The sequence below is a fragment of the Companilactobacillus kimchii DSM 13961 = JCM 10707 genome (assembly GCF_001435445.1).
Classification (GTDB): domain Bacteria; phylum Bacillota; class Bacilli; order Lactobacillales; family Lactobacillaceae; genus Companilactobacillus; species Companilactobacillus kimchii.
This window is the reverse complement of sequence record NZ_AZDH01000003.1, coordinates 74,572-189,914: the sequence shown is the minus strand read 5'-3', so window position 1 is coordinate 189,914 and position 115,343 is coordinate 74,572. Positions and strand designations below refer to the sequence as shown.

124 protein-coding genes, 1 tRNA gene and 1 riboswitch are annotated in these 115,343 nt (G+C 35.9%); of the genes, 14 read left to right on the top strand and 111 right to left on the bottom strand.

The genetic code is table 11. From position 1 onward, the window contains the following. Positions 1–15: 15 nt before the first annotated feature. The 5 genes from tig to rpsO all read right to left on the bottom strand — a co-directional run bounded on the left by tig (position 16) and on the right by rpsO (position 6,046). Positions 16–1,302: a trigger factor gene (gene tig / locus FC97_RS02165; protein WP_054643610.1), complete on the bottom strand. Its 1,287-nt coding sequence runs from the start codon at positions 1,300–1,302 to the stop codon at positions 16–18. A 223-nt stretch (positions 1,303–1,525) separates the two neighbouring features. Then, the gene (gene tuf, locus FC97_RS02160; RefSeq protein WP_054643611.1) at positions 1,526–2,716 is read right to left on the bottom strand and encodes an elongation factor Tu; all 1,191 of its coding nucleotides are present in this window, start codon (positions 2,714–2,716) and stop codon (positions 1,526–1,528) included. Positions 2,717–2,921: 205 nt separating this feature from the next. Beyond that, on the bottom strand, positions 2,922–3,869 hold the full coding sequence (locus FC97_RS02155) for a tetratricopeptide repeat protein (protein ID WP_054643612.1): 948 nt from the start codon (positions 3,867–3,869) through the stop codon (positions 2,922–2,924). A 36-nt stretch (positions 3,870–3,905) separates the two neighbouring features. Further along, positions 3,906–5,603 carry a ribonuclease J gene (locus FC97_RS02150; RefSeq protein ID WP_056967712.1) on the bottom strand — a complete coding sequence of 566 codons (1,698 nt, stop codon included), beginning with the start codon at positions 5,601–5,603 and terminating at the stop codon, positions 3,906–3,908. 173 nt (positions 5,604–5,776) lie between these two features. Continuing rightward, on the bottom strand, positions 5,777–6,046 hold the full coding sequence (gene rpsO / locus FC97_RS02145; RefSeq protein ID WP_054643613.1) for a 30S ribosomal protein S15: 270 nt from the start codon (positions 6,044–6,046) through the stop codon (positions 5,777–5,779). Positions 6,047–6,261: 215 nt separating this feature from the next. Between rpsO and rpsT the strand changes: the two genes are divergently transcribed. Next, a complete protein-coding gene (rpsT, locus tag FC97_RS02140; protein WP_054643614.1) occupies positions 6,262–6,510 on the top strand; it encodes a 30S ribosomal protein S20 in 249 nt (82 codons plus the stop codon). Positions 6,511–6,584: 74 nt separating this feature from the next. Here the strand turns inward: rpsT and holA are convergent, their stop codons facing one another. From holA to FC97_RS02060, 16 genes are all read right to left on the bottom strand, one after another. Further along, positions 6,585–7,607, bottom strand: coding sequence for a DNA polymerase III subunit delta (holA, locus tag FC97_RS02135; protein WP_235628552.1), 1,023 nt, complete (start codon positions 7,605–7,607; stop codon positions 6,585–6,587). Further along, positions 7,573–9,822 (bottom strand): DNA internalization-related competence protein ComEC/Rec2, encoded by a 2,250-nt coding sequence (locus FC97_RS02130; protein ID WP_158163558.1) that lies wholly within the window; start codon positions 9,820–9,822, stop codon positions 7,573–7,575. The genes holA and FC97_RS02130 overlap by 35 nt, the downstream gene beginning before the upstream one ends. Before the next feature lie 4 nt (positions 9,823–9,826). Beyond that, positions 9,827–10,453, bottom strand: a complete 627-nt coding sequence (locus FC97_RS02125; RefSeq protein ID WP_056967708.1) for a helix-hairpin-helix domain-containing protein — start codon at positions 10,451–10,453, stop codon at positions 9,827–9,829. 39 nt (positions 10,454–10,492) lie between these two features. Continuing rightward, positions 10,493–11,548: a SepM family pheromone-processing serine protease gene (locus FC97_RS02120; RefSeq protein ID WP_054643619.1), complete on the bottom strand. Its 1,056-nt coding sequence runs from the start codon at positions 11,546–11,548 to the stop codon at positions 10,493–10,495. Between the two features lie 6 nt (positions 11,549–11,554). Beyond that, positions 11,555–12,046 (bottom strand): pantetheine-phosphate adenylyltransferase, encoded by a 492-nt coding sequence (gene coaD, locus FC97_RS02115; protein ID WP_054643620.1) that lies wholly within the window; start codon positions 12,044–12,046, stop codon positions 11,555–11,557. A 2-nt stretch (positions 12,047–12,048) separates the two neighbouring features. Then, complete coding sequence (gene rsmD, locus FC97_RS02110; RefSeq protein WP_054643621.1) at positions 12,049–12,603, bottom strand: 16S rRNA (guanine(966)-N(2))-methyltransferase RsmD; 555 nt, start codon at positions 12,601–12,603, stop codon at positions 12,049–12,051. After that, positions 12,603–12,869, bottom strand: coding sequence for a DUF2129 domain-containing protein (locus tag FC97_RS02105; RefSeq protein WP_025084713.1), 267 nt, complete (start codon positions 12,867–12,869; stop codon positions 12,603–12,605). Before FC97_RS02105 ends, rsmD begins: the two co-directional genes overlap by 1 nt. Positions 12,870–12,873: 4 nt before the next feature. After that, complete coding sequence (locus FC97_RS02100; protein ID WP_056967706.1) at positions 12,874–14,046, bottom strand: FtsW/RodA/SpoVE family cell cycle protein; 1,173 nt, start codon at positions 14,044–14,046, stop codon at positions 12,874–12,876. A 131-nt stretch (positions 14,047–14,177) separates the two neighbouring features. Further along, positions 14,178–16,037, bottom strand: a complete 1,860-nt coding sequence (gene typA, locus FC97_RS02095) for a translational GTPase TypA (RefSeq protein WP_054643622.1) — start codon at positions 16,035–16,037, stop codon at positions 14,178–14,180. Between the two features lie 55 nt (positions 16,038–16,092). Further along, positions 16,093–16,872: an inositol monophosphatase family protein gene (locus FC97_RS02090; RefSeq protein WP_054643623.1), complete on the bottom strand. Its 780-nt coding sequence runs from the start codon at positions 16,870–16,872 to the stop codon at positions 16,093–16,095. After that, positions 16,856–17,146 carry a UPF0223 family protein gene (locus tag FC97_RS02085; protein WP_054643624.1) on the bottom strand — a complete coding sequence of 97 codons (291 nt, stop codon included), beginning with the start codon at positions 17,144–17,146 and terminating at the stop codon, positions 16,856–16,858. The genes FC97_RS02090 and FC97_RS02085 overlap by 17 nt, the downstream gene beginning before the upstream one ends. Positions 17,147–17,278: 132 nt before the next feature. Beyond that, positions 17,279–18,706: a dihydrolipoyl dehydrogenase gene (lpdA, locus tag FC97_RS02080; RefSeq protein WP_025084717.1), complete on the bottom strand. Its 1,428-nt coding sequence runs from the start codon at positions 18,704–18,706 to the stop codon at positions 17,279–17,281. A gap of 5 nt (positions 18,707–18,711) precedes the next feature. After that, a complete protein-coding gene (locus tag FC97_RS02075) occupies positions 18,712–20,001 on the bottom strand; it encodes a 2-oxo acid dehydrogenase subunit E2 (protein WP_054643625.1) in 1,290 nt (429 codons plus the stop codon). Positions 20,002–20,026: 25 nt separating this feature from the next. Then, positions 20,027–21,004 (bottom strand): alpha-ketoacid dehydrogenase subunit beta, encoded by a 978-nt coding sequence (locus FC97_RS02070; protein WP_054643626.1) that lies wholly within the window; start codon positions 21,002–21,004, stop codon positions 20,027–20,029. A 2-nt stretch (positions 21,005–21,006) separates the two neighbouring features. Further along, positions 21,007–22,107: a pyruvate dehydrogenase (acetyl-transferring) E1 component subunit alpha gene (gene pdhA / locus FC97_RS02065; protein ID WP_056967722.1), complete on the bottom strand. Its 1,101-nt coding sequence runs from the start codon at positions 22,105–22,107 to the stop codon at positions 21,007–21,009. Between the two features lie 149 nt (positions 22,108–22,256). Further along, positions 22,257–23,255, bottom strand: coding sequence for a D-2-hydroxyacid dehydrogenase (locus FC97_RS02060; RefSeq protein ID WP_054643627.1), 999 nt, complete (start codon positions 23,253–23,255; stop codon positions 22,257–22,259). Positions 23,256–23,477: 222 nt separating this feature from the next. Here FC97_RS02060 and def point away from each other — a divergent pair, with 222 nt between their 5' ends. The 4 genes from def to FC97_RS02040 all read left to right on the top strand — a co-directional run bounded on the left by def (position 23,478) and on the right by FC97_RS02040 (position 27,092). Then, the gene (gene def / locus FC97_RS02055; protein ID WP_025084720.1) at positions 23,478–24,038 is read left to right on the top strand and encodes a peptide deformylase; all 561 of its coding nucleotides are present in this window, start codon (positions 23,478–23,480) and stop codon (positions 24,036–24,038) included. 137 nt (positions 24,039–24,175) lie between these two features. After that, complete coding sequence (locus FC97_RS02050; RefSeq protein ID WP_025084721.1) at positions 24,176–24,388, top strand: DNA-directed RNA polymerase subunit epsilon; 213 nt, start codon at positions 24,176–24,178, stop codon at positions 24,386–24,388. A 3-nt stretch (positions 24,389–24,391) separates the two neighbouring features. After that, entirely contained in the window at positions 24,392–26,083 is a 1,692-nt protein-coding gene (gene rnjA / locus FC97_RS02045; RefSeq protein WP_054643628.1) for a ribonuclease J1, read from the top strand. A gap of 55 nt (positions 26,084–26,138) precedes the next feature. Then, entirely contained in the window at positions 26,139–27,092 is a 954-nt protein-coding gene (locus FC97_RS02040; protein WP_054643629.1) for a diacylglycerol/lipid kinase family protein, read from the top strand. Positions 27,093–27,109: 17 nt separating this feature from the next. On the opposite strand, the gene recD2 is transcribed toward FC97_RS02040, so the two are convergent. The 26 genes from recD2 to mraZ form a co-directional block, all read right to left on the bottom strand. Next, the gene (gene recD2 / locus FC97_RS02035; protein ID WP_056967704.1) at positions 27,110–29,491 is read right to left on the bottom strand and encodes an SF1B family DNA helicase RecD2; all 2,382 of its coding nucleotides are present in this window, start codon (positions 29,489–29,491) and stop codon (positions 27,110–27,112) included. Further along, on the bottom strand, positions 29,484–30,146 hold the full coding sequence (locus tag FC97_RS02030) for a tetratricopeptide repeat protein (RefSeq protein WP_054643630.1): 663 nt from the start codon (positions 30,144–30,146) through the stop codon (positions 29,484–29,486). The genes recD2 and FC97_RS02030 overlap by 8 nt, the downstream gene beginning before the upstream one ends. Before the next feature lie 8 nt (positions 30,147–30,154). Further along, on the bottom strand, positions 30,155–30,805 hold the full coding sequence (locus tag FC97_RS02025; protein WP_054643631.1) for a histidine phosphatase family protein: 651 nt from the start codon (positions 30,803–30,805) through the stop codon (positions 30,155–30,157). Between the two features lie 161 nt (positions 30,806–30,966). Next, the gene (gene mnmA / locus FC97_RS02020; protein ID WP_054643632.1) at positions 30,967–32,085 is read right to left on the bottom strand and encodes a tRNA 2-thiouridine(34) synthase MnmA; all 1,119 of its coding nucleotides are present in this window, start codon (positions 32,083–32,085) and stop codon (positions 30,967–30,969) included. Positions 32,086–32,098: 13 nt separating this feature from the next. Then, the gene (locus FC97_RS02015) at positions 32,099–32,434 is read right to left on the bottom strand and encodes a hypothetical protein (RefSeq protein WP_054643633.1); all 336 of its coding nucleotides are present in this window, start codon (positions 32,432–32,434) and stop codon (positions 32,099–32,101) included. Between the two features lie 54 nt (positions 32,435–32,488). Next, positions 32,489–33,637 carry a cysteine desulfurase family protein gene (locus FC97_RS02010; RefSeq protein WP_054643634.1) on the bottom strand — a complete coding sequence of 383 codons (1,149 nt, stop codon included), beginning with the start codon at positions 33,635–33,637 and terminating at the stop codon, positions 32,489–32,491. Positions 33,638–33,649: 12 nt separating this feature from the next. After that, positions 33,650–34,339, bottom strand: coding sequence for a 5'-methylthioadenosine/adenosylhomocysteine nucleosidase (locus tag FC97_RS02005; RefSeq protein WP_054643635.1), 690 nt, complete (start codon positions 34,337–34,339; stop codon positions 33,650–33,652). A 10-nt stretch (positions 34,340–34,349) separates the two neighbouring features. Continuing rightward, entirely contained in the window at positions 34,350–34,637 is a 288-nt protein-coding gene (locus FC97_RS13640) for a hypothetical protein (RefSeq protein ID WP_054643636.1), read from the bottom strand. Continuing rightward, on the bottom strand, positions 34,638–35,207 hold the full coding sequence (locus tag FC97_RS01995) for an NUDIX hydrolase (protein WP_054643637.1): 570 nt from the start codon (positions 35,205–35,207) through the stop codon (positions 34,638–34,640). Then, complete coding sequence (locus FC97_RS01990) at positions 35,200–36,621, bottom strand: MFS transporter (protein ID WP_056967702.1); 1,422 nt, start codon at positions 36,619–36,621, stop codon at positions 35,200–35,202. The genes FC97_RS01995 and FC97_RS01990 overlap by 8 nt, the downstream gene beginning before the upstream one ends. Positions 36,622–36,660: 39 nt before the next feature. Beyond that, a complete protein-coding gene (locus FC97_RS01985; RefSeq protein ID WP_054643638.1) occupies positions 36,661–36,876 on the bottom strand; it encodes a cold-shock protein in 216 nt (71 codons plus the stop codon). A gap of 12 nt (positions 36,877–36,888) precedes the next feature. Beyond that, positions 36,889–39,666, bottom strand: a complete 2,778-nt coding sequence (ileS, locus tag FC97_RS01980) for an isoleucine--tRNA ligase (protein WP_056967700.1) — start codon at positions 39,664–39,666, stop codon at positions 36,889–36,891. 178 nt (positions 39,667–39,844) lie between these two features. After that, positions 39,845–40,582, bottom strand: coding sequence for a DivIVA domain-containing protein (locus FC97_RS01975; protein ID WP_054643639.1), 738 nt, complete (start codon positions 40,580–40,582; stop codon positions 39,845–39,847). A gap of 15 nt (positions 40,583–40,597) precedes the next feature. Next, entirely contained in the window at positions 40,598–41,395 is a 798-nt protein-coding gene (locus tag FC97_RS01970) for a YlmH family RNA-binding protein (protein ID WP_225868777.1), read from the bottom strand. Beyond that, entirely contained in the window at positions 41,392–41,661 is a 270-nt protein-coding gene (locus FC97_RS01965) for a YggT family protein (protein WP_025084736.1), read from the bottom strand. Before FC97_RS01965 ends, FC97_RS01970 begins: the two co-directional genes overlap by 4 nt. Positions 41,662–41,677: 16 nt before the next feature. Further along, on the bottom strand, positions 41,678–42,085 hold the full coding sequence (locus tag FC97_RS01960; protein WP_025084737.1) for a cell division protein SepF: 408 nt from the start codon (positions 42,083–42,085) through the stop codon (positions 41,678–41,680). 14 nt (positions 42,086–42,099) lie between these two features. Further along, on the bottom strand, positions 42,100–43,353 hold the full coding sequence (gene ftsZ, locus FC97_RS01955; protein ID WP_054643641.1) for a cell division protein FtsZ: 1,254 nt from the start codon (positions 43,351–43,353) through the stop codon (positions 42,100–42,102). 44 nt (positions 43,354–43,397) lie between these two features. After that, entirely contained in the window at positions 43,398–44,768 is a 1,371-nt protein-coding gene (gene ftsA, locus FC97_RS01950; protein WP_054643642.1) for a cell division protein FtsA, read from the bottom strand. A 76-nt stretch (positions 44,769–44,844) separates the two neighbouring features. Continuing rightward, positions 44,845–45,546, bottom strand: a complete 702-nt coding sequence (locus FC97_RS01945; protein WP_054643643.1) for a cell division protein FtsQ/DivIB — start codon at positions 45,544–45,546, stop codon at positions 44,845–44,847. Between the two features lie 17 nt (positions 45,547–45,563). Beyond that, on the bottom strand, positions 45,564–46,664 hold the full coding sequence (gene murG / locus FC97_RS01940) for an undecaprenyldiphospho-muramoylpentapeptide beta-N-acetylglucosaminyltransferase (RefSeq protein WP_054643661.1): 1,101 nt from the start codon (positions 46,662–46,664) through the stop codon (positions 45,564–45,566). Between the two features lie 9 nt (positions 46,665–46,673). Further along, a complete protein-coding gene (gene murD / locus FC97_RS01935) occupies positions 46,674–48,047 on the bottom strand; it encodes a UDP-N-acetylmuramoyl-L-alanine--D-glutamate ligase (protein WP_054643644.1) in 1,374 nt (457 codons plus the stop codon). 16 nt (positions 48,048–48,063) lie between these two features. Further along, positions 48,064–49,029, bottom strand: a complete 966-nt coding sequence (gene mraY / locus FC97_RS01930; RefSeq protein ID WP_025084743.1) for a phospho-N-acetylmuramoyl-pentapeptide-transferase — start codon at positions 49,027–49,029, stop codon at positions 48,064–48,066. Between the two features lie 15 nt (positions 49,030–49,044). Beyond that, on the bottom strand, positions 49,045–51,213 hold the full coding sequence (locus FC97_RS01925) for a penicillin-binding transpeptidase domain-containing protein (RefSeq protein ID WP_054643645.1): 2,169 nt from the start codon (positions 51,211–51,213) through the stop codon (positions 49,045–49,047). Further along, complete coding sequence (ftsL, locus tag FC97_RS01920) at positions 51,210–51,575, bottom strand: cell division protein FtsL (RefSeq protein ID WP_054643646.1); 366 nt, start codon at positions 51,573–51,575, stop codon at positions 51,210–51,212. Before ftsL ends, FC97_RS01925 begins: the two co-directional genes overlap by 4 nt. 12 nt (positions 51,576–51,587) lie before the next feature. Then, complete coding sequence (gene rsmH / locus FC97_RS01915) at positions 51,588–52,538, bottom strand: 16S rRNA (cytosine(1402)-N(4))-methyltransferase RsmH (RefSeq protein WP_054643647.1); 951 nt, start codon at positions 52,536–52,538, stop codon at positions 51,588–51,590. After that, positions 52,528–52,959 carry a division/cell wall cluster transcriptional repressor MraZ gene (gene mraZ, locus FC97_RS01910; protein WP_054643648.1) on the bottom strand — a complete coding sequence of 144 codons (432 nt, stop codon included), beginning with the start codon at positions 52,957–52,959 and terminating at the stop codon, positions 52,528–52,530. The genes rsmH and mraZ overlap by 11 nt, the downstream gene beginning before the upstream one ends. A 224-nt stretch (positions 52,960–53,183) precedes the next feature. Between mraZ and FC97_RS13190 the strand changes: the two genes are divergently transcribed. After that, positions 53,184–53,309 (top strand): DUF4044 domain-containing protein, encoded by a 126-nt coding sequence (locus tag FC97_RS13190; RefSeq protein WP_371125782.1) that lies wholly within the window; start codon positions 53,184–53,186, stop codon positions 53,307–53,309. Positions 53,310–53,360: 51 nt separating this feature from the next. Here the strand turns inward: FC97_RS13190 and thiT are convergent, their stop codons facing one another. The 12 genes from thiT to FC97_RS01845 form a co-directional block, all read right to left on the bottom strand. Further along, entirely contained in the window at positions 53,361–53,942 is a 582-nt protein-coding gene (thiT, locus tag FC97_RS01905; RefSeq protein WP_054643649.1) for an energy-coupled thiamine transporter ThiT, read from the bottom strand. A 49-nt stretch (positions 53,943–53,991) separates the two neighbouring features. Then, a riboswitch (TPP riboswitch) is annotated at positions 53,992–54,094 on the bottom strand. Between the two features lie 31 nt (positions 54,095–54,125). Next, the gene (gene minD / locus FC97_RS01900) at positions 54,126–54,923 is read right to left on the bottom strand and encodes a septum site-determining protein MinD (protein ID WP_054643650.1); all 798 of its coding nucleotides are present in this window, start codon (positions 54,921–54,923) and stop codon (positions 54,126–54,128) included. A 2-nt stretch (positions 54,924–54,925) separates the two neighbouring features. Beyond that, entirely contained in the window at positions 54,926–55,594 is a 669-nt protein-coding gene (locus tag FC97_RS01895) for a septum site-determining protein MinC (protein ID WP_054643651.1), read from the bottom strand. After that, positions 55,591–56,133 (bottom strand): rod shape-determining protein MreD, encoded by a 543-nt coding sequence (mreD, locus tag FC97_RS01890; protein ID WP_054643652.1) that lies wholly within the window; start codon positions 56,131–56,133, stop codon positions 55,591–55,593. Before mreD ends, FC97_RS01895 begins: the two co-directional genes overlap by 4 nt. Next, positions 56,133–56,993, bottom strand: coding sequence for a rod shape-determining protein MreC (gene mreC / locus FC97_RS01885; RefSeq protein ID WP_054643653.1), 861 nt, complete (start codon positions 56,991–56,993; stop codon positions 56,133–56,135). Before mreC ends, mreD begins: the two co-directional genes overlap by 1 nt. Before the next feature lie 46 nt (positions 56,994–57,039). Continuing rightward, entirely contained in the window at positions 57,040–58,041 is a 1,002-nt protein-coding gene (locus FC97_RS01880; RefSeq protein WP_025085321.1) for a rod shape-determining protein, read from the bottom strand. A gap of 92 nt (positions 58,042–58,133) precedes the next feature. After that, positions 58,134–58,772, bottom strand: a complete 639-nt coding sequence (gene radC / locus FC97_RS01875; protein WP_054643654.1) for a RadC family protein — start codon at positions 58,770–58,772, stop codon at positions 58,134–58,136. A gap of 8 nt (positions 58,773–58,780) precedes the next feature. After that, positions 58,781–60,046: a bifunctional folylpolyglutamate synthase/dihydrofolate synthase gene (locus FC97_RS01870; RefSeq protein ID WP_054643655.1), complete on the bottom strand. Its 1,266-nt coding sequence runs from the start codon at positions 60,044–60,046 to the stop codon at positions 58,781–58,783. 69 nt (positions 60,047–60,115) lie between these two features. Continuing rightward, positions 60,116–62,764 carry a valine--tRNA ligase gene (locus FC97_RS01865; RefSeq protein ID WP_054643656.1) on the bottom strand — a complete coding sequence of 883 codons (2,649 nt, stop codon included), beginning with the start codon at positions 62,762–62,764 and terminating at the stop codon, positions 60,116–60,118. A 498-nt stretch (positions 62,765–63,262) separates the two neighbouring features. Next, positions 63,263–64,480 carry a tRNA uracil 4-sulfurtransferase ThiI gene (gene thiI / locus FC97_RS01855; RefSeq protein WP_025085325.1) on the bottom strand — a complete coding sequence of 406 codons (1,218 nt, stop codon included), beginning with the start codon at positions 64,478–64,480 and terminating at the stop codon, positions 63,263–63,265. 9 nt (positions 64,481–64,489) lie between these two features. After that, the gene (locus tag FC97_RS01850) at positions 64,490–65,635 is read right to left on the bottom strand and encodes a cysteine desulfurase family protein (protein WP_054643657.1); all 1,146 of its coding nucleotides are present in this window, start codon (positions 65,633–65,635) and stop codon (positions 64,490–64,492) included. 74 nt (positions 65,636–65,709) lie between these two features. After that, positions 65,710–67,398, bottom strand: a complete 1,689-nt coding sequence (locus FC97_RS01845) for a septation ring formation regulator EzrA (RefSeq protein WP_082397591.1) — start codon at positions 67,396–67,398, stop codon at positions 65,710–65,712. Between the two features lie 326 nt (positions 67,399–67,724). Between FC97_RS01845 and rpsD the strand changes: the two genes are divergently transcribed. Next, the gene (gene rpsD, locus FC97_RS01840; RefSeq protein ID WP_054643658.1) at positions 67,725–68,336 is read left to right on the top strand and encodes a 30S ribosomal protein S4; all 612 of its coding nucleotides are present in this window, start codon (positions 67,725–67,727) and stop codon (positions 68,334–68,336) included. Between the two features lie 64 nt (positions 68,337–68,400). On the opposite strand, the gene FC97_RS01835 is transcribed toward rpsD, so the two are convergent. Next, positions 68,401–69,000 carry a DUF1054 family protein gene (locus FC97_RS01835; RefSeq protein WP_054643659.1) on the bottom strand — a complete coding sequence of 200 codons (600 nt, stop codon included), beginning with the start codon at positions 68,998–69,000 and terminating at the stop codon, positions 68,401–68,403. 53 nt (positions 69,001–69,053) lie between these two features. Between FC97_RS01835 and FC97_RS01830 the strand changes: the two genes are divergently transcribed. The 3 genes from FC97_RS01830 to FC97_RS01820 all read left to right on the top strand — a co-directional run bounded on the left by FC97_RS01830 (position 69,054) and on the right by FC97_RS01820 (position 71,179). Then, positions 69,054–70,340: a replication-associated recombination protein A gene (locus FC97_RS01830; protein ID WP_054643660.1), complete on the top strand. Its 1,287-nt coding sequence runs from the start codon at positions 69,054–69,056 to the stop codon at positions 70,338–70,340. A gap of 7 nt (positions 70,341–70,347) precedes the next feature. Further along, the gene (locus FC97_RS01825; protein ID WP_056967696.1) at positions 70,348–70,626 is read left to right on the top strand and encodes a hypothetical protein; all 279 of its coding nucleotides are present in this window, start codon (positions 70,348–70,350) and stop codon (positions 70,624–70,626) included. A gap of 79 nt (positions 70,627–70,705) precedes the next feature. Then, positions 70,706–71,179: a universal stress protein gene (locus tag FC97_RS01820; RefSeq protein WP_025085331.1), complete on the top strand. Its 474-nt coding sequence runs from the start codon at positions 70,706–70,708 to the stop codon at positions 71,177–71,179. A gap of 70 nt (positions 71,180–71,249) precedes the next feature. Here the strand turns inward: FC97_RS01820 and FC97_RS01815 are convergent, their stop codons facing one another. The 22 genes from FC97_RS01815 to FC97_RS01710 all read right to left on the bottom strand — a co-directional run bounded on the left by FC97_RS01815 (position 71,250) and on the right by FC97_RS01710 (position 88,002). Then, on the bottom strand, positions 71,250–72,107 hold the full coding sequence (locus FC97_RS01815; protein WP_054643446.1) for a helix-turn-helix domain-containing protein: 858 nt from the start codon (positions 72,105–72,107) through the stop codon (positions 71,250–71,252). Between the two features lie 103 nt (positions 72,108–72,210). After that, positions 72,211–72,507 carry a glycine cleavage system H family protein gene (locus FC97_RS01810; RefSeq protein WP_054643445.1) on the bottom strand — a complete coding sequence of 99 codons (297 nt, stop codon included), beginning with the start codon at positions 72,505–72,507 and terminating at the stop codon, positions 72,211–72,213. Positions 72,508–72,516: 9 nt separating this feature from the next. Next, entirely contained in the window at positions 72,517–73,716 is a 1,200-nt protein-coding gene (locus FC97_RS01805) for an FtsW/RodA/SpoVE family cell cycle protein (protein ID WP_025085335.1), read from the bottom strand. 11 nt (positions 73,717–73,727) lie between these two features. Then, on the bottom strand, positions 73,728–73,949 hold the full coding sequence (locus FC97_RS01800) for a DUF2969 family protein (RefSeq protein ID WP_054643444.1): 222 nt from the start codon (positions 73,947–73,949) through the stop codon (positions 73,728–73,730). A 10-nt stretch (positions 73,950–73,959) separates the two neighbouring features. After that, the gene (yidD, locus tag FC97_RS01795; RefSeq protein ID WP_054643443.1) at positions 73,960–74,253 is read right to left on the bottom strand and encodes a membrane protein insertion efficiency factor YidD; all 294 of its coding nucleotides are present in this window, start codon (positions 74,251–74,253) and stop codon (positions 73,960–73,962) included. A gap of 1 nt (position 74,254) precedes the next feature. After that, the gene (locus FC97_RS01790) at positions 74,255–74,437 is read right to left on the bottom strand and encodes a DNA-directed RNA polymerase subunit beta (RefSeq protein ID WP_054643442.1); all 183 of its coding nucleotides are present in this window, start codon (positions 74,435–74,437) and stop codon (positions 74,255–74,257) included. Positions 74,438–74,445: 8 nt separating this feature from the next. Continuing rightward, entirely contained in the window at positions 74,446–75,435 is a 990-nt protein-coding gene (mreB, locus tag FC97_RS01785) for a rod shape-determining protein (RefSeq protein WP_054643441.1), read from the bottom strand. Positions 75,436–75,540: 105 nt separating this feature from the next. Further along, positions 75,541–76,863, bottom strand: coding sequence for a UDP-N-acetylglucosamine 1-carboxyvinyltransferase (gene murA / locus FC97_RS01780; protein ID WP_054643440.1), 1,323 nt, complete (start codon positions 76,861–76,863; stop codon positions 75,541–75,543). A gap of 24 nt (positions 76,864–76,887) precedes the next feature. Continuing rightward, complete coding sequence (locus tag FC97_RS01775) at positions 76,888–77,121, bottom strand: DUF1146 family protein (protein WP_025085338.1); 234 nt, start codon at positions 77,119–77,121, stop codon at positions 76,888–76,890. Positions 77,122–77,247: 126 nt separating this feature from the next. Further along, positions 77,248–77,676: a F0F1 ATP synthase subunit epsilon gene (locus FC97_RS01770; protein WP_054643439.1), complete on the bottom strand. Its 429-nt coding sequence runs from the start codon at positions 77,674–77,676 to the stop codon at positions 77,248–77,250. Between the two features lie 17 nt (positions 77,677–77,693). Continuing rightward, positions 77,694–79,151 carry a F0F1 ATP synthase subunit beta gene (gene atpD / locus FC97_RS01765; RefSeq protein ID WP_054643438.1) on the bottom strand — a complete coding sequence of 486 codons (1,458 nt, stop codon included), beginning with the start codon at positions 79,149–79,151 and terminating at the stop codon, positions 77,694–77,696. 20 nt (positions 79,152–79,171) lie between these two features. Continuing rightward, the gene (locus FC97_RS01760) at positions 79,172–80,089 is read right to left on the bottom strand and encodes a F0F1 ATP synthase subunit gamma (protein ID WP_025084786.1); all 918 of its coding nucleotides are present in this window, start codon (positions 80,087–80,089) and stop codon (positions 79,172–79,174) included. Positions 80,090–80,106: 17 nt separating this feature from the next. Further along, positions 80,107–81,642, bottom strand: coding sequence for a F0F1 ATP synthase subunit alpha (gene atpA / locus FC97_RS01755; RefSeq protein WP_054643437.1), 1,536 nt, complete (start codon positions 81,640–81,642; stop codon positions 80,107–80,109). 15 nt (positions 81,643–81,657) lie between these two features. Beyond that, positions 81,658–82,206 carry an ATP synthase F1 subunit delta gene (atpH, locus tag FC97_RS01750; RefSeq protein ID WP_054643436.1) on the bottom strand — a complete coding sequence of 183 codons (549 nt, stop codon included), beginning with the start codon at positions 82,204–82,206 and terminating at the stop codon, positions 81,658–81,660. Beyond that, positions 82,193–82,714 (bottom strand): F0F1 ATP synthase subunit B, encoded by a 522-nt coding sequence (atpF, locus tag FC97_RS01745; protein WP_025084788.1) that lies wholly within the window; start codon positions 82,712–82,714, stop codon positions 82,193–82,195. Before atpF ends, atpH begins: the two co-directional genes overlap by 14 nt. Positions 82,715–82,790: 76 nt before the next feature. Next, complete coding sequence (gene atpE / locus FC97_RS01740; protein ID WP_010020175.1) at positions 82,791–83,003, bottom strand: F0F1 ATP synthase subunit C; 213 nt, start codon at positions 83,001–83,003, stop codon at positions 82,791–82,793. Between the two features lie 24 nt (positions 83,004–83,027). After that, positions 83,028–83,738, bottom strand: a complete 711-nt coding sequence (atpB, locus tag FC97_RS01735; RefSeq protein WP_056951999.1) for a F0F1 ATP synthase subunit A — start codon at positions 83,736–83,738, stop codon at positions 83,028–83,030. Between the two features lie 87 nt (positions 83,739–83,825). Next, complete coding sequence (upp, locus tag FC97_RS01730) at positions 83,826–84,455, bottom strand: uracil phosphoribosyltransferase (protein WP_025084789.1); 630 nt, start codon at positions 84,453–84,455, stop codon at positions 83,826–83,828. An 11-nt stretch (positions 84,456–84,466) separates the two neighbouring features. Beyond that, the gene (locus FC97_RS01725) at positions 84,467–85,477 is read right to left on the bottom strand and encodes an L-threonylcarbamoyladenylate synthase (protein ID WP_054643434.1); all 1,011 of its coding nucleotides are present in this window, start codon (positions 85,475–85,477) and stop codon (positions 84,467–84,469) included. 2 nt (positions 85,478–85,479) lie between these two features. Then, complete coding sequence (gene prmC / locus FC97_RS01720) at positions 85,480–86,361, bottom strand: peptide chain release factor N(5)-glutamine methyltransferase (protein WP_082397574.1); 882 nt, start codon at positions 86,359–86,361, stop codon at positions 85,480–85,482. Then, positions 86,306–87,403, bottom strand: coding sequence for a peptide chain release factor 1 (gene prfA / locus FC97_RS01715; RefSeq protein WP_054643433.1), 1,098 nt, complete (start codon positions 87,401–87,403; stop codon positions 86,306–86,308). The genes prmC and prfA overlap by 56 nt, the downstream gene beginning before the upstream one ends. A gap of 17 nt (positions 87,404–87,420) precedes the next feature. Further along, entirely contained in the window at positions 87,421–88,002 is a 582-nt protein-coding gene (locus tag FC97_RS01710) for a thymidine kinase (RefSeq protein WP_054643432.1), read from the bottom strand. 152 nt (positions 88,003–88,154) lie between these two features. Here FC97_RS01710 and FC97_RS01705 point away from each other — a divergent pair, with 152 nt between their 5' ends. Continuing rightward, positions 88,155–89,498 carry a Mur ligase family protein gene (locus FC97_RS01705; protein ID WP_054643431.1) on the top strand — a complete coding sequence of 448 codons (1,344 nt, stop codon included), beginning with the start codon at positions 88,155–88,157 and terminating at the stop codon, positions 89,496–89,498. Between the two features lie 60 nt (positions 89,499–89,558). Here the strand turns inward: FC97_RS01705 and FC97_RS01700 are convergent, their stop codons facing one another. The 6 genes from FC97_RS01700 to FC97_RS01675 form a co-directional block, all read right to left on the bottom strand. Next, on the bottom strand, positions 89,559–90,494 hold the full coding sequence (locus FC97_RS01700) for a metal ABC transporter solute-binding protein, Zn/Mn family (protein WP_054643430.1): 936 nt from the start codon (positions 90,492–90,494) through the stop codon (positions 89,559–89,561). Beyond that, positions 90,491–91,342 (bottom strand): metal ABC transporter permease, encoded by an 852-nt coding sequence (locus tag FC97_RS01695; protein WP_054643429.1) that lies wholly within the window; start codon positions 91,340–91,342, stop codon positions 90,491–90,493. Before FC97_RS01695 ends, FC97_RS01700 begins: the two co-directional genes overlap by 4 nt. Continuing rightward, positions 91,342–92,082 (bottom strand): metal ABC transporter ATP-binding protein, encoded by a 741-nt coding sequence (locus FC97_RS01690; protein WP_054643428.1) that lies wholly within the window; start codon positions 92,080–92,082, stop codon positions 91,342–91,344. Before FC97_RS01690 ends, FC97_RS01695 begins: the two co-directional genes overlap by 1 nt. A 205-nt stretch (positions 92,083–92,287) precedes the next feature. Next, positions 92,288–93,256, bottom strand: a complete 969-nt coding sequence (locus FC97_RS01685) for a serine hydrolase domain-containing protein (protein WP_054643427.1) — start codon at positions 93,254–93,256, stop codon at positions 92,288–92,290. Positions 93,257–93,333: 77 nt separating this feature from the next. Further along, entirely contained in the window at positions 93,334–95,202 is a 1,869-nt protein-coding gene (locus FC97_RS01680; protein WP_054643426.1) for an ABC transporter ATP-binding protein, read from the bottom strand. Next, positions 95,202–96,923 (bottom strand): ABC transporter ATP-binding protein, encoded by a 1,722-nt coding sequence (locus FC97_RS01675; protein ID WP_054643425.1) that lies wholly within the window; start codon positions 96,921–96,923, stop codon positions 95,202–95,204. The genes FC97_RS01680 and FC97_RS01675 overlap by 1 nt, the downstream gene beginning before the upstream one ends. Positions 96,924–97,020: 97 nt before the next feature. Between FC97_RS01675 and FC97_RS01670 the strand changes: the two genes are divergently transcribed. From FC97_RS01670 to FC97_RS01660, 3 genes are all read left to right on the top strand, one after another. Then, entirely contained in the window at positions 97,021–97,719 is a 699-nt protein-coding gene (locus FC97_RS01670) for a CPBP family intramembrane glutamic endopeptidase (protein ID WP_054643424.1), read from the top strand. Then, positions 97,716–97,934, top strand: coding sequence for a hypothetical protein (locus FC97_RS01665; RefSeq protein ID WP_054643423.1), 219 nt, complete (start codon positions 97,716–97,718; stop codon positions 97,932–97,934). Before FC97_RS01670 ends, FC97_RS01665 begins: the two co-directional genes overlap by 4 nt. Positions 97,935–97,990: 56 nt before the next feature. Beyond that, positions 97,991–98,063, top strand: a tRNA-Glu gene (locus FC97_RS01660). Positions 98,064–98,233: 170 nt separating this feature from the next. On the opposite strand, the gene FC97_RS13815 is transcribed toward FC97_RS01660, so the two are convergent. The 23 genes from FC97_RS13815 to FC97_RS01550 all read right to left on the bottom strand — a co-directional run bounded on the left by FC97_RS13815 (position 98,234) and on the right by FC97_RS01550 (position 115,227). Continuing rightward, the gene (locus FC97_RS13815) at positions 98,234–99,184 is read right to left on the bottom strand and encodes an SLAP domain-containing protein (protein ID WP_082397573.1); all 951 of its coding nucleotides are present in this window, start codon (positions 99,182–99,184) and stop codon (positions 98,234–98,236) included. Then, positions 99,185–99,604: a phage holin family protein gene (locus FC97_RS01650; RefSeq protein ID WP_056967693.1), complete on the bottom strand. Its 420-nt coding sequence runs from the start codon at positions 99,602–99,604 to the stop codon at positions 99,185–99,187. A gap of 76 nt (positions 99,605–99,680) precedes the next feature. After that, entirely contained in the window at positions 99,681–100,064 is a 384-nt protein-coding gene (locus tag FC97_RS01645) for a hypothetical protein (RefSeq protein WP_054643422.1), read from the bottom strand. Positions 100,065–100,076: 12 nt separating this feature from the next. Further along, positions 100,077–101,540, bottom strand: a complete 1,464-nt coding sequence (locus FC97_RS01640) for a hypothetical protein (RefSeq protein WP_056967692.1) — start codon at positions 101,538–101,540, stop codon at positions 100,077–100,079. Further along, on the bottom strand, positions 101,541–101,813 hold the full coding sequence (locus FC97_RS01635) for a hypothetical protein (RefSeq protein ID WP_054643419.1): 273 nt from the start codon (positions 101,811–101,813) through the stop codon (positions 101,541–101,543). Continuing rightward, a complete protein-coding gene (locus tag FC97_RS13470) occupies positions 101,814–101,957 on the bottom strand; it encodes a hypothetical protein (protein ID WP_156314103.1) in 144 nt (47 codons plus the stop codon). It abuts the gene before it with no gap. A 2-nt stretch (positions 101,958–101,959) separates the two neighbouring features. After that, complete coding sequence (locus FC97_RS01630; protein ID WP_054643418.1) at positions 101,960–103,648, bottom strand: phage tail spike protein; 1,689 nt, start codon at positions 103,646–103,648, stop codon at positions 101,960–101,962. Continuing rightward, positions 103,645–104,397: a hypothetical protein gene (locus tag FC97_RS01625; protein ID WP_054643417.1), complete on the bottom strand. Its 753-nt coding sequence runs from the start codon at positions 104,395–104,397 to the stop codon at positions 103,645–103,647. The genes FC97_RS01630 and FC97_RS01625 overlap by 4 nt, the downstream gene beginning before the upstream one ends. 4 nt (positions 104,398–104,401) lie before the next feature. Then, positions 104,402–107,098 carry a phage tail protein gene (locus FC97_RS01620; RefSeq protein ID WP_054643416.1) on the bottom strand — a complete coding sequence of 899 codons (2,697 nt, stop codon included), beginning with the start codon at positions 107,096–107,098 and terminating at the stop codon, positions 104,402–104,404. Then, on the bottom strand, positions 107,098–107,439 hold the full coding sequence (locus tag FC97_RS01615; RefSeq protein ID WP_371125780.1) for a DUF5361 domain-containing protein: 342 nt from the start codon (positions 107,437–107,439) through the stop codon (positions 107,098–107,100). The genes FC97_RS01620 and FC97_RS01615 overlap by 1 nt, the downstream gene beginning before the upstream one ends. A gap of 38 nt (positions 107,440–107,477) precedes the next feature. Further along, positions 107,478–107,741 (bottom strand): hypothetical protein, encoded by a 264-nt coding sequence (locus tag FC97_RS01610; RefSeq protein ID WP_025024541.1) that lies wholly within the window; start codon positions 107,739–107,741, stop codon positions 107,478–107,480. A gap of 5 nt (positions 107,742–107,746) precedes the next feature. Next, a complete protein-coding gene (locus tag FC97_RS01605; protein WP_054643414.1) occupies positions 107,747–108,325 on the bottom strand; it encodes a phage tail tube protein in 579 nt (192 codons plus the stop codon). Between the two features lie 11 nt (positions 108,326–108,336). Further along, a complete protein-coding gene (locus tag FC97_RS01600; protein ID WP_054643413.1) occupies positions 108,337–108,669 on the bottom strand; it encodes a hypothetical protein in 333 nt (110 codons plus the stop codon). Then, entirely contained in the window at positions 108,669–108,905 is a 237-nt protein-coding gene (locus FC97_RS01595) for a hypothetical protein (protein WP_054643412.1), read from the bottom strand. The genes FC97_RS01600 and FC97_RS01595 overlap by 1 nt, the downstream gene beginning before the upstream one ends. After that, the gene (locus tag FC97_RS01590; RefSeq protein WP_054643411.1) at positions 108,898–109,236 is read right to left on the bottom strand and encodes a hypothetical protein; all 339 of its coding nucleotides are present in this window, start codon (positions 109,234–109,236) and stop codon (positions 108,898–108,900) included. The genes FC97_RS01595 and FC97_RS01590 overlap by 8 nt, the downstream gene beginning before the upstream one ends. Next, on the bottom strand, positions 109,214–109,618 hold the full coding sequence (locus FC97_RS01585; protein ID WP_056967690.1) for a phage Gp19/Gp15/Gp42 family protein: 405 nt from the start codon (positions 109,616–109,618) through the stop codon (positions 109,214–109,216). The genes FC97_RS01590 and FC97_RS01585 overlap by 23 nt, the downstream gene beginning before the upstream one ends. 2 nt (positions 109,619–109,620) lie before the next feature. Next, complete coding sequence (locus FC97_RS01580; protein WP_054643409.1) at positions 109,621–109,899, bottom strand: hypothetical protein; 279 nt, start codon at positions 109,897–109,899, stop codon at positions 109,621–109,623. 1 nt (position 109,900) lies between these two features. Then, entirely contained in the window at positions 109,901–110,788 is an 888-nt protein-coding gene (locus tag FC97_RS01575) for a phage major capsid family protein (RefSeq protein WP_054643408.1), read from the bottom strand. Positions 110,789–110,795: 7 nt separating this feature from the next. Beyond that, the gene (locus FC97_RS01570) at positions 110,796–111,266 is read right to left on the bottom strand and encodes a capsid assembly scaffolding protein Gp46 family protein (RefSeq protein WP_284143015.1); all 471 of its coding nucleotides are present in this window, start codon (positions 111,264–111,266) and stop codon (positions 110,796–110,798) included. A gap of 79 nt (positions 111,267–111,345) precedes the next feature. Beyond that, positions 111,346–112,743 (bottom strand): terminase large subunit, encoded by a 1,398-nt coding sequence (locus FC97_RS01565; RefSeq protein ID WP_179205843.1) that lies wholly within the window; start codon positions 112,741–112,743, stop codon positions 111,346–111,348. Positions 112,744–112,798: 55 nt separating this feature from the next. After that, positions 112,799–113,500 carry a hypothetical protein gene (locus FC97_RS01560; protein ID WP_082397572.1) on the bottom strand — a complete coding sequence of 234 codons (702 nt, stop codon included), beginning with the start codon at positions 113,498–113,500 and terminating at the stop codon, positions 112,799–112,801. Continuing rightward, positions 113,493–114,749: a phage portal protein gene (locus FC97_RS01555; RefSeq protein ID WP_056967687.1), complete on the bottom strand. Its 1,257-nt coding sequence runs from the start codon at positions 114,747–114,749 to the stop codon at positions 113,493–113,495. Before FC97_RS01555 ends, FC97_RS01560 begins: the two co-directional genes overlap by 8 nt. 136 nt (positions 114,750–114,885) lie before the next feature. Then, entirely contained in the window at positions 114,886–115,227 is a 342-nt protein-coding gene (locus FC97_RS01550) for an HNH endonuclease (protein WP_054643406.1), read from the bottom strand. Positions 115,228–115,343: the final 116 nt, after the last annotated feature.

Here is a 115,343-nt window from a genome sequence, read left to right as displayed (position 1 = left end):
TAGTTCAAAGAAACATTATTTTTCAACAGCTGAGTCAACGATTAATTCGATGGCTTTCTTAGCGCCGATATCATGGGCAAGCATTTCATCACTAAGTGCATTTCTTACAGCGGATTCTTCCATCTTGTATTCATCTGCTAGTGACTTAACTTCACTCTTAATTTCGTCTTCTGTTGGTTTGATGTTTTCTTTAGCAACGATTGCTTCGATAACTAAGTCAGTCTTTACACGTTCTTCAGCATCTTTAGCAAATTGTTTCTTCAAGCTTTCTTCGTTTGTACCTGTCATTTGATAGTACAACTTAGGATCAATACCTTGACGACGTAGGTTAGCCAAGTATTGGTTCAATTGGTTATCAACTTCTGTATCAATCATAGCTTGTGGAATGTCATCAATCTTGGCATTCTTAACTGCTCCAGCAATTGCTTCTTCTTGAATGTTTTCTTCAGCAGTTTCTTTCTTTTGATCCTTGATTTCGTCATGAAGTTTTGTCTTCAATTCTTCAAGTGTATCAACGTCTTCGTCAACATCCTTAGCAAAGTCATCATCTAACTTAGGTAATTCCTTTGACTTAACTTCATGAATCTTTGTCTTAAAGATAGCTTTCTTACCAGCAAGTTCCTTAGCTTGGTAATCTTCTGGGAATGTAACATTTACGTCAACATCTTCATCAGCAGCATGACCAATCAATGCATCTTCAAATCCAGGAATGAATGAACCTGAACCTAATTCAAGTGAGTAGTTTTGTGCGCTACCACCATCGAATTCTTTACCATCAACAGAACCAACATAGTCAATAATAACTGTGTCGCCCTTTTCAGCTTTACCGTCTTTAAGAACTAGTTCAGCTTGTTGTTTTTGAAGGTCTGTTAGACGATCTTCAACATCAGCTTTCATAACATTACGTTTTTGTTTCTTAACTTCGATGCCCTTGTATTCACCAAGTTCAACATCTGGTTTAACTGTAATAGTTGCAGTAATAGCCCATGGCTTGTCTTTTTCCATTGATTCAACACTGATTTGTGGTTGGTCAACAGGTTCTACTTTAGTTTCATCAACAGCACTTTGGTATGCATCTGGTAGAACAGCGTTCAATGCATCTTCGTACAATGCTTCTTCACCGTACATACGGTTGAAGATTTGGCGAGGAACTCTTCCCTTTCTGAATCCAGGAACATTTAAGCTCTTCTTAACACGATTAAAAGCAGTATCTAAACCTTTTTTAATTGTATCTTGGTCAATTTCAAATTTTAATTCACCAGTATTATTTTCTTTTTTTGTAAATTTAGCCTTAGCAGACATTTATATTATCCCTCCGGTATTTCAACGATCTCATACTTTGTAATATTACCCTAAAATGGTGATATTGTAAACATTTGACGTTATTTAATAGGTTTTTTAAGACATCATTTATATATTATATGACACTTTTTACGATTTTTAAATAACTTAGCCGTAAAAAATAGCCATAAAAAAAAGAGCTGGATTAACCAACTCTTTTTTAATTATCATTACCACTTAAAAATTAGTCTAAGATTTCTGTAACAACTCCGGCACCAACAGTACGGCCACCTTCACGAACAGTAAATCTTGTACCATTTTCAATGGCAACTGGAGCAATCAAGTCAACTTCAAAAGTAACTTGGTCACCAGGCATAACCATTTCTACACCATCTGGTAGTTCAATAACACCAGTAACATCAGTTGTATGGAAGTAGAATTGTGGACGGTAGTTTGAGAAGAATGGAGTATGACGTCCACCTTCTTCTTTACTCATGATATAAACTTCACCCTTGAACTTGTTGTGAGTTTGGATTGAACCTGGCTTAGCAAGAACTTGTCCACGTTCGATTTGATCACGGTTAATACCACGTAGTAAGATACCAACGTTATCTCCGGCTTCACCTAAATCAAGTGTCTTACGGAACATTTCTAGACCAGTAACAGTTGACTTCAATACTTCTGGCTTCAAACCAACGATTTCAACTTCGTCACCAATCTTAATTTCACCACGATCGATACGACCAGATGCAACAGTACCACGACCAGTGATAGTGAAGACATCTTCAACAGGCATCATAAATGGTTTTGTATTATCACGTTCTGGTGTTGGGATGTATTCATCAACAACATCAAGTAATTCTTCAACGTGTTTGATTTCTTCTGGGTCACCTTCAAGAGCTTTCAAAGCTGAACCACGGATAACAGGAATGTCATCCCCTGGGAAATCGTATTCTGATAGAAGTTCACGAACTTCCATCTCAACTAGATCAACTAGTTCTGGATCGTCAACAAGATCAGTCTTGTTCAAGAAGACAACGATGTATTCAACACCAACTTGTCTAGCAAGCAAGATATGTTCACGAGTTTGTGGCATAGGACCATCAGTTGCAGCAACAACAAGGATAGCACCATCCATTTGTGCAGCACCAGTGATCATATTCTTAACGTAATCAGCGTGTCCTGGAGCATCGATATGTGCATAGTGACGCTTTTCAGTTTCGTATTCAACATGGGCTGTGTTGATAGTAATCCCACGTTCCTTTTCTTCTGGGGCCTTATCGATATCAGCATAATCTTCAGCCTTAGCTAAACCTTTGTCAGCCAATACTTTAGTGATTGCAGCTGTTAAAGTAGTCTTACCGTGGTCAACGTGACCAATTGTCCCAATATTTACATGGGGCTTTGTTCTCTCATAATGTTCTTTTTCTGCCATTACAAAGAATCCTCCTAAAATTTCATTTCATAAGATTGATCCAAAGAAAATGTTCTTTAGACGACTCTTTACTGAAAAATTATACTACTTTCAGAGGTGAAAGCAAAGTAATTCAAAGCAAATCACCGACTAAAAATATACTCTTTGGATTATACGGGGAGTAATCGGAATTGTAAATACTCAAAGCGAAAAAAGTTAATTTTTTTCACTCTTGGAAGGCATTTATTAGCTCATCGAACCTTTTTAGCCAATTATTTACTTCCTTTAACCCCTGATTATCACTTATTTGTGATTCATCAACTAAACGATACCTTAAAAGCATGGCTTTTGTCCAGAGTCTTGGACTTTTTATTATTTCATCACCAAACGGATAGACAAATGCCGCATACAGTGACAACTCACCTTTAAAGTTTTCGAGCTGAGAATCATTTTCGTCAGTTAATAATTTTTCTAATTCGTCGCACATTTTCAAATAGACATCAGTTGACATAATAGGCATTAAGTCACTTGGATTGCAAGTTTTATTTTCACCGTAAAATGAAATATCTATAGTTTCATCAATTCCCAACTTCAATAAATTTTCCAGAGCTTCACTCTTTAAAAGTGGATGTAGCAAGGGATTGACTAATAAAATCTTTGCATTCTTTACATAATCATTCTTGTTAAATTGTCGCAAACTTCTTAACAATTGAATTTGCTTTGGAGTAGATTCTGTAACGATGGAATAGAGCCGTTTTGATAATTGTTTCTTTTCTGGCTTGAAAGAACGCTCGTGACGATCTTCTGCTACTTGTATTCGTTTCGTTATATCTTCTACAAATTCCGGCTTGATGTGTGGCAATGTCTCTATGTCATAAAAATTTAACATTTGATTAGCTAATAAGAAATCATCATTTTCTAAAATAATATCCAAAGCTAATTCAGCCGTTTCCGGTTCACTGAGGTAATAATTAAAATAATCTAAGATTACAGCTTCAGCGTCACCAGGCCTTTTTTGATTCAACAAAGAAGCAGCCAACCCTCTGTTAATTGAGAATGACTGCTGCATTGCATATGCCTGCGTATATAAATCTACTGCTTCAGACCAAACACCCTGTTCAAAGGCTTCTTCCGCCTGATCAATAATTTTTTTTAGATTATCTGAGTCGTCCATACAATACCTCAACAATATCTAACTAATTAAATCAGTTTATTTTTTGGCTTTTCTATGTCTGTTCTGGTTTACTTCCATGATTACAGGAAGAATTACCGGATGACGATTAGTTTGTTCATACAAGAAGTGATTTAACTTGTCACGGACATCTTGTTTCAAATCAGACCAATCAAAATCTTTACTATTTTGCATGTAGTCTACTATGGTCTTAACAATAATATCTGAGCTTTCACTCAATAAATCACGGCTGGCACGCATATAAACGAACCCACGAGCCGTAATTTTAGGCTTAGCAACGACTTTCTTCTTTTTACGATCAATTGTAGCCACCGCAATGAAAACACCGTCCTCGGCTAATAACTCACGATCACGTAGAACAATGCTTCCAATGTCACCGACACCTTTTCCATCGATCATAGTATCTCCGGCGTCAACAGCCTTAGCTTGATAGAATTGGCCATTTTCATAATTCAAAACATCACCTTTTTTAGTGAGGAAGATATTTTGATAAGGGATACCTGTTTCGTGAGCAATTCTCGCATGAGCATCCAAAAGACGATATTCTCCTTGAACAGGAATAACATTTTCTGGGCTCAAAAGATTGATCATCAATTGTAGATCAGTCTTATTAGCATGACCTGAAGAATGCTTGTCATCGCTCAAAGCTTTAACTTCAGCACCTGTTCGATAAATAGCATCTCTAGCTTTAGCAACAGTCGTATCCATAGCATGTGAAGGAGTTGTAGCGATAAATACTAAATCCCCTTCTTCAATTTGGAACTTCGTCTTAGCGGCTGGATTAGCCATCTTACGAAGAACCTTGACTGGTTCACCCATTTTACCAGTTTCAACAACAACTAATTTATTATTATCAAAGCCCTTTAATTCTTTAGGCTTTAAAATTAACTCTTTATCACTAATCTTCAAATAGCCTAAGTTCATGGCTGTTTTAACAATCTTTTCGGCATCTGTTCCTGATAGGAAAACTCTTCTACCTGTCTTAGCAGCTGCATCCAAGACTTGTTGCATTCTTTGAATATTCGAAGCCACTTGAGCCACAATGATACGACCATTATGATAACTGAATGTATCCAAAATATATTCATAGATATCACGTTCATTAGAATTTTCATAAGGTGATTCAGCATTAGCAGAGTCACTCAATAAGGCCAAAACTCGTTCACTACCGATTTTAGCAATACGACCATAGTCAGTTTTATAAACTGGTACAGCGGCTTGATCAAATTTAAAGTCACCAGTATAAACAATTTGACCTTCTTCAGTTTTGATAACTGTTCCTAAAGAACCTGGGATTGAATGGGTCGTTTTAAAGAATGAAACCGAAGCCTGTTCAAAATCAATAGCTGTGTTTTCATCAATAACGTGAAAATCTGAGAATTTCTTACTGCGACTGTCATTTGAACAAACAATCTTAGCTAGTTCAATCGTCATTTCTGAACCAAATACAGGAATGTCATAATCACTGATTAGGTATGGCAAAGCACCGATTGCATCTGCATGACCGTGTGATAGGAAGATTCCCACCACTTTATCAATATTTTTCTTAATGTAAGTCATATCTGGTACAACTACATCAATTCCATAAAGATCATTATCTGGGTATTGCAAACCAATATCCAAAATATAGATCTCATCATTTACTTCTACTGCGTACATATTCTTTCCATTTTCACGTACGCCACTTAACAAAATTATCTTAATTTTTTTGCTCATTTCCATCTCTCATTTCATTAAAATAGCATAGATCATAATATTCTATTGTGATTCTTAAGTCTTTTAAGACTATTTAAGCTATACCTGATTGTTATTCTACCATACGAGAGACAATATATAAAAAAAAGCGAAAAAAAAGAAGCCTCCCAAATGGGAAACTTCTTAAATTGATATTAACGACGTAGACCTAATGATTTGATCAAATCATGGTAACGTTGAACATCCTTGTTACGTAGGTATGCCAATAGGTTACGACGGTGACCAATTTTCTTTAATAGACCAACATATGAGTGGTGGTCTTTCTTGTTAACTTTCAAGTGATCGTTTAGAGAATTAATATCATAAGTTAAAACAGCAATTTGTACTTCTGGAGAACCAGTGTCTCCATCTTTACGTGCATATTGTTTGATAACTTCATTTTTCTTTTGTTTTGAAATAGCCATTTCATTCACCTTTTCCTTATATATTTAGCCAAACTATGTCTGCGTTGGTGATTCGTCAAACAGAGCATGGTTAACACAACTAACTAATTTACTACATAATGTAGAATATTGCAATAGTGTAAAAAAAATCGACATTTCATTGCATTGCCAAAGCTAATTATGTATAATTCTATGTATTGAGTTTTAAGCTTACTAGGTAATCGGAGGTGAAATTGATGCCACAAATTAAATCAGCTATGAAACGTGTAAAGACTGCACAAAGTGCAACTCTTCGTAACGCTTCACAAAAGAGCTCTATGCGTTCAGCTATCAAGAACTTTGAAACTTCAGCCGCTAATAACGCTGACAACAAAGAAGATATGTTTAGAACAGCAGTTCGTGCTATTGACATGGCTAAAGCTAAGGGCCTAATCAAGGCTAACAAAGCTGCTCGCGATAAGTCAAGACTTGCTAAATTGAATTAATCTTAAGCGACCTATATTGGTTGCTTTTTTATTTCTAAAAAAGGAGTTCAGATATTATTCTGAACTCCTTTTTATTATGCAAATTTCGCTATAAAGAGATCAAACAGTAATTCCTTGTCCCCTTGCCCTGATTTAATTTGATAATCTAGGTTTACTAAATCCTGATACATAACTATTAATTGCTTCATGTCTAATCGTTTAGACTGTCGATGTGACAATTTAACTCGATAAGGATGCAATTTAAGATTCTTAGAAATTGTAGCTTCCGTTAAACCTCTTTCAGTCAGCACCTTAACTTGAATCAAGAGACGTAGTTGAGACATCAAAATAGCAATCAAAAGTATCGGATCAATCTTTTGCAACAAAAATTGATGATACAGTTCCTCAGCTTGATAGATATTTTTATTAAGAATTTGATTCATTAAATCAAAGACATTATCTTCCAATGACTGTGGCACTAATTCCTCTACTGCCTGCTTATCAATTTTTTTCGACTGTAATGCATACATCTTCAATTTAACCAATTGGTTCGTTATCAAAGAATAATTACTTTTGGTCTTATTTATTAATAGATCTAACGCTTCTCCATCAATTTGATAACCATCAGCTTTTAAATCATTTTGAATTGTTCTAGTTAAAACTGGTCCTTCCATCTGACCAGCATCAACTACGGCCGCTATCTTCTTTAACTGTTTAACAATTTTCTTTCGAGCATCTAATTTTTCATATGAGGCAAAGATCACCATAATTGTTGATGGAGTAGGATTTTGAATATATCTCAACAATAAATCTGTGTTTTGTTCAACGGCATTTTTAACACGTTCTGCCGTTAAAAAATAAGGGTTCTGAGCAAAAACTAGTCTTCTCTCGCCAAAGAAGGGAGCAGAGATGGCTTCATTTATCACATCATCTAAAGATGTTTCTTCCAAGTCAAAGCTGGAAAAGTTCATGTCGCGTTCTTCAGGAGACATGATATCTTTAAATGATTTTTGAATATCCTTAATAAAAACTTGTTCTGCACCGGTAATTAAATAAACATTGCTCAAATTACCTTGTTTTAAATTACTTTTTAATTCTGCTATTTTCAAACGAGTCACCCTTTAAAAAAGTTGTTATCTTTTCTCTATTATCGAAAAAATCGTAATACCAAGATATCATACCATAATCAGCCGTATTTAAATATTTTACATGGTGATTTTCCAGCCGTTGCAAGGTCTCCCGATTGGGATGCCCATATCGATTATTAACTCCGGACGAAATCAAGCCTAATTGGGGTTGTGTTTTTTCCAGTAATTCATCACCCGTCGCTGTTTTTGATCCATGGTGACCTAACTTTAAATAGTCAACTTTGAATTGATAATCTTTCAATATTTTTTGTTCTGAAGGAATATCCAAATCCCCTGTAAAAAGCCACTTTTTATTCTTAATCTGGGCTAATAAAGTGAGCGAGTCACTATTCTCGCCTTTTCCTTTTACCTTTGGCCAAAGAACTTGCCAATTTATGAAACCTGTTTTAATAACATCCCCTTGTCGACGACTCCTAAATTCAATTTCCGGATGGGCTCGAATAACCTTTTGAATTCGAAGATTCTGATCCAAACCAATTCCAAAATTAACCTGTTTGACCGGGAACTTATTTAACAAGATTTCTAAATTACCGATATGATCAACATCCTTATGTGACAAAAATAGTTTATCGATTTTAGAAATACCTTGCGACTTTAAAAATGGAATCGTACTGTGTTCTACTTGATTACCACCATTTCTTTTTGCCCAAGGTTTAGTCATGAATTTTAATTTTCCTGCCGTATCAATCAAAAAAGTTTTTCTTATTAAAGGTGTTGTTACCAGAATGCTATCCCCCTGACCCACATCAATTATGTTCACTGATCCACTCAAGGGAAACTTATTGAACACCACACAACCGACGAAGATAATCAGATACTGATATAAATACTTATTGAAAATACTTTTACTCTCAATATAGAAAATACTTATTATCACCAATAAAACAACTGATAAAACAGCTAATTTGCCTGTCACCAATATAAATTGAACATTACTGGAAAAATAATCTAGAATCCTATACATAATTTCAAATAAATTATTTATGTTATTCCAAATTTTTAAATTAACTGACAGTGCTGAAATAAAGGTCAAAGGTAATATTACGTAAGTAAATAACGGAATAAAAATCAAATTTATCAATAGAGTTAACCAATTAAGCTGATATGTATAAAAGCATATTATTGGTAAACTAACTAAATTCATCTTTAATGTTGCCCAAATAAATTTAGTATGCTTATACAAATACATAATAGCAAAGGCCAGTAGAAAACTAAGTTGACCACCCATAGTCGTTATGGCCATTGGATCAACAAACAGACATATCAACAGTGTCACGCTAAAAATATCAAGACTACTTAATGACCAACCCAGCTTTTTAAATACAATTCCAACCATTGCTAAAACAACTGCACGCCAAATACCACTCTTTGAGCCTACCAAAATACCATAACTTGGCAGTAAAAATAACATTAACATGTCAATTAATTCTAGTGGAATTTTCAAAAAAGATGTTAACTTTCTGATTAAAGTCAGAATAAGTAACACATGCAGACCCGATAAACTAAAAAGATGGATCACTCCCAAAACACTCAAAATTTTTAAAAAATCCTTATCTGTAGGAGCAGTGTAACCAACTATCAAGCTTTGAGCATGAATTCTTAACCACTTTGGCAACTGCGCTAAGTATTTAATTATATGTATTCGTAAAACGTTTATTTTACCCTTGAAACTTTGTGGGTGGTACTCTAGAAGATTTTTGAATTCTGTGATTTCTGCTTGATAATAAATATTCTGTTTAATTAAATACTTTGCGTAATTAAATTCACCAGGATTACGTGGTCGAGCTATTGGTTCTACCTTCTTAACTTCTAATTTTGCTTGAACCATGTGGTCTAACTTTTTCCAATATTGTTGTTCACTTTGTGTCCTTATTTGATAAATGAATTTCACCGTTTCGCGATTAGTTTGTAATTCACCCGTCAATAAATCTCCATTGATAGAAATTGAATCCGGTGTTACTATTCCACTCCGTACTTGTGGTACCGTGGTTGGCGGTGTTATCGTCCAACAACGTATGGCAAAGATTATGGATAAACTTATAATCAGCAAGTTCAGACTTTTATTTCTAAGCAAGACAATCCTTATTATTAATAATAGTAGAAAGATGATAAATAATTTACTTTCAAAATAAATTGTTATTAATAAAACTATTACCAGCGCAGGGAAAATCAATTTACCTTTCACTATTCTAGACTGTCAACTGATCTTTCAGTTTAGCTAAGCTTTTCTCACCGATACCCGAAACATTAGTTAAATCATGTAGTGTTTTAAATTGACCATGTTCTTCACGATAGGCAATTACCTTCTCCGCTTTTTTAGGACCAATACCAGTTACATCCTTAAAATCATCAACTGTCGCTGTATTAATATTTACTATCTTTTTATCTTGACTACCACCTGAGGAATTTGTGCCGGCAGGAGCAACTGTTTTCTCACCTTTAACTGGAATATAAATTTGCATCTGATCAGCAACTCTTTTGGCCTGATTAATCTGTTTTAAATCGGCATTTGTTGCAAGACCACCAGCTGTCTGTATTACTTCTTGTATGATTGCCTTATCTTTTACACGATAAACACCTGGTTTTTGAACGGCGCCTTGTACATCAACAACTATCATCTGTAGTTCTTTTGCTTTCAAATCAGTTTTACTTTTTTTAATTTCATCCTTTTGAGTTGCTAATTCCTGCTTAGGTTCTACCGTACTAGTCGGTGTTACCTTGTGGAAAAGAAAAAAATATCCTCCTATAACTAAACCTACGATACACATTAATAAAATAATTTTTTTATTTCGAACGTATTGATAAACTTCTTCCATTTCAATCACCTCGAATTAAATTACGAAAAAAAACAGCCCTTATTTGGACTGTTTTGTTTTTTCGAGATAATTAATTGCATCGTTTAGGTTCTTTACAGGTACAATCTTCATCTTCGTATGAATTTTCTTAGCGGCACGTTTGGCCAAATTGTAATTATTAACATAGCCTGGTTCGTATTTCTTAATTTCCTTTGTTACAGGGTCGTCAGGAGCAAAGAAGATTGTTGCCCCCATTTCGGAAGCTGCATAGACTTTCTTCTCGATTCCACCAATAGGACCCACGGTTCCATCAGGAGCAATCGTTCCAGTCCCAGCAATAGTACGACCTGCTTTCAAATCTTTATTGCTGATCTGTGAGTAAACCTGCAAGGTAAACATCAACCCCGCTGAAGGTCCACCAATACTGCCGGCATCAATCTTTGTTGGAGGATTACCTTTGGCCTCTGTATTATCAGTCAAAGTGATTCCTAAACCATAACGTTTGGTATCTGCTAATTTAACTAATTTACCCGAAGCTGATTTCTTTTTACCATCGCGTACAAAATTAATTTTTACAGTAGATTTTTTATCTTGCTTCTTAACGTAATTGATAAACTGAGCCGAATTCTTAAAGTGGTAATTATTGATGGATGTAATTGTATCTCCAACTTGTAGTTTATTCTTAAAAGCAGAGTTATCCATGATATCCATAATATAAACACCTAAATACTTTTTAGTAAATGGCTTGCCTGCCTTAGAATAAGCTGCTTGGATTGCATTATTAGTTGCTGATTTCATATAGTACTGTTGAACTTGGAAATATTGTTGACTATTTTCATTTCCCATCAACTCCTCTTGTGAGTAAATAGTTTCAAAATCATTTCCCATTGACTTCAACAACGTAAATGGTGTTCCACTCACAATTCCAACTGTCGTTAACAGTAAGCTTCCCTTTTTCTTATCTTGCTTACCATTGACCTTTACAAATTGAGAAGTATCTTCGGCACTACCTGGAACTTCCAAATAATAACCTGTTGGTGTAAAGAAGAATGCCACGACAACAATAAAAATAAATATAGCACCAAAGATCTTATTTCTAGTTTTGTTAAATCTCAAAATAATTTATTCCTTCCTCAATTTCTTCATCAACTCTAAAGCGACTGCTTGAGGTACAAACTCGGATATGTCGCCACCAAACTTAGCCACTTCTTTCATCATCGACGATGATATCGTAGCATACTGATCGTTTGCTAGCAGGAATATCGTTTCAATATTCTTATCCAAAACTTTATTAATTGAGGCTACACCCGACTCATAACCAAAATCATCCGGATTACGCATCGAACGAACCATGAAACCGGCTCCTAATTGACGAGCCAAATTAGTTGAAAGTTCTGATTTCCCATCTACGACAGAAACATTACTTAGATCCTTGATTTCAGCTTCAATAAAAGACTTCTTTTCCTGATAGGAAAATAAATATTTTTTTGATGTATTAGTCATAGGTGCCACATATAATTTATCAAATAGTTTTGAAGCACGACGGATTATATCCAAATGACCATTGGTAACTGGATCAAAACTGCCCGCATAAAGTCCAACCTTTTGTGACATACTCATCCTCCAAACTGATACAATGCAACCTTGGTATCTTTATAATTCTTTTCTTTAAGTAAATTTATTTTGGCAAAGTTAGTAAGATCAATATCATAATCTGTTTCATCAACAATAATGGCACCGGGATTTAATAAATCTCCTTCTACCATATCTTTTATGATCTGTTCTGTAATTTTCATGCGGTATGGTGGATCCAAAAAGACTAAATCAAATTTTACCTGATCATCCTTAAACTTAGTCAAAGCTTCAGTTGCCGCAGTCTTCATAACCACAAAGCTCTCATTAGCACGAGTCTTATCGACATTCTCTTTAATCGTACTAATAGCTTTATAAGCCTTATCAACCAAATAGGCCGTTTTATAACCACGTGACACAGCCTCGATACCTAGACTACCAGTTCCTGCAAACAGATCCAGGGCCACACCTTCATCGACTAGATATGGTGTTAACATACTAAAAACCGCTTCTTTAACTTTAGCTGATGTGGGGCGAGTATTATTACTAGGAACTGCCTTTAAATTTAATCCACGAAACTTTCCTGATACAACTTTCATTAATTTTCCTCTTGCTTACTTTCAGAAGTTTTTAGAACATAATGCTCGTCTAATTCTTTACGATGGGCCAATGAAACTCTTTTCACGTAATTCTTGGAATTCAATTCTTTTCTAACTTCTGCAACTCGATTAGAGTTTACGTACATCATTACATATTTCATTTTAGGGGAAGTGTAATAGATTGTACCGTAACGCTGCAATTTCTTCCGCCATTTAAGCGAGTAAACCCAAACATACAAAGCTTGGCGCTCTACTTTTTTAAACATAAGATCACCTTGTTCTTTCAAATTTATTCGTGGCATCCAAGTTAAGAACGATTCCTAAAGCAATCGATAGTATTAACATACTGGATCCACCATAACTGATAAATGGCAAAGTAACACCGGTTAGAGGAATCATACCTAATAATCCTCCTACATTAAGTATCACTTGTGTCAACATCATTGTCGCCACTCCATAACAAACTAAAGCATTATAATTTTTCTTAGCACGAACACCAATAAGGATTATTCGTAAAATAATTAATGCCAAAAGCGATAATACAACGATATCACCTACTAGACCCAATTCTTCACTGATAACAGCTAGAATAAAATCGGTATGTGGTTCTGGTAAATAGCCACGTTTTTGAATCCCATTACCTAAACCAACTCCAAAAATACCGCCATTACTAATAGCATAAAAAGAATTAACTAACTGTGCTCCGGCGTGCTGTTCCAATTTAAAGGGATGTTGCATCGCCAGAATACGTTGGTATTGATAATGGCTGGTGATAATTGAAGGAGCTAATTTAAAAATACCATAGATTGATAAACCTAAGAAGGCACCTAACCCTACACTCAATCTAACAATGTATTTACCAGGGATTGTTGAGGCACCTAAGAGAACCCAGGTAATTAATGAAATAACAATGGCTCCACCAAAGTCAGGTTGAATCAAAAGTAAGATAACAATTATCGCCACAACTAAGATTGGAGGTAATACTTCAAAACCAATTTCCTTCCAATTTTGATATGACAACAGTCGTTCCTGCTTACTAGTTAGTACAAAAGATAAATACAGGATCAGAACCAACTTAGCTAATTCCAACGGTTGATAATTAAATGGTCCAATGGGAATCCAAGCTACCGCACCATTAACACGTAAACTGGGAAACAATTTACCTAGGATTGGTAATGCTGCTAAAGATAGCACTGTAAAGAGCAACGCATATTTAATAAAATGTCGATTTTTAAAAATTTTAGCTTTGAGGATAAAATTGAAATAACATAAGAATAACCCTAGTACCGCAAAAATAGCCTGTTTAATTAAGTATTGCGTGGTACTTCCGCCAGAGACCAATGAATTGTAAAAACTGGCTGAATAAACCATAACGATTCCAATACCTAATAAGATGATATATGGAATAACAATCCATAAGTCAATTTTTTTTAATTTTTTCACATCTTAGCTCCTAAAATCTAATAATAAGATTATACCACCAAATAATACCAGAAAAAAACTGTCCCACCCTGCCTTTTTGGCATAAAAAAAGAAGCCAAGGAAATTTATCCTTAGCTTCACAAATAATCTAATTATTTAGACATTTTCTTTGTCTTATCAAACTTCTTACGTTCGTTTGTGTTCAAGATCTTCTTACGTAATCTAACACTCTTAGGTGTTACTTCACAAAGTTCGTCTTCGTTTAGGAATTCGATTGATTGTTCAAGTGACATTGCCTTTGGAGTCTTGATAGCAGCAGCGTGATCTTTACCAGAAGCACGAGTATTTGTAAGGTTCTTACCTTTAGTAACAGTAACGGCGATATCTTGATCACGACTACTTTCACCAACGATCATACCTTCATATACATCAACACCAGCACCAATGAATAATGTACCACGATCTTCAACAGATTGTAGTGAGTAAGTAGTTGATGGACCTTGGTTGATTGAAACCAAAGCACCAGTTCTTCTACCTGGGTTCCAATTTCTAACAACTGGTTTATATTCTGAGAATGTATGGTTCAAAATACCATAACCACCAGTCATTGATAAGAACTCTGTTGAGTAACCAATCAAACCACGTGAAGGTGCTGAGAAAATAAGTCTTGTTTGACCATTTCCAGTACTTTCCATGTTTTGCATGTCACCTTTACGTTGTGACATTGAATCGATAACTGAACCAACATATTCGTCAGGTGTATCGATAGTTACCTCTTCAAATGGTTCACACTTTTGATTGTCAACTGTCTTGTAAATAACTTCTGGACGTGATAGTTGTAATTCGAAACCTTCACGACGCATTTCTTCAACAAGGATTGACAAGTGAAGTTCACCACGACCTGAAACTAGCCATGAACCAGCTTGGTCTGTGTTTTCAACTTTAAGAGAAACATCAGTATGTAGTTGTCTTCTTAAACGATCTTCAATCTTTCTAGCAGTAACTTCTGTACCTTCACGACCAGCGAAAGGTGAATTGTTTTGCAAGAATGTCATTTGTAGTGTTGGTTCATCAATACGTAGCAATGGAAGTGCTTCTTGATGGTCAACTGGTGTAACAGTTTCACCAACATAAATATCTTCCATACCAGAAACAGCAATTAGATCTCCGGCTTTAGCTTCATTGATTTCAACACGATTCAAGCCCATGAAACCAAATAGTTTTGTAACACGGAAGTTCTTTGTAGAACCGTCAAGCTTCATAACAGTAACACTGTCACCAACTTTAATCTTTCCACGGAAGATACGTCCGATACCAATACGACCAACGTAATCGTTGTAGTCTAGTAAGGCAACTTGGAATTGTAAAGGTTCATCTGAGTTGTCAACTGGTGCAGGGATTGTCTTCAAAATAGTATCAAAGATAGGGTTCATTGTATGTTCTTGGTTAGCAGGATCATCTGAGTAACTTGATGTTCCGTTAATAGCTGAAGCATAAACAACTGGGAAATCAAGTTGTGAGTCATCAGCACCTAATTCGATAAACAATTCAAGAACTTCGTCAACTACTTCAGCAGGACGAGCACCTGGTCTATCAATTTTGTTAATAACGACGATTGGTGTCAAATGTTGTTCCAAAGCCTTCTTCAACACGAAACGTGTTTGTGGCATTGTACCTTCATAAGCATCAACAACCAAAAGTACACCATCAACCATCTTCATGATACGTTCAACTTCACCACCGAAGTCCGCGTGTCCTGGTGTATCCAAAATGTTGATCTTCTTGCCATCGTAATCAACAGCAGTATTCTTAGAAAGGATTGTGATTCCACGTTCTCTTTCAATAGCATTTGAATCAAGGGCACGATCTTGAATTTCATAATGTGATCCTAGTGTGTCTGATTGTTTTAACATTTCGTTAACTAATGTAGTTTTACCGTGGTCAACGTGAGCGATGATCGCAATGTTTCTAATATCTTCTCTTCTCTTAGTCAAATTAGTTCTTCCTTCCATAAATACGTGTTTAAATTACTAGCAATAAAAAAACTGTGAAACCTCTCACAGTTCACTAACGCGTTTTGACTGTCGTCAGTGCTTCAGAAACAACTTTCTGAGTACCAACTATTACGACTTGTGATTTTAGCATATTTATTGGTGCATCGTCAATACTTACCACACTCATACCTGCAGCTTCACATAAGACACGCCCGGCAGCCAAGTCCCATGGTGCTAAGTATGACATATACATGACTTCTTTTCCAGTCAAGAGATGACCAAAAATAATTCCTGCACTTCCATAAACCCTGAAACCACTACTTTTTTTAATGACATCCTGAACATTAAATTTATTAGCCAAAGCCATCGGCGCCGAAACGTCGACCAAACCTTCAACTAAAGGTAAATTTCTTGGAATATCTATTTTCTCATCATTAATGAACAAGCCAATTTCTTTACCGCCATGGTAAATGTTATTACCCATAACATCTATAATAGCACCAATTAATGGTTCACCATCAATGTAAGCGCCAATCATTGATGCGAAATCGTCTCCACGTTTAACAAAGTTCATTGTACCGTCGATTGGATCAACAAAAAATACCAATCCCGACATGTCCGTTACTAAGTCACCATAGCCTTCTTCACTAACAATCGTAGCTTCAGGAAAAACTCTTTTGAGTTCAGAATTAATATAACGTTCAGTTTTTTTATCAAAATTTGTCACTAAATCATTTCGATTCTTTTTTGTATCAACTGATTTCTTTTTTAAAGCATCATCCCTCAAACTCTTACCCACATTTTGTAAAAGTTCTACTAGAAATTTATCTATTTCCTTACTGTCTACTGTCATTGTGAATCCTTACTTTCTCGCCTTTTTTTGCTGTACGACACTTTTTAAATACTTGATAGATGGAATAGCCCGATTCAAACTCAAATTCTTTATCTAATTTTTTTTGCTCCATTTTCATTGGAACCACTTGTTGGAATGAGCGATATTTTTGCAAAAATTCATCACTTTTTATACTTGATTCATAGGCTTTTTCAACCGCATTATATAAAGCAATCACTTTAACAATCTCATCTTGTGACCATGTCTCATCAAGAGGATAACTGTAATTATGCATTGATAGCTCCCTTCATTTTTACTCTACTATACAAAAAAAGCGATACAATTGCATCGCTTTTTTACGGAAATAATTAATTTAGTATACGAAAAATCCTCTTTTCGGTTTCTAAACGTTCTTCCCTTTTCTCTATTAAATATGTGTTGGATAACCAATTAAAATATCGGCAGCTTCTTGAATAGGTTCACCCAAAGTTGGATGTGGATGAATTGTAAGAGCAATATCCTCAGCATTAAGTTGACAGTTAACAGCTACACTTAATTCAGAAATTAAGTCACTAGCTCCTGGTCCAACAATTTGACCACCTAGTAAAGTACCTGTATCTTTTTGAGCAATCAACTTAACAAATCCTTCAGCGGCATCAAGTGAAACAGCACGTGCATTTCCGGCAAATGGGAATTTAGCTACTTTAACATCAATTCCTTTATCCTTAGCATCTTTTTCTGTTAGACCAACACTAGCTAACTCAGGATCAGTAAAACAAACCGCTGGAACACCAATATAGTCGTTAGCTGTATGTTTACCTGAAATTGCTCCAGCTGCTGTCTTAGCCTCAAAGAAGGCCTTATGGGCCAAAGCTGGTCCTGGTGTAATATCACCAATTGCATAAATATTATCGACGGAAGTTTTACCTTGTTCGTCTACTTCAACTAAACCTTTTTCAGTCAATTTAACATTAGTCATTTCAAGTCCAAAGTTATCCGTATTTGGACGACGACCAACAGTTACCATACAATAATCAGCACTGATTGTTGTTGGTTTGCCATCGACTTCATAAGTTACTTCAACACTATCGCCTTTGTTTTCACTCTTCTTGGCCATAGCATTTGTAATAATTGTAACGCCTTTCTTTTCAAGGTTCTTCTTAACAATTGAAACCATATCCTTTTCAAAGTTAGGAATAATGTTAGGTGAACCTTCAAGGATAGTTACATGTGAACCTAAATCAGCATATGCGCCAGCCAACTCTGTTCCGACATAACCACCACCGATAATGACGAATTCCTTTGGAACTTCTTTCAAATTTAATCCGCCGGTTGAATCAATAACACGATCATCAAACTTGAATCCTCTAATTTCAATAGGACGACTACCAGTTGCTAAAATTAAGTGCTTGAACTTAATTGTTTGTCCGCCACCGTTATCCATAAATTGTCTAGGACCACTTGGCATAACTCTTAATTGTGTATCGCTATCTAAATAAGCTTCACCATTGATTAATTCAACATGATGCTTCTTCAAAAGCATTTGTACACCGCCAGTCATTCTGGCAACAACTTTTTCATCTTTCCAAGCTTGTGTTTTAGTAAAATCAATTGTGGCATCACTAGTAGTAATTCCATAAGTTGATGAATCTTTAGCTTGTTGAAGTCTGTGTCCAGCTGTAATTAAAGCTTTTGATGGAACACAACCAACATTTAGACAAACACCACCAACGGTATCTGACTTTTCAATGATAGTAACATCTTGTCCTAATTCTGAAGCTCTGATTGCTGCAACGTAACCACCAGGGCCGGAACCAATAATAACGGTATCTTTTTCTATTACATTTTCTGCCATGTTAACTAGCCCTCCATTAATAACATATCTGGATCATGCAACAATTTCTTCAAGAGATTCAAAGCATTTTGTGCCAAAGCACCGTCAATCAATCTATGATCATAACTCAATGATAACTTCAACATATTACCTACTTGAATGTTGCCATCTTCATCAACATAAGGTTCTTTAGCAATCTTACCAACACCAAGAATTGCTACTTCTGGATAATTGATAACCGGTGTAAACCAGCCACCACCAATAGAACCGACGTTACTGATTGTAATTGAACCACCTGACATCTTATCCATACTCAATTTATTGTCATAAGCAGCTTGTGAGTTTTCAGTGATTTCTTTAGCAATCTCAAACATACCTTTAGAATCAACGTTCTTAACATTTGGAACATAAAGTCCATGTTCTGTGTTAGTTGCAATACCAACGTTGTAATAGTGCTTGTAAACAATTTCTTCAGTAGAATCGTCAATTGAAGCATTCAATTCTGGGTATTCTTTCATTACAGCAACTAAAGCTTTTACGATATAAGGCAAGAATGTCAAATGAATACCTTTATCAGCAGCAATTGCCTTATATTTCTTACGGTTAGCCATCAAAGCGCTTACTTCAACGTCATCAAAACTAGTTACATGTGGAGCTGTGTGTTTACTATTAAGCATTGCCTTAGCAATAGCTTTTCTAGTCATTGACATCTTCTCACGTGTTTCGAGCTCCGGAGTGGCTGACTTGTATGGTGTAATAGTATTTGTAGGTGCTGGTGCTGCAGCGGCTGCAGGTTGAGCTGCTGCTTGAGGTGCGGCACTACCGTCGAATGAATCTACATCAGCTTTAGTAATCTGTCCGTGCTTGCCACTAGGTGTAACCTTTGCCAAATCTACACCTTTGTCACGAGCATACTGACGTACTGAAGGCATTGCCAAATAGTGAGCATCAGCTGATCCAGTAGCTGGACCGGCAGTAGCCTCTTCTTTAGATGCAATTTCAGTTTCTTTATCAGAATCGGACTTTTCAGCTTCTTTATCATCTTTGGCTGGTTGGTCATCGTCGCCTGTATCAGGAGAACCATCATCGATCACAATCAAAGTGTCACCGATTTCAACTGTATCTCCTTCTTGAGCGACAATTTGTTTAACAGTACCAGCAACTGGTGAAGGCAATTCTTCAACCGATTTGTCGTTTTGAATTTCTACTAAGGAGTCATCTTCTTTTACTGTGTCCCCTTCTTTTACTAGCCAGCTGGCGATCTCACCTTCGGCCATCCCTTCACCTAGTTCAGGTAATTTAAATTTGTAAGCCATAGTTGGATTCCCTTCCTTCGATTAATTAGTAGTTGAGAATTTCATTTACTTTTTCTTCAATTTCTTTTGCACGTGGAATCCAAGTGTCTTCACCTAAGGCAAATGGATATACACTATTTGGAGCTGCAACTCTACCAATTGGTGCATCAAGAGAAAGAACCGCATCTTCGGCAATAGCTGAGGCAACTTGTGCACCCACACCAGCTATCTTTTGTGCTTCTTGAACAATAACTACTTTATGAGTCTTTTCGATTGATTTGAAAATTGTATCAGTATCAATTGGTGAAACTGTTCTAAGATCAATAACTTCAACAGAAATATTCTTCTTAGCTAATTCATCAGCAACTTTCAAAGCTTCATTTACTTCAGCACCATAGGCTACGATAGTAATGTCATTACCCTCACGAGCAACATTAGCTTTATCCAAAGGAACTGTATATTTGCCATCAGGAATATCATCTTTCATTGAACGATATAATTTCAAGTTTTCCATAAATAGCACAGGATCATTATTTTCAACTGATGAAATTAAGAGTCCCTTAGCATCATATGGATTACTTGGCATAACTACACGCAAACCTGGAGTACTTGCAAAAATATTTTCCAAGTTATCAGCGTGCATTTCAGCCGTATGAGTACCCCCACCATAAGGTGTACGAATTGTTACAGGAGCTGTCTTTAATCCGTCAAAACGGAAACGCATTCTAGCTTCTTGACCAATGATTTGATCAACAGCTTCGAGTGAAAAGCCCATGAATTGGATTTCAGGGATTGGACGCCAACCAGTTAAACCTAATCCAGTTGCCAATCCTAAGATTCCTGATTCAGCTAAAGGTGTATCGAAGACACGGTCTTCACCATATTTTTCTTGAAGCCCTTGAGTCGTTCTGAAAACACCACCGTTTTTACCAACGTCTTCACCAAAGATCAAAGTTTTTGGATCATCTTCAAGAACAATGTCTAAGGCGTCTGTAATTGCTTGAATGTAAGTTTTCTTAGCCATTTTTACTTCGACTCCTTTGCTTCAAATTTAGCGATTTCTTTCTTCATTTCTGGAGTTGGAATTTCAAAGGTACGTTTCAACATATCTGAAACTTTATCTTCAGGAACTGCATCGGCTTCTTTGATTGCTTCCTTAAATGAAGCTTTATATTCATCAACTAGTTTATCTTCTTGTTCTTCCGACCATAAGCCTTTGTCTTCAAGAACTTTTCTTAATCGAATTAATGGATCCTTATCGAACCATGGTTGTTCTTCAGCCTTAGTTCTGTAACGTTTAGGATCATCCCCAGCACTTGAGTGCGCACCGAAACGATATGTCAAAGTTTCAATCATCACAGGACCATTTCCGGCTGTAATGTACTCACGGGCTGCCTTAGCTACAGCATAACAAGCCAAGATATCCATACCATCAACTTGAATGCTTGGAATACCAGCGGCAACAGCTTTTTGAGCTAGTGTTGGAGCAGCTGTTTGTTTTGCACGTGGTGTTGAAATGGCAAAGCCATTATTTTGAACAATGAATAGTGCAGGAACCTTAAAGGCACCAGCAAAGTTCATTCCTTCATAACTATCACCTTGGGAAGTACCACCATCACCAGTATAAGTAAATGCAATAGCGTCTTCACCGTTCTTCTTTAGACCCATAGCTACACCGGCTGCCTCATCATATGCGGCACCAATGATAATTTGTGGCATCATAGAACGAGCTTCAAATTTGTTACCAGCAACATGTCCACGTGACCACAAATAAGCTTGAGTTACTGTGGCACCATGTTGAATCAATTGAGGTACATCACGATAAGCTGGAAGAAGATAATCATTCTTCTTCATTGCTAAAACAGTTCCCATCTCAGAAGCTTCCTCACCTTCAGTCGGTGCATAGAAGCCCATCCGACCTTGACGAGAGAAGTTCATTGTCTGTTCATGCAATGCACGCTCCCATACCATCTTTTTCATAAACTCAACTAAATCATCATCTGAAAATGAATCAAAGACTTCTTGATCTGTTATCTCAGCTTTTTCATTCAATACTTGAATGGGTTTTGAAACATTCGATAAATTATTTTTAAGTGCTTCAAAATCAACAATTGGTTTATTTGCCATTCTCCACAGTCCTTTCATAAAAACTTATCCCTTGTGAAATCTGTAAGGGCTTTCATATAAATTTAGTCTAACATTGATCGCTCAAAAAACAAGTAGTTTAGGCATTCTTTGAATATAAAATATTTTATATTAGTTTGTGAAAGTAGTCACTATTTTCCCAAATCTATCTCATTTTCTGAAGTTCCAGTATTTAATTCTGAAACCATAGCATTTAGAGAAACAGTAGCCATATTCTTAACCGCCTTAGTCGTATAGAAAGCTATGTGGGGTGTCAAAATAAATCTTGGACTTTTAATTACCTTATCTAATACCTCGTCAGAAAATTCTTGATCACTCAAATCGGAATTAAAGACGCCAACTTCCTTTTCATAGACATCCAAAACAGCTCCATAAAGCTTACCTGAAGCCACTGCATCATATAAATCCTTTGTATTAATTAAATCACCACGTGCTGTATTAATAACAATAGCATTGTCCTTCATCTCAGCAATCGACTTACTATTGATCAGAGTATGACCTTTACCAAGACTTGGAATATGTAACGTCACGACGTCTGATTCCTTTAGTAAGGTATCAAGATCATCAACATACATTCCTTCTTTTTCTAATTCCGGATTGTGAAATTTATCATATGCGATAACTTTTGCTCCAAATCCTTGATAAATTTTTATTGCAGCGCGACCAATTCTTCCGGTTCCAGCAACACCTACTGTAAGCTGATTTAGCTCACGGCCGATATCAGGAGCCCATCGAAAATCATGTTGGTCCACTTTTCTGATCATATGTTTTAAATTTCTTAGTAAAGCCATTAAGCCTGTAACTGAATATTCCGCGATAGCCTCAGGTGAATAACTAGGTACATTAGTCAAACGAATCTGATTTCTCTTAAGAGCTGCAAATGGAACATTATCGACACCGACATTTCTAAGTGAAAGAACATGGATTCCATATTCATTCATCACATCAAAAATCTTCTCATCATATGGCAATTGTTGATAAGCAACAATTCCGTCATAGCCCTTTGCTAACTGAACAGTTTCAGGCGTTAGTAAATCGGAAACGATTTTTACTTCTATATTGTTCTCTGTAGACCACTCCTCAATATATTTCTTTTCATCTTCTCTGACACCAAAGTCAATTAATTTCATGTAAAACCTCCAGTAGCAATATTTATGTATCATTGTGTAACCGATAACATATAAGAATATTTTATCATGTACCCCCTTAGCAAAACAAAAATAGTACATTTGAAATCGTTTTCTAAAAATTCTCAAACAGGTTTTTTCTCAAATCCTTCTATTTTTATCGAAAAATAATCTATAATAGATATACTGAAGTATTTTTATACAATTAAACATTCGGAGGAAACTATGTATTTTATGAAAGATATCGTCCGTGATGGCGATCCCGTTTTAAGAAAAGTTGCAGCAGATGTTAAATTCCCATTAAGCGATGAAGATAAAGCTTTAGCCGCTAACATGATGGAGTATCTCGTTAAGAGTCAAGATGAAGAATACGCTGAAAAGCACCAATTACGTGCTGGTGTCGGTTTGGCTGCTCCTCAAGTTGGCGTTTCAGAAATGATGGCTGCTGTTTTAGTACCAAATGAAGAAGATCCTGACAAGCCTCTTCTAAAGATCACTTTGATCAATCCTGTTATTGTCAGAAACTCAGTTCAAAAGGCTGCCTTGTCTGAAGGCGAAGGTTGTCTCTCAGTTGATAAAGATGTTCCAGGATTCGTGCCACGTGCTGATCGTATTACTATTAAATATGATGATTTTGAAGGTAATTCTCAAACATTACGCGTTAAGGGATACCCTGCTATCGTTTGTCAACATGAAATTGATCATTTGAACGGCCACTTATATTACGACAAGATCGACAAGAAAGAACCATTTACACTTGATCCAAGTACTGTGGTAATTTCTTAATATAGCCTTCAAGTATACTTACTATTTTATATATGGTAGAATTGTGCTATCTATTGATTAACGCACAAATGGACTAGAAAAAACGTCAAATGAAACTGACCTGTTTCATTTAATTCGATTTAAAGGAGAAATTTATATTGATTTATAAAGTTTTATATCAAACAAGCGAACTAGATAACCCCCGTCGTGAATTTACACATTCACTATACATGGATGCTGAATCAAGCATTGCTGTACGTGAAGCAGTTGAAAAAAATACCGACTATAATATTGAATTTATTCAGGAACTCGACGAAAAGCATTTAGAGTACGAGAAAAAGAGTCCTGAGTTTAAATTGACGGAGTTTTAGTTAATGTCATTTAAAGTTAAAAATAATGAAGTTGCCGTTTTTGCCATCGGGGGCCTTGGTGAAATCGGTAAAAATATGTATGGAGTTCAGTATCAGGACGAACTAATCGTTATTGATGCCGGAATTAAGTTTCCCGAAGATGAACTTCTTGGAATTGACTACGTCATTTCCGATTACAGTTACTTAGTAGAAAACAAGGACAAGATCAAAGGATTATTTATTACCCATGGTCACGAAGACCACATTGGTGGTATTCCTTATCTACTCCAACAACTTCCAAATATCCCTGTTTACGCCGGTCCATTGGCATGTGCATTGATCAAGGGTAAATTGGAAGAACACGGATTGTTAAGAACTACAGAAATGCACGTCTTACATGAAGATGATGTTATCAAATTCCCTAAGACAAGTGTTTCCTTCTTCAGAACTACCCATTCTATCCCCGATACTTTAGGTGTTGCTGTCCATACACCACAAGGTATCATCGTTGAAACTGGTGATTTCAAATTCGATTTGACTCCAGTTGCTGGTTTACCATCACCTAACTTACAAAAAATGGCTGCCTTAGGACAAAAAGGTGTCTTATGTCTACTATCAGATAGTACAAATGCCGAAATTCCTACATTTTCAAAGTCTGAACGTTCAGTTGGTTTGACAATTCATCAAATATTCGAAACTATCAATGGCAGAATTATCTTTGCTACCTTTGCTTCTAATATTTATCGTATCTCACAGGCTGTCGATGCGGCTATCCAACAAGGACGTAAGATTGCCGTCTTTGGACGAAGTATGGAACAAGCAATTGAGAATGGCCGTGAACTAGGCTACCTTAATATTTCTGATGATATGTTAATTGACCCACATGCTTTGAATCAGACACCCGCAAATGAGACTTTGATTCTTTGTACCGGATCACAAGGTGAACCGCTAGCCGCTTTGAGTCGTATTGCTAACGGAACACATAGACAGATTACTATTCAACCTGGAGATACCGTTATCTTCTCAAGTAATCCAATTCCTGGTAATACCATCAGTGTTAACCATTTGATTAACCAACTATCAGAAGCTGGTGCTGAAGTTATTCATGGTAAAGTTAACAACATCCATGCTTCAGGACATGGTGGTCAAGAGGAACAAGAGTTGATGCTCCGCTTGATGAAACCTAAGTTCTTTATGCCAATTCACGGTGAATATCGTATGTTGAAGATTCACACTGAACTTGCTGCTCTCTGTGATGTCCCACAGGATCATTCATTCCTTCTGGAAAATGGTGATGTCTTAGCTTTAACTAAGGATAATGCCCGAGTTGCAGGTCACTTCCCTGCTGGCGATGTTTATGTCGATGGTAAGGGTGTTGGTGATATTGGTAATGTTGTTATTCACGATCGTCAAGTTCTTTCAGAGGAAGGAATGGTTGTTGTTGTAGCAACTATTGACTATCAAAAACATATCGTTCTAGCTGGTCCTGATATTCTTTCACGTGGTTTTGTTTACATGCGTGAATCAGGTGAATTGATCAATCAAGCACAAAAACGTGTTTTCCACTTGATCAAGAATGCTTTCGACGATGATGAAAACAAAGTAACAGAAGCTATTCTTAAACGAGTTATTATTGAAGGATTGCAAGAATTCCTCTACAAACGTACTGAACGAAATCCTGTTATTCTTCCAATGCTTATTGGAACTTCAATCTAAATTCAATTTTAAAGTAGATCACATGATCTACTTTTTTTATTTAAAGGGTTACAAAATGGAAAAAACTGAAAGAATCGAAATAATTTTAAATCATCATGCTGGAAGTGGACGTGCTCAAAAAGCTTGCAACAAAGTTACAAGCTTTTTAAACAAAATAGACATTCCGTATGAGGTTCACTTAACTAAATGTGATGGTGATGGTCAAAGAATCGCTAAACAATTAGCCAATCTTCATCAAAATAATAAAATTGTTGTCATCGGTGGCGATGGTACTTTAAATCAGGCTGTTAACGGTGTTAAGGCTTCTAACTATCCAGATACTGCTTTAGGCTATATTCCTGGTGGCTCTGGTAATGACTTTTGTCGTGGTATTAAATTAAAAACCAAAGACCCAGTCATTTTAATGCAAGCCATCCTTTCTTTGAAAGAGCCACGAATGATTGATGTTGGGAAAGCTACTAGTAAAACCTTTTCTCATTATTTTATCAATAATATTGGAATCGGTTTTGACGCTAGCACCGTCTATTACACTAATCATTCAGAAAGAAAAGAATTTCTCAATAATTTAGGATTAGGAACGCTCTCCTATTTCACCAACCTGTTGAAGGTACTTAAACGTCAGAAGGCCTTTGGATTGGATGTCAATTACCAACAACATCAAAAACACTTCAATTCTGCCTACGTTGTTGTTGCAACTAATCATCCCTATTTTGGTGGTGGTTTTGCTATTGACCCTACTGCTACTCCCTTTAACCACCATCTGAATTTGGTCGTAGTTAAGAAAATCAGTACACCAAAGCTTATTAAATTATTGACCAGATTGTTAGCAAATGGCTCACACTTACAGGATAAAAATGTTTGGCATATTGAAACTGAACAGTTTGAACTAAAGAATTACACCAAACAACATGGTCAAATGGATGGTGAGGAATTAAATCAACACGAATTTGATTTTAATTTTGAAACCAGTCAACATCCATTTTGGTTGCCTATAAAAAATAACGCTTAATGTGATTACAAATCACACTAGGCGTTATTTTTTTCGAGAAAACTATATGGAGTTACACTATCCATACCAATCATTGGATCTATAGAATTATTCATTACCATATACAAAGTCAAATGATAATCCTTTGGTTCCATGATTTCCTCTTCTTCAGTCTCTTCTTTTTTAGGTTTAATTTTAAAAGTATCAAAAATTCGTTCTTTTAAAGTTGTCTGACGTTCATTCGATTGATCACGAATTGATCTTTCAAAAGCTGAACGGTCACCAACCATGATCAAAAGACGTCTCGAACGAGTTACCGCTGTATACAGTAAATTACGACGTAACATTCTTGACTCTTCATTAACTAAAGGCAAAATAACCATTTCAAACTCAGAACCCTGTGCCTTATGAATTGACGTACAATAAGCCAAGGAAATATTAAGCCAATCTTTACGATCTAATGAAACTTCATTACCGTCAAAATCGATAATCAGCTTATCAACGTGATCGGTGTTCTCCTTAGCCAAAATTATCCCGACAATTTTACCAATCTCACCGTTAAAGACATTGTCTTCTGGAGTATTAACCAAATAAACAACTTTGTCATTAATTCGATACTTCGTATTGCCAACAGAAACTTCTTTACGCTTGGGTGCCATTGGATTCACAACATTTTGAATAACAACATTCAAATTATCTATCCCTGCTTGACCACGATACATCGGTGCTAAGACTTGAACATCCGCAATATCAAAACCACGATCTCCAGATTTACTGATAATTTGTGACAAAACTTCGGGAACATTTCGACTATTACAATTGATAAAACTTCGATCGGCCTTATTTTGAAAAATAGTGTCATCAATAATTCCTTCGTTGATATCATGTGCTAATTGAATAATAGTTGAATCTTCATCCTGTCGATGAATTTCATTCAAAATTGTCGTTGGAAAAGCATCACTGTTGATTAAATCAGAAAATACTTGTCCTGGCCCTACTGATGGCAACTGATCTTTATCTCCTACAAGTACAACCTGTGTCCCAGGCTGTACTGCATTAATCAGTGTTCTAAAGAGTTTCGTATCAACCATAGACATCTCATCAATGATCAAAAGTTTACAATCTAAAGTTGGTTCCGCAAATTCATCATCCTCAGTTCCAGTTAAACCTAGCAAACGGTGAATTGTCATTGCCGGTAAACCAGTTGACTCCCCCATGTGTTTAGCGGCTCGACCTGTTGGTGCAGCCAAAGCAATTGCATAATCTTCCGAACTGGGGTCAAGTGTTGCATCGTTTAACTTAGCGTAAGACGACACAATAGCATTTATAATAGTGGTTTTACCAGTTCCAGGACCACCGGTTAAGAGGAATATCGAATGGGTCAACGATTGTTCAATGGCCCTTTCTTGCGATTCGTCATATTGAACTTTAAAAGTCTTCTCAACATGTTTCAATTCTTTTTTGAATTGACGTTTGGTCCATTCCACTCCTTTAAAAGTATCAGTAATCATTTTAAGTGACTGAGCGATCGACCATTCACTATCAGACAAACTTTTTTCGTAGACATGCCCATCTTCAACTGCTAAGGCTCCATCATTGACTAACTTCTTCAATCCTGATAATAATTTTTTATTTAAATCCGGAGTCGAATTAGCATTCAAAACGCCGCTTGCACGCTTGATCAGATCATCCTGAAGCACAAAAGTATCACCTGTCTCGTTGATGATCAAACTAACCATTTGTATCAAAGCACCCTTAATTCTTCGGGGATCATCACCTGTGATGCCCAAACGCTTGGCTAATTCATCAGCACGCTTAAAACCAACGCCTTTAACATCCAAAACTAACTGATATGGGTCTTCTGTAATCTTATCCAATGTCTGCGCACCATACTTTTGAAAAATACGGACACTTAAAGTTGTACCAAAACCATAATTATTTAATTGGTACAATACTTGTTCAGTCAGATGATTTTTAGAAATCTGATCAACGATATTGTTAGTTTTTTCCTCACCTAATTTCAAAAAATCTAGAGCATGAGGATCTTGCAAAATCTTATCAATTGCATTCTCCCCTAGTTCATCAACAATTTTTTCAGCTTTCTTTTTACCAATGCCGGGAAATTCATCACTGGAGAAGAAACTAATCAGTTCTTTACGCCCACTGGGACGACTACGTTTGTAAGAAGTGGCTTGAAATTGTTTACCGTATTTTGGGTGGTCAACCATGTTGCCTTCAAAACGATATTCCTCTTCCTCTGAAATTTCACCAAAACTACCGGTTACGACAATATCATTAGCATCCCAATCTGTGTTGGTCTTTTTAATTTTAATCGTAAAAATTTTGAATAAATTCTCAGGGTTCTCGAAGAAAATGGCTTTAACGGTACCAACAAAATACTGTTTATCATTTTCAGTCATTCTTCTCTCCTTGTTGTTTAATAAATTCTTGGAGATCAGCTAATTTTTTTTCATGTTTCAAATAATAAGCTTGATCTAACTTTTTAGACTCATTTAAGTAGTTTTGATAGTCTCGCTTAAGATTCATTGCACACAATGCCATATTAAAGTAATTCTTGGCCCCTGGATGGATTTCATTAGCAGTTCTGTAAAATCCTAAGGCCTCATCAAAATTACCGTTAGCAAGCAATAAATCGGCTAATAATTCATTGGCTTGTAAATCTTGGGGGGATTTTTCAACAGCCGTCAAAGCATACATAATTGCCAATTGACGTTTACCCTGCTGATCCAATGTTTTAGCCATCATAAAATAAGCTTCAAAAGCATAATTATCATCAATCAAATTCTGAAAAATTTGATTAGCCTTATCATACTTATCAGCTAAATAATAAACATTTCCCAAATTATAAAGTAAATCTTGATTATCTTTAAACATCTCTAAAGAACGAGCTAAAAGTTCTTCAGCTTGTTCCAAATCTCCAGCTTGCACTAAATAAGTTGATAATTGTAAAATTTCTGGCAACTGTTTGGGATTTTTATTTAAATCAGCAACTAGTAATTTAATTGCCTCTTGTTTATTGCCATCGTTAAATAATTTTTCTGCCTTTTTATCCATCTAATACCTCAAATCGTATCGGAACTCTCAAGTTTCTTGTGTAAGTATCCCGTTTCATTCCATTCGACCAATTTGTACTGGCCATCTTTATATTGTAAATGTGTCAAACTTGTATTTGATAAGCCGCCGTCTTTTCTAATATTGTCGACGTTTGTTCCTAATAATGACTGAATCATTGTGACTAACGCAGCACCGTGACTAACAATCACAACACTACCTTTTTCGTGATTGGCTTCAACAATCCTTTGCACAGCTCCTGTAGTTCTTTGTGCTACCTCTTCAAAAGATTCTCCGCGAATTAAATCATAGTCGTAATCCTTAGGCTGATGTCTAAAAGCATAAATTACTTCAGGCATTTCCCGCTCTAACTCTGAAAATTTACGACCCTCCATAATACCTAAGTCGAACTCGCGTAAATCACTTACAATAGACAGGTCAATGTCACGGTGCAAATCTTTGATTAAAGTTTCAGCTGTCGTTTTTGCTCGTGGTAGTGGACTTGAATACATATGATCAATTTCCACATCTTCCAAACGTTTTGCTAACAAACCAATATCATGCAAGCTTTCTGACAATAAAGGTGAATCCCCATGTCCACCCTGATATTTTCCCTCTAAATTCCATTGGGTCTTTCCATGTCTGACAAAATACAATTCCATTTTTCTCTCACCTTACAAAGTTAATTAATTACAATTATGGATTTTTTAGTATCTTTTTTCAAGTTAAGCCCAACTTTTACAGAAAATAAAAAACATCTGTTAGAGATACACACGTATTATCCATGTGTATACAACCTCTAACAGATGTTTATTTTTTATCATTAAATATATTGTAGCTTCTTTGCGGCCATGTAAGCAGCATCAATAGTAGCACCACCAAGGCACTCCTCACCATCATAGAAGACAACTTCCTGTCCAGGTGTGATAGCACGAACTGGGTTATCAAACTCAACATTGACCTTACCGTCACCTAAAACATGAACTGTAACACCAGTATCTTGTTGACGATATCTGAACTTAGCTGTGGCATGGAAAGTATCACCATAATCTAAGCCTGTGATAAATGAAAGATCTGAAGCCTCTAGATGATCAGCATATAGTCTAGGATTATCATATCCTTGGTCAACATAAAGAACATTCTTCTTCATATCCTTACCTACAACGAACCAAGGCTCGTTAGACTTACCGTTACCACCAATACCAAGTCCTGATCTTTGACCGATCGTGTAATACATCAAACCAGCATGATCACCCTTGATCTCACCAGCAGGTGTCATCATCTTACCAGGTTGTGCAGGTAAGAACTCACTCAAGAACTTACGGAAGTTTCTCTCACCGATGAAACATACACCAGTTGAGTCCTTCTTCTTAGCTGTAGACAAACCAGCCTCTTCAGCAATACGACGAACCTCTGACTTTTGCATACCACCAATTGGGAACAAAGCCTTTTGAAGTTGATCTTGTTGAACAGTACTTAGGAAGTAAGTTTGATCCTTGTTAGCATCGCCACCACGTAACAAATGAACAACGCCATTGTCATCGCGGAATGATTGGGCATAGTGACCCATTGCAATATAGTCAGCATTTAGCTTGTTGGCATAATCCAAGAAAGCCTTGAACTTAACCTCTTTGTTACACATAACATCAGGGTTAGGAGTTCTACCCTTACGATACTCTGCTAAGAAATATTGGAAAACACGGTCCCAGTATTCCTTCTCAAAATTAACTGAGTAGTAAGGAATACCAATTTTATTGGCAACCTTAGCAACATCCTCGTAATCCTCAGTTGCAGTACATACACCGGAGTCATCTGAGTCATCCCAGTTCTTCATAAATACTCCGATAACCTCATAGCCTTGTTGTTTCAAAAGAAGTGCACTAACTGACGAGTCAACGCCACCACTCATACCTACTACAACACGCTTCTTCTTATTATCCATTTTAAAACCTCATTTATTTTGCTAATACGTTTTTTTCTTTCAAAAAGTCCATCAAATATCTATAATCTTTGATTTCCTCTTCGGAATCTTTCAATTTAAAGATATTAATATTGTGCATACCGCTTTTATCGGTAATTGATAGTTTCAAACTATCTAAATCTTTACTAACAACAGCCTTAACAAAAAATCTTGCTGCATATGGAGAAGTTCCATTAAGTGGATGTTCCAGACGGAATCCACCCTTGTTAGTTTCTTTAAAACCACTATCCATTAGTGAATAACGTTTAACCTCAGAACTCAATTCATAAATCTCTTGATCTCCAAGTACTTGAGCTTGTTTTTTATCCATATTTATCATCCCTTATAAATAATCATTATTAGTTATAAGTTTGAATAAAATTAATTAATTAGTCAAGTCGGAAACGATATCTACTAACTTATTTGTAAATTTAACAATTTCAGCTTCGGTATTATCCTTACCAAAACTGATTCGCACTGAATCATTGATTTTAGGACTATCCTCACCAAACATTGCCACTAAGACATGTGAAGGTTCCAAACTACCAGCTGTACATGCAGAACCACCAGAAATGGCAAAACCTTCAAGATCCAAGCGAGTCAACAAGACCCCACGATCAATACCTGGCAAATACAAATTCATCACATGATTTAATGCATGACTGTCAGTAGGTCCATTGATTCCAAAAGGAATATTGTTTTCCTTCAAGATTTCTTGAATCTTTTGTTTGAAACCAAAATAACGAGTCTGGCGAGCCTTTTTTTCATCAGGTGTAATCAATTGCACTGCTTTAGCAAAACCAGCGATAGCAGGTACATTTTCAGTCCCCGCACGACGTTTAGTTTCTTGATCTCCACCCTTAACAAAAGACGGAATATGAATATCGTCATTAATATATAAAAAGCCGATAAACTTAGGACCATTGATTTTATGTGCTGATGTTGAAAGCATATCAATATGTTCAGCTTTGACATCAATATCTTCCATGCCATAAGCTTGCACAGCATCCGTATGGAAAAAGGCTTGATGATCTTTTAATAATTCACCAATTTCCTTAATAGGATTCATTGAACCTACTTCATTATTACCATACATGATTGTTACTAAGATAGTATCGTCACGCAAAGCATCTTTAACTTGTTGAACAGTGACCTCGCCACGTTCATTAGGTTTAAGATAAGTAACTTCAAAGCCAAGTGATTCCAAGTAGGCTAATGGTTTCAAAATAGCTTCATGTTCAATCGCCGTTGTTATAATATGTTTTCCTAATTTTTGTCTAGATAAAGCTGTTTCAATGACAGCCGTATTGTCACTTTCGGTACCACCACTTGTAAAGACCACTTCTGAATCTTTTGCGTTGATACTTTGAGCAATTACATGCCGACTTTCATCTAAAACTTTACGAGCTTGGCGTCCAAAATAATTGGTAGCAGAAGCATTACCAAAGTTGTTTGCCATTTGGTCGCTGATCACATCGACTACAGATGTAGCCATTGGTGTCGTAGCAGCATTATCTAAATAAACAAATGCCACAATAAATCCCCTCTATTCTTGGTCTAAAAAGTTCAGCAACATTGTTACTGATTTGCGTCCGGCTTGTAAAACAAATTCGTCAAAATTTACACTAGCACTTTCGTCACCAACATCACTCATTGAACGAATAACAACGAATGGTGTCTTGAATTGTGTACAGACTTGAGCCACAGCTGCACCTTCCATTTCAGATGCTAAAGCATCTGGGAACGACTTTTTAATTGTAGCAATTTTTTCAGCTGCGTCAATAAATTGATCTCCTGTTACGATCAAACCAACACGTGATGTTAAGCCAGTTCTCTTAGCAGCAGCTGCAATTTTTTCAACATAAGTCTTATCTGCATTAAAGTAAAGCTCTTGTTGAGGTAATTGACCAACTTTATAACCAAAACCAGTTGCATCAACATCGTGATAAGCCATTCTGTCTGAAATAACAACATCACCGATATGTAAACCTTCACCGATACCACCAGCTGAACCTGTATTAACAATAAAATCTGGTTGGTAACGTTCGTTGATAATTGTCGTTGTCATTCCTGCTTGTACTTTACCAATTCCACTTTGAGCTAGATAAACTTGATGATCTTTATAGTTACCGATTGTAATATCTACTCCAGCTACAGAATCTTTTTTAACATCAGTCAAAGATTCCTTCATTAATTTAATTTCTTCTTCCATTGGAACGATTACGCCAATTTTCATACTTTACTCCTCAAATAAAAAATAATATTAAAAACACTAAGATAATTAGGCCGAATACTGTAATAATGGCAATATTTAACTTTTTTTTCAAACGATTTGTCTTATTATCAAAAGATTGCATTTTTTCTTCAATAATTTGCTCAGGATGTTGTCTTGCATACTCTTGTTCAGCTCGACGACGTTCCTGCATGCGCATCTTTTCTTGTTGTTGTTCAATCTGATCAGCTCGTACTACCGTCTGCGGTTGATCAGCTGGTTTAGTCTTTGAATGATAAAAATCTTTCAATTTAGAAAACATTTATTTTTCCTTTGCTTCCATTAATTCCCAGTAAGTAACTGCATAGATTGATTTGGAATCACAAATAACACCTTTAGCAATTTGTTCTTTAGCTTCAGATAATGTTAATTCTTCTACATTTAAAAATTCATCAGGATCTAATGGACGCTTAAATTCAATTTTTTTCAAATCAGTTGCTTTAAAGACTGTCAACTTCTCATTTGAATATCCTGGACTGGCAAAGAAAGCTGTTACTTTCTCAAGATTATCAGTTGTTAGTCCTAACTCTTCATCCATTTCACGTAGGGCAACTTCCTTCAAGTCGCTACCCTCGTCTTCATCAATTTTACCGGCAGGAATCTCTAAAGTTTCCTGTTCTAAAGGTGTACGCCATTGTCTGACAAAAACCATCTTGCCATCATTAGTAAATGGAATAATTGCGACAGCACCATGATGTTGAACAACTTCACGAATATCAGGGATTCCGTTTGGCAAAACAACTTGTTCTACATCAACATCAAAAATTTTACCACCAAACATTCTCTTTTTAGCAACGATCTCTTCATAATATCTTGAATCTTCTTTACTCATTACTTGACCTTCCTGACTTTATTAATCTTACGACTGACATCACAATTGCAATTAAACAAATAACTACTGCAAATGACATTGTAACACGCATCCCATCAATAAAAATATCTGGTCTACCCTCAATGTAAGTAGTGACTGATTTGCCGTAGAACTTACTCATTGATAAAAATAGGACTGTTGTGGAAACTGAGACTCCAATTATCATACCTAAATTACGTGATAAGGCATTCAAACCACCAGCAATTCCTAAATCTTTAGTCTCAACTGAACTCATAATCATTGTATTATTGGGTGCCTGGAATAAACCATTACCCAAACCATTTAACCCAATACATAATAAGATAAACCAAATTTCCGTCTTCAGATTAAAAGCTAAATATCCCAATTGAGCTAATTCAATCACGACTAGTCCAACAATTGTTAAAACAATTGGATTAACCTTTGCTGATATTTTACCAGAAATAGGCGCAACTACAACCTGTACTAGTGGAAAAGCCATCAAGATATAACCTGCAGTAGACGCAGCAATTCCTAAAGCATTTTCCAAATAAAATGGTGAAATCACGTTAAAGAAGAAATTAGTAACAAAGATAAAGAAACCTGCTACTAGTCCCAATGTGAAATTATGGTTACGAAAAATTCTTAATTCAATCATCGGATTAGCAACTTTTTTCTCAATTGTTAAGAATACGCCGAAGAAAATTATTGCAGCTATAAAGGCAACAATAATATAAGGATTGGTGAATCCAACTGACTGACCAATAAAGATGGCCCCAAAGAAAAGCAATAGCGTTACAAAGTATGCTGCAAACCCAGTTTTATCAAATTTAACAGGATTAGTTTTTTCCGACTTGGGCAAATTAACATAGCCCAAGATCAAAGCTACCAAACCAATTGGAATATTGATCCAAAAAATATAACTCCAATGGAAATGACCCAAGATCAACCCACCGATTCCTGGCCCAGCAATTGCTCCAATAGAAACAAATGAACCAATGTAACCTAGAGCATAACCACGCTCTCGCAAGGGAAACGTTTCGGTAATAATGCCGTTATTAGTTGCCATAGCCATTGAAGCACCGGTAGCTTGGACTACTCTACCTACTAATAACATCACTAAATTATTGCTTAATCCACAAACAATAGAACCAATAATAAACATCACTGAACCAATTTTGAATACTTTTATTTTACCGATTGAATCAGCAATTTTCCCAAACATCAACAAGAAAATACAAATTGTGACTAAATAAATAGAAACAACCCACTCAGCCATATTCATCTCAATATTCAAATTCTTACTAATAACTGGCAAAGCAATATTTACAATTGAACCGTCGAGCGTTGCCATCAAAGTAAAAATACCAACTGAGATCAAAATCATCCATCTTCTTGGATTTGCTTGTTCGTCCATATTTCTTCTCCTATTTTCTTTTCAAAGAAAAAGAAAGCACTATTCAGCGCTTTCTTCTTTTTTGATATTAATATTAACGGCTTGTGGTCCTTTATAACCAGGTGCAATCTCAAAGGTAACGTCGAGACCTTTTTCAATATAAAAGTCTTCACGATTAAGAATTGAGTCTGCAAAGAAGAAAATATCTTCTTCTCCATTATTTATAAAGCCGAAGCCACGGTCCTTATTGAACCTTACTATTTTTCCTGTGAACATTATTTACCATTCCTAATCATCAAAGCCCTCAGTCTTTGTTTCTGGATACTCTTCAGCAACAATCTTAGCACATCTAGCACAGAATGTTGGATAATTACTATCACTACCAACGTCAGTCTTGATCATACGACATCTTTGACAAACGTCTCCTTGAGCTTTTTCAACTAAGACATCGGCAAGTTCATACTTATCAGCATTGGCTAATTCTTGGTCTGAAAGTTCAAATTGAGAAACAATCAATAGTTGACCAAAGTTACTATCAATCTTGTCAAGAACGGCCTTCAAGTCGGCACTTGGATGAACGGTTACCTTAGCCTCAAGTGATTTACCAATCATCTTATCAGCACGAGCAACTTCTAGTGACTTCAAGACGTTGTCTCTAAAGTCCATAAATGTTGTCCAATCACTTTCGATTTCAGCTTGATCAGAAATATCTTCAACCTCTGGCATTTCTGCTAATTGAACGTACTCTTCTGGTTCTTTAAGGTATTCCCAAACTTGCTCCATAGTATGTGGCAAGATTGGTGTCAACATCTTAGCTAATTTAACAACTACGTCATAGATAACGGTTTGCATTGAACGACGAGCATGTGAATCCTCAGCATCAATATAAACAACATCCTTGGCAAAGTCTAAGTAGAATGTTGACATTTCATTAACGATAAAACTAACAATTGATTTCTCAACATCAGCAAAGTCATATTTGTCATAATCTGCTAGAACATTCTTAACTAAGTCATTCAACTTAACCTTAATATATTTGTCTTCTGGACGAAGATCACTATATGCAACAGCATTAGTCTTTGGATCAAAGTCAGTTGTGTTAGCTAACATGAATCTGATAGTATTTCTGATCTTACGATATGTTTCAGAAACTTGTTTAAATGAGTCAACTGAAACAGAAACATCAGAACTTGAGTCAACTGAAGCAACCCAAAGACGGATGATTTCGGCACCGAATTGTCTTTCGATATCACTTGGTGAAATAACATTTCCAAGTGATTTACTCATCTTAACGCCCTTTTTATCCAAAGTGAAACCTTGTGACATAACAGACTTATATGGTGCAACACCATAAGCAGCTACAGAAGTAACTAGCATTGAATTGAACCAACCACGATATTGATCAGAACCTTCAAGAATTAAGTCAGCTGGGAATGTTAAGTTATCACGTGTCTTAGCAACACCTGAATGAACTGTCCCAGAGTCAAACCAAACATCCAAAATATCAGTTTCCTTAGTAAACTTACCATTTGGACTACCTGGATTAGTATAACCTTCTGGAAGTAGGTCTTTAGCGTCCTTTTCAAACCAAACGTTAGAACCATACTTACCAACAAGATCAGCTACATGGTCAACAGTTTCTTTGGTCATGATTGGGTCACCATTTTCCGCATAGAAAATTGGTAGTGGGACACCCCAGGCACGTTGTCTAGAAATTACCCAATCACCACGATCACGGATCATGTTGTAAAGACGTGTTTTACCCCATGCAGGTTTGAAGTCGATTTTTTCGATTTCATCAAGGATTTGTTGTCTAAACTTATCAATTGAAGCGAACCATTGTGGTGTAGCACGGAAAATAACAGGTTTCTTTGTACGCCAGTCATGAGGATAACTGTGGGTGAAGAAACTTAATTTCAATAGTGAACCATTTTCCTTCATACGTTCAGTAATCATCTTGTTAGCGTCATTATAGAAGACACCTTCATATTCTGGTACTTCATCTGTGAAACGACCTTGTGCATCAATTGGTGAGAAGACAGGCAACTTGTACTTCATACCAACGACAAAGTCATCAGCACCAAATCCAGGAGCTGTATGAACTAAACCAGTACCATCATCAAGTGTAACGTGGAATCCAAGAATCAATTCTGATTCACGGTCATAGAATGGATGTGTAGCCGTTAAACCTTCAAGTTCAGCACCCTTAAATGTCTTAAGAATTTCAACATTTTCCCAGCCAAGTTGTTCTTGAACGAATTGAATTCTTTCTTGAGCAACAACGTACTTCTTACCATCAGCATTAACTTCTGCATAAATAAATTTAGGATTTACACAGATAGCTTCGTTAGATGGAATTGTCCATGGAGTTGTTGTCCAGATAATGAATGAAGCATCACTGTCAACTACACCTTTACCATCACGTACTTTGAAAGCAACAAAGATTGATGGTGATTTGATATCTTTATATTCAACTTCAGCTTCAGCTAGAGTTGATTCAGATGATGGTGACCAATAAACAGGTTTTTTACCACGATAAATGTAACCTTTATCAACCATTTCACCAAAAATTTCTAATTCAGCCTTTTCAAATTCAGGTTGATAAGTAATATATGGATGATCCCAATCAGCTGAAATACCTAAACGTTTGAAACCAGCCATTTGTTTCTTGATTTCACCTTGAGCAAATTCGTAACATAATTTACGATATTCGGACATGCTCATTTCCTTACGTTTAACACCTTTTTTGGCCATTTGTTGTTCAATTGGAAGACCATGAGTATCCCAACCAGGAACATAAGGTGAACGGAATCCGTCCATTGATTTGTAACGAACGATAATATCCTTTGAAACCTTATTTAGTGAATGTCCCATATGGATATCACCATTAGCAAATGGAGGGCCATCTAATAATTCAAAAGTTGGTTTACCTTCATTTAATTTTTGTCGTTTTTCATAAAGTTTGTTTTCTTCCCAAGCTTTTTGCCATTCAGCTTCCTTGTTTGGCAAATTACCACGCATTGGGAACTTAGTTTTACCTAAGTTAAGAGTATCTTTTACTCGCATTCTTTCACCCCTTCTAAAAATAAAAAGAACCCATCCAATTCTAGGACGAGTTCTCGCTATACCACCTATTGGTAAATTAATATACGGTTTTTTAAGAGCCGATATACCTAAAGAATTTTTACTAACCTCACACCATTTGTTAGCTCGCTGAAAAAATTTACTTTAAGCACTTATTCTCTTAATTTTCCTTCGAATCACCATCAGAGTCATCTTGAAAATTGAACGTAGGTTCATTTTGTTGATGATTAATCGTATAAGATTCGTCTGGCTGGTTATCCTGAATATTATCATTATAATTCATTTGATCTGAGTTTGAAACCTGATCTTGCATATTTTCATTATTTTGTACATTAGATTGATAATCTTGAGTAGTACCATTGGCTTGATCACCAATTTCTCGTTTTAACTTTTCAGTAGATGTACTGTCATTAAGCTTAGACCACTCAGGATTTTCAACCATATCAAGCTGTTGCTTAAGCATTCCTTGAAGACCTTGACGGAATGAATTAACTGATTTCTTCAAATTATCAGTCTCAATTGTGACCTGGCGGGCACGATCAGACGCATCCTGCAAAATTCGATTAGACTTATCAGTTGATTGATTTAGTAAATCACGAGCCTTTTTCTGAGACTCTTCAACAATAATCTGTGCTTCCTGTTCTGATTCAGACTTCACCTTTTCAGCTGCTTCTTGAGCAACCAAAATGGATTGATTCAAAGCATCCTTCATATCAGTGAAATATTTCAATTGGTCAGTAGTATCTTTGAGTTGTTTCTCTAGTTCAGCATTCTTTTGTAATGCCAAATTATAATCTTGAGCTGCTTGTTTCAGAAAGTCATTCACTTGGTCGCGGTCATAGCCTCTAAATTTACTATCAAATTCTTTATCCTGTATTTCTACTGGTGACAATACCATAACTTCACGCCCCTATTATTTCTTAATAACATTTACGAACAGAATATATTTATTATTCTTAGATCGTCCCATAATGTCGTTAATTCTTATTCTACCAAAACCTCTTACACTAAGTGTATCAGTTATTGTAATAAATGAACTAGCATTCTTATTAACAGCCCAATTTATTTGAACTTTCCCATGATCTACTAACGCTTTAGCATTTTGTCGAGATAAATCGTAAACAGTAGCGATAATCGTGTCCAAACGTAATGATTGAACATTAATTGTCTCGTCGGTTGATTCATCTTTGGGTAATAACAAATCCTGAAAATCTTTTTCCATCAAATGTACTTTGAAAGGACCGATTTTCTTAACTTGTTCCTCAATATAATCACTCATTGACTTGAAAACAAAAAATTGCCAGTTCTCACCGTCGGTAATAATATCACCGAAGCGATCACGATCAATTCCTGAACCAGTTAAAGATCCAAGAATCTGTCCGTGATGTAAATTAGCAAATTTCTCTGGATAACGAATTTCGTACATAGAAACATCGTAATCCGAATCCTTAGGTACAAAATAGTCAGGAGCAATTATTCCCCTGACCCTTTCAGCATTATCATATCCACCAAAATAATGTACAAATAAATCATCATACTTATTAATCAGATTGTTTAAAATTGTTTGCTCTCTTAAATTTAAAAAATCCGTCAATTGTGGAGTATACATCGTTTGAGCCTTCAGTAAAAGGTCGCTCATTTTATCAATGAACGGCTTTTCTTCAGGCCTAAAATAGCCTCCACCCATGACTCCCTTTTTATCTTCCATCATAAAATTATCATAAAGATCACTTTCTGCAATAATCGTATTAATATTATGGCAATTATTGGAGAGAAATCAAAAAGGCCAATACTCGTTGGTATGACTCTTCTGATTAGATTTAAGAATGGATTTACCATTGAAGCAACAAATCTTCCAAAAGCAGAGTTATACAGAGCCGGTACGAATGACATCAAGCAGTATACGAATAAGATAAATTCATACAATTCAAACGCCCAACTAATGATAAATGGTAATCCACTTACAATTCGATCCATATCTTTCCTCGACTTACTATTCGTTTATGTCTGGTATACTTCCATCGATTTCAAACTTCGGTGGTGTGCAAAGAAAGATCTTTTCCCCAACACGTTTAATCTCGCCATTTAAAGCAAAGATAGTACCAGTTAAGAAATCTACGATTCTCTTTGATTGTTCATCATTGACATTATTAAAATTAACAATCACAGCTTTATTATTCAAAAGTTGTTTAGCAATAACCTTTGCGTCAGAGTAAACTCTGGGTTGATAAATAGCAATCTTACTATTGACCGCACTTCTACTCTCACTTGCTGCACTCATTGATACGACCTTTTCATTGTTTGAATAATTTTTTTTAGGTTGAGGCGTTTCGACTGGTTTTTCTTCAAAGTCTTCATCGTCATTAATTCCAAAAAAACTGCTTAGTTTTTCAAATGCCATAAGAAAATCTCCTTTTATTTATTGTTACGACGTTTAAAGATTGGAGGAGTTGAATCATCGTCATCATCACTTAAATCGATAGTTTCAGGTTTTTGGAAAATTTCAAAATCTCCTTTTTCACCAGAAACATCTTTTGACTTAGATGCGTCACGATTAATATCCCAAGCAGCCAATGGATCGTTGTTATTAGTTTGTTCCTTTGGCTTAGCTGGTTGTTCATCAGCATTATTATCAGTTGCTTTATTTTGGTTGTTATTAAAAGCAGCTCTTGGATTATTTAAAGGACGTCTAGCTGGTTCACGCTTCTTATCTTCACTTTCAACGCCTGTAGCAATTACAGTAACCTTAACTTGGTCACCCAAAGTATCATCGATTGAAGTACCAAAGATAATATTAACATCTGAGGTAGCTTGTTCGGAAACAATTTGCGCTGCATCTTGAGCTTCAAACAATGACAAGTCTGGACCACCGGTAATGTTAAGAAGAACTTGTTTAGCACCATCAATTGAAACTTCAAGTAATGGTGAAGAAATAGCCTTCTTAGTTGCTTCAGTGATTCTGTTTTCGCCGTTAGCTGTACCGATACCCATCAAAGCTGAACCTTGATCAGACATAACAGTCTTAACATCGGCAAAATCAAGGTTAACAAAACCAGGTGATGTAATTAGATCAGAAATGCTTTGAACACCTTGACGTAAAACATCATCAGCAATACTAAATGCTTCACCCATTGGTGTCTTCTTATCTACGATCTCAAGTAATTTGCTATTAGAAATGATAACTAACGTATCAACATCTTTTTTAAGCTCTGTGATACCATCAGCAGCAAAACGAGAACGCTTTGCACCTTCAAAGGCAAATGGACGTGTAACAACGCCAACTGTCAAAGCACCACTTTCTTTAGCAATATTAGCTACGATTGGAGCAGCACCAGTACCAGTACCACCACCCATTCCGGCAGTAACAAAAATCATATCGGCACCTTCAAGGGCCTCTTTAATGGCTTCTTCACTTTCTTGAGCAGCCTTTTGTCCAACCTCGGGATTTGATCCAGCACCTAATCCTCTTGTTAGTTTAGGTCCTAATTGAATTTTGGTTTCAGCGTTAGAGCTTTCTAGTGCTTGAACGTCTGTATTAGCAGTGATGAATTGAACACCTTTGATTCCTGCTTCGACCATTCGATTTACGGCATTACCACCAGCGCCACCGACACCGATAACCTTAATTACCGCTCCCTTATTATTGGTTGAGTCTAAAGTATATTCCATTAAGGAGTTCCTCCTAGTTCAAAATTGAATTTAATTTATTTTTATTAATCAAAAAACTTACTCCAAAAGTCCTTCAGCTTCGACGTCTTCTTAGTCTCATCGGGCTTAGAAGTCTCATCATCATTAGCTTTAGGTTCTTGAGTTTGTGGTTGTGGCCGTTGTTCTTGCACTGTTTGATTAACAGGGGCTTGAACAGGACGCTGTGACTGAACTTGTTGTGGTTGTTGTTGAGGCGTATTACGGTCAATAGTTGCACCATTAACGACATTATCAGCAATCACACCAATATCATTTAACCTAGAAGCATAGGTCACTAGACCTAAGCCCAATGAATATGAAGGATATCTCATACCCATTTGTGTTGGGACATAACTTCTTACTTTAACATTAAAAATCTTTCGAGCTAAATCCTCAACATTAGGCGTTGCAGCAACTCCACCGGTCAATACAATTCCGCCGGGAAGTGACAAAGCACCAGCATCCTCTAACGGAGCTTGTAACCTTGTAAAAATCTGCTCCAAACGAGCTTCAATGATTTCAGACAAATACTCTTCCGAAATTGTCTCAGGTTCATTCTTACCAACCACTTCAACACTGATATTCTCCTCAGTTGATGCTTGAGTTGATGAAGCATTACCATAGTAAAGTTTTAATTGATTAGCATTTTCTACTGTTGTATTCAAAACTACCGAAATATCATGAGTGACATAATCTCCACCTTCAAAATCAACTGTAGACAATTTGAGGTTATGATCATGAACAACTGAAGCAGTCGTCTGACCAGCACCCATATCGATAATTACGGCTCCAAAGTCACTTTCACCATCGTTTAATACAACTTGACTTAACGCCATCGGAGAAATAACTTTATGAATAATATTTAGACCAGCCTTTTGGATGGCCTTTTTCGTATTATGTACAATTGTTTTTGGTGCAGTATATATGATTCCTGTCATTTCCAAACGAACACCAATCATTCCGCGAGGGTCACGAATATTATTGAACCCATCAACAGAAAATTGTTTAGGAATTAAAGAAACCACTTCTCGCTCACTAGGTAAGTTTTGAACCATTGCAGCCAACATAACTTGTCTGACATCATTTTCAGTAATTTCTTTTGATTGGGAACCAACTGCTATCATTCCCTGACATTTTTCAATCTGTAACATATTAGCCGATATACCGACTACAACGTCACGAATTGTGATATTTGCTTGTGTTTCGGCCCGCTTAACAGCCCGTTTTATAGCACCTGCAGCCTTATCAATATCAACTATAACGCCACGGCTAACTCCTTGTGATCGTTCGCTTCCTACGCCAACAACACTTAATCTGTCATCTGACGATTCAGCAACCACTACTTTTACTGAATTTGTACCAATATCAAGACCTACAAAAAACTCTGAATTGTCCATTAATCGTGGCAGCCTCCCTTACCTAGAAAAAATCTATTCACTAAAAAATTTTAACACAAAAACGATTAGATTAAACCTATTTCTTATCTTTAAAGGGATAAGAATAGGCTCCTATCTCCAAATCTATAACGCCCTTCTTTTTCATTTGGGCAGCCATACCTGGATAATATTTTAATTTAGTTTTAACTGTTCTCATATCTGCGATAACTTTATTACCATCATTCATATCAATTTTAATCCGATATGGATTTAACTTAGTCGGTGAATTATAGATTTCTGAAATATTTGTTTGCACGCTACTTGGTAATTCAGCATATAAATTAGCAATTTGTTTTAAACGCTTAGTCCCAAAATTACTATACGTTGGATAATTACCAATTGGAGCACTCATTTTTTGATTTATCACATGACCATTGTTGATAATACGGTAATAATAGCCATTCTTATTGATGAACCCTAACGTTGGATACTCCTTAACATGTATCGTTACATCTCGCATATTTCTTGTCTTAATTGACATTGACTCAATAGATGGTAATTTTTTTTCAGTCTTTTCTGTAATTGATTTATGATGTATCAAAAGATTCAACAGCACTGAATTATCGTCGATCTTAGTTGCATTGATAACCTGCTGTGCGCCTAAATCATTAACACCTTCAACATTAATATTTCTAACTTTACTCAAAGGCGAACCAAAATAAGCAATAATAATTATGATAAAAACTATTAAAAATATCAATCCATTTTTACTTATCCTAATTCTTTTTTTTAATGCCATCAATATCAATCCTTATACTACTTATTTACCAAACCCGTTAGAATCTTGATCAAACGATCAGCGGCATCGGGAACACCGATTTTCTTAGATTTATCAGACATTTCCTTTTGGATCGATTCGCTACTCATAATCTCATTGACCTCTTGGAAAAGAGAGTCGGGAGTAAGATCTGATTCAGGAATCAACTTAGCAGCACCGACATTTGAAACAGATAGTGCATTCTTCATTTGATGATCATGCGTTACATACGGACTTGGAATAAAAATTGCAGGAATACCTAAGGCAGTTATCTCGGCAATACTTGTTGCACCGCTACGACCAACAATCAAATTAATGTCAGGAAGAATTTCTGGCATATTATCAATATATGGTAATACTGAAATATTTGCACTCATTAGGTACTTAGAATCGATTTTTTCGACCACATTATCATAATGTACACGTCCTGTTACGAAAAGAACCTGATAATCAGCTGCCGCAAACTTATCCATCGCAGCTATTGTTGCTAAGTTAATTGGCTTGGCACCTCTAGAACCACCAAAAATCATAACAGTTGGCTTATCAGCTGCTAAATTAAATTCTTTCAAACGATCATTTTTCTGAATATTGACCACTTCTTGAGCTCTGGGATTTCCAGCAAACACCAACTTCTTCTTTTCGCTGAATTGGTCAACTGCATCTGGAAAAGCAATAGCAATCTTATCAACAAAATGTGCTAAAAATTTGTTTGTTACACCAGCGATAGTATTCTGCTCATGTATAACGGTGGGAATATGCATGGTATGTGCCGCATATACGATTGCACTTGAAACATAACCACCTGTCCCTACAACGATATCAGGCTTAAATTCTTTGATAATCTTTTTAGATTTACGAATACTGGATAAGAAGAGTTCAACGACTTTAACATTTTCAAGTGTCAATTTACGTTTAAAGCCACGAATTTCAATCGTCTTAAAATCTATTCCTGCATTCTTAACTATCTTACTCTCTAGCCCTTTTTCAGTTCCAACGTATAAAACATCCTCAATCATGTCTCTTTCCTTGAGGCGTTTAATTAAAGCCATCGCTGGATAGATATGGCCACCCGTTCCACCACCGGATACGATTATACGCATTTTTGTCATCTACTTAACTTCTCCCTTTAAAGTTTCAACTTCTTGAATAAATTGGTCTCCACGTTGTTCGAAGGTCTTAAACTGATCCCAACTAGCAGCAGCCGGTGAAAGTAAGATTACATCGCCATCATCACTTTGTTTATAAGCTTCAGGAACAGCTTCCTTAAGATTATCAACCTTAACAATATTAGAAACATCAGCTTTTTCAGCAGAAGCGATAACTTTATCAGCTGTTTGGCCATAAACTACCAAATTATTAACTTTTCCCTTAAGAGAAGGTATCAATTCATCAAAGCCATTACCACGATCAAGTCCTCCGGCTATCAAAGTGATGGGCTTTTTAAAGGCTGTTAAAGCTACAATTGTGGCTTCAACATTCGTTGCTTTAGAGTCATTATAAAATTTATGTCCACCAAAAGTATCGACATATTGTATCCTGTGCTTGACACCAGTAAATGATGATAATACTTCAACAATATCTTCATTCGAGACATCATACATTTTAGCAACGCTGATAGCAGCTAAAGCATTCTGTACATTATGCTCTCCAGGAATTTGGATCTCATCAGCATTCATGATCTTCTCGCCGTTGCAATAGATAACATCATCTTTAGCATAAGCACCATTAGCAAGTTCTTGATTATCTGAAAATGGAACAATAGTTGCATTTGATTGATCGGCTAAATTACGCCATTCTTCAGTATTCCAATTAACAACAAAGTAATCATCCTTAGTCTGATTCTTAGTAATATGCATCTTAGCCTTAATGTAGTTAGCACGATTCTTGTGAAAATCCAAATGAGTTGAATAAATATTATTTAGTACCGCCACATGTGGATGTAAGCTAATTGTCCCTTGGAGTTGGAAACTTGATAGCTCAGTCACTACGACATCATCTTTGGTAGCCTTTTGAATAACATCAGAAATAGGAATACCAATGTTACCCGCATAATATGAATTCTTAAACTCAGATGAGTGCTTTAACATCAACTGAATTAAAGTTGTAACAGTGGTTTTACCATTAGTACCAGTTACAGCAACCATTGTAGCGTCTGAATAACTGTAAGCTATTTCTGGTTCTGTAATAACAGGAATGTTCAATTCTTCAGCACGTTCAACTAATTCATTTGAATAAAATATTCCAGGGTTCTTTACCAAGTAATCGTAAGAATCATCAATTAAATCTTTATCATTACTTCCTGTAATAACTTTAAAACCATCATCAATTAATGCCTTTGCTTCGGTATTCTTTTCTAACGGATTAGAGTCAACAACTGTTACGTCTGAGCCCATTTTTTTCAAAAGTTTAGCAACTGCAAAACCACTTTTGGCTAAGCCTAAAACTAAGATTTTTTTATTTGAATAATTACTTTTTGTTTTCATTATTATCTTTTACTTCCTATACGAATAAAATTAAATAAATTGCAGAACAAATCAAACCAACGATCCAGAATACGATATCTATTTTCCATTCACTCCAACCTAACATTTCAAAATGATGATGAATTGGTGTCATTTTGAAAATACGACGATGGAAAACTTTGAATGAAAAGACTTGGAGCATAACACTCATAGTTTCAACTACATAAACAAAACCAATCAATAATAGTGACCAGTAATGACCTAAAAGAATTGAAATTGCTGCCAAACCAGCACCCAAAGCTAATGAACCCACATCGCCCATGAAGATCTTGGCTGGTTTGTGGTTGAACAATAGAAAGGCTAATAAAGCACCTACAACTGAGAAACAGACAATTGCAATATCAGCACGATTTTGATTCAAGGCGATAATTCCATATGTAGCATAAGAAATTGTTCCCAAGCCACCTAATAGTCCGTCTAAACCATCAGTCAAGTTAGTAGCATTAGAGAACCCTACTAACCAGAAAAGTGTAAACAAAATAAAAATTACAGCTGAATCAATTGACAAAACACCAGGAATCGTAAAGTTCATTGGCAATTGATCGCCATTATAAACGTATAAGAATATTATCCCAACAATAATTTGTAAAAGTGCTTTCTGCCAGGCTCTAAGTCCAAGATTTCTCTTCTTGAAAACTTTGATGAAATCATCAATGAAACCGATACATCCATAAAGAACAATAACAAAGGTCGTAATCAAAAGTGAGTGAGTTAGTTGCCCTTGCCAAGCACCAACCCAAATATTTGTAACCAAAGCAGCCAGAATAACTAGAAGTCCACCCATCGTTGGTGTACCGGACTTTTTCTCATGCCACTTAGGTCCTTCCTCACGAATTGACTGGCCCTCTTTATGAGCAACTAAATAGCCAATCAGAAATGGCATTAAGATTGCCACAATTACAAACGAACTAACTATGTCGAAAACTATATGACTAATTTCCATGAAAATCCCCTTATTTTATTTATTTTTCAATGTAACTATAATCTTACCACTGTCATTTATCACATGACCAGAGCTGACAGACTGTTTAACAACATATCCATCACCTTTTGTCGTAACTTGCTTACCAGTAATCTCAGCAAACTTCAAAACATCATTCTTTGACCAACCTGTAAGATCTGGCATTGTCATAGCACCATTGGTTAACAAGACCATTCTCTGCCCAGGCATAACTTTCTCACCACTTGCGGGTAATTGTTGAACAACCTTATTACCAGTACCAATAACACCCGATTGTAATTTAAGATTACTAATTTTACTCAAAGAGTCATTAGTTGATTTATCCAATAAACTTGGAACTTCAACATACTGATTACCTGCTTGAGTACTATTTGTCTGAGATTTACCTTGATTTACCAAACGTTTAACTAATGGATTAAAGACCTCAGATAGAATCTTTTCAGGTGATTCTGTCATCTTCTGCGGTTGTCTCATCGTTATATAAACGATGTAATTAGGATCATTATAAGGAATCATCCCTGCAACTGAGAAAATATAGTTATTGTTACCTGTCAAATAGCCACCATTTGGAGAAGCAATCTGGGCTGTACCAGTTTTTACCCCGACCTTGATACCAGGAATATTGTAAACAAGACCTGTACCATAATTTTTTGTAACAACTTGACGCATAGCCTTTTGAACTTGCTTAGCTGTACTCTTTTTGATCGGTTGTCCAACTACTTGTCGCTTAAAGCTTTGGGTAGTCTTACCAGTATTAGCATTAACCACTTTTTGAACTATTTGTGGCTTAATCATCTTTCCATCATTAGCAATTGCTGAAAATGCTTGTAACATTTGAATCGTATTTACATTGACACTTTGGCCAAATGACGTCATTGCTTGATCACTAGTGTGCTGGAATGAAATACCACCAGCTACTTCACCCGGCAATGGAATATTCGTCTTAGTACCAATATCGAAACGACGCATATACTTCATCCAAGTCTTTGATCCCATCCTTTGTTCCAATTTAACCATTCCGACATTAGATGATCTTGGAAAAGCTTCTGACAAAGGTATATAACCCCAGCCAGCATTATTCCAATCACTAATCGTTCTTCCGCCTACTTCAACTGAACCAGACTTATACAACTCATCTGGATCATAATTTCCCGAGTCAATTGACGCCGATAAAGTCAAAATCTTCATGACAGAACCGGGTTCAAATTGATCTTCAACTAAAGTATCACGCCAACTATTAGCCAAGCCCTTACCAGTCGTTGGATTAAAAGTTGGTCGTTGAGTAGCGGCTTCAATCGCACCAGTTTTGGCATTCATAACTAAAATCTGTAAATTCTTTGGTTCATATTTATCAGATATATCTTGTGCCAAAATCTCAGCATACTGTTGGATTTTACTGTTCAAAGTCAAATAAACATTCGACCCATCGATCGATTGCTTCTCATTCACTTGAGAGTTAGGCAATTCATTACCATTAAAGTCAACCTTAGTAATTTTCTTACCATCTTGACCAGATAACAATTTATTAAAATATTTTTCAATTCCCATCACACCACTAATATTACTGTTTTGATCATTAGCATTGTCAGCCTTAGTGATACCAACCAAGTTAGTCGCAAAAACACCACTAGGATAAGATCGTGATGGAAATTCCACAAAATGAATTCCGGGTAATTTTTGAGCCGCAATTTTACGCTTGATCTCTATTGATAGATTACGCCCAGATTGTCCAAATTCCACTTGATACTGTTTCTTATTTTGAGGAGTCAAATATTTAATTAACTGCTTTTCAGAAAGCGGTAAATACTTACTCAACATCCTAGCAGTCTTTTCTTTATCAACTACATAATCAGCCTTACCTGTAGCTGTTTTAGATTTATGATTTACAATTGCATAAATATTATAAATCGTTGAATCTCCCGCAATCATATCCCCGTTAACATCAAGAATATCACCACGTTTAGCATTTACTTTCGTTACTTTTTCATATTTAGCTTTAGTTCTTTTTTCTAGATTTACTCCATCATATTGCTTACTTACAGAGATATAAGCGAATCTTTGGATAAAAAGGATAAAAGAAAAGGCAGTCACAATCAAAATTAATATACCAACTATATAATGATTGCGTCTTGCCTTATTTTTTAATAGTTTTCCGAACTTACTCATTTTGATATATTCCTTACATTATTATCGCTCATTTTTAAATTGTGCTTCTTGGCGAAAGAAGAGAATCGATCAAAACTGCTTAATTCAGAAATTTCTTGTCTTAAATTAACATTACTCGTATTAGTCTTAGAGATTTGATTAGTAAGACTATCTAACTCATTTTGAGAAGAAGTCATCGAAACTTTTATACTAACTAAAGCTACCATTAATGCCAACGTTAAAAGAGAGAGACCTACGATGGAAACAGTCTCAAATTTTGACAGTTTTACACTATGTACTTTAGGAGCTGCTTGGACAACCTTCTCAGGCTGTGGAGCAACTTGATAGTCTTGTAAATTTCTAGCCGTACTTTCTTCTCTCATATTATTTCTCCATTATATCTTTTCAACAACGCGTAATTTAGCACTATGTGCCCGATTATTTTCAGCTAATTCCTTATCGTTAGGCAGAATTGGTTTCCGTGTTATCTGTTTCAAAACTGGTTTAATGTCATCTGGAATGACTGGTAATCCGCGTGGAACATCAACGTGTGAATTATCCTTAAAAATATGTTTTACAATTCTGTCTTCTTTTGATTGAAAAGTTATAACGCTTATCCTACCCTTTGGTGCTAGCAATTTAATTGCTTGATCTAAAGATCTCTCAAGAGAACCCAATTCATCATTTACCGCAATTCTAATTGCTTGGAAAACACGCTTGGCAGGATGACCACCAGTTCTTCTGGCTGCTGCAGGAATAGCATTCTTAATAATATCTGCTAATTCCAATGTAGAAGTAATACGATGATCCTCACGTGTCCGCTCGATAGCACGGGCAATTTGTTTAGAAAATTTTTCATCACTGTATTTATAGAAAATACCGACTAACTCACTATAAGACCAGTCGTTAACAATTTTCTCTGCATCTAAGTCTTGTCTTTGATCCATTCTCATATCAAGACGAGCAGCCTTTTTGTAACTAAAACCTCTGACTGCATCATCAAATTGTGGAGATGAAACTCCTAAATCGTAAACAATCCCATCTACTTCAGTAACGCCTAAATCTAACAAACGTTCTTGCATATTCTCAAAATTATCACGTATTAACGTTAATGTATTATCACCAATAATAGCTGGATCATTCTGAATACTCTCACCGACCTTAATGGCGGCTTCGTCGCGGTCAAAAACATAAAGATGGCTGTGGTGCATACGACCCAATAGTTCTTTACTGTGTCCCCCACGGCCAAAGGTAGCGTCTACATAAATGCCATTGTCATGTGGATTTACCTCATCAATAGTTTCTTTTAAAAGTACTGTTTTATGTTTATATTCGTTAGAAGTCAAAGTCTGTCATTTTCTCCGATATTTCTTCAAAATTATCTTCAGCCTCTTGGCTAAATTTATTCCAGCATTCCTCATCCCATATTTCAATACGATCAGAAACACCTACGATTACACAATTCTTATTTAACTTAGCAAATTTGATCAACGGTGTCGAAAGATTAATCCGCCCCTGTTTGTCAAATTCTACCTCTGCAGCTGCAGAATAAAAGAATCGAGTGAAGGCTCTTGCATCCTTCTTAGTTAATGGTAACTTATCCAATTGAGCTTCAAGTTTATCCCATTGCTCTAGAGGATAACCAAAAAGGCAGCCATCCATTCCACGAGTTATTACGAACTCATCACCAAGTAGTTTTCTAAATTTAGCAGGTACAATAATTCTGCCTTTATTATCAAGTGTGTGATGAAATTCACCCATGAACATGGATATCACCTCAATTCTTTAACACTTCCTAATTTACCACAAATCACCACAATTAACCACACGATATTTGACAATCAGTATAAAGTAGTTAAAAAACTTGCAAACAGTTGGTAATTATACATTTATACGGGTGGGGAGTTTTCCCAAAATCAAAAGAGAAAACCATTACAATATTGCATAAATTTCCTTTGTGAAGTACCATTTCACTATATATAAATTAGGTGGTGGAAGTTTTGGACGAAAAGAAACCTAAAAGTACATTGACTAAAATTATTCAAATTGTTGTTTGGTTGATGATCATTGTCACAATTGGTGGCGTTGTTCTTGGCTCAATTATGAGCTTTATCTAAGGAACGCAAAAAAGAGCCCAACCTGAATTTTTCAGGTTGAGCTCTTTTTGACTAGTTTCTTGGAATTATTAATTGTTTAAAGATTCGGTTCAATAAAATAGCTAGAACAATCAACATGATCATATTTGCTATAAAACTACCACCGTTAATAACTAAAGAGTAAATCCAAGGATTCATTGATTTAGGCGCATATGAACCCCAATAGATACCACCAGCAATAAAGTGCAAGAAGTACTTAGCCAAGAAACCAATTGCTGAATAAAAGATTATTAATCCTAATGCGTTCTTGCCATTTCTAATAGCACGTTGAACTCTAACACTTCCTAAACCAATTAACCCCACGACACCAAAAGCTAATGGATATTCAACAAAACCTTGAAGTGGATTCAAGACTCCTCCACCTAGTCCCCTAAGGAACATATCTAATAGTCCCCAGACTAGGCCAGCCATTAAACCAGGTTTCAATCCTCTTCTTAACGCATAGATGGACATTGGAATCAATCCATAAACAAATTCAACTGACGAGACTCCTGTGGAATGAGGTACATACGATAACCCCATTGCTAAAGCGGTAATGATGGCCCCTTCTGTCAAAACAATTAAACTATCTTGACTACTAGCTTTATTAATCATACAAAAAAACTCCCTTCTGATTTTTTGTCATCACAAGAGAGTTCGAGCTTCTGCTTGAACAACACTATCCCTACGCATGTATTAACATAACAGGTTTAAAGGGTCTGAACAATTACGTTCACTCTCAGCCAAAGGCTCCCCCTGTGTTGACTTATATTATTTAAAGACATTGTACCATAGGACTTATTTTTTTCCAAAGACACGGCCCCAGAATCCAACTTTTTTAGTATCAGTTGATAGGTCTAAAGGAATACTTTCTCCCAACATTCTTCGAGCAATATTTTGATAACTATGACCTGCACTACTATCACGATCAAAAGCTACGGTTTGCCCAGCATTAGAAGCAGAAATAACTTTATCCTCATCAATAACAATTCCTAACAAAGGAATTCCTAAATGATTGACAATATCATCAATTCGCATTGATGTACCTTCATTGATCATATTTTTGCGGATACGATTAATAACTAAATGCGGTGTTATCGGCATATTCATATTCTCTAGAATACCAACTACTCGATCTGCATCACTGACTGAAGCAATTTCTGGATTTGTTACTACTAAAGCTCCGTCGGCTGTTGAGACAGCATTTTGAAACCCATACTCAATTCCAGCTGGACAATCGATCATCACAAAATCAAATCTTTGCTTCAATTCATTGATAATAAGTGCTAACGAATCCTTGTCTAAAACATATTTATCAGCAAACTGCGATGCAGCCAACAAATATAAATTGTCTTCAAATCTAGGATCTCTTACTAAAGCTTGAGATACCACTACCCGATGTTGAGCAACATCAACGATATCGTAAACAACTCGATTAGTTAGACCCATTACAGCATCCAAATTTCGCAATCCTATATCCAAGTCAACCATACATACTTTTTTACCAAGACTTGCTAAGACAGTACTTACATTTGCGGTAGTAGTTGTTTTGCCAACTCCACCTTTTCCTGAAGTTACAACTATTGATATTCCCATAGTTAATCTGTCCTTTTTCTTAAATCATTTATTTTATCTTTGTAGTTTTTTAAATCATCAACGCTAATAGCATGTAGATCATTGATAAAAGCAAACTTACCAGCTTGAAAATCTTCACGATTATCATCCGTTACAATTTCAATAACATCAGCAATTCGCAATTGATCAACATCTTTTAAATTACCAAAAATAGCTGCATTAGGATTATCAGGAAAACCCGCTTGAACGATTCCACTGACTTCTCCCAAAATATAAATAGAACCAGTCGCACATATTTGGGCATCACGATGTAATGATCCTAAAAAAATCAAGTCACCTTTATACTCTAATCTTTGACCACTACGTACAATTCCGGATTCAACGTTAGTCTTGTTAGCGTCGAATAATTCTTTGACTTTCTTCTTATCTTCAACATCCGATTCAATATCCTTTAATTCCAGTTGTGGATATTTTTCAAAGAACTCTTCAATACTTTCTTTTTGTTGACTAGTAAATAATCGTTTACCGGTTTTAATAGTAAAACTAATAGCATCATCATTTTCATTGGTTGATTTAACGTTTTGTTGCATAATTAATTCTTTTAATTCTTTCAACGCATCGTTATAACTAGCGTTCTCATTAAAAATAACTGAGAACCCGTCTTTACCACCTTTTAAAATGATGTCACTCATTTACTATCCCTCCGATATTTCACCAACCAGGCAGACATATTCGCTAACGGAATATAGATAACAAAGAAAACAACTATATTCCATAACAACGTTGGTCCTAACGTATACGTAATGAAATCAAAAACATCTGTACTTGTTTGCTGCAATAATTTTTCTAACAAATAGATTCCCGTTTGCAAAAAGGTTAACGACAAAAAATAAATGGAAATATCATACCCCATATTATTTTTAATCAATAAAAATCTGAAATGATCTATTCCCACCATTAACAGTGGCAATAGAATTGTGTATAGTCCAATGATTCCATAATAGTAAGAATCATAAATAACCCCAAAGACTATACCGTATATGATCAATTGACGACGATCTTCAATTCTCATCGTTAACATAACGATTGCCATTAACATAATTTGTGGCAAAATCACTATCGTTTCATGATTCATATTATTCAAAAAGGCCCATTTTATTAAACCATCTAAATAAAATGCAAATAAGATGAATAATACTTGTCCAAAAATCTTTCGTCTTTTAATATTCATTAATTTTCACCATGAACTGAAGACTTGATGACTGTCACAACAGTAAAGTTACGCAATTCAGCGGCTGGAGTAATATAAACAGAATTAGTCATCCCGTAATTATCCTTCTTAATTCCATAAACTTTACCAATGTACAATCCACGAGGTGTCAAGCCACCTAAACCTGATGTAATAACGCTTTGGCCTTTTTTGATATCTTTTGTAGAATTAACGTTTTCCATCACTAAATCACCAGTGGAACTATCGTAACGACTAACAACACCAGTAACATTTTTGTTGTCACCTAAAATTTCAGCTGCAAACTTATCATTCAATTCATTATTAGTTGAAATCAATTCAACCTTAGAACTGACTTTGTCCACTTCGATAATTCTACCAATTAAACCTTTTCCAGACATAACTGGCATATTTTTCTTAATACCACTTGTTTGACCACGATTAATTGTTAAGTAATTTTGCCAACTACTTGGTGATCGTGACAAAACAGAGGCATTAACTGTACTGTAATCAGTGAGTGTACCATTGAGTTTTAATTCTTGTTTTAATTTCTTATTTTCATCTTGAACTACTTCTAACTTAGCCTGATTTTGTGCTAACTCGCCAATTCTGGTTTTTAAACGTTTGTTTTCAGAATATGTATTGTACAAATCAGAGAATTCTGAGGTAGCATTTTTTACAGCATTAGTTGGATATGCAAATACTCCACCAACAACGCTGACGACATCATTACCAACTTGTTGAACAACTGGTGGTGTACTCTTTTTATCACGAATATTAACCGTTACTGCCAAAAGTCCAAAAGTAACAATAATAAGTATCATTAAAATAATCAATTTTTTATTTGAAAAAAACTTTTGCATTGCTTCCTCCTAGTAGATCAAATAAAAAAAACGGGATTTATCCCGCTTATTTTTGGCGACGCATTACATCGATATTCTTAAGTGATTCGCCAGTACCGATAGCCACACAATCTAGTGGGTCTTGAGCAATGAATACGGGAACTCCAGTTGCTTCTGAGATTACTTCTGGTAAATGATGTAATAATGCTCCACCACCAGTTAAAACAATACCGTGATCGATAACATCAGCAGCAATTTCAGGAGATGTTTCTTCAAGAGTCTCCTTGATTGTCTCAATGATCTCTTGGACATTTTCATGAATTGCAGTTGCAATATCTTCACCAGTTAATTGAACTGTCTTTGGTAAACCTGTAACAAGGTCACGACCACGAATTTGCATTGATTCGATTTCTTTAGCCTTTTCAATTGAGGCTGAACCGATTTGAATCTTAACATCTTCGGCAGTTCTTTCACCAATTTGTAAATTATAATTTGACTTAATATAAGCTGAAATTGAATCATCAAACTTATCACCGGCAACTCGAATTGAGCGTGATGACACAATTCCACCTAGTGAAATGGTAGCAACATCTGTTGTACCACCACCAATATCAACAACCATATTACCGGTTGGATCCATAACAGGAAGTCCAGCTCCGATAGCGGCTGCAAATGGTTCTTCGATTACATATGCTTCACGAGCTCCTGCATGTTGAGTAGCTTCGATAACGGCTCTCTTTTCAACTTCAGTAACACCACTGGGAACACAAACCATTACAGAAGGTTTTGAGTTGTTTGCTGTTTTCTCGATGAAATACTTCATCATAGCAGCAGTCGTGTCATAATCAGCAATTACTCCGTCACGCATTGGACGAATGGCAGAAATACTACCAGGTGTACGTCCAATCATTTCACGAGCATCTGAACCAACAGCAACGATTTCTCCAGTGTTATTATTTTTTGCGACAACAGAAGGTTCGTTTAAAACGATTCCTTTTCCTTCAGCATAAACTAAAGTATTTGCAGTTCCTAAATCTATGCCAAGCTTCTTTGATCCAATACCAAACAATTTATTTCTCTCCTTTAAAGTACACACCACATTTTACGCTAACCAAAATTATATCATACAAAATAACGATTTAAAGTATGACCAATCAGATCCTAAATTAAATTTAATTTCTTTAAACTAGAATATGACTTTCTCGTAATAATTAAATGATCTAATAAGTTTATTCCCATTAAATTGCAACACTTTTTCAGTCGTAAACTGAACTCTTGATCATTCTTCGAAAACATTAATGTCCCGTTTGGATGATTGTGAGCTATCACGATTTGCGTCGCTGAAATTTGAATTGCCTCTCGCAGGATATCTCTTGGATGAACAGTTGCCTGATCAATTGTTCCAATGAAAATAGTCTTCTCATTAATGACATGATAACTGTTATTCAAGTAGACCGCCATTAGCTTTTCTTGTGGAGTACTACCTATTATATTTATTAAATGTTTTCCAATGTCGTCTACTGAAACGACCCGTTCTGATAACTTATCCGACTGAACTTTTCTGGTACCTAATTCAATTGCCGCTAAAATTTTACAAGCTTGGGCAACCCCGATTCCATTAAAAGCCATTAATTGGTCTAAATTCAAATTTAAACCATTCTTATTTGAAACAATTTCTTCTGACAAGTCCAAAACGTTGTTTTTCTTTGTACCATTGCCAATGACAACAGCCATTAATTCTTCATCTTTTAAGGTGCTGACACCATAAGCTAAAATTTTTTCTCTTAAATTTATCATCATACTTGAAATTACGCAAAATAGTTTTCCAAATCCGAGATTAAATAAAAAGACCCCGTAATGAGTAACATCTGTTGCTCATTTAATTGATTCACCATTTTCTGTAACTCGACATGGTAATTTTCAATAAAAGAAACATTCTCATAGTTCGATAAATTATAATCACCAGCAACAGCGGAACGTTGCATATCAAGTGTTGTGATATAAATATGCTTCACTCTTGGCGCTAATTCTTGAATAATCTCACTGCGATCTTTATCTTTCATTCCAGCATATAAGACAATTATATCTTTATTTTCATAATTTGCAGTCAAAGAATTAATTAAATTATAAATTGCTGAAATATTATGTGCTCCATCCATTAAAACTAACGGATTATTTTGTACTATTTGCGCTCTTCCCAATAAATGATGACTATCAAGATTGTCCTTAATAATCTTCTCTGACACCTCAGTTTGGTGTTTTTGATGATATTGAACGTAAGCACAGATAGCAATAGCCGCATTCATCGCAGTTGTTTTTTCAAATCCATCACAAGATATCTCTCTTATTGTTACCTTATCGTCATAATATGTAAATGATAATTTAAAACTTTTTGTCTTAAAATCGTTAATTCCAAAATCTCGACCAAATTTATAAAGTGGACTCGACATTTCCACCGCAGCATCCGCAACTATTTCTTTTATTGAATCCTGCAAAAAACCAGTTACAATTGGCCTATTTTTCTTAATGATTCCAGCTTTTTCAAAAGCTATATCTTGTAAAGTAGGACCAATTAACTTCTCATGATCCAAATCTACCGAAGTAATCACTGACAAGACAGGCGTAATAACATTTGTTTTATCATGGCGAGCACCAATACCAGCTTCAATCACCGCTACATCGACACGACCACGAAAATAAAAATACCCTAAAACCGTAACAAATTCAAATTCTGCCAACGGAATTGAACCAATTTTCTTTATTAAATAATTTACATTATCCAGCAAATCTTGATTGGGAATATACTGATGATTTATCTGAATACGCTCATTAAATACTTTTACATAAGGTGAGATGAACAAACCAACCCTTTTGCCATCAGCTTCTAACAAATTGGCCAAAAAATTACTGGTCGTTCCCTTACCATTCGTACCTGTAATATGAATTGTCTCGTAATCATTTTGCGGATTATCTAAAATTTTTAAAGCTTCTTTAATGTTATCCAGATTATTTGTACGATGAAACTTTGGCAACGAGTGAATATAGTTAATTGCTTCTTCATAACTCTTTAACAACGTAAAGTCACTCCTTTTCAAAGAAAAGGGGTTGGACATTTGCCAACCCCTCTAATTATATACTCAATTTTATTGATTATCTTTTAATTGTTGAATTCTTTGTTGAACTTTTGCTTGACGAGATTGATAGTCAGCCAATTTTTCTTTTTGTTCATTAACAACCTTTTCAGGTGCTTTTTGAACAAAGTTAGCATTGGAAAGTTTCTTATCAAGACGTGTAATTTCTTGATCTAACTTCTTCATCTCTTCACTTTGACGAGCAATTTCCTCATCGATATCAATCAATTCAGCCAATGGAACGTAAAGTTCAGCATTAGTTGTAACTGATGTCATAGCCAAAGCAGGTGCAACAATATCAGTAGCAACCTTCAAATCCTTAGGATGCATGAAACGGTCAATGTAATCTTTATTATTCAAGATAACAGCCTTTACATCTTCATCCTGTGGTTTGATCAAAATATCAACAGCTTTAGACATTGGTGCATTAGCTTCCAAACGAATCTTTCTCAATGACTTAATTAGGTCAATCAAGATATCCATTTGATCCATAGCTTCAGCATTATCCAGTTCAGCGTGATATTCAGGATATTTAGCGTGCATGATTGTCTTACCGTTATGAGGCATTGTCAACCAAATCTTTTCGGTAACAAATGGCATAATTGGGTGCAACAAACGTAATGTTTGATCCAAGACATAAGTTAGAAGCATCTTCTTTTGCTTCTTAGCTGCTTCATCATCCCCTGTTAAAGTAGCCTTACTCATTTCAATATACCAGTCACAGAAATCATTCCAGATAAAGTTGTAAAGATTACGTTCAACTTCACCAAATTCAAATTTATCTAACAAATCATTAACATTCTTAACTGTTTGATTCAATTTAGCCAAGATCCATTTATCAGAAAGGTCATAACTTGTAACTTGGGATAGATCATCCATTGCTGGAGTATCATCGTCAAGGTTCATAATAACGTATCTTGAAGCGTTCCAAATCTTGTTGATGAAATTCCATGAAGCGTCCATCTTGTCATAACTAAATCTAGTATCTTGACCAGGTGTTGTTCCATTCATAACGAACCAACGCAAAGCATCAGCACCATATTTAGCAATAACATCCATTGGATCAATTCCGTTACCAAGTGACTTACTCATCTTACGACCTTGTGAGTCACGCATTAAACCATGGATAACAGTATTATCAAATGGCTTTTTACCAGTAAACTTCAAGCTTTGGAAAATCATTCTAGAAACCCAGAAAGGAATAATATCGTAACCTGTAACCAAAGTATCAGTTGGGAAGTAACGTTTGTAATCTTCTGAATCATTATCAGGCCAACCCATAGTAGAAAATGGCCATAGAGCACTGGAGAACCATGTATCTAGAACATCTGGATCTTGATCCCAGTTTTCGATATCTTTAGGTGCTTCTTCACCAACGTATGTTTCGCCAGTCTTCTTGTTGTACCAAGCTGGAATCTGATGTCCCCACCATAATTGTCTGGAAATAACCCAGTCATGAATATTTTCCATCCATTGAGTAAATGTTGTTTCAAAACGATCAGGCACAAAGTTAACTTTATTATCACTCTTTTGATTTTTCAAAACTGTTTCAGCAAGTGGCTTCATCTTAACGAACCATTGGGTTGAAAGTCTTGGTTCAACTTGAACACCAGAACGTTCTGAGTGACCAACACTATGTACGTAAGGTTCAATCTTGATCATGTCATCATCATCTTGAAGATCCTTAACAATAGCTTTACGAGCTTCGAAACGATCCATACCGTTATACTTACCGGCATTTTCGTTCATTGTACCATCAGCATTCATCGTATTAATACGCTTCAAATCATGACGATTACCAACAGCAAAGTCATTAGGGTCATGAGCAGGTGTGATCTTAACCATACCAGTACCAAAGTCTTTATCAACATAATGATCAGCAATAATAGGAATCTTACGGTCAACTAGTGGAACAACAACTTCCTTACCAACGATATCCTTGTAACGTTCATCATCTGGGGCTACGGCTACAGCCACATCACCAAACATTGTTTCAGGACGAGTTGTGGCAATTTCAATATAGCCAGAACCATCAGCATATGGGTACTTAACATGATAGAAAGCACCTTGATCATCCTTATGGATAACTTCAATATCAGATAAAGCCGTTTGAAGTTGTGGATCCCAGTTGATGATATATTCACCACGATAGATTAACCCTTCGTTATACAATTGTACGAAGACTTTACGAACAGCCTTTGATAGACCTTCATCCAAGGTAAATCTTTCACGTGAGTAATCAAGCGATAAACCTAATTTACCCCACTGTGATTTGATGATTTTGGCAAATTCATCTTTCCAGTTCCAAACTTCATCAACGAACTTATCACGTCCAAGGTCATAACGAGTTACACCTTGTTCACGTAATTTAGCTTCAACCTTAGCTTGAGTAGCAATTCCGGCATGATCCATACCTGGAAGATATAGAGTATCGAATCCTTGCATACGTTTGTAACGAATCAATGTATCTTGAATAGTTGTATCCCAAGCGTGGCCCATGTGCAATTTACCAGTAACATTGGGTGGTGGGATAACGATTGAATAAGGTTTAGCTTTCTTGTCACCAGAAGGTTTGAAATCATTATCATCTAACCATGTTTGATAACGGCCTTCTTCGACTTCTTGTGGATTATATTTTGTATCCATGTCGATTTCTCTCATAGTATTTCCTCCATAAAGTTCGATATTTACTATTTAATAATTAAATATGGGATTGGTTAAGGATGCCCGTCCTCCGCAACAAAACTGAACGGATCTTCCTTTTTTAACTCGTTTACAAATATTTTTGTTTTCCCATATATAGAACTTTGAGCGATTAAGTTGTCTGTGTTTAAACAGAAATCTCTATACGGACGTCTTTCGACGTCCCCATAATAGACTCTAAGTGGCTTCGCCACTAAGAGTCTATAAAAAAAAAGAGCCCTCATCCGAATAGGACGAAGACTCGCGGTACCACCTAAATTAAGAGTTACAAATAACTCCTCACTCAACAGATAACGGTGGCCCGATCATTTTATATGATAGCTCACAGACAACAATTACTCAGTTTGATTTGGCAATTCTCAACAACATGCCTTCTCTGAAATCTAGCTGAATAACACTCCTGCTCAAAGCTGATATTCTGATAATAAATCATAAATTGTGAAACGTCAATCAGTTTTATAGTAAACTGCTGATATTTTCTTGGTCACTTTCCATGAACTTATCACCATGTTCAATAGTTGTGATCTTGATTCCATCCATTGCACGTTGGATTAAACCGTCAACATCGAGTGAACTTTCAAATTTACGTGTCTTTTCGATACTTGGACGTGTTTTTGGTGATGGTGGAGCAAAGACTGTACAACAGTCTTCGAATGGTTGGATTGATAGATTAAAGGTATCAATTTTTTCAGCTAATCGAATAATTTCAGTCTTATCCATTGTCGCTACAGGACGTAAGATTGGTGTTGTTGTGACATCATTGATAGCGGCCATACTCTCTAGTGTTTGTGAAGCCACTTGTCCTACGGCTTCACCATTAAAAATAGCTAAACCATTCTCTTTTTCACGAATCAAGTCAGTCAGTCTCAACATGAAACGACGTTGAATTGTCATTAGATATCCTTCAGGAACCCCAGCTTTTATCGTTTCTTGAATTTCAGCAAATGGCACTTCAATAAACTTGATGTGGCCACCAAAGGCTGTTAATTTTGACGTTAATTCTTTGGCTTTATTCAAGGCTTGTTCTGATGTGTATGGTGGACTGAAGAAATGAACCATTTCAATATCAACACCACGTTTCATAGCTAAATAACCAGCAACGGGTGAATCAATACCACCTGATAGCATCAACATAGCTTTTCCAGCAGTACCAACTGGTAACCCACCAGCACCCTTTACTGTTAAGTATGATAGGTAGATTCCGTCTTGTCTTACTTCAACAGAAATCTTGATATCAGGTTTCTTCATTTCAACATCAATACCAGGGAATTCATCACAAATAGCATCCCCTAGTTGTAAATTAACTTGGTTAGTATCAAGCTCATAGGTGTGATCTGAACGTTTTGTACCAACTTTGAAACTCATACCAGGCTTATAAGCCTCATGCATCATTTCAATGGCTTTTTTCTTAACATCTTCAAAATCACGTGACACTTTAACACTCAATGAGAAAGTTTGAATTCCGAAAACATTCTTTAACTTCTCCATTACTGGCTTAGCATCGGTACCATTCAATTGAATATGCAAACGGTCACGATGTGGTTGCATTCTTAAATCAGGATAATCATTCAAAACTTTAGCTACATTACCATGAAGACGGTCAATAAAGCTCTTACGATTCTTACCCTTAGTTGATAGTTCGCCGTAACGAACCATAATTTCAGTATATTCCATTTAAATCTCCTAATTCAAAATTTGGAAATGATCATGAATTTCATCCAAATTCTTAATAAATTCATCCATTTCAGCTTCTGTATTACTCTCATCTAAACTAACACGTACGGCACTAGTTGCAACATTTTCTTGCACATTCATTGCCTTTAAAGTACCTGATTCCAAACCCTTCTTGGAAGAACAAGCACTAGTTGTAGAAATATAAATATCACGATCTTCAAAAGTATGTACAATCGTTTCGCCACGCACACCATCAATTGTGAAACAAATAATGTGTGGAGCAAAATCATCGGCTACTTGTGAAAAGACGTGGACGTTATCCAAAGTATGTAAGTGGTTAACTAACTTCTCTTTTAGTTGTTCCATCTTGTCAGCTTTTTGAGCTTCATTTTCTTTCAACAAACGGATAGCTTTTGCCATACCAGCGATTGCAGGAGTATTCTCTGTTCCACTACGAAGATTAGACTCCTGACCACCACCAGCCATCAATGGTTCAAGCTGTTTACCTTCCTTCATATAAATAAAGCCAATTCCACGAGGTGCATGGAACTTATGACCTGAGAAAGTATAGTAATCAACTCGAGGATCCATAAACTTAGATTGAAGATTCTTGCCAATTGCTTGGACGGAGTCAACATGATAGCTAATACTTGGATAGTCTTTCAAAACATTGGCAATTTCATGAATTGGTTGAATTGCTCCAATTTCATTATTAACAGCCATTGTTGAGACCAAGATAGTATCGCTACGGATAGCTTTTTTCAAATCAGCCGCACTGATATGACCAGTTTTGTCTACAGGTAAATAAGTTACTTCAAAACCAAGCTCTTCTAGTTGATGCATGGTATTCAAAACTGAAGGATGCTCAATCTCAGTTGTTATAATATGTTTACCGAATTCACGCTTCTTAAAAGCTGTACCCTTGATGATCCAGTTATTTCCCTCGGTACCACCACTAGTAAAGACAACTTCGTCTTGCTTAAAGCCTAATAAATTCGCAATTTGTTTGCGAGATGTTTCCAATAATTCATATGCTTTCAAACCCAATTTATGCAAACTTGAAGGATTACCAAAGTATTCCTCACTGGCAGCATTATAAGTTTTTAGTACAGAATCATTAACTTTTGTTGTTGCACTGTTATCAAAATATATCATTTCTGCCTCACCAAAACAAAAAGGCCTTGCGGCCCAAAATTTTATCTCTTATAACTTAACACAAAACTATACCATTATGCATTAATTGTTTCTTTTATTCGATCAACTGAACCAGATTCAACACTCTCTAAGGCTTTTGAAATAACTTCAACTGCTTCATCATAATTATAATCAGTGTCAAACAAGGCACGTGCACGAATTAATTGATCGCTAAATTCAGGATTCTTATTGGCATAACGATTAGCATATTGTAACAATTTTTCAGACAAGAGAACATTATATTTCAACTTCTTCGTTTTTTCGACTAAGTTGCTCAAATCTTCCTGCGTCACAATTACTTGTTTACTAATATCTTCCATATTAATCTGTTTAGCATCTAATTCATCATAAAGTTTATTAATTTCATCATAAACCATATAGAAATAATCCAAATAATCATCAGGCAATCCATTTAAACGTAATTGTTCAATCATCTTCTTTTGAATTTCTAGACGCTTGGCATATTCATCCACGCTGTTGCGGGCAATACGTTCACTAGATAACATTTGATTGAGATCATCATTTATTGATTTCTCACTAGCCTCAATATCATCTAAGTGCTTAACGATTTCTTTAAAGTCATCCCTGACTTCTGAAAAAATAACCTTCTTATCAGCAATACCTTGTACATCAGCATCGTATTCTTGGCGAACCTCATTCAATGTCGCAAAATTATCATTGAAAGTCTTTGTAGTCTTATCAGCTAAGATATACTCCTCTTCCAACTTTTGAATACGTTTGTCCAAACGATTATGTTGAAAAACAGCATGATTCAAGTAATCTAAAACAGGCTTTTGTTCCTTTAAAACTTCTTTTTTACCATCTATTTCTAATGTCAAAGTTTCATATAAATCGTCAATACGTTGTTTAATATCTTCATTATTAGTATTAACAGCATCAAAGTTCAAATCACCCAATTTGCTGTTAGACTCTTCAATTTCATCTTGAACTTCCGAGATCTGTTGAATAATGTCATCTTTAAATTGGAAATATTGTTTAACTAATTTTTGATAGACAAACTTTATCTCATCAACTTGTCCAGGGAAAACTTCATTCAAGTCATGATACAGAGGTTCAATAACTTTTAATTGATCTGTGATCAAGCCTAACTTGAGTTTCACATCATCTAAGTATTGGCTGGCTTCAATATGATCACCTTTATCAGTTAATTGTTTCTCCTGATCCAATAAATTAGCAATCTCTGACAACTCATCTTCTAACTTATCAGTTGCGGGTCCATAGCTAAAGGATTGGGTTAAGACTTGTTTTCGTAAAGTTTGATATTGTTTTTGCAATTCTTCACTGTGAGTTGCATTTAGTTCGTTGCTAGCTAGTAAATCTTCAAAACCTTTAGAAACTTCACTGATCTTTTTCTCAAAAGCAGCGACCGCAGTATTGACTTTTTTCAAATCATTGGCTGAACCAAATACCTTAAATTCAGTATTCTTATACTCAGCTGCTCTCATTTGTTTCAAAATGTCGGTAAGCACTTGATCAACTTGCTCACGATAACTGTCTTTTAATTGGTTAAAACGATCTTTACTGGCACCAGCAAGTTTCATTTCTTCCAATTTCTTAATTTTTTCATCTAAAGTAGCTTTTTTTAAACGATCTGTTTGATCCTTTAACTTATTTAAAGTAGATGCGTTCTTCCTTTGCAAGAACCACATATACCACAAGAAGATCAATACGATCACTATTATTCCAATAATAATTGCAAACACTTTTACACCCCTAATGACAATTGCGTCTTATCTCAAGGAAATTATACCAAATATTATTACTATTATTAGAACTATCAACTTTTCATAATAAAGTTTTAAACTATTCCTTCAAAAAATTTATTTTGACAATTGGTATCAATCACGTTACACTAGTCTTCGTGTAAAATATGCAGCAAAGAGCGGCAAGAACGTCAACATTTATCGACGATTTAGTTCAACAAGTAACCTGTGGGCTGCACATGGCGAAAATTGTAACGATAACTGCACGAATGCTGTGCTCTAGTTAATTATTTTACTCCAGACAAACATTTTGGAGGAATTTATTTATGTCAAGATATACAGGACCTCGTTGGAAATTATCACGTCGTTTAGGAATTTCACTTTCAGGTACAGGTAAGGAAATTGCCCGTAGAAACTATGCCCCAGGTCAACATGGACCAAACGGTGGCCGTCGTAAGGTTTCAGAATACGGTCAACAATTAGCTGAAAAGCAAAAGTTACGTTTCATGTATGATGTTAACGAACGTCAATTCCGTAACCTATTTAACCGTGCCGGTAAGATGGAAGGAATTCACGGTGTTAACTTGATGATTCTTCTTGAAACAAGATTGGATAACATGGTTTATCGTTTAGGTTTAGCAAGTTCACGTCCACAAGCTCGTCAACTTGTTAACCACGGTCACATTACTGTTGATGGCAAACGTGTTGATATCCCTTCATACGAAGTTAAGATTGGTCAAAAGATCAGCCTTCGTGACAAGTCAAAGAACCTTACAATTGTTAAGGCTAACCTTGAAAACGTTGTTGGTCGTCCTGGTTTCGTTACATTTGATGATAACGAAATGACAGGTTCTCTAGTACGTAACCCAGAACGTGACGAACTAGAACCAAATATCGATGAATCATTGATTGTTGAATACTACAACCAAATTCTTTAATATTTGGAACAAATGCATCCACTCCTTGGTGGGTGTATTTTTTTTTACAAAAAAAAGAGAATGCCTATTTGGCAACCTCTTCATTAAAAAGAACTAAGTATTGACTTAAGCTCATAAATTTATCTTTCAATAATTTATCATAATCAGCGCCGGATACAATCGGATCATCTTTTAAAAGTTCAAATCCTATTACTAAGTCACTAGATTTAACTTTTTGATAATGCTTAATTACATCATTAAAATCAGCGGCGTCTTTTAAAATACTAGAAGTGTGATCATTTGACACTCCCCAACCTTCTGATATGATTTTATCTTGATACTTTTTTAAAATTGGATAGTAGTTCACCCTATCTCTAATATCCGCCAATAAACTAAAAGTTATAAAATAACGATCTGGCCACAAGCCAAATTCTAGATGTGGTGTCTTTTTATAACCTTTTTTATCCTGGTTGATGGCTAACCAAGTATCTGGTGGTGGATTCTTCGTTCGACGCTGATGCTTAGCTATCTTTAAAAAGAACTTCTGATGATACTCATCTTCAAGTGCCTGAAGTAAATCTTGACCTAAAACCTCAAACTTAGGATCAAGATCTTTTCTAATCAACTCCAAACGTCCACTCAAGGTATCATCATTGAAAACTTTAAAATCATTTTTATCAAACATGTTCTCAATCCTTTGTTGTAGAATATATACATATTAATTATATAGGAGGAATTATGCAAAAACCATTAGCATATCGCATGCGACCTACTAATATTGATGAAATTGTCGGTCAACAGCATTTAGTTGGTCCCCATAAGATCATTCGCCGAATGGTTGAAGCCAAAATGTTATCTTCAATGATTCTCTATGGTCCTCCTGGGATCGGAAAAACTAGTATTGCTAGCGCAATTGCGGGGAGTACTAAATATGCTTTCAGAAAATTAAACGCTGCTACTGATAGTAAAAAGGATTTACAAATAGTAGCTGAAGAGGCCAAAATGAGTGGAACGGTGGTCCTTTTATTGGATGAAATCCATCGTCTAGATAAGACTAAACAGGATTTTCTCCTTCCATTATTGGAAAGTGGCTCCATTATTTTAATTGGTGCAACTACTGAAAACCCATATATCAATATAAGCCCTGCTATTCGCTCTCGTGTACAAATTTTCGAATTATATCCACTTACTAGTGATGACTTAAAAAAAGCTGTTAGAAGAGCCTTAGAGGATGATAAGAACGGATTAGGTAAGTATGATGTTAAATTGGATGAGAATGCTCTAAATCTGTTAGTCAATTCGACAAATGGTGATTTACGAAGTATTCTAAATGGTCTCGAGTTATCAGTGCTTTCAACTAAAAGTGATGAAAACGGGCAAATCCACATCGATTTACAATCAATTGAAGAGTCAATTCAACGTAAAGCTATCTCAGCCGATAAGAACGGTGACAGCCATTACGACGTTATCTCCGCTTTTCAAAAATCGATCCGTGGAAGTGATCCTGATGCTGCATTATTGTATCTTGCTCGACTTTTAGAAGCTGGTGAATTAACATCGGCTATCCGTCGATTACTAGTCTGTGCCTACGAAGACGTTGGTTTAGCCAATCCGCAAGCTTGTGCCCGGGCCGTTCAAGCCGCTCAAGTAGCACAAATGGTCGGACTGCCTGAAGCCAGAATTCCTTTAGCAGATGCAGTGATTGATCTTTGCCTCTGTCCTAAATCGAATTCTGGTATGGCAGCTATTGATGATGCACTAGCAGACGTCCGTGATGGCAAAGCTAGCTCGATTCCTGACGATTTAAAAGACGCGCACTATTCTGGCGCCAAGAAATTAGGTCATGGACTAGATTATAAATATCCACATAATTATCCTAATTCTTGGGTTGAACAACAATATCTACCTAACAATCTTGTTAATAAGAAATATTATCAACCTAAGAACACTGGTAAATATGAACAAGCATTAAATCTTCGAATGCAACAAATTCAAGAATGGAAAAAGAATTCAAAACGGGGTTAGAATAGTTATGATAATTAAAGTTTTAATGATATTTTTTATTATTTTTTTGTTGGCTTTGGCCTACACACTATGGTCACACAGTGATAAAAAATTTTTAATCTACTCGCCTAACGAAAATCTTACTTTAAAAAACATTATGCGTTTCACTGCTGTCCTATTGGCACTGGTTTCTATCCTAGGAATCATTGTCCTTTTAGTCGGCACTAAGGAAATGAATCTAATAACATTGTTACTAGGAAGTTTAATTGCGGCAGCCTTTTCAATTTATTTAGCAAATATTCGCTGATGACTGTATTTATCAGCCTCAATCAACTAAAATAAAGGTATACAAGCAGTAATAATACTACACTAACGGGGTGATACTTATGTTACAACAATATAAAAACATTCTCGTACCAATCGATGGTTCATTTGAAGCTGAACTAGCATTTAAGAAAGCTGTGGAAGTAGCTAAAAGAAATAATGCCGCTGTTCATTTGCTTCATGTCATTGATACTAGAGCTTTCCAAAATGTTTCTAGTTTTGATTCAACTATGGTTGAACAAATCACTGAAAAAGCTAAAGATACTGTTAAGAGTTACGTCAAGACAGCTCAAGATGCTGGCTTAAACGAAATCGACTACAGTATTGAATATGGTGCTCCTAAGGCAATCATCGCTACAGACTTCCCCAAGAAGTTAGGTGTTGACTTGATCATGATCGGTGCTACTGGTCTTAATGCCATGGAGAGATTACTAATTGGTTCTGTTACCGAATATGTAACAAGAACTGCAGCATGTGATGTACTTGTTGTTAGAACAGACTTAGATAACAAGACCATCAAAAAACCAAGAAAATAAATCGTAACCAAAAAGGAGTGATTCTTTCGAATCACTCCTTTTTATTTGGAATTTAATAAATTATTATTTTTTAAAAGATATTTAAATGCATATCTTTCACTTTAGATTTTAATTTTTCAAATACTCTTTTATCTTCACTCACGCTAGAAATCACATATGCTTTAATGTAATCTTCATCGGCCTTTTGACCTTCTCGTGTGCCTGCTTCTGCTAAGTAACAGTACATTTCATCAAGCTTGAAAAGAGTTTGCTCTTTTCTAGCAATGAAAATACCTTCATTGGCATATTCCATAGCTTTTTGATTTTCATCCAATTTCAATGACAAGTCAGACATATTAGCGTAAATCAAAATGCTATCATGGTAATTTTCATCACCGATTTTATCTAAGCTTGACTTGATTAAGTCTTTAGCTTGATCATAGTAAACTTTAGCTTCGTCCAGTGACTTCTTATTGATGTATGCCTTAGCTGTAAATATGTCGATTAAAATATCGTACATATCAACATTAGCAATATTCACATTCATTGCGCGATTGAAATCAAAGATGGCCTTGTCGTAATTCTTGCTTGTGACATATTCAATCAAGCCATGGAAGAAGTGAATTAGCTTAATTTCTTGTTTGTTGTTGACATTGATGTTGTTAAGCTTACCCAGTTTATCACTAATTCCGTCGAAATCATCTTGATAGAATGACTTCTTAATATCACTAATTATTGAATAGATTTGACTATCGTCATTAACAATTACAAGGTTCATTGTGATACCCAGTCTCTCACAAATGCGAACCAAAATTTCCATGCTTGGAATCTTGTCTTTTTTTTCAATCAGGCTGACAGTTGCCTGTGTACAAATGCCATCAGCTAACTCAGATTGAGAAATACCTCTGAGTTTTCTGTAATGACGAATCTTTTCACCTAAGATTTTCATTCTAAACTATCCCCATTCATTTATTAATTCCATGGATAATTTAAACAGTTATTAAAAAATGTTGCAAGAAATAAGCAACAATAAAAAGATAAATTTTAAAAATTTAATTATTTACTTCAAAGAACCAAGCATCTTTTTCAGTACCATTTAATAATTCAGGATTATCATTTAATTTATCATTAACCTTGACAATCTTACCACTAATCGGTGATTCTAGCTCCACTACAGCCTTTTGAGCTTCAATCTCACCACTAGATTCGCCTTTTTTTATGTCAGAATCTAGATCAGGTAATTCAACATATTTGATATCACCTAAAGTATCTTGAGCCTCTTTAGTAAGACCTATACGAGTCGTATGCTCACCCTTTTTTATCCAAAAATAATTCTTTTTATCACTCATAATTAATTCCTACCTTTGTTTAAAAGTACCGTTTTCAAACATATAACTCTTATGATGGAATCTCATTGACATAATCAATCCAATACCAATCATATTACCTAATAAGGCAGACCCACCTTGCGAAATAAACGGCAATGGAATACCAGTCAATGGTAATAGACCCACACTCATACCAATATTTTCAAATACGTGGAATAAAATCATCATAATAACACCAGTTGATACGTAGGCATAGAATTCATTCTTTGTATCAAAAGTCACTTGAACCATTTGATAAATTAGCAAGAAGTACAAGAGAATTAGAATACAAGAACCAACGAAACCAAAGTTTTCACCAACAACAGAGAAAATCATATCTGATTCACGTACTGGAACATAAACATTAGAAACGTTGAAACCTTTACCAAATAATTGTCCAGAACCAATAGCCTTCATGTTCTGCCAAATCTGATACCCATTTTCTGAAGTATCAGCTGAAGGATCACGCCAACTATCAATTCGGGCAAACTGATAAGATCTAAAACCAAAATGACCTAAGATAGTTCTTCCCCAATCAGTAGTAGCAAATAACAATGCCGTACCACCAACAACAGCTACGATCAAAAATCCTACTAAAAGAATCCGCCAATCAATACCTGAAACTAAAATCATTCCACCTAAGATGGCTACGAAAACCAAAATAGTACCAAAATCATTTTGCAACTTCAATAGCACCATAACAGGCAATGTCCACAGGAATAATTTCCCTATCAACATAAAATCACTCTTGATAGTATGTGAATATTCACTGTTATGATTTGTGATTACTTTACCCAGCATTAAAATAAACGCCGGTTTCATAACTTCTGATGGCTGGAATGTAAAGGAACCAATAGCAAACCAACTCTTAGCACCAGTACTTGCAGCATACGAGCGACTGTAAAAAATCAATACTAAAAACAGCAACGCCAGTCCCGCAAAATAAGCCAAGGTGGCAACTTGCCACAACTGCTCCGCATCAAACTGCATTACCACTGCTACTATAACAGCACCGATAGCATACCAAACTATTTGTGAAACCACATTCTTCAATGGGTTCTGTGAATCTTGAATTGTTGCTACATAGATTGACATCAATCCAATCATAGCCAACATCATTACGGAAAAGATTATTCCATAATCAATTCTCGAATCCACGTCGTTCTTCTTATTTTCATTTCTTATTTGCATATCTACACCTATTAATGATTATGTAAATTATATTGCATCAACAATTCATTAATTGCATCGTCAAGTTTGACCGACTTAAAGGGAGTATCATTGCTCTCTACAAAAGAAAGGTAACGTTCAGCTTCCTTTTTAATCGTTCCAATATAATGTTTACCATCCCAAAGTTCATAAGTTTCGGGATCACTACTGATATCTTTTAAACTAATTTCTACTGATTTCTTTTTTCTAGACATTGAATCTTTCCTATTCTTTGTTATGAAATTTTTTTGCAATAATTTCATCTTCATATTTTTCCGGATGAGGATTTCTAAAAATAGTGAAATTATCTGGTACGGGATCTACCCCACCACGCACAAAGGGATTACAACGTAATATTCTTGCAATCCCCATAACAGTACCTAAAATTCCACCGTGCTTTTTCACCGCATCAATAAAATAAGATGAACACGTTGGGTAATATCGACAACTAGGTGGCAACACTGGAGATATGAATTTTTGATAAATTCTAACGATTCCTATCAATATTTTCTTTAACATATTACTTTAAGAAATCGAACATATGCATCCAGGTCCCTGGCCATAAAACGGCTAGTGGATTAGAACCACCCAAGGCTGATCCAATCAACATACCCAAAACTAAAAAAATTAGCATTAATAATAATACCCAACCTATTTTCTTAAAAATATCACGACGATATTCTTTACCAAAGTCTCTTTTCATTTTTCACCCTAGTATTTTTTATGTTTTTCGATGTTCTCTAATAAAACACCAGTACCCAAGGCAACCGAGTCAAGTGGACTATCTGTCAAAAGTACGGGTACTTGTAACTTTTCGGAAAGAAGCTTATCAAGATTCTTCAACAAAGCTCCACCACCAGTTAACATAATACCACGATCAATAATATCTCCAGACAATTCAGGAGGAGTTTGTTCCAAAACATTTCTGGCAGCATCAACAATTTGATCTACACCATCAGACAAAGCGTTTTGAACCTCTAATTCATTAATCGTAATTTCTTTAGGCAATCCAGTTACAACATCAATTCCACTAGCAGAGAAAGTCTTACTTTCATCAGCATCCATGACACAACCGATTTCCATCTTAATTTGTTCAGCAGTTCTTTCACCAATAATAAGGCCATGGTTTTGCTTCACAAAGGCTTGAATGGCACCTGTCATCTTATCACCCGCGAAACGTAATGAACGGCTTGTAACGATATCTCCCATTGAAATAACGGCAATATCACTAGTACCACCACCGATATCAATAACCATGTTTCCTTGTGGCTTGAAAATATCAAGACCAGCACCGACAGCGGCAACTTTAGGTTCAAGTTGTAAATAAACTTTTCCCCCACCGGCTTGTTCAGCAGCTTCAATGATAGATTTTTGTTCTACTGGTGTCACATTAGTAGGAGCACAAATCATAATTGTTGGTTTAGCAAAGCGACTTCTCATATTCAATTTATCAATGAAATACTGAAGCATTTTTTCAGTAATATCAAAGTCAGCTATTACACCGTCTTTCAATGGACGGATAGCTTTAATATTAGCTGGTGTTCTACCAACCATCATATAAGCATCTTTACCAACTGCCACGACATCATTATTATTCGTATTAATTGCTACAACTGAGGGTTCGTTTAAAACAATTCCCTCGCCTTTTACATCAATAAGTACATTTGCTGTACCCAAATCAATTCCTAGATATTTCGACATACTATATCCTCCAAAATCTAAACACAAAAAGTATATCATAACCAGCTCAATCATTAAATTGCCAATAAAAAAAGAAAGTGGAAATCCCACTTCCTTAAGTCAACTTTAAGCCAATTTTGTAACACTTGGTATTGTATTCAATACTAAACTTTCTCGACCAGATTCATCGATTGCTACACGTCTTATGTTAGCACCTAAGTCTCTTAACTTCTCAGTAAAATGATAATATCCACGATCCAAATATTGAAGGTTAGAAACTCTTGTCTCACCTTCAGCAACTAATCCTGCTAGTACCAACGCTGCAGCAGCACGTAGGTCAGTAGCGGCAACATTAGCACCACTCAATTGTGCAGGTCCAAACATAATAACTGAATTACCTTCAATCTTATAATCGGCCTTCATTTTCCCAAATTCTGGGAAATGCATAAATCTATTTTCAAAGACTGTCTCTGTCATTACGGTAGTTCCAACACTTAACAATTGAGCCAAAGTCATTTGAGCTTGCATGTCAGTTGGAAAACCTGGATGAGGCATTGTCTTAACATCAACTGGTTTCAATTGATTAGAACCAGTAACACGGATTCCTTCGTCGTTCTCATCAATTTTAACGCCCATTTCGATCAATTTAGAGATCAATGGACGATTATGTGCAGCTACAGCGTCCTTGATGAAAATATCACCATTTGTAATCGCAGCAGCCACCATAAAAGTACCAGCTTCAATTCTATCTTGCATAATTGAATGTTCACAGCCATGTAAACTAGATACACCGTTAATACGAACTGTATTAGTACCAGCTCCAGTAACATCAGCACCCATTTTACTTAAAATATTAGCTAAATCAACAATCTCAGGCTCTCTGGCAGCATTATCAATGGTTGTTTCACCATCAGCAAGAGTCGCAGCCATCATAATATTTTGAGTAGCACCAACACTTGGAAAATCTAAATAAATGTTAGCACCATGTAGTCCATCGGTTGTTGCATCAATGTAACCACCATTTTGATTAAATTTGGCACCCATTGCTTCAAGGCCTTTAATATGTAAATCTATTGGTCTTGAGCCAATTGCACAGCCACCAGGCATAGCAACATGAGCTTCTTTATTTCGAGCTAACAATGGTCCTAAAACAACAATTGAAGCACGCATTTTATCAACTAGGTCTTCAGGAGCTGTAGTGGATGTTCCTTCACTCGTATCAACCGTTAAAACTTCATCAATTTCATCATATGAAACATTAGCATTCAAAGCTTTTAATACTTTGGACATTGTAATTACATCTGATAACGGAGGGATATTTGTCAAAGAGGTTTTTCCTTTTGATGCCAAGATAGTCGCCGCCAAAATTGGTAAGGCAGCATTCTTTGCACCTTCAATTCTTACATTTCCCTTTAATTGCGTAGGTCCATTTACGATTATTTGTTGCACAATATTCTCCTCCAAAACCTGGAATCATTTAAAAAACAAGGCTATATTCTGAGTTAAACTGAAAATACTCATGAAAAACGAACTTACAGTGTAACCCAGAGCGATTGCAATAAACGCTACAAGTAATTGTAACATTTTAGGATTGGTTTTGTTATATATCTTTTTCCAATCCACCACTTGTAATATATTAAAACTGATCCATATAAAAATGATATGGCTTACAAGCGTAATTATTGCATTTATTCCCAAATTTGTCATTTTATAAACCTCACTTTTCTAAATAATAACATTTTATCAATAATGAAGTTTATCCATATCAAATACTTTAACTTAATTTAAGGTACAAAAAAAGACTGAGTCTCCTCAGTCTTTATTAATTACATATTAATTACGATGTGAACTTACGTTAATTCTATTAATAGCCTTACGTAAGGATACTTGTGCACGAGCTAACTCATCAATATTGTGCTTTTCTTCAGCAGATTTGATAGTACTTTCAGCTCTTTGCTTAGCATATTTGGCACGTCTTAAATCAATATCTCTAGCTCTTTCGGCACTATTAGCCACGATCGATACTAGATCATTACTAAACTCCAAGAACCCGCCATTTACAGCAATTGAGTCTTCATGGTGAGGCTTGTCGACACGACGGACACGAACTTCATCAATGACCAATGGGGCAATAATTGGGGCATGGTGCGCCATGACACCAATTTCACCATCAATGGTACTCAAGACAACGAGTTTTGCATGATGGTCGTAAACAACACCATCAGGAGTAACAATATTGACCTTCATAATATTACCAGCCATATCATTTCCTCCTTCTGTTAATTGGCAACTGCTTCAGTAGAGTTGTCATCGTTGTTTTCTTCATCAGCTGGTGTCCAGCCCATCTTCTTAGCCTTAGCAAGCACGTCATCAATTCCACCAACACCATTGAAGGCATCTTCAGGAACATCATCATACTTACCATCTAAGATAGCACGGAAATCTTTAACAGTTTCTTCAACAGGAACATAAGATCCGGGTACACCAGTAAATTGTTCAGCAACACTGAAGTTTTGTGACAAGAAGAATTGAATACGTCTTGCACGAGCAACAACAGTCTTTTCTTCGTCAGATAATTCATCCATACCCAAGATAGAAATAATATCTTGTAATTCGTGATATCTTTGAAGAACCTCTTGAACTTCAGTAGCAACATCATAATGTTCTTGTCCAACAACGTCGGGGTCAAGAGCAGATGATGATGATGCCAAAGGATCAACGGCTGGGTAAATACCTTGTTGTGTCAATCTACGTTCCAAGTTGGTTGTAGCATCCAAATGGGCGAAGGTTGTAGCAGGAGCAGGATCAGTATAATCATCAGCAGGAACATAAACGGCTTGAATTGAAGTAATTGAACCCTTCTTTGTAGAAGTGATTCTTTCTTGCAATTGACCCATTTCTGTAGCCAATGTTGGTTGATAACCAACGGCTGAAGGCATACGACCAAGCAAGGCAGAAACTTCTGAACCAGCTTGTGTAAATCTAAAGATGTTATCGATAAACAATAGAACATCTTGTCCTTCAACATCACGGAAGTACTCAGCAATTGTCAAACCTGTTAAGGCAACACGCATACGAGCACCAGGTGATTCGTTCATTTGACCATAAACCATGGCTGTTTTAGCAAGAACACCGGATTCCTTCATTTCATAATAAAGGTCATTACCTTCACGTGTTCTTTCACCAACACCAGTAAATACTGAAATACCACCATGCTCTTCGGCAATATTATGGATTAACTCTTGAATTAGAACGGTTTTACCAACACCGGCACCACCGAACAAACCAACTTTACCACCACGAACGTAAGGTTCAAGTAAATCGATAACTTTGATACCTGTTTCAAGAATTTCAGTTGATGTATTTAATTGATCATAAGCAGGTGCAGAACGGTGAATACTGTTTCTTGGGAAGTCAGCAGGAAATGCTTTACCTCCATCGATTGATTCACCTAAGACGTTAAACACACGACCCAATGTTTCCTTACCAACTGGTACGGAAATAGGACCGGCAGTGTTAACAACTTCAGCACCTCTTTGAAGTCCGTCAGTAGAACTCATGGAAATAGCACGTAAGGCGCCATCACCTAATTCTAGAGCAACTTCAAGGGTAATCTCTGATCCGTCGCTTTTCTTAACTTTCAAAGCGTCGTTGATTTCTGGTAAGTTTCCGTCAATAGGAAACTCAACATCGACAACCGGACCGATTACCTGAATAACTTTACCTTTGCTACTCATTAATTTGGCTCCTTTCTAAACTATTCAAGTGCAGCAGCACCACCGATAATTTCAGTGATCTCTGTAGTAATTTGAGCCTGACGAGCACGATTATAATGTAGTGATAAACCTGCAATAAGGTCATCAGCATTATCACTAGCACTCTTCATAGCTGTTACAGAAGCAGCATGCTCTGCTGTTTTTGCATCCATCATTGCTCCTAAAACTAAACACTCAATATATTGAGGCACAATTGCAGATAGAACTGCTTTAGGGTTTGGTTCTGTGATGTACTCACTAGCAACTTGTTGTTCTTCAGCAGTAACATCATCAGGTTCTGTTAATGGCAAAAGTTTTTGAGTTGTAAACTTAGAAACTAATGAATTAACGTGATGATTATGACAAATGTCAATTTCATCAAACAATTCAGCTTGATACATTTGCAAAATTGTTTTCATGATTGGTGTAATGTCTTCGACAGTTGGAATATCAGGTAAACCTGTATATTCATAAGCAACATCAAAGCCACGTGCTTTGAAAAATTCAGTACCAGTTGCACCTAAGGAAATGATAGTAAATTTACTTTTATCACCATGATATTTCTTTTGGAAAAGATCCATCATTGCTTTTAAAATATTACTATTGTATCCACCAACAAGACCACGATCACTTGTAATGACAACGTATGCGGTCTTCTTGACTTCACGAACTTTTAGAAGACTGTTTAAACTCAACGGATCAGTGGAATCATCTGCAACAGATAATTCTTTAAACACATCAGCAGCTGTTAAATGTCTAACAATATCTTCAACCTTTTTTTCATACAATTGATAAGCAATAGATTTCTTTTCAATACGAGAGAGTTTAGCACCAGAGACCATTTGCATGGCCTTTGTTATTTGACCGGTTTTCTTAGTAGAAGAAATTCTTCTTTTAATATCCATAAGGGACTCAGCCATTATTTAAACCTCCTGTATTATTTTTCTTGCTTGCTATCTGAATCTGACTTAGAAGCCAAGAAGTTTTCTGTAAATTCACTTACAGCTGACTTGAAGGTATCTTCATCAGGTAATGTACCTTTTTCTTTGATTGTTTGTAAAAGATCTGAATGGTTTGCATCGAAATATTCAGAAAGTGAAGCTTCATATTCTTTGATATCATCAACAGCGATTTTATCTAGGAATCCTCTTGTCAAAGCAAACAAAATCAAAACTTGTTTTTGAACAGCAACTGGGGAGTGTACGGGTTGTTTTAGAACTTCCTCTGTACGACGTCCACGGTCTAGTTTTGCCTTTGTAGCTTCATCAAGATCTGAACCGAATTGAGCGAATGATTCCAATTCATGATATGAAGAAAGATCTAGACGTAAAGTACCAGCAACCTTCTTCATAGCCTTAATTTGGGCATCCCCACCAACACGAGAAACAGATGTACCAGCATCGATAGCTGGACGTGTACCTGAGTGGAACATATCACTACTCAAGAAAATCTGTCCATCAGTGATAGAAATAACATTAGTTGGAATATAGGCTGACACATCACCGGCTTGTGTTTCAACGATAGGTAAAGCAGTCATTGAACCGCCACCTAAATCGTCACTCAACTTAGCAGCACGTTCTAGCAAACGTGAATGCAAGTAGAAAACATCACCAGGATATGCTTCACGCCCAGGTGGTCTACGAAGCAATAGCGAAATTTCACGGTAGGCATTGGCTTGCTTGCTTAAATCATCATAGACAATCAAAACATGTTTACCATTGTACATGAAATATTCACCCATTGCGGCACCAGAGTATGGTGCGAAATAAAGCATAGGTGCTGGTTGACTAGGACCAGCTTCAACAACGATTGTGTAATCCATTGCTCCATGCTTTCTCAAGGTTTCAACTTGGGCTCTAATTGTTGATTCCTTTTGACCAATTGCAACATAGATACAAATCATATCTTGATCTTTTTGATTAAGAATAGTATCGATAGCAATTGATGTTTTACCAGTTTTACGGTCACCAATGATCAACTCACGTTGACCACGACCAATAGGAACAAGTGAGTCAACGGATTTCAAACCTGTTTGAAGAGGTTCGAAAACTGACTTACGTTGCATAACACCGGGTGCAGGTGACTCAATAGGTCTAGTTTTGTCAGTCTTGATTTCTCCAAGACCATCAACAGGTTGACCCAAAGAATTAACGACACGTCCAACCATCGCATCACCGACGGGAACTTCCATGATACGACCTGTTCTCTTAACAGTATCGCCTTCACGGATTTTATCGTAATTACCTAAAATAATGATACCAACATCATCACTTTCAAGGTTTTGAGCCACACCAAAAGTACCGTCTTGGAATTCAAGTAATTCACTAGCCATAGCATTTTCAAGGCCATTAGCACGAGCAATACCATCACCGACGTATGTAACTGTACCTACTTCATCAACTGAGAGTTCATTTTTATAGTTCTTTAACTGTTCTTTGATCAGCGAACTAATCTCTTCAGTTTTGATGCTCATTCTTTTCACCTCGAATTAATTATTAACTAATAGCATGTTCTTAATGTCATTAAACTTCTTAACAACACTACCATCGACAACTTGGTCTCCAACACGGATTATAACGCCACCAATGATATTTGAATCAACTATTTTCGTTAAATTTACTTCATTTACTGAAAATCTCTTTTTAATCACGGATTTAAGATTTTCGGCTTGTGCCTGATCTAAATCAATTGCTGTTGTAACTGTTGCTTCAACAATTCCATTAACTTCATCGTATTTTTCGATAAAAGCATCAGCAATATCAATAACACAATCCATACGATTGTTATCAAACACTAATCCTAAGAAATCTTGCATTAAAGGACCAAATTGACCCTTCAATGTATCCAAAATTTTAAGCTTTTCAGTGCGAGAAATAGAACGGCCTGCTAAAGCAAAACCCAAACCAGGATTTTCCTCATAAACTTGCTTCAAAGCTTTTAAATCTTCAAGCATTTCTTCTACAGACTTTTGTTCTTCGGCAACTTCATAAAGTGCCTTAGTATAGCGTTTTCCCACTTGCTTATTACTTAGTTTCATTAACCGTCAACTCCTTAATATAAGAGTCGATTAGTGACTTTTGATCGTCAGCATTAAGCTCTTTAGAAATAACTTTAGAAGCAATTTCCAAAGATAAGTTTGCTATGTCTTTTTGTGCTCCAGCCATAGCATCTTGTTTAGCTTTATCAGCATCAGATTTAGCTCTTTGTCTCACTTCTTCAGCTTCGCCGTGGGCTTCAGTTAAGATAGACTTCTTTTGAGTCTCTCCACTTTCCTTAGCCTTATTAACGATTCCAACTGCTTCAGCACGTGAATTTTTAAGTGCATCTTCACGTTCTTGAGCCAACTTTTTAGCACGAGCACGTTCTTGATCCGCATAATCAAGGTCACCAGTGATTTTTTCAGATCTGGCGTCCATCATTTTTGTGATTGGACCCCAAGCAAAATGCTTAACCGCAAGTGCCAAAATGATGAAAGAAACAAGAACGAAAAGCATGTCTCCCAAAGCTACTTGATTGGCTCCGAGAACTAATAAACCTGCCAATATTCTTCACTCCTTCCTATCAAATAAATACACACATAAAAAAGGCGATTTTTTATTGATCGCCGAGTCATCATATGTATTAGACAAAAAGAATAACGAACGCAATAGCAATAGCAATGATAGGAACAGCTTCGATAAGACCAACACCAATGAACATTGTTCCTCTTAGTTTATCAGCTACTTCTGGTTGACGGGCCATACCTTCAAGAGTTTTTGAAATAACAAGTCCGTTACCGATTGATGCTCCAAGAGCAGCGATACCAGCTGCAAGAGCTGCCGCAATATCTTTCATAATTAAAAATTCCTCCAATAAAAGTTATTCTTGTTCCAGTTTACGTGAAATATAGACCATAGACAATGTGGTAAATACATACGCTTGGATGGCTCCAATAAATACAGAAAAGCCTTGCCATACCATGGCTAATGGTATTGCTGCGACGAATGTAACAGCGCCAACGCTTTTTGCAACAGTTCCAATAAGTGCAAGAAGTACTTCACCGGCAAATATATTACCGTAAAGACGTAGTGACAATGTTAGGAAGTTTGTAAACTCTTCCAGAAGGTTAATTGGTAGTAAGAACTTTACCGGTCTCGCATAATTGGATAAGTAACCACCAAATCCAAATTTCTTCACAGCATAGTAATGTGAAAGCAACAATGAAATCGTAGCGAGTCCCATTGTAATTAGTGGATTGGTTGTTGGTGACTTAACGTATGTGAAACCTCCAACCTTTACTTGAAAAATTAATCCTAATTGGTTTGAAACAAAAATAAATAGGAATAATACAAATGCATAAAGGTTAAAGCGTCTACCAGACCCATCAGGCATTGCCGATTTTACAATACTGTTAGTAAAATCAATCATCCATTCGAGTACATTCTGTGCCTTACCTGGCCTCATCGTGATCTTACGCGATAATGCAAAGACCAAAATGAAAACAAGGATCGCAGAGATAAGAACTGATAAGTCATTTGCAACATTGAATCTTAACCCTAAGAAATCAATAAACTTATACTTATCATCCAATAATAACCCTCCTTTCTTCGCTTATTGAAAACAATTGATACCACAAAATAATAACACTAAATTTTATATATTCAAACAATGAAATTGTTATTTTGTCCCAAATAATCTGTCGCCGGCATCGCCTAATCCAGGGAAAATATAACCACTGTCTGTAATCTTTTCATCTAGTGAAGCTGCGTAGATATCAACGTCTGGATGTGCTTCTTGAACGGCTTTAACACCTTCTGGAGCAGCAACTAGAACGACTAAACGCATGTGTTTAGCACCACGCTTCTTCAATGCATCGATAGCCATATTAGCAGAACCACCAGTAGCAAGCATTGGATCAACGATGAATAATTCACGTTGATCAATATCGCTAGGAAGTTTTACAAAGTATTCATGTGGTTTCAAAGTTTCTTCATCACGGTACATACCGATATGACCAACCTTAGCAGCTGGGATCAATTCAAGAACACCATCAACCATGCCCAAACCAGCACGTAAAATAGGAATAACAGCAAGCTTCTTACCTGCAAGAACTTTTTGTGTTGATTTGCCCATTGGTGTTTCAACAACAACATCTTTTAGAGGCAAGTCTCTTGTAATTTCATAAACCATCAATTCACCAATTTCATTAGCAACTTCACGGAATACTTTTGTACCAGTATTCTTATTTCTAATAATTGTTAATTTGTGTTGAATTAAAGGGTGGTTCAATACTGTAAATTTAGACATTTTCTGTCTCCTTAGTTTTTATAATGTGCGTTACCCGCTGATTTATTCAAACGATTGCTGTAAGCCTCACCGTGATCCGCATCAGGAAATCCTTGAGCAAGAATGAATTTTACATGATCAGCATCTAATTGGCGTAAGCCAGCAAATAGATCCCTGGAAGCACTAATGACATCATTTCCTAGTGAAAAGGTCTTGATTCCAGCTGGTACTTCTTGCAAAATTTCATCCACTGCCATGACACCCATTGGAACATCTTTGGCTTGGTATTGTGCGATTGCTTGTTTAAAGTCACTCTTATCATCAACAATAATAACTTGAGCACTTGGTGCATAATGCTTATATTTCATCCCTGGTGCCTTTGGAACCTCACCGGCTTTGACCTTATGGTGATCACTATTAACGTTGTCAATGACCTTCAAAAGGTCCTTATCCGTTATCATCCCTGGTCTCAAAATAGTTGGTACATCAACAGACAAATCAATTACTGTTGACTCAACACCGATCTTGGTTGGTCCATCATCCAAAATAGCTGCAATTTTACCATGTAAATCATGATAAACATGTTTAGCCAAAGTTGGGCTTGGTTTTCCACTAGTATTAGCAGAAGGACCAACAATTGGTTTGCCAAAAGTCTTGATAAGGTTCAATGTCGCTGCATTATTAGGCATACGAAAGGCAGCAGTCGTTAAACCACCTGTGACAGCTTTTGAAAGTTTACCGGGTTGAATTGGCATAATAATTGTCAAAGGACCTGGCCAAAATCCTTTCATTAGTTTTTCCGCCAATGGTTTGTAACTGTTGTCTGCATATTCCCAGACCATCTCTGGTCCAGAAACATGAACTATCAAAGGATTATCACTTGGACGTCCTTTAGCAGCATAAACCTCTTTGACTACATCAGGTCTTGTTGCGTCAGCTCCTAAGCCGTAGACAGTTTCAGTGGGAAAAGCCACTAACTGTCCATCAGCTAAGAAATCTGCAGCTTCTTGAATCTGTGTACTCTCGAGTATCTCAGTTTCCAATACTACATCTCCTTTTTAGCTTTTAGATATCGGTAATTACCACTCATATCTTTATGAAATTCTACAACATAATTGGGTAAATTATCACAAAAAATTTGATTTATTGCATTTTTTTGTTTAAATCCAAATTCCATATAGAGAGTTCCATCATCCGAAAGATAATTATCGACTACCTTTACAATGTTCTCATAGAATTCTAAACCATTATCTCTTCCATATAAAGCTAAATCCGGCTCATATTTAATAACACTCGGATCCATGTCCTTTTTTTCGTCCTCAGCAATATATGGCGGATTAGAAACAATCACATCGAATTGCTGTGGTTTGATCGTTTTAAATAGATCACTTTGTTGAAAATAAACATTATTAGCTTGATAGTTGTCCGCGTTCAGTTTGGCCACTTTAAGTGCTTCAGCCGATATATCTGTTGCTAAAATATCGTCATTAGGAAAAGCTATTCCCAAACTGATTGCAATTATCCCTGACCCTGTTCCAATATCACAGATAGATTCATTCTTAGCACTATGATCATCGATGATCTTTTGCACCATTTCCTCAGTATCTTGTCTCGGTATTAAAACATTTTCATTAACTGTGAAATTGCGATTCAAGAAATAAGCATACCCTAAAATATATTGAACTGGTACGTCCATCCCAAGTTTTACAATACCATCATGAAATTTACGCATAATATCATTAGGCACTACCTCATTACGATGCAGTTGCAATTGCGTATAGTTAAAGCCACTTAACTCTTCCATTAAGTACTGTGCATCTTCTGGGAACTTATCTTGCTCTTTTAACAATAAAAAAGCCCTTTTCAGGGCGTTAGAATAACTTAGCTTCTCCACTTTGAATTTGCTCCAACTTCTTGGTTTGGTCATCAACAATCAAGGCATCGATAATTTCTTCAAGTTCGCCATTCATGATTCTATCCAATTTGTTCAAAGATAAACCAATACGATGATCAGTCACACGGTTTTGAGGATAATTGTAAGTTCTGATACGTTCAGAACGATCACCAGTACCGACAGCTGACTTACGTTTTTCATCATATTCACTTTGATTTTGTGATTCATAGTAATCATAAACACGAGACTTCAAAATTTGCATGGCCTTTTGACGGTTTTGTTGTTGTGAACGTTGATCTTGCATAGCAACAACAATACCTGTTGGTAAATGGGTCATACGAACAGCTGATGAAGTCTTATTGATATGCTGACCACCAGCACCAGATGAACGATACACATCAGTACGAATGTCTTTAGGATCAATATCAATATCAACTTCGTCATATTCAGGCATAACTGCAACAGTAGCAGTTGAAGTGTGAACACGTCCTTGTGACTCAGTAGAAGGAATTCTTTGAACACGATGAGCACCATTCTCATACTTCAATTTTGAATAGACACTGTCACCTGTGATCATTACAGCAACATCCTTGTAACCACCAACTTCAGTGTCAGTTTCATCAATGATATCAAAACTCCAACCTTGTTTTTCAGCATATTTACTGTACATACTCAACAAATCAGCTGCAAATAAACTGGCTTCATCACCACCAGCGGCACCACGAATTTCCATGATAATATTCTTATCATCGTTAGGATCTTTAGGAAGCATCAATAGAGTGATGTTGTGTTCAACCTCATCTAATTCCTTCTTAGAAGAATCCATTTCTTCTTTAGCCATTGCAGTCATTTCTGGGTCATCAGTTTCACGCAAAATTTCATCGCTATCACTGATGCTCTTCTTTAATTCCTTGTAACGTCTGAAAGCAGCAACAACGTCACGCATATCAGCTTCTTCTTTTGAGTAAGCCATATAACGCTTAGTGTCGTTGATAACTTCAGGATCACTCATTAATTCTTGGAGTTCCTGATATCTTTCAAGCAACGTTTCTAGTTGTTCAAATATTTTATCCAACTTAACAATCCTTTCTCTTATTTATTATCTAGCATTGGAGGATGGTTGTAATGACGGCGACAAACTGGATAGTACATTTCATTGCCACCAATTGAAACTTGTTCTCCCTCAAAAACCGGCTTGCCATTTGACATACGCATATTCATTGTAGCTTTTTTTGTACAGAACCAACAGATAGTCTTCATTTCTTCCAATTTATCTGCATAAAGTAATAAATATTTTGTACCTTCGAATAGCTCATTGCGAAAATCATTCTTCAAACCAAAAGCCATAACAGGAATTCCTAAATCATCAACTACTTTAGTTGCCTGTAAAACTTGATCCTTTGTCATAAATTCGCATTCATCAATCAATATACAAGATGCATCAGGATTTCTTTCCTTTACGATCTCAAAAACATCAGAATCTTTCTTGAGAGCAATAGCTGGACGAGTTAACCCCATACGACTCTGTATTTTTCCAGTACCTGAACGAGTATCCATAATACTTGTCATTAAAATAACTGACTTACCCTGTTCTTCATAATTATGCGCCACTTTTAAAATCTCAATCGATTTTCCACTATTCATAGCACCGTATTTAAAAAATAATTGAGCCAATTTTACGCCTCCAAAATTATATCCTTCAAAATTATAACGAAAAAACTGCCTCTTGAACATATTAAACATTTTTCAATTTCAAACAAAATCGCATAAAATACTTGTGAGGTATGATAATATTGTTTTAATTAATTCAATTTGGGGTTTTCATAATGACATTTAAATCAGGTATTGCAACATTAACAGGAAAAACATCTTATTTTATTTTAAACAAATTTTTCAACGGTGGTTCTTCATATCCCGGAAAAATTGCTTACAAGATTGATCCTGATATTTTAAAGAGTCTTGGTAAAGATTACGAATTGATTGTCGTGACCGGTACCAATGGTAAAACTTTGACAACATCATTGATCAACAAGATGTTGATTCAAAAGTATGATGACGTCTTAACAAATCCAACTGGTTCCAACATGATTCAAGGTATCGTAACTAGCTTTGTTACTCATCGCAAAAAGAGCAAGAAACCTTTGGCCGTTCTAGAAGTTGATGAAGCTAATGTTCCTATCATTTGTAAATATATCAAACCTAAGTACTTTGTTTTAACTAACATTTTCCGTGATCAAATGGATCGTTACGGTGAAATTTACACTACTTATCAAAAAATTCTTGATGGTATCAAATTAGCACCAGATGCCACAATTATTGCCAACGGCGATGCTGCTATCTTTGCTTCTAAAGAATTACCTAACAAAGTTATTAACTATGGTTTCTCCGATAAAGGACATGAAAATGAAGATTTCAAGGCACCTACTAATACCGATGGTGTCCTTTGTCCTAGATGTAATCATATCATGCACTACCATATGATTTCTTACGCTAACTTGGGTAGTTACTTCTGTCCTAACTGTAATTTCAAACGTGGACAATTAAAATATCAAGTGACTGATATTTCAACATTACTCCCTAACAAAACTGAATTTGAAATCGACGGTAACAAATTTACCATGAATATCGGTGGTAAATACAATGTTTACAACGCCCTAGCCGCTTATGCTATTGCGTCAGAAATGGGTATTGGTGTTGAACAGATCCGTAAAGCTTTTGCTTATGATGAAAAAGTTTTCGGTCGTCAGGAAACAATCACCGTTGACGACAAAGATGTTAATATCATTCTGGTTAAGAATCCAGTTGGCTTGAACCAAGTTATTGAAACTGTTTTAAGTGATAAAGAACCTTACTCATTAGCCTTTCTATTGAATGCCAACTACGCTGACGGTATCGACACTAGTTGGATTTGGGACGCTAACTTTGAAGATTTCGACTATGACAATTTACCATTAGTTATTACCGGTGGTAAACGTGTCAAAGATGTAACTTATCGCTTCAAGATTGCTGGTCTCAATATGAATAAGAATATTGAAACAGTTGAAATTGAAGATTTCGTCAAACAAATTCCTAAGATCCCAACTAAGAAAATTTACGTTCTCGCAACCTATACGGCTATGCTAGGACTACGTAAAGTTCTTGGCGATCAAGGATATATCAAACAAAAATAATTTAAAGACAAAAAGAATCCAGTGCAGTGACCATCAAATGGTTGCTACACTGGATTTTTTTTATTTTAATCCTGCATAAATCTGATCAATATTCCATTTCATCATTGAATAATACGTATCACCAGTAGTTCCCTTTTTAGCTAAGGAATCTGTAAATATCTTAGAATGAATCTTCAAACCGGATTCATTGGCTACCTTGTCCATTGACTTGGGTGACACGGATGATTCAACAAATAAATTTTTTACTTCTGATTTATTTATTTGTTTCAAAATTCGTTCCATTTGTTCTGGAGTACCTTGCGATTCAGTGTTGATTTCCCAAATGTAGGCTGGTGTGACATGATAAGCTGCACCAAAATATTTAAAAGCACCTTCAGATGTCACTAACAGACGTTGTTGTTCAGGAATTTGCAGATATTTAGATTGTGCTGTTTGATGTAGGCGTTCCAATTTAGCAATATATTCATCAGCATTATCCTGATAAAAGCTAGCATTACGTGGATCTTTTTCTTTCAAAACATTGGTTATCGTCTTAACATATTTAATTCCATTTGCCAGATCCAACCAGGCATGAGGATCGACTTCATTTTTATTAGTAGTCAAATATTTAGGTTGAACATCTTCACTTGTAGCAAATACTTCTTTATTAAAATTCTTATGAGTCGTCTCAACTAATTTATTGAACCAGCCATTGCCACCCGTCTCTAAATTCAAACCATTGTGAAAAATAACATCGGCATCATTAGCTTTCGAGACATCACTCGGTTGTGGCTCATATTCATGTGGATCGACTCCTCGTTTAACGATACTATAAAGTTCAATTCGATCACGTCCAACGTTCTTGACCATATCTTCCAAAATAGAATTAGTTGTCACAACGTGTAATTTCTCATTACTTGGTAAATTAGAGCTATTGTGAGTTCGATGCTGTAAAAACCAGTAGACACCACCAACCATTGCTACCACTGAAAGGAATGTAATAATTATTCTTTTCATTGTACAACGCTCCTTTTTAACTTAAAAAAGCTTTGTTTCGGAGAAAAAATAAAAGATATTGCAAACAACATTGCAGCCACAATCACAATTGCCGGTCCTGAAGCCCAATTGAAAGTATAACTAAAGTAAAGACCCACAGTTGATGAGATCACTCCCAAAATAGCCGATAAAATTAACATCCAGCTCAATTTATCAGTCCAGAGAAAAGCCGTTGCAGCTGGTGTGATCAGCATTGCTACTACCAAAATAATTCCAACGGTTTGTAGCGCCGAAACTGTTACTAGAGTTAAAACCAGCATCAAAGCATAATGGATAATTTGAACCTTTAAGCCATAGGTTCTAGCGTAAGTTTCATCAAACGAAGTTACTAACAATTCTTTATAGAAAACGACCACGAATAAGATCACAACTCCTAAAACAATTGCCGTAGTCATAATATCGTTATCACTTACTGCCAGAATATTTCCAAACAAGATATGATGTAAATTGGTTGAACTCTCTGCCATGGAAATTAAGATAAATCCCAAAGCATAAAATGCACTAAAAACAACTCCAATAGAAGTATCAGTCTTAATTTTGCTTCGAGATGCTACAAAGCCAATCAATATGGCAGCTAGAATACCGAAAAGTGAAGCTCCAATTAAAATATTGAAACCAAACATATAAGCTACTGCTACTCCTGGTAAAACAGCATGAGAAATAGCATCTCCCATCAACGACATCCCTCGTAAAATAATGAAACTACCCACGATTCCGGACATAATACCAACCATGATTGCGGTTAACAGTGCGCTCTGTAGAAAATCATATTTTCCCAAAGCATTTATAAATTCCATAACTGATGTCATCACTGCACACCTTCCTTTTCCTGAAACAGTACCGAAGAAAGATCTGCACTAAAGGCACTTTCAATATTAGTGGAATTATAAACTTCTCGAGTTGGTCCAAAATCAACTATTCCATGATTCAAAATAACCAAATCATCAAAATATTTTGTCACTTTATTCAAATCATGATGAATAACGATAATTGTCTTACCTTCATCTCGCCACTGTTTAAGAATTTTCATAATGGCAGTTTCACTTTGCAAATCAATTCCTACAAAGGGTTCATCTAAAATAATAATTTCCGCCTCTTGAACAATTGCTCGAGCTATAAAAACTCGCTGTAATTGACCACCAGACAAATTACCTATCTGACGGTTAGCAAATTCTTCTAGCGAAACCTTCTTCAAAGCATCATAACTAACCTGTTTTTCTTTTTTACCAGGATTTTTAAATAGTCCCAATTGACCATAAGTCCCCGTTACAACTAAATCAAAAACATTGATGGGAAAAGTTAGATCCAAATCCTTTCTTTGTTCAACGTATGCGATCCGTTTGCGAATCTTCTCAATCGATTGACCATCATAGTCAACAGTACCCTTTCGAACTTTAATCAAATTCAAAATAGCTTTGATTAAAGTCGATTTACCTGCACCATTCGGTCCAATGATTCCAGTGATTTTTCCTACGTTGAAATTAACGGCAACATCAGAAAATACTGGTGTGTCATCGTAAGCGACAGTGAGGTTCTTAACATTAAGCATAAAGAGCCTCCTTATATTGGCGGTTAATCCGCTCTAAATTCAGAATATCATATACTTCATGGTGTTTCAATAAAATTATTAGGTATACTTAATTTTTCTTTTAATTAGAGCTTAACTATTTCAAAAAAAGCAGTACCCATTTAGGACAAATTCTTATGTGTCCATAAATAGATACTGCTTATTTCTAAGTCCAAAAGATACTATTCTATTTGCTCTCATTCAAAAATGATTCCAAAATTGTTTCACGACGTCTCAAAAAGATTTGATTATATTGATTAGGATGGACTCGATTAGTCATTACGACCATGGCATTCTGGTGTTGATAATCAACTGCCAAAAATTCACCCGTATAACCGGTATGGAAAAGAACGTGTCCTGAACCATCCGGTTTCACATCCCAGCCTAGTGAACGTCCAGGATTTAATTGAGTGTAATTATGATATAAAAACTTCTTATCTGGTTTCAACATGTCACCGGCAAATTGCATGACATCATCCAAAGTGGCAAACATTCCAGCCGATCCACAGTGCTTACCTAATTGGCGAGCCTTAGGATCATTAGGGATTCCATAAAGCATCTTGCCATTGACTGGATACGTTGGTACACAGCGAGTTGGATCAGGTTCAAAGGTAGCATCCTTTAGACCTTCTGGTTCAATAATATATTTCATAATGGCATCTTGGACTGGCATCTTATAAAATTTCTCTGCAATTAATCCGAGAAAAATTAAGCCAGTATCCGTGTAAACAACTTTTTTATTAAAAGTATCAGTAACAGGCAAGGTCAATAGTGCTTGAATCAACTGATCACATTTTAAAGCATCTCGATTAGGGATAAAGCCTTTAATACCCGAAGTGTGTGTAATCAGATGAAACAGTTCTACCCGATCATCCTTAAACTCTGGTAAATATTTACTGACAGGATCATGCAAATCAATCAATTTATCATCTAACATCTTCAAAACCAATGGTACAGTTCCCATCACCTTAGTTAATGATGCTAAATCGTGTAATTCGTCGCCTTTAAGAGGTGTTATCTCTGGAACCCATGACTTATTGCCATAGGTATATTTCTGCGTCTGTGACGAGTTTATGAAGCCAAAACTGACTCCTGGAACAACTTGCTTATTCACTAAATCAATTATTTGTGCTTTTGTCTCTTCAAAACTTGCCATAAAATCCTGCCTCTCGTAATAAAAAGTATAAAAAAAGAACGTGCTATAAACACGTTCCAATTATATATCTATCTTTTTTACAAAGCGACATTTCCAGCAAATTGTGAATTATAAAGATCCGCATAGAAGCCGTTCTTAGCCATAAGCTCATCGTGGTTACCTGTTTCAACGATTGAACCATGATTCATCACGATAATTTTATCGGCATTTTGAATTGTTGAAAGTCGGTGAGCTACAACGAAACTTGTTCTATTCTGCAACAAGCGTTCCATCGCATGTTGAATATGTAACTCAGTTCTAGTATCAACTGAACTAGTTGCTTCATCCAAGATCAAAATCTCAGGATTAGCTACAAAGGCACGAGCAATAGTAATCAACTGTCTTTGTCCTTGAGAAATGTTTGAAGCTTCCTCATTCAAGACTGTATCGTAACCCTTTGGCAATTGACGAACAAAGTTGTCAACGTGGGCTGCTTTGGCAGCTTCAATGATTTCTTCCTTGGTAGCATCCTCACGACTGTACTTCAAATTATCATAGATGGAACCGGTAAAGAGCCAAGTATCCTGAAGAACCATTGCATAATGACTTCTAACTTGTTCACGAGTCATATTACGGATATCTTTACCATCTAGTTTAATGGAGCCACCTTTAACATCATAAAAGCGTTCCAACAGATTAATAATAGTTGTCTTACCAGCACCAGTTGGACCAACAATAGCTATCATCTGACCTGGTTTAACATCCAAGTTGTAATCTTCCAAAAGGATTGGCTTATGTTCATAACCAAATTTAACATGATCAAGCGTAACCTTATTGTCAGTTTCAACATCAGGCACATCAACCTTATCATCTTCCATTTCAGATTCATCTAAAATTTCAAAGACACGTTCAGCCGAAGCTACAGTGGCTTGAATTGTATTGGTTAAGTTAGCTAGTTGTGAAATTGGTTGTGAAAATTGATTCATGTATTGTAAGAAAGCTTGAATGTTACCTAATGAGACATTACCATTAGCAACTTGAATTCCACCATAGATGGCTACCAGAACATAACCTAAATTATTGATGAAAGTCATTAAAGGCATAACAATACCAGAAATCATTTGAGCTTTCCAAGAAGCCTTGTAAAGTTTGGTATTTTCCTTTTCAAACTCTTCAATTGATTCATCTTCATGATTAAAACTCTTAACAACAACATGTCCAGCGTAGTTCTCTTCAACTTGGTTGTTCAAAAGTCCTAGTGAAGCTTGTTGACGTTTAAAGAATTTTTGTGACTGTGGAGCAATTATTCCAACCACAATCAAACTTAAAGGAACAGTTGCTAAAGCAATCAAACTCATTTGCCAACTAATTGTGAACATCATCCAAATAACACCAATGAAAGTTACAGTACTAGTTACTAACTGAGTCAAACTTTGTTGCAAGGTTCCGGCGATATTATCCATATCGTTGATGGCACGTGACATAATATCACCATTAGAATGAGAATCGTAATAAACGATTGGCAAACGTGCCATCTTTGACTTCAAATCACGTCTTAGCTTATAAACAGTTCGTTGTGAAATACGAGTCATAACAAATTGTTGAATAAAGTTGAAAACAGCTGAAGCCAAATACATCAAGATAACAATTAAAATAATATGTTCAATCTTACTAAAATCAATTGGTAGACCATTGATTTTTAATCCAGCTTTTTGTTGAGCTACACCAGTCATTAATCCTTTATAAATCTCAGTTGTAGCCTCACCTAAAATCTTAGGAGTCTTAATTTGGAAGACGGCTGAAGCAATCGCTAAGATCAAAACAAAGATTATTCCGACCATATAACCGGACATATACTTAGCTAAACGGCCAGTTGTTTTCCAGAAATTCTTAGGTTTAACAACAACCGCTGGTCCACGTCCAGGACCATGTCCTACTGAGGGTGATTGATTATTTTTCTCAGCCATTACTTACCCTCCTTTAATTGAGACTCAATTATTTCTTGATAAGTCTTATTATTTGCTTTCAATTCAGCATGTGTTCCTAATCCGACCATCTTACCGTCATCCAAGACAACAATTTGATCAGCATCGGCAACTGTTGAAATACGTTGACCAACAATGACAACCACACTCTGACTGATTTTTTCATCATTTCTCAAAGCTGTTCTTAAATTCAAGTCAGTCTTGAAATCAAGAGCTGAGAATGAATCATCAAAGACATAAATTGAAGCATCTTTAACTAAAGCCCTGGCAATAGCTAAACGTTGCTTTTGACCACCAGAGAAGTTTTCTCCACCTTGTTCAACTTCTGAGTCAAGTTTGTCATCTAGTTCTCCGACGAAATCGGCAGCTTGAGCAACTTCTAGCGCATGCCAAATCTCATCATCGGTAGCATCTGGTTTACCATAAAGCATATTGTCACGAATCGTTCCTCTAAATAAGTAGGCTTTTTGAGGAACCATTGAAACCTTACTGTTAATATCTTCCGTACTCAAAGCTTTGACATCAGTTCCATTGATACTTACAACACCTGTTTCGGCATCATAGAATCTAGGAATCAAATTAATCAAAGTACTTTTACCTGAACCAGTACCACCAATAATTGCTAGGGTTTGTCCCTTGGTCATATTAAAATTCAAATTAGCCAAGGCCAATTTTTCAGCCCCAGTGTAGCGGAAATTAACATCATTAAAACTAAGAGCTGGTTCATCCTTGAGCTTAGCAGGTTTAGCCACAACATCAATCCTGCTTTCCGTTTCAAATACTTCTTGAATACGAGCAGCCGAAGCTGAAGCACGAGGAACAAATACGAAGACCATTGATAAGATCATAAAACTCATTAAAATTTGCATAGCATAAGTCATAAAGGCAATCATATTACCGATTTCCATTGACTGGTTAGCAATATAATGAGCACCCAACCAAGTGATACCAACATTAGTACCACTCATAATCAAAGTAACAATTGGGAACATCAATGCTACGATACTGAATACTTTAACCGCATTGTTAGTGTAGTCTTCATTAGCATCGTTAAATCTATCTTGTTCAAATTTATCTTGTCTGAAGGCACGAATAACTCGAACTCCTGTTAAACCTTCACGGAAAACCAAGTTCAAACGATCAGTTTTCTTTTGCATTGCCTTAAACAAAGGAACAGCAAAAAACATCACAGCTCCCACCAGAACAAGTAAAATAGGAATCGAGATCAAAAAGATCTTCGTCATTTCAGCATTCTTTTGATAGGCCATGAAACTTGCGCCAATCAACATAATCGGTGCCATTATCATCATTCTCAACATCATGATCATTACATTTTGAATTTGGACAACATCATTAGTAGTTCTGGTTGTCAAAGATGAAGTCTCAAATTTGTCGAATTCATCATGTGTAAAGTATAATATTTTCTTGAATAAATCGGATCTTAACTTTCGACCTAATCCCTGTGACGCTTGTGACGCCATCAAGACATTTCCAAACGCTGCTATAACGGTAATAAACGATACAACGATCATTTTAATACCCGCACTGACAATGAAATCAGTATCACCAGTAATAACACCTTTATTAACAATGTCTGACGTTAGATTAGGGATATATAACGTTGCAATAACTTGGAAAATCATAAAAATGACCGCCGCAAGCACTTGCCAAACGTTGATCCTTCCTCGAGCAATCTTGAACATTTATTCACTCCCTTTAAAAAACTCACATAGCATTATAGTATTAAAGCACTAATTATCAAATAATTCTAATAATTATCTTAAATAAGGTGGCCCTTTAATGAATAACTCTAAAAATAATTATCAACCTATAAAAACTATATTTCATATTATAGCCTTTTTGGCTCTATTTTTATTAGAGCAACTCCCATTAAGTATTCTGACACTGACCAAGAAACAACTCGGATCAAGCTATCAGTCTTATCTGAAAATTGCACCTACTATAACTATTATATTGCTAATTGTCGCTGCTATCATAATTATTTTTGTGTTTAGGAATGTACAAAAGTTTCCTACTCAAAAATTCACTAAAAAAACTTGGTTAATTATCCTAATTGCGACTATCTTAATTGGCTTCATTAATTTCGCCACTGTTCCTTTTATGAAGAGTAGCAATGCTAATGTAGAAGCTTTACAATTGATTGGTAAAAATAATATAGCTATTCTAGTCATCTTTAGCGTGATTGTTGCACCAATTTTGGAAGAAATAATTTTCCGTGGTATTTTTATGAATTGGTTCTTTGTTAATAGTCCACTAACATCTGTTTTGTTGAGTGGTATATTCTTCGGTTACGTCCACGCACCTTTTGGAACTGGAACCGATTGGATCTATGCCCTTTCAAAAGTATTATTAGGTATCGTTTTAGCAGGCGTTTATTATCGAACTAAGAATATTAAAGCTGATATCACCGTTCACTTTCTCAACAATTTTCTTGCCATCTTCAGTGGTTTAGCTATTTCAGGAGTTATATTACTATGAGAAATAATCAGAAAAAGTTCAACGAAATTTATCAAAGTCTTTTAAGAAAAATTGTTATGTTCGGTGTACTGTCGATGTTACTGATGGCAAGTGCCAGAATCACAGGTTGGATTATTATGGAGTACGCCGGCTTTGCCAGTGCTATTTATACCATTGTTTTGATTGGAATGTTGATTTATATATTGATAATTAAAATAAAAGATAAAAATAATTAACAATTATTATTGACACCATCCCTACTTTATAGGTAAAATAATGATTGTTGTTTAATTGCCCGTTGGTCAAATGGTTTAAGACGCCACCCTCTCAAGGTGGAGTTATGGGTTCGATTCCCATACGGGTGATAATGTATCAAATTCCATTATATTTTATAATTATAAAAGTGTCGTAAACGTTGAGTTTACGGCATTTTTATTTTTCAAGAACTCTAAGTAATTCTAACGTTTTGTATCTATGGGGCACAAATGGGGCACAAAAAAGCTCCTACTCATTTAAGAGTAAGAGCCATTAAACATTATCCTTTGAATCCAGAACCTTGTTGATATTTAGCTGGAATATATTCGTTTGTAGCCACTTGGTAGCACCAACCAATTCCAGGGATGTTAACTAGCTTATCGACCGTTTTCCATTCACTACCGGCTTTGAATTTCTTGTTACTGCCAGAAATGGCAGCGCCCTTACCATCGACAGATTCAGCTTGATCTCCATTAATAACTAATTTGTCTTTAAAAGTCGTAGATGATTGTGGTAGATAGATGTTACTTCCAATCACGAAATAAGGCTTGCTATTAATTACTTGAATTGAATTAGATACCCATTTCGAGCTAGGTGTAATCCAAGAACCTTCGTTCGCCTTTCCGTTACCGTCGTAAGTTGTGAACGTCTTAAACGCTTTACTATCTAGCACTTGAACCACATTATTAACTGTGGATTTTGGTTTTTCTACGGTATTGATACCGTTCTTAACATCGGCTTGAAATTGTGCCTTACTGATACCCCACTTAGCCAAATATGGATAAGGGTCAACATGATCACTTTGATTATTTGGCTGGTTGTTAGTGCAATATTGATGCGTTACTACCCCGTATTCCGAAGTATCTAGTGTCAACGGTACGCCAGCTTCAACAGCTAATTCACGTAATAAATTGACATAAATCTTATAATCCGTCATAAATTCAGTTTTGGTTTTATGTGATTCAATCAATTCAACACTAGCATATCCCCACGAGTTCCAGCCACCGCCTACGTCCCAAGCACCACGATTATTAGCAGCAGTTTGATAGATTTTTCCGTTACCTACTACATGAGTAAAGAAACCGGAATGTAAGTCTTTCCACGACATATATCCAGCATCTTCTTTAGCCATGGATTTATTGTTTCCAGTTGAATGTGCATGGACTTGCCCAAATGGTGGAACTCCCACCAATGGTGTATCTTGTCTTAAATAACTCTTATCAATGTTCATTTATTTATCCTCCTTATTTTCTTTCTCAGGTTCGCCATTTTCAGCGTAATCACTTAATTTATTAAGCCTATCCTTGATAAAGTGTGGTAGTGGCAACCCCATTTGTCCCACATTTTCGGTGATAGATGTGGCATACATAAATATCCACAACCAGAGAACCGCATCGCCTACCCATTTATATCCAATAGCGATTGACCACGGATATAATAGCCACACTAAAAGTATGATCGTGATATGAATGGCGAATCCTTTTTTGCCGATACTGCTATCGGTTGTAGATGTTACTAATGATTTTGAAATCCCTGTAATCACATCGGCAAAAATTAAAACTGCTAGTGTGAATAGCAACGGATTTTTGTCTAAGTGTTCCATTGCGTCAATCCAGTTCATTGGGCCGACGTTTGGTAATGGTGCATACATATATATTTCATCTCCCCGTTTTTTCGTAAAAAAAATAAGCCTATAAGGCTGTGATTTTATATCTCCTATACCAAGTTTAAATAGCTTTAATTATGAAATTTACAGTATTAGGAATCGAAATATTTAGCCTATACTCTCCATCGACAATCGACCTAGATACACTTAGGGAGAAATAACTTGAATTATATTCTTTATCTATATCTAAGTTTTTAAAATCATCACCAGAAATATTGATACTCTCATATAAAAGACTAAAATCACTATTATATATCATAATGTTAATACCATTAAGGTTATTCCAATTCTTTGTAGTGCTTAGTAAGTGTATGTTTTTAAAACCTGCTTCAATTTTATCAGATCTATACAAAATCGTACCCGGTTCTAATTTAGTTGCGCCACCAAACTCTTGACCGTTGTACATAATTTTACCCACGTTGCTACCTCCAATTTTTAAATTCATTTAGATACCTCCTTAAGCATCAGGAATCACATACAAAATTTTTGGATCAACAGTTCCAGCACTAACTAACGCATCGTAGTCGGCTTGACTGATTGAAGTAATCATAGCTTGAACAGTATTCTGTAATGCTGTAACGTCCGTCTTGTCGGCTTTCTTCGTGATTCCATCATTAATAGCTTGAACACCGTCTTTATTTTTAGTTACGGCATCCGCTAGTTCCGCAATCGTGTCTAGCGTATCGGGAGCAGCACCGATAATAGCTTTAATCGATTCAGCAGCATACTCTTTTGTTTGATTAGCAGATGTTGCAATCCAATTTTTAACATCATCAGACTTTGAGAAACTTGCAAGTGTATCACTCAATTGAGTAGCTAAGACGTAAGTTTTAAGCAACGTAGAAAGCTCATCAGACGTTTTATAGTTTTTAAACTTGCCGTCAGTTGCCGTTAAATCTGTGCGCAACTTTTCAATATTAGTTTTATTGGTCTGCATTTGAGACAGGTCAACATCTTTCAATTTGTCCGCAATACTATCCGCTTTAGCTTGCAATGCTTTTGTGTCAGCACCAATCTTGTCCAATTCTGTATTTAAATCAGCAACATCAGTAGTTAGGATTTTCTTGAAGTCATCATAATCGGTTTGTAATGTTGCTAAATAACTTTTGAATCGACTTTCAAAATCTGAACCTTGAGCAACATATCGTTTTTCAAAGTCTGCACTTTGGTTAGTAAAATCATTTTCACGTTTTGATTCGGCACTTTCAAAAGCCGTTTGGTTGGCTGTATTTTGAGACTTAGCATTTGAAACAGCTGTATTAAATTCATCAGAAATAGTTTTAAATGTTGTTTTATCATCAGAAATCAGCTTGTTAAATTCTGTATCGAAACCGTTTCTTTGGTCAATTGCCGCTGTCTGTGAACTACTTTGGAATGTACTCCACGCCGATTTAGCAGCATTCAAATCTTTTTGAGCTTGATTAACGAAGTCAGTCATCTTGCCAGTCAGCTCAGCGACTTTATTATTAATCGTCGCATTTCCAGTATCGGCAAAGTCTTTTAATGCTGAAACGTAAGATTCAGCTTCCTCGATCAACGTTTCAAAGTCATCAATATAACTGCCCGCTTCTTTTATTGATCCGATCCCTTGCAGCACGACTAACTTAATATCTGATGTGGAATCGTCTCCGATTTTGAAATACATGTTTCTGAATACGCCGGCCTTTGCATACATTTCATCTACAAACTTAACCTTGAACGTATTTCCTGACTTATCAGTCACAGCTTGCTTAATCAGTCGTTGGTCGGGTGTTTTGGCAATGAGTTCAATGTCAACTTTGGATAAATCAATATACTTTTCGAATGACTTTCCTAAAGTAACTTGTAGCTCGTCGCCTGTGTCGCCTTGACGAATCTTTAAAGGTAATTCGTAAATAGGCACTGTCTTGTCTGTATCTAGAATAATTTTAGGTAAACTCATTTAATCACCGTCCAATATATTTTCAATTATCTTTCTATCAAAGTTGTAAGGTCTGTGAAGTTGACCATCAAAATATGTATAGTAATCATGCAACTTTTCAAATAATGGATATTCCAAATCAATCAAATGAACATATGTATATCCTTGTTCGATAATGGTTTCATCTGGCTTAAAATCATTAAACAGTTTGAAACTATGTTCTGAACCATCATTAGATTTTAAATAATCTGTGACAGCTCCAATATCATTGACCTTGATATAAATGTTTGCCACTTACTTTTTCTCCTTTTTCAGTTTTTCGATCTCGGATTTAAGATGATTGTTTTCAATAAACAAAATAGAATTTTCAACCTGTACATTAGCTAATTTACCAGCTAAATCTTTAATTACTTCGTTCGCATTTCCTTTATTCTCCATAATTATTTCAAGTCACTTTCATTTAAAATTCTTAGTCCACCCATGTACAGTTTTCCAGAACCATCACCGGTAAGTTTTGCTCCGTTAATCATTAAATATCCCGATTCTATATTCACTGCTCTAAGTCCATCAACTTGATGAACAGTCATATTATTTGTCGAAATACCATAGTTTGTAATGGATGTTCTATACGATCCAGTACCCATTGATATGTCTGTATCACCACTAATGGTTACACCACTAATTTCTCCACCACGAATCTGAACACCAGTGATACTTTGACCCACAAAATTATCAGCATAGACGTTACCACGGTTATCAATAGCTACCGTACCTTTACCATCATAATAGATACCTTTAGAGTTCCAACGCATTCCATAGTTACCACCCGATTCGCTGGCAACAATATCCGTTGGGTTTTCTCTATCAGGAAGAAATCTCATTACATCACGACCACTACCATTGATATAACTCAACATGTTAGCCCTAGTATCGTTAACATTTTTCTTCAATTCGTCCATCAACCGTTGTGCATCTTCATTGCTGGATTTCAAATCAGAAACATCTTTAGATACTTCGGCAACGCTCTTATCAACATTATTAATTTGGCTATTCTGTTCAGATTGATAATCAGATGTCGTTGTTGGTTTATCTCCAATCGATACAGTTTTGTATCTGTGAAGTAATCCATCCCAAACGGTCTTAATTACTCTTGCGGTTGTATCAATATTGAGATTAGCAAAGTAAACAGTGACTTCATCACCCATTTTCAGTTCATCAACGAAACCTAAATCATCTTTGATATCTTCCATTTCAAATTGAAGTGTAACTTTAGGGATGCCCACTTTATTATCAGAAATATATCGATTAGTTCTGGAACGTAATTGATCAACGGTTTCGATTTTATCTTGGGAAAAATCCTTGGTTAAGATTCGTAGCTTTTCAAAATTAGCAGCATTAGACGTTTTAATGATTCGTTCAGGAAGATAGACTATCTTTTCATCATCACCAGAGCCAACCTTAGTAAATGGTTTAATTGCTGAGTAGGTTTCTTCAATATTTTCTTCTTGGTTAACCTGGACTAAATCTTTACCATATTCGATAACTTTCCCGGTTTTAGTCCCAATAGTTCGTTCATAATGCACCGTATAGTTATCAAATAAGTATTCACCCTTGAACATCTGAAGCAGTGAACCATCAGCACCACCCAAGGCTTTTTTAGCATTATCAATTTTGGTCATATCCCAACTAATACTGGTTGTACCATTAATTGATGAAATCATTTTTAGTTTTAGTTCAGGCTGTTCCAAGTTGTTTTTGAGCAAATTAAAAGCAGCTACCGGGGTAACTGCCGAAGCATTAATATTTTGTTTTAAAGTGTTATAGCTCAAATCATTCAAGATATGACTAGCCGTTACTTCAATCTTGTTATCAATTGACTTCTTAACGCTATCAATTCTAAACAGTTGTTTTAAATAGCCTTCTCCAACATCAGCCAAAATAATACAGTCTTTAACTAACTCATTAGCAATATCACCAGTTGCCAAATAATCTAACTTTAATTCTGGTAACTCGTTAAATTCATTAGTAACTTCCACATTCAAACAATCGGTTAAAACGCCAATTCCTTGCGTTGTGAAGTCTGATTCAGAACTTTCAAATAATACTGGATATTGAAGATAATTCATCATATGAATGTCCTCCAGTTAAATTTAATTGATACATCAGCATTTGAATTATCCCAGCTGATGTTATTTTCACCAGGCTTTAAGATTGGGTATTGATAATTCGGAAACACGCCAATGTTATTTTTTAGACTTTTATCATCATAAATACGTCTTTTTTCGCAATTAATATAGGTCAAATCATGAATTTCCGTAATCTTGTATGAAATACCATTGATTTTCAAATTTAAACTACCAGTTCCAGTTATCTTAATTATTGGATAAGAAGATAAAGGTTCTGGATTATAAAGTTGATTATTATTTGATATTTCTTGATACAAATCTGAATCCAACCGATATTTCACTGGTCCAACATTGAATTCTAAAGTGATACTGGCACATTTTGAACTAATGAATGACATCGTTGGCGCTTTGGATAATCTGGCAAGATAGTAATAATTCTCATCCAAATTATCCTGAAGCTTTGAATATCCGCTGAAGTTTTCTTCAACTGCCAACCATGCTACTAGATCACGTCTTAATTCTGATAAATCTTTATAGAATGAATCATTGAACCAACGAATATCTATAAAGCATTCATAAGTAATGGTTCCATTTTTATACCTATTATTTGGATTCACAATATCAAGATTCCGACCAGGAACTGAAGTATAGCTCACATCTGCATCCCCAGCTTCAATCTCAAAATCATTTTGAATCAACAAATTGAAGTCTTTGGAACTTCGACCATTAAAAGTAAAAAATCTATCATTCACCTAATCACCTACCAATCCGATTATCATTTTTGCGCCAATTATTAGCCAGTTGACTATCAACTTTAGGAGTTAATTGACCAGCCAAAACCCCGCTATCAAGCATTACTTGATATTGTGGGTCTTTGGATAGAAGTGACATCATTTCATTTAATTGACTAACAATAGTAGATTCAGTTTCACTTGCTGAACTTGCCTGGTTAAAATCAACGCTAGTAACCTTGCTGATTTGACCAGGATTGAAGCCAAATGATCCTGAAGATGCATCCATCTCATCGCTGATGAATCCAGCCATTGAATTAACGTTTGATTTAACATCTTTAAAAGCTTCACTCAATCCATTATTCAAACCACCCATGATGGCTTGACCAGCTGGAATCAATAGTTTTTTATCATAAGAGATTGGTCCCTTATGGGCTTTGATCCAAGAACCAATTCCTCCAACAAATGATTTAACAGCTCCCCACTTGCTGTGTAATCCACCTAAAAAACTACTCATGATTACACTACCGTTGGAAGTTAAATCAGCTCTTGCTCCATCTTTTACGGCGTTAGCATTACTTTTACCAGCACTTCTTGATTTGCTCAATCCTTGTAACAGTCCACTGACAAACCAACCAATTAACTTAGTCCCTGAACCAAGAATAACTCCCATTGCAGTACCGACCGAAGTAACAAACGCTTGAATGATTTTAGTGGCTGCGGTTGCTAGTCTACCTTGATTACTAATAATTGCATTAGCAAACTTAGTTACCAAATTTAATGCTGATGCCACAATCTTTCCTAAATTATTAGCAATTCCACCAATGAACGAGGTAACTACATTCACTGCTGCAGTAATAATTTTTGGTAGATTTTGAGCAATTCCAGTAAAAAGATTAACGATAAATTCGACACCTTTAGCAAGAATCTTAGGTAAGCCTTGCGCCAATCCTCCAATGAATTTAACTATGATATCAACTGACACCGATATTATTTGTCCAATATTGGCGTTAATACCATTAAGTAAAGACATGATCATATTCATACCAGTGGCAATCAATTGTGGCATTAAAGTATTAATTGCATTTAAAATACCGGTTCCTAACGTAACAAATGATTGAATTATGGTTGGCATATTCATAACGATTGTACTTAAGAAGCTTGTAATCATAGATGCAAAACCGACTCCCAAACTAACAAACAATGGAACTAATTGAGTTGATACGGTGGTTAGTTGTACAAACGACATATTCAAAAGTGCAAAACTTGAAACCATTAATGCAATTCCTGCAGTCATAACACCAATACCAACCCCGGCTGCTAGAATAGCCGTACCGAATGCAGTTATTCCTGAAGAACCTGCAGTTAGCGCTGGAGCCAATAATGCAAACACCGCTGCTAATCCACCAATCACTACACCAAAAGTAGCCATTGCAGTTATTCCTGCTGTACCAGTACTAGCTAAAGCAGTGATACCAAAAGCAAGTGCAGACATACCTAATGTAGCGGCACCAATACCAGCACCAATTTTTAAAATAGCCGTGGCAAATGACGAAAAACTACTTGCAACAGTTTTAACGATTCCACCTAATCCACTGAAGATTCCAGTGATTGGTTTTAGTACTGAACCAAACCCTGAAAAAATCCCACCTAGTGGTTTAACCACAAAACTTAATTTACTAAAGACACCACCAAGTAATTTCAAGCCTGCAGGTACTGTAAAAGCTCCCAATACTGCTAAAGCAGGTTTTAAATAACTAGCAAAATCAATTGAGCCACTGAATGCACTTTTAAACATGTTACTGACTCCAGATTTGACTAATGGAATCGCAGCATCAATAAAAGTAACCAATGCTCCAGGCAATGCTTTAAGAATATTACCAACCATTGGAATAAAGTTATTGAATAAGAAGTTAGATGTAGTTTGAGCCAATGCTTTTAAGGATGGTTCAATATCACGTCCTAACGCAATATTTCCAAGAACATTTTGGGCTGCAGCTTTCATAGAATCAAAAGATCCACTAAATGTAGTAGCAGCTTCTTTAGCAGTTGTACCAGTAATATCAAGTTTGCCTTGAATTGCGTGAATCGCATTATAAACGTCTGAAAGATTACTAATATCGTACTTCTTACCAGTCAACTTAGTAGCATCTTTAAGAAGTCTTTCCATTTCTTCCTTAGTACCACCATAGCCTAACTTCAAGTTATCCAACATGGTGTAATTCTGTTTGGCAAAACCTTGATAAGCATTCTGAATATCACCCATATTACTACCAAACTTATTAGCATTATCAGACATGTCAATCATTGCCATGTTGGCAACCTTAGCTGCTTTACCAGTATTACCACCTAGTGACTGCAACAAACTAGATGAGAAACTAGTTACATTTTCCATATAGTCATTAGCAGACATACCGGCCGTTCTATACGCCTGACTAGCATACTGCTTAACCTTGCCGGCAGACTTTTTAAAAATTGTCTCAACACCACCTAAGGACTGTTGAAGCTTAGCTCCTTCAGTGATTGATGCCCCAATGGCTTTACCGATTCCAGCAGTTACAATTGCCGCTTTAACGACTGAAATTAATTTACTACTCAGTGATTCACCAGCACTTGAACCTGCCGAAGCAGCTTCAGGATCTAATTGACCTTTGATTGAGCCTCCAATCCCTTTAGCAGATGGAATAATTTGAACATACGCTTTACCTAATTCTGTTGCCATTAATTATGTCCTCCTTTCTTCAAAAGTCGGTTTCTTTCCTTTTCAAAATCCTCACCTGAATTAAATACGATTTCTTTCTTTTCTTTAGGTTCTTCAAATAGTGATGACCAAAGAACTGGCTTATTTCGACCTTTTTGGGCATCCTTGGTTTTAGACCAAAGAAGTAACTTCAAATTGTCTGCAACAGACATCAAAAGTATCTGATTTAAATCAAATTTCTGATTTCTCATCTTCATTTTGATTCTCGAATCATCTTTCAAACCTAAAGAAAAAACAGCTACCTTGGTTAAAGGTAACTGTTTTAAGTCGTATATTTGGTATGTTTCTGCTAAGTCACACATAAGTGCATCCTTATCAATTTTTATCATGTAGGCAAGGATTAAGATTTTTTTGCTTGGCTTTGAGATTCAAAAATTTCTTGAATTTCAGCAGTCATTTTTTCCATTGAAATCAAGCCTTCTTTATCGGCAAGATGTTTCTTTAATTTTTCAGTTTGTTCTTTACCAAACAATAATTTCAAAACTTTTGGCATTACCAAAGGGTTATCTTCCACATCACTAATTGCTTCCAATAACTCATAATTATCCAAACGCTTTTCAGGAATAATATAGTTAAATCCTGATTTAGTTTTACCCTTGATCATATTGATTATTCTCCTTTGGTTTCAACTGATGCAGTAGGTTTGTTAATATATTCGTAATGATTTGCACCTGTTTTATCTGGTGAAGCAGTAAAAGTTGTTTCAAATCCAACAGCATCCTCATCTGTATAACTAATATCACCAATCTCTGAAATAGTACCGTTAGGAATAACAATACGCTTGAAAATTCCACCTTTTAGAACCATATCAAAAACTAAGATATGAGGTTCATATTCATCTGAATTGGCTACAATTTTAATTCCTGATTCCATATCTCCAGTGACATTCTTTTCACCATAAACTTCTTTAAGAACATCAAGATTCATAGACTCGATTAGCGTGTATTGGAATGTATCTTCCTTACCTTTTTGAACAACGGATACTGTATCACCGCCCCAAGCCTTGATTGAATCTGAATCAGGGCTATTTGTATTGGTTAAACCATCTTCTGAAATATATCCAAGTGCTTTATAAGAAGCATCCAACTTAGTAATTGAATCGGTAGGCAAAACAGTCCCAAGTGGTGCTGAATAAGCGGCACCACCGATTTTTGGTTTAGCAACTGAAACATTTTGAGTATCTGACATTTTTTATCCTCCTAATATTTAAAATCGTAAACTGCTTGATAGCGATATTCTTTTGTTTCTGGATCAGTAAAGTTATAGTCTGAATTCAATTTAGCTTTACTGATATCTGTAAAATAAATCATTTCATTTAAACATGCTTTAAGTTTTACATTTAACTTAGATGCCTCATAAAGGCTTTCTGCATAGCATTGAAATGCAATCGTTGCAGAATCAATATGATTAGTTTCTGATCCACCTGTTTTTTCAAAAATAATATAGCGCTCTGGCGGATTCTCTGGTCTTTCTAAAAAAGACGGTGCTATAAAATGACCGTCCAAATAATTTTTAATTATTTCTTCAATCATTACTGCACCGCCTTTAGTAGCGTATTATTTTTTAAATTATCTTTTCTAGCTTTATAACTATCAGCGTAAACACTAGCATTTACACGACTTTTACCAACATAAGTATCTTGAGCATACCCATCACCTGCTGATTTTCTAATCTCACTAGCATGCTCTTCTACAATACTTTGCATTGCTGCAGATTTAAGTAATTCACCAACACCACCATGATTAAGTACAAATTTATTTTTAGCCATAATATTCCACTGTCACTTTCTTGTTCCAGTCAAGCGGGATCATATCTTCAATTCCTTCAAGTGGAACTCCAACTGTCCGCCATTTCTTTCCAAAGAATTGAACTTCTTTATTGGTCCAATCATGATCATCGCCTTTAGGAATTGCCAAATCATAAACAATCTTTTTACCAGTCAAGTTTAATTGATTAGCAACATCATCAGTTGATGTAGGACTAACTAAAACATTCTGAATTTTAATTGGTTTTTCCTTAAAAATCGTTTTGCCAAAACCATCAACGCCTGTTTCAATTCTATCCATCAAAATAATGCTAATTCCGTGGATTCGTGTCATAAGGTTCCATCACCCCGTATCTTTGCCGTCTCAAACCTAATTTAGTTAGTTCTGAATTTTTAATGAATAAACCACCTCCAGGAACTAAGTACGATCCAGACCATGAATAGCCCATAGCTGCTTCACTCGCTTGTGTCATTGGTTCCTGATCAGTTGATGTCATTAACGTCCTTGCAACAACATCCACGGTTACAGATTGAACTACTGTGGCATAAGATAACCGCTCTGCAACCATCTTATCAAGGTCCTTACCAACTTTGAGCGCTTGCTCTCTTAATGAGTCAGAGACTACTTTAAGCAGTTTGGTGGCACGTGGAATTTCATCAGGTTTAAGCTTTCGCCACATTACTTGTAAATCATCAATCGTAGCAAAATCATCCATGACTATTTCTTACCTTTCATCATCAAATCATAAAGAATTTCTTTCTTAGCATTGGAATCGTATTTGATTCCAAATGCATCCAATTCTTGCATAATTTGTGCTTTAGTAATGCCCTTGGGAACATTATCAGTTTCAGGTTCATTGTCTAAAGTATCTTCTTGTTTTTCATCATTCTTCTTTGGTGGTTGGTTTGGTAGTTCTCCTACCTTAATCCAATTATCGCCATGAATTTTTGAACTCACATCAATAATAATTTTGGTCTTAGTATTTTGATATTTCATTTTATGCCTCCGCTGGTTTAATTACACGTGCAAAACTATTAGTATCCATAATTCCCCAGCCTAGATATGTTTCAGAACGCAAGTAAACTTGGTTATAACCCTTTAAATCTTGGCCTGAATTGTCTGGATCACCATATTGAATTACTTCCATCGGAATTTGTTTAGCAAATCCCCATTGGAACATATTAGTAAAGTCACCCAAAATTGCGTAATCTTTTGAACCACTTGCAACGGTATTATTTACATCTGTTTGCAATCCATTGATTGAACCAGGATTGGCACCCCAAGCTAATGTTGGGAATAAACGATTATTACTGTTATCACGCATTTTTGCTAAAGCAGATGAAAACTGTGTATCAATTGCCATACCAGAAACCACACCTTCTGAACCCTGAACGAGTTCAACAGCAGCTTCGATATTTGTGTCCGGGTCAGCAGCGTTAAAATCAACCGTTTGAGTGATGGAAGTATCAAAACTATTTTTACCAATGATTGCGGATACTTCTTTAGTTCTTGGATTTACACCATGGAAGGCCATCAAGTCTAAACCACGTGCTAATTTCTTAGCATATCCATCATTAAATGCCTTCAAAATATCGATTTTTTCTTCATCCGTGGCATAAATGAATTCATCAGAAACACGGGCGCCATATTCCACCTTAATGGGAACAATCGTTACTGGCGCAATAGTAACTCCACCTTCAGTTTTCTTTCCATTCTCAGCAACAATATCGATATCCTTGTCCATTGAAAATGTAAATTCTTTTTGTCCATTAAATGCTACTGGCTTTTGACCAGATAGGATTGCCAAAGAACTATTACCTTTAACTTTACTAATTAAATCTGTAATTAATGTTGGATCAAATAAATTTCCCTTTGATGTTGTCATAATTTTTTTATTCTCCTTCTAAGTTATCAATTAAATTTTTGTATGCACTATTCTCATCTGAACCAGTATTTGGTTCAGGGTCTTTTAGTGGTGGTACTGGGTCATCCTTCTTTACAAAACCAGCTAATCTTTCAGCATCAGCTTTCAAACTTTCTTCATCATCACCAACCAAACGATCTGCTAAGTCATAAGGAAGTCCATTTTCTAAGGCAATTTTGGTTTTTAGATTAGCTGTTTCATATCCTGAAATTTTGGAATTTAAATTTTCAATATTTTGGTCATAATCAGCATACTTTTCTTTGCTCTTACTGATTGTTGATTGCAGTGAAGTATTTTCATTAGTCAATATTGATACTTGTTTCTTTAAATCGTCATAATCTGAATACTGTTTTACCAATGATTCCTTCTGTCGGTCCAAACGTCCTTGAATAATTTGGTCAAGTTCCTCTTGTGTTTCAATTGCTTTAAAAGTCATAATTTAAAATCCTTTCTCCCACTTACCCGGTGGTATCGGTAATTTTTGGCATAAAAAATAGACGTATGGAAAACGTCCAAAATTAATATCCAATTTTTTGTTTTTTCTTAGGTTTGTCGTTTGAACAAGCCCAATGTGCTAGTAAGGCACTATCCATTAAACTAATATCCATGTCATCAAACTGCGACTTGTAGCCAAAACCACCACTTGAACCAATATTTCTTTTGGCTGTATTAGTAACAACTACAGTTAGTGATGGTTGATTGGAATGACAAATTGACTGCTGATAAATACCCTGTTCCCATAGTGAATTAGCATTAATAACTTCTTTTACCGTTGGTAATATTGGTGACTTCAACTTGAAGTCTTTCATCTCACTTGCCAAAATATTTTGACCGCTTGCACCATCAATTACAACTTTCTTGATGTCCGCAATTCGCAAGAAATTAAGTATCCAATTATTACCATTTCGAATTGATTGACAATCAATAGACTCTACAAATACTTTTCCTGATAAGGTATGAACTGCAATACTCATTGCCACGTTAGCATTATCATTACCATATTTAATTCCAACATAGATTGGACCTTGCAAAATCGGTAAAGAATAAACTTTCAATTCATCCCATTCATTTTCTGATATAGCCGATTTTTGATTATATTTAATCCAAAGACCCAGCCGCTGAATATTAAAGTCAATCTCATCAGAACCAACTTCATCTTGGATTGAACGTTCAGTAAATATTGTTCCAAGTGATGGATTAGTTTTATACCATAAGTCCCTATCTCTAATATTTGATTGCTCTTCAACTGACCATTCAGCCCAACCTGCATTTTCGGTTTTACCACTAAGAATACTATTTCTAAAATCAACAAAAACAGTTCCTGAAGAAAGTGGTGTTGGTGGTGTTCCACAGAAAATAGTTTGTGGGTTATCACTATCAGTAACGACATATTTTAATGCTGATTCTTGATCAGTTGTATATTCTTGAGCCTCATCAATGACTAACAAGTCAAAACCTTCACCAAGTCCACCTGTGGAAGTCCTGGTACGAAATTCCACACGTCCACCAGTATCAGGTAAATCAATTCGTTCACGTCCTACAGCTTTCAAGGAACGATATTTAATTCCAGCATTATCCAGGAGTTTTAAAACACGTTCCCAAGATGAATGAGATGTGGTAGTCCTGTGAGCAGTATGTAAGATTTGTTCACCATCTAGCAGTCCTTGAATCTCACGGATAACAATTAATTCGGTTTTACCATTCCTTCGTGGAATTGAGTAACCAAACTTCGTATGAACCCAAAGACCATCATCGTTGACTGCAAACAAATCTTTCGCTAATTCAACTTGCCATTCTTGAGCTGTTCGACCTGATTTTTCATAGGCTTCAATCGCAGTTTTATATCTGGATTTAGTAAATGGAAGTATTACCGATTGAGTGGGATTCTGATTACCTAATCTAACTTCAATAACCATCATGTCCCCTTTCAATCTTGTTACCCGCAGTTTATAGACTTGCTTGGGTCAAATTTTATTTCCAATCCTTGGTCCAAACATTTTGTTTTCTACCATCTCCCGGATTGTAATCGACAACACAGCGACATCGTTCATGCCGTCGATAAATGTCATCAGGTGCCTTATTATAGCTATATGATCCAGCTAAGTTTTTACACCAGTCACATGGCTTACCAACAACTGTACGTGTAATTCTTGGTTGCAATCCTGCTTTAGCTTGAAACTCAACATTTTTTTGAATCGAATCATCAACGATTGACTGAGTGAAAGTTACTAATGGTTCATCAAGAATCCATTTAATATCATCAAAAGTTTCAGCTGCAGTTAAACGCTCCACTAAGCCTTTTACTTTTTCTTGATTAAAATCAGGAACTTGAGCTTTCAAATGCAAGTTAGCAACTTGATTGAGTTGATTCTGAACGTCGCTCGCATAGCCAGTTACAATATCGTAGTTATTTTTCAACGTATGATTCATCAATCGGTTTGAAATATTGAAATACATTTTTTCATTTGGTAAAGATTTAGCAGTTACAAATTCATTAATTGAATGTGATAAGTTTTGTCCAACTTCAATTGCTAAATCATTAACTTCTTTGTAAGTAGCTTTCCCGCTCTTTAATAACTCAATATCTCTTCTTAAAATTTCACTTTTACTGTTTTTATCTTTAAATGATTCATCAATTAATTTTAATAAATCAATAGCGATATCTTTATCCATTATCATCACCAGTTTCTATTGGTGGTTCTTGATCAGAACCTTTAACGCCAGTAATTTCACGAACAGTTTCTTTATCCATAAACCCAGGTATTGCTTGATTAAGCTTGATAGCACCATCACCAATGATTGATAACATATTGGCATCTGCTTCGAATAATGGTTCCCATTTTGGAATTGTATTCATGAATTGTGAACGTTCATATGCATAATCATCTCTTAAACAAGCTGCTAAATAAGCAACATTTAATAATCCAGAACCAAATGATCGTTGTGCCTTTCTTCCAGACAATCTTAGATTCTCATGGCTCGCTTTAATGGCTTCCACACTTGATGGATTGTCGGAGGCAAATCCCAAATCGTCCATAGTCAATCCCATTTCACCAGCAAACCCAGCCGCTGCAGTTTTAAGTTGTTCAGTAAATGGTGTCATGCTCGACGTTGTGAATTGTCCAAGTTTAGGGCTATCTCCTTCGTCATCTTTAGTAAATTGCAACATGGATGAAATGGCTGCTTTCCAACTATCCATTGGTTCAGAATCGTTACTTAGACCAACCACATATTTTTGAGGGAATGAATAGAATTCTGCAGTGATATCCGCTCTTTCCAACGTACGCTTTGCATATTTCTGATAATACATTCCAGAACGTGTAATCCTTGAACGTCCAAAAGGTCTAACGGCATCCGGTCGGTAAATGATTGGTACTAACAATGGATGATTAGTATGGTTAGGAATATTAGTTACATCTTTTCCAGTAATAAACGTTGTCAATTGAGCTGTGAAATAAGCTTCACTAATCGGATTTCCAAAGTCATCACGTTTTAAAACGGCATATCCTTCAGTTAACAATCCAGTAATTGGATCAATGATTCCCGTTGCATTACTTGCTTCAATAACTTGCAAACGAATTTGGTCATCTGCCTTTGAAATATAAACAAATGAACATGATCCAATCAATGCAGACAAAACTGCAGAATCAAAAAAAACATCAGGGTTATTATCATGGAAGATTTCGTTTACTTTAAAATCATCATTATCAAAATCACGAAATACTAATCTATCGGCCAAACTGTCCACACCTTTTGCACACCAGCCAAGAACGGCATGATATTGGTTCCTAATTTCGGGTGGAATAGTGATACCAGGGTCGTTTTCGTGGTATTTCATTGCGTATTGTTTATATCTCATATTTACCCGGAAACGGCGATGTGACAGCTTATTTCTAAGGTAATCAATTCCTTTATATTCCAATATATCAACTCCTTAATAAATTCATGAGAAAAAATGTACAGTGACGGCGTGAAGCTCGGCTGACGAGCCGTAGGGGGTCTCATGCCCCCTTTAAAATCTTGGCTCAATCAGAATCATTAAATTGTTTAAAACGTCGCTATGAACGGTATTTAGACCAATCTAACGATTGAGGTAAATTTCTATTACCAATAGTTTTTACATCAACACTTTTATTTTCTTTATTTTTAAATAACTTGTCAGACTTCTGTCTGTTACAACTCCAATGAGCGAGCTGTAGGTTGTCCATGTCGCTTGGATGTCCACCCTTGTTGATTGGAATGATGTGATCAATGACAGCACTCATTGGGTCAGGATATTTCAAACGTTTGTCTACCGGTCTGCCACAGATGCCACAGACAGATTGAGTCTTGAGGATTATACGTTTGTTCTTATCAAATGCTACTCGATGTTGTCCGGTTCTGTCTGCTCGCAATACCATAAGATGGCGGTCCTTTCTATGTGGGGATAGTAATAAATGATGGTGGGTATCAATTAGTATGGGGGTATCTAAACAATGTGAGGGGTATAAAAATAAGACCACCGGAACCTTGAGTT

Bases quoted from the DNA above. Each gene is read 5' to 3' on its own strand.
- tig (WP_054643610.1), bottom strand. From the start codon at position 1,302: ATGTCTGCTAAGGCTAAATTTACAAAAAAAGAAAATAATACTGGTGAA.
- tuf (WP_054643611.1), bottom strand. From the start codon at position 2,716: ATGGCAGAAAAAGAACATTATGAGAGAACAAAGCCCCATGTAAATATT.
- FC97_RS02155 (WP_054643612.1), bottom strand. From the start codon at position 3,869: ATGGACGACTCAGATAATCTAAAAAAAATTATTGATCAGGCGGAAGAA.
- FC97_RS02150 (WP_056967712.1), bottom strand. From the start codon at position 5,603: ATGAGCAAAAAAATTAAGATAATTTTGTTAAGTGGCGTACGTGAAAAT.
- rpsO (WP_054643613.1), bottom strand. From the start codon at position 6,046: ATGGCTATTTCAAAACAAAAGAAAAATGAAGTTATCAAACAATATGCA.
- rpsT (WP_054643614.1), top strand. From the start codon at position 6,262: ATGCCACAAATTAAATCAGCTATGAAACGTGTAAAGACTGCACAAAGT.
- FC97_RS02125 (WP_056967708.1), bottom strand. From the start codon at position 10,453: ATGGAAGAAGTTTATCAATACGTTCGAAATAAAAAAATTATTTTATTA.
- coaD (WP_054643620.1), bottom strand. From the start codon at position 12,046: ATGTCACAAAAGGTTGGACTTTATGCGGGCAGTTTTGATCCAGTTACC.
- rsmD (WP_054643621.1), bottom strand. From the start codon at position 12,603: ATGAAAGTTGTATCAGGAAAGTTTCGTGGATTAAATTTAAAGGCAGTT.
- FC97_RS02105 (WP_025084713.1), bottom strand. From the start codon at position 12,869: ATGTTTAAAAAAGTAGAGCGCCAAGCTTTGTATGTTTGGGTTTACTCG.
- typA (WP_054643622.1), bottom strand. From the start codon at position 16,037: ATGGAAGGAAGAACTAATTTGACTAAGAGAAGAGAAGATATTAGAAAC.
- FC97_RS02090 (WP_054643623.1), bottom strand. From the start codon at position 16,872: ATGACAGTAGACAGTAAGGAAATAGATAAATTTCTAGTAGAACTTTTA.
- FC97_RS02085 (WP_054643624.1), bottom strand. From the start codon at position 17,146: ATGCATAATTACAGTTATCCTCTTGATGAGACATGGTCACAAGATGAG.
- lpdA (WP_025084717.1), bottom strand. From the start codon at position 18,706: ATGGCAGAAAATGTAATAGAAAAAGATACCGTTATTATTGGTTCCGGC.
- FC97_RS02075 (WP_054643625.1), bottom strand. From the start codon at position 20,001: ATGGCTTACAAATTTAAATTACCTGAACTAGGTGAAGGGATGGCCGAA.
- FC97_RS02070 (WP_054643626.1), bottom strand. From the start codon at position 21,004: ATGGCTAAGAAAACTTACATTCAAGCAATTACAGACGCCTTAGACATT.
- pdhA (WP_056967722.1), bottom strand. From the start codon at position 22,107: ATGGCAAATAAACCAATTGTTGATTTTGAAGCACTTAAAAATAATTTA.
- FC97_RS02060 (WP_054643627.1), bottom strand. From the start codon at position 23,255: ATGAAATTAATTGACTTTGGTGTCAGAGAAGATGAAAAGAAATATATT.
- def (WP_025084720.1), top strand. From the start codon at position 23,478: ATGTATTTTATGAAAGATATCGTCCGTGATGGCGATCCCGTTTTAAGA.
- rnjA (WP_054643628.1), top strand. From the start codon at position 24,392: ATGTCATTTAAAGTTAAAAATAATGAAGTTGCCGTTTTTGCCATCGGG.
- FC97_RS02040 (WP_054643629.1), top strand. From the start codon at position 26,139: ATGGAAAAAACTGAAAGAATCGAAATAATTTTAAATCATCATGCTGGA.
- recD2 (WP_056967704.1), bottom strand. From the start codon at position 29,491: ATGACTGAAAATGATAAACAGTATTTTGTTGGTACCGTTAAAGCCATT.
- FC97_RS02030 (WP_054643630.1), bottom strand. From the start codon at position 30,146: ATGGATAAAAAGGCAGAAAAATTATTTAACGATGGCAATAAACAAGAG.
- FC97_RS02025 (WP_054643631.1), bottom strand. From the start codon at position 30,805: ATGGAATTGTATTTTGTCAGACATGGAAAGACCCAATGGAATTTAGAG.
- mnmA (WP_054643632.1), bottom strand. From the start codon at position 32,085: ATGGATAATAAGAAGAAGCGTGTTGTAGTAGGTATGAGTGGTGGCGTT.
- FC97_RS02015 (WP_054643633.1), bottom strand. From the start codon at position 32,434: ATGGATAAAAAACAAGCTCAAGTACTTGGAGATCAAGAGATTTATGAA.
- FC97_RS02005 (WP_054643635.1), bottom strand. From the start codon at position 34,339: ATGAAAATTGGCGTAATCGTTCCAATGGAAGAAGAAATTAAATTAATG.
- FC97_RS13640 (WP_054643636.1), bottom strand. From the start codon at position 34,637: ATGTTTTCTAAATTGAAAGATTTTTATCATTCAAAGACTAAACCAGCT.
- FC97_RS01995 (WP_054643637.1), bottom strand. From the start codon at position 35,207: ATGAGTAAAGAAGATTCAAGATATTATGAAGAGATCGTTGCTAAAAAG.
- FC97_RS01990 (WP_056967702.1), bottom strand. From the start codon at position 36,621: ATGGACGAACAAGCAAATCCAAGAAGATGGATGATTTTGATCTCAGTT.
- FC97_RS01985 (WP_054643638.1), bottom strand. From the start codon at position 36,876: ATGTTCACAGGAAAAATAGTAAGGTTCAATAAGGACCGTGGCTTCGGC.
- ileS (WP_056967700.1), bottom strand. From the start codon at position 39,666: ATGCGAGTAAAAGATACTCTTAACTTAGGTAAAACTAAGTTCCCAATG.
- FC97_RS01975 (WP_054643639.1), bottom strand. From the start codon at position 40,582: ATGGTATTGTCACCAGTAGAAATACAGGATAAAGAATTTGATAGTAAA.
- FC97_RS01970 (WP_225868777.1), bottom strand. From the start codon at position 41,395: ATGATGGAAGATAAAAAGGGAGTCATGGGTGGAGGCTATTTTAGGCCT.
- FC97_RS01965 (WP_025084736.1), bottom strand. From the start codon at position 41,661: ATGGATCGAATTGTAAGTGGATTACCATTTATCATTAGTTGGGCGTTT.
- FC97_RS01960 (WP_025084737.1), bottom strand. From the start codon at position 42,085: ATGGCATTTGAAAAACTAAGCAGTTTTTTTGGAATTAATGACGATGAA.
- ftsZ (WP_054643641.1), bottom strand. From the start codon at position 43,353: ATGGAATATACTTTAGACTCAACCAATAATAAGGGAGCGGTAATTAAG.
- ftsA (WP_054643642.1), bottom strand. From the start codon at position 44,768: ATGGACAATTCAGAGTTTTTTGTAGGTCTTGATATTGGTACAAATTCA.
- FC97_RS01945 (WP_054643643.1), bottom strand. From the start codon at position 45,546: ATGGCATTAAAAAAAAGAATTAGGATAAGTAAAAATGGATTGATATTT.
- murG (WP_054643661.1), bottom strand. From the start codon at position 46,664: ATGCGTATAATCGTATCCGGTGGTGGAACGGGTGGCCATATCTATCCA.
- murD (WP_054643644.1), bottom strand. From the start codon at position 48,047: ATGAAAACAAAAAGTAATTATTCAAATAAAAAAATCTTAGTTTTAGGC.
- mraY (WP_025084743.1), bottom strand. From the start codon at position 49,029: ATGGAAATTAGTCATATAGTTTTCGACATAGTTAGTTCGTTTGTAATT.
- FC97_RS01925 (WP_054643645.1), bottom strand. From the start codon at position 51,213: ATGAGTAAGTTCGGAAAACTATTAAAAAATAAGGCAAGACGCAATCAT.
- ftsL (WP_054643646.1), bottom strand. From the start codon at position 51,575: ATGAGAGAAGAAAGTACGGCTAGAAATTTACAAGACTATCAAGTTGCT.
- mraZ (WP_054643648.1), bottom strand. From the start codon at position 52,959: ATGTTCATGGGTGAATTTCATCACACACTTGATAATAAAGGCAGAATT.
- thiT (WP_054643649.1), bottom strand. From the start codon at position 53,942: ATGATTAATAAAGCTAGTAGTCAAGATAGTTTAATTGTTTTGACAGAA.
- minD (WP_054643650.1), bottom strand. From the start codon at position 54,923: ATGGGAATATCAATAGTTGTAACTTCAGGAAAAGGTGGAGTTGGCAAA.
- FC97_RS01895 (WP_054643651.1), bottom strand. From the start codon at position 55,594: ATGAGTGACATCATTTTAAAAGGTGGTAAAGACGGGTTCTCAGTTATT.
- mreD (WP_054643652.1), bottom strand. From the start codon at position 56,133: ATGAATATTAAAAGACGAAAGATTTTTGGACAAGTATTATTCATCTTA.
- mreC (WP_054643653.1), bottom strand. From the start codon at position 56,993: ATGCAAAAGTTTTTTTCAAATAAAAAATTGATTATTTTAATGATACTT.
- radC (WP_054643654.1), bottom strand. From the start codon at position 58,772: ATGATGATAAATTTAAGAGAAAAAATTTTAGCTTATGGTGTCAGCACC.
- FC97_RS01865 (WP_054643656.1), bottom strand. From the start codon at position 62,764: ATGAGAGAAATCGACATGGATACAAAATATAATCCACAAGAAGTCGAA.
- thiI (WP_025085325.1), bottom strand. From the start codon at position 64,480: ATGGAATATACTGAAATTATGGTTCGTTACGGCGAACTATCAACTAAG.
- FC97_RS01850 (WP_054643657.1), bottom strand. From the start codon at position 65,635: ATGATATATTTTGATAACAGTGCAACAACAAAAGTTAATGATTCTGTA.
- rpsD (WP_054643658.1), top strand. From the start codon at position 67,725: ATGTCAAGATATACAGGACCTCGTTGGAAATTATCACGTCGTTTAGGA.
- FC97_RS01835 (WP_054643659.1), bottom strand. From the start codon at position 69,000: ATGTTTGATAAAAATGATTTTAAAGTTTTCAATGATGATACCTTGAGT.
- FC97_RS01830 (WP_054643660.1), top strand. From the start codon at position 69,054: ATGCAAAAACCATTAGCATATCGCATGCGACCTACTAATATTGATGAA.
- FC97_RS01825 (WP_056967696.1), top strand. From the start codon at position 70,348: ATGATAATTAAAGTTTTAATGATATTTTTTATTATTTTTTTGTTGGCT.
- FC97_RS01820 (WP_025085331.1), top strand. From the start codon at position 70,706: ATGTTACAACAATATAAAAACATTCTCGTACCAATCGATGGTTCATTT.
- FC97_RS01815 (WP_054643446.1), bottom strand. From the start codon at position 72,107: ATGAAAATCTTAGGTGAAAAGATTCGTCATTACAGAAAACTCAGAGGT.
- FC97_RS01810 (WP_054643445.1), bottom strand. From the start codon at position 72,507: ATGAGTGATAAAAAGAATTATTTTTGGATAAAAAAGGGTGAGCATACG.
- FC97_RS01805 (WP_025085335.1), bottom strand. From the start codon at position 73,716: ATGCAAATAAGAAATGAAAATAAGAAGAACGACGTGGATTCGAGAATT.
- FC97_RS01800 (WP_054643444.1), bottom strand. From the start codon at position 73,949: ATGTCTAGAAAAAAGAAATCAGTAGAAATTAGTTTAAAAGATATCAGT.
- yidD (WP_054643443.1), bottom strand. From the start codon at position 74,253: ATGTTAAAGAAAATATTGATAGGAATCGTTAGAATTTATCAAAAATTC.
- FC97_RS01790 (WP_054643442.1), bottom strand. From the start codon at position 74,437: ATGAAAAGAGACTTTGGTAAAGAATATCGTCGTGATATTTTTAAGAAA.
- mreB (WP_054643441.1), bottom strand. From the start codon at position 75,435: ATGTCGAAATATCTAGGAATTGATTTGGGTACAGCAAATGTACTTATT.
- FC97_RS01775 (WP_025085338.1), bottom strand. From the start codon at position 77,121: ATGACAAATTTGGGAATAAATGCAATAATTACGCTTGTAAGCCATATC.
- FC97_RS01770 (WP_054643439.1), bottom strand. From the start codon at position 77,676: ATGGCTGGTAATATTATGAAGGTCAATATTGTTACTCCTGATGGTGTT.
- atpD (WP_054643438.1), bottom strand. From the start codon at position 79,151: ATGAGTAGCAAAGGTAAAGTTATTCAGGTAATCGGTCCGGTTGTCGAT.
- FC97_RS01760 (WP_025084786.1), bottom strand. From the start codon at position 80,089: ATGGCTGAGTCCCTTATGGATATTAAAAGAAGAATTTCTTCTACTAAG.
- atpA (WP_054643437.1), bottom strand. From the start codon at position 81,642: ATGAGCATCAAAACTGAAGAGATTAGTTCGCTGATCAAAGAACAGTTA.
- atpH (WP_054643436.1), bottom strand. From the start codon at position 82,206: ATGAAACTAAGTAATAAGCAAGTGGGAAAACGCTATACTAAGGCACTT.
- atpE (WP_010020175.1), bottom strand. From the start codon at position 83,003: ATGAAAGATATTGCGGCAGCTCTTGCAGCTGGTATCGCTGCTCTTGGA.
- upp (WP_025084789.1), bottom strand. From the start codon at position 84,455: ATGTCTAAATTTACAGTATTGAACCACCCTTTAATTCAACACAAATTA.
- prmC (WP_082397574.1), bottom strand. From the start codon at position 86,361: ATGACCAAACCAAGAAGTTGGAGCAAATTCAAAGTGGAGAAGCTAAGT.
- FC97_RS01705 (WP_054643431.1), top strand. From the start codon at position 88,155: ATGACATTTAAATCAGGTATTGCAACATTAACAGGAAAAACATCTTAT.
- FC97_RS01700 (WP_054643430.1), bottom strand. From the start codon at position 90,494: ATGAAAAGAATAATTATTACATTCCTTTCAGTGGTAGCAATGGTTGGT.
- FC97_RS01695 (WP_054643429.1), bottom strand. From the start codon at position 91,342: ATGACATCAGTTATGGAATTTATAAATGCTTTGGGAAAATATGATTTT.
- FC97_RS01690 (WP_054643428.1), bottom strand. From the start codon at position 92,082: ATGCTTAATGTTAAGAACCTCACTGTCGCTTACGATGACACACCAGTA.
- FC97_RS01685 (WP_054643427.1), bottom strand. From the start codon at position 93,256: ATGGCAAGTTTTGAAGAGACAAAAGCACAAATAATTGATTTAGTGAAT.
- FC97_RS01680 (WP_054643426.1), bottom strand. From the start codon at position 95,202: ATGGCTGAGAAAAATAATCAATCACCCTCAGTAGGACATGGTCCTGGA.
- FC97_RS01675 (WP_054643425.1), bottom strand. From the start codon at position 96,923: ATGTTCAAGATTGCTCGAGGAAGGATCAACGTTTGGCAAGTGCTTGCG.
- FC97_RS01670 (WP_054643424.1), top strand. From the start codon at position 97,021: ATGAATAACTCTAAAAATAATTATCAACCTATAAAAACTATATTTCAT.
- FC97_RS01665 (WP_054643423.1), top strand. From the start codon at position 97,716: ATGAGAAATAATCAGAAAAAGTTCAACGAAATTTATCAAAGTCTTTTA.
- FC97_RS13815 (WP_082397573.1), bottom strand. From the start codon at position 99,184: ATGAACATTGATAAGAGTTATTTAAGACAAGATACACCATTGGTGGGA.
- FC97_RS01650 (WP_056967693.1), bottom strand. From the start codon at position 99,604: ATGTATGCACCATTACCAAACGTCGGCCCAATGAACTGGATTGACGCA.
- FC97_RS01645 (WP_054643422.1), bottom strand. From the start codon at position 100,064: ATGAATTTAAAAATTGGAGGTAGCAACGTGGGTAAAATTATGTACAAC.
- FC97_RS01640 (WP_056967692.1), bottom strand. From the start codon at position 101,540: ATGAGTTTACCTAAAATTATTCTAGATACAGACAAGACAGTGCCTATT.
- FC97_RS13470 (WP_156314103.1), bottom strand. From the start codon at position 101,957: ATGGAGAATAAAGGAAATGCGAACGAAGTAATTAAAGATTTAGCTGGT.
- FC97_RS01630 (WP_054643418.1), bottom strand. From the start codon at position 103,648: ATGATGAATTATCTTCAATATCCAGTATTATTTGAAAGTTCTGAATCA.
- FC97_RS01620 (WP_054643416.1), bottom strand. From the start codon at position 107,098: ATGGCAACAGAATTAGGTAAAGCGTATGTTCAAATTATTCCATCTGCT.
- FC97_RS01615 (WP_371125780.1), bottom strand. From the start codon at position 107,439: ATGTGTGACTTAGCAGAAACATACCAAATATACGACTTAAAACAGTTA.
- FC97_RS01610 (WP_025024541.1), bottom strand. From the start codon at position 107,741: ATGATCAAGGGTAAAACTAAATCAGGATTTAACTATATTATTCCTGAA.
- FC97_RS01605 (WP_054643414.1), bottom strand. From the start codon at position 108,325: ATGTCAGATACTCAAAATGTTTCAGTTGCTAAACCAAAAATCGGTGGT.
- FC97_RS01600 (WP_054643413.1), bottom strand. From the start codon at position 108,669: ATGATTGAAGAAATAATTAAAAATTATTTGGACGGTCATTTTATAGCA.
- FC97_RS01595 (WP_054643412.1), bottom strand. From the start codon at position 108,905: ATGGCTAAAAATAAATTTGTACTTAATCATGGTGGTGTTGGTGAATTA.
- FC97_RS01590 (WP_054643411.1), bottom strand. From the start codon at position 109,236: ATGACACGAATCCACGGAATTAGCATTATTTTGATGGATAGAATTGAA.
- FC97_RS01585 (WP_056967690.1), bottom strand. From the start codon at position 109,618: ATGGATGATTTTGCTACGATTGATGATTTACAAGTAATGTGGCGAAAG.
- FC97_RS01580 (WP_054643409.1), bottom strand. From the start codon at position 109,899: ATGAAATATCAAAATACTAAGACCAAAATTATTATTGATGTGAGTTCA.
- FC97_RS01575 (WP_054643408.1), bottom strand. From the start codon at position 110,788: ATGACAACATCAAAGGGAAATTTATTTGATCCAACATTAATTACAGAT.
- FC97_RS01565 (WP_179205843.1), bottom strand. From the start codon at position 112,743: ATGGTTATTGAAGTTAGATTAGGTAATCAGAATCCCACTCAATCGGTA.
- FC97_RS01560 (WP_082397572.1), bottom strand. From the start codon at position 113,500: ATGGATAAAGATATCGCTATTGATTTATTAAAATTAATTGATGAATCA.
- FC97_RS01550 (WP_054643406.1), bottom strand. From the start codon at position 115,227: ATGGTATTGCGAGCAGACAGAACCGGACAACATCGAGTAGCATTTGAT.